The sequence below is a fragment of the Flavobacterium ajazii genome, assembly GCF_010614725.1.
Lineage (GTDB): Bacteria > Bacteroidota > Bacteroidia > Flavobacteriales > Flavobacteriaceae > Flavobacterium > Flavobacterium ajazii.
Genome location: NZ_JAAEHL010000005.1, coordinates 115,343 through 230,685, shown reverse-complemented (window position 1 = coordinate 230,685; position 115,343 = coordinate 115,343). Strand labels below are relative to the sequence as shown.

The 115,343-nt window shown below is 35.3% G+C and carries 95 protein-coding genes and 2 tRNA genes (2 of these 97 running past the window's edge); 52 read left to right on the top strand and 45 right to left on the bottom strand.

Translation table 11 applies throughout. From position 1 onward, the window contains the following. The 4 genes in view from GWR14_RS11175 to GWR14_RS11160 are tightly spaced (at most 29 nt apart) and all read left to right on the top strand, a layout consistent with a single transcriptional unit that may run on beyond the window. A protein-coding gene (locus GWR14_RS11175) for a polyamine aminopropyltransferase (RefSeq protein WP_163409109.1) crosses the window boundary here: on the top strand, window positions 1–283 show its final stretch. The gene continues 1,238 nt to the left of window position 1, outside the view; the window shows 283 of its 1,521 coding nt (coding positions 1,239–1,521); its start codon lies off the left edge, out of view; it ends in the stop codon at window positions 281–283. Next, window positions 258–1,886 (top strand): NAD(P)/FAD-dependent oxidoreductase, encoded by a 1,629-nt coding sequence (locus GWR14_RS11170; protein WP_163409108.1) that lies wholly within the window; start codon window positions 258–260, stop codon window positions 1,884–1,886. The genes GWR14_RS11175 and GWR14_RS11170 overlap by 26 nt, the downstream gene beginning before the upstream one ends. Continuing rightward, the gene (locus tag GWR14_RS11165) at window positions 1,864–2,889 is read left to right on the top strand and encodes a hypothetical protein (protein ID WP_163409107.1); all 1,026 of its coding nucleotides are present in this window, start codon (window positions 1,864–1,866) and stop codon (window positions 2,887–2,889) included. The genes GWR14_RS11170 and GWR14_RS11165 overlap by 23 nt, the downstream gene beginning before the upstream one ends. 29 nt (window positions 2,890–2,918) lie before the next feature. Beyond that, window positions 2,919–3,485: a hypothetical protein gene (locus GWR14_RS11160; RefSeq protein ID WP_163409106.1), complete on the top strand. Its 567-nt coding sequence runs from the start codon at window positions 2,919–2,921 to the stop codon at window positions 3,483–3,485. A gap of 156 nt (window positions 3,486–3,641) precedes the next feature. Here GWR14_RS11160 and GWR14_RS11155 read toward each other — a convergent pair whose 3' ends face one another. The 6 genes from GWR14_RS11155 to GWR14_RS11130 all read right to left on the bottom strand — a co-directional run bounded on the left by GWR14_RS11155 (window position 3,642) and on the right by GWR14_RS11130 (window position 8,596). Then, the gene (locus GWR14_RS11155; RefSeq protein ID WP_163409105.1) at window positions 3,642–4,418 is read right to left on the bottom strand and encodes an SGNH/GDSL hydrolase family protein; all 777 of its coding nucleotides are present in this window, start codon (window positions 4,416–4,418) and stop codon (window positions 3,642–3,644) included. Window positions 4,419–4,479: 61 nt separating this feature from the next. Next, complete coding sequence (locus tag GWR14_RS11150) at window positions 4,480–5,262, bottom strand: DUF3050 domain-containing protein (RefSeq protein ID WP_163409104.1); 783 nt, start codon at window positions 5,260–5,262, stop codon at window positions 4,480–4,482. Between the two features lie 85 nt (window positions 5,263–5,347). After that, window positions 5,348–6,529 carry an acyl-CoA dehydrogenase family protein gene (locus tag GWR14_RS11145; RefSeq protein WP_163409103.1) on the bottom strand — a complete coding sequence of 394 codons (1,182 nt, stop codon included), beginning with the start codon at window positions 6,527–6,529 and terminating at the stop codon, window positions 5,348–5,350. Window positions 6,530–6,685: 156 nt separating this feature from the next. Beyond that, the gene (locus GWR14_RS11140; RefSeq protein WP_163409102.1) at window positions 6,686–7,393 is read right to left on the bottom strand and encodes a tRNA1(Val) (adenine(37)-N6)-methyltransferase; all 708 of its coding nucleotides are present in this window, start codon (window positions 7,391–7,393) and stop codon (window positions 6,686–6,688) included. A 95-nt stretch (window positions 7,394–7,488) separates the two neighbouring features. Then, on the bottom strand, window positions 7,489–8,013 hold the full coding sequence (gene rimM / locus GWR14_RS11135) for a ribosome maturation factor RimM (protein WP_163409101.1): 525 nt from the start codon (window positions 8,011–8,013) through the stop codon (window positions 7,489–7,491). Window positions 8,014–8,029: 16 nt separating this feature from the next. Then, on the bottom strand, window positions 8,030–8,596 hold the full coding sequence (locus GWR14_RS11130; RefSeq protein WP_163409100.1) for a 30S ribosomal protein S16: 567 nt from the start codon (window positions 8,594–8,596) through the stop codon (window positions 8,030–8,032). A 201-nt stretch (window positions 8,597–8,797) separates the two neighbouring features. On the opposite strand from GWR14_RS11130, the gene GWR14_RS11125 reads away from it, so the two are divergent. Together GWR14_RS11125 and GWR14_RS11120 are read left to right on the top strand one after the other, a co-directional pair. Continuing rightward, window positions 8,798–9,283, top strand: a complete 486-nt coding sequence (locus tag GWR14_RS11125) for a DUF6252 family protein (RefSeq protein ID WP_163409099.1) — start codon at window positions 8,798–8,800, stop codon at window positions 9,281–9,283. Window positions 9,284–9,405: 122 nt separating this feature from the next. Further along, on the top strand, window positions 9,406–9,756 hold the full coding sequence (locus tag GWR14_RS11120; RefSeq protein ID WP_163409098.1) for an RNA recognition motif domain-containing protein: 351 nt from the start codon (window positions 9,406–9,408) through the stop codon (window positions 9,754–9,756). Window positions 9,757–9,829: 73 nt separating this feature from the next. Here the strand turns inward: GWR14_RS11120 and leuB are convergent, their stop codons facing one another. From leuB to leuC, 5 genes are all read right to left on the bottom strand, one after another. Further along, window positions 9,830–10,885 carry a 3-isopropylmalate dehydrogenase gene (gene leuB / locus GWR14_RS11115; RefSeq protein ID WP_163409097.1) on the bottom strand — a complete coding sequence of 352 codons (1,056 nt, stop codon included), beginning with the start codon at window positions 10,883–10,885 and terminating at the stop codon, window positions 9,830–9,832. A gap of 53 nt (window positions 10,886–10,938) precedes the next feature. After that, the gene (locus GWR14_RS11110; RefSeq protein ID WP_163409096.1) at window positions 10,939–12,462 is read right to left on the bottom strand and encodes an alpha-isopropylmalate synthase regulatory domain-containing protein; all 1,524 of its coding nucleotides are present in this window, start codon (window positions 12,460–12,462) and stop codon (window positions 10,939–10,941) included. 43 nt (window positions 12,463–12,505) lie between these two features. Beyond that, window positions 12,506–13,078 carry an O-methyltransferase gene (locus GWR14_RS11105; protein ID WP_163409095.1) on the bottom strand — a complete coding sequence of 191 codons (573 nt, stop codon included), beginning with the start codon at window positions 13,076–13,078 and terminating at the stop codon, window positions 12,506–12,508. Window positions 13,079–13,201: 123 nt separating this feature from the next. Beyond that, entirely contained in the window at window positions 13,202–13,798 is a 597-nt protein-coding gene (leuD, locus tag GWR14_RS11100; RefSeq protein ID WP_163409094.1) for a 3-isopropylmalate dehydratase small subunit, read from the bottom strand. Between the two features lie 114 nt (window positions 13,799–13,912). Further along, window positions 13,913–15,307: a 3-isopropylmalate dehydratase large subunit gene (gene leuC / locus GWR14_RS11095; RefSeq protein ID WP_163409093.1), complete on the bottom strand. Its 1,395-nt coding sequence runs from the start codon at window positions 15,305–15,307 to the stop codon at window positions 13,913–13,915. Between the two features lie 659 nt (window positions 15,308–15,966). Here leuC and dnaE point away from each other — a divergent pair. Beyond that, the gene (dnaE, locus tag GWR14_RS11090; protein WP_163409092.1) at window positions 15,967–20,505 is read left to right on the top strand and encodes a DNA polymerase III subunit alpha; all 4,539 of its coding nucleotides are present in this window, start codon (window positions 15,967–15,969) and stop codon (window positions 20,503–20,505) included. A gap of 177 nt (window positions 20,506–20,682) precedes the next feature. Beyond that, the gene (locus tag GWR14_RS11085) at window positions 20,683–21,624 is read left to right on the top strand and encodes an outer membrane beta-barrel protein (RefSeq protein WP_163409091.1); all 942 of its coding nucleotides are present in this window, start codon (window positions 20,683–20,685) and stop codon (window positions 21,622–21,624) included. 69 nt (window positions 21,625–21,693) lie between these two features. Here GWR14_RS11085 and GWR14_RS11080 read toward each other — a convergent pair whose 3' ends face one another. The 4 genes from GWR14_RS11080 to GWR14_RS11065 all read right to left on the bottom strand — a co-directional run bounded on the left by GWR14_RS11080 (window position 21,694) and on the right by GWR14_RS11065 (window position 27,951). Then, window positions 21,694–22,686, bottom strand: coding sequence for a Gfo/Idh/MocA family protein (locus GWR14_RS11080; protein WP_163409090.1), 993 nt, complete (start codon window positions 22,684–22,686; stop codon window positions 21,694–21,696). A gap of 207 nt (window positions 22,687–22,893) precedes the next feature. After that, on the bottom strand, window positions 22,894–24,981 hold the full coding sequence (locus tag GWR14_RS11075; protein ID WP_163409089.1) for a prolyl oligopeptidase family serine peptidase: 2,088 nt from the start codon (window positions 24,979–24,981) through the stop codon (window positions 22,894–22,896). A 258-nt stretch (window positions 24,982–25,239) separates the two neighbouring features. Next, entirely contained in the window at window positions 25,240–27,447 is a 2,208-nt protein-coding gene (locus GWR14_RS11070; RefSeq protein WP_163409088.1) for a TonB-dependent receptor, read from the bottom strand. Between the two features lie 150 nt (window positions 27,448–27,597). Next, complete coding sequence (locus GWR14_RS11065) at window positions 27,598–27,951, bottom strand: hypothetical protein (protein ID WP_163409087.1); 354 nt, start codon at window positions 27,949–27,951, stop codon at window positions 27,598–27,600. A gap of 209 nt (window positions 27,952–28,160) precedes the next feature. Here GWR14_RS11065 and GWR14_RS11060 point away from each other — a divergent pair, with 209 nt between their 5' ends. Continuing rightward, on the top strand, window positions 28,161–28,862 hold the full coding sequence (locus GWR14_RS11060) for a porin family protein (protein WP_163409086.1): 702 nt from the start codon (window positions 28,161–28,163) through the stop codon (window positions 28,860–28,862). Here the strand turns inward: GWR14_RS11060 and GWR14_RS11055 are convergent. Next, window positions 28,857–29,462, bottom strand: coding sequence for a hypothetical protein (locus GWR14_RS11055; protein WP_246236318.1), 606 nt, complete (start codon window positions 29,460–29,462; stop codon window positions 28,857–28,859). The two genes, GWR14_RS11060 and GWR14_RS11055, sit on opposite strands and share 6 nt — an antisense overlap. A 131-nt stretch (window positions 29,463–29,593) precedes the next feature. Here GWR14_RS11055 and GWR14_RS11050 point away from each other — a divergent pair, with 131 nt between their 5' ends. From GWR14_RS11050 to GWR14_RS11040, 3 genes are all read left to right on the top strand, one after another. Continuing rightward, window positions 29,594–32,062, top strand: coding sequence for a bifunctional UDP-N-acetylmuramoyl-tripeptide:D-alanyl-D-alanine ligase/alanine racemase (locus GWR14_RS11050; RefSeq protein WP_163409085.1), 2,469 nt, complete (start codon window positions 29,594–29,596; stop codon window positions 32,060–32,062). A gap of 67 nt (window positions 32,063–32,129) precedes the next feature. Continuing rightward, window positions 32,130–32,510, top strand: coding sequence for a large-conductance mechanosensitive channel protein MscL (gene mscL / locus GWR14_RS11045; RefSeq protein ID WP_163409084.1), 381 nt, complete (start codon window positions 32,130–32,132; stop codon window positions 32,508–32,510). Window positions 32,511–32,681: 171 nt separating this feature from the next. Beyond that, window positions 32,682–33,671 carry an aspartate-semialdehyde dehydrogenase gene (locus tag GWR14_RS11040; protein WP_163409083.1) on the top strand — a complete coding sequence of 330 codons (990 nt, stop codon included), beginning with the start codon at window positions 32,682–32,684 and terminating at the stop codon, window positions 33,669–33,671. A 104-nt stretch (window positions 33,672–33,775) separates the two neighbouring features. Here the strand turns inward: GWR14_RS11040 and GWR14_RS11035 are convergent, their stop codons facing one another. After that, on the bottom strand, window positions 33,776–34,165 hold the full coding sequence (locus GWR14_RS11035; protein WP_163409082.1) for a hypothetical protein: 390 nt from the start codon (window positions 34,163–34,165) through the stop codon (window positions 33,776–33,778). 122 nt (window positions 34,166–34,287) lie between these two features. Here GWR14_RS11035 and GWR14_RS11030 point away from each other — a divergent pair, with 122 nt between their 5' ends. Both GWR14_RS11030 and GWR14_RS11025 read left to right on the top strand, forming a co-directional pair. Then, window positions 34,288–35,784 carry an MFS transporter gene (locus tag GWR14_RS11030; RefSeq protein ID WP_163409081.1) on the top strand — a complete coding sequence of 499 codons (1,497 nt, stop codon included), beginning with the start codon at window positions 34,288–34,290 and terminating at the stop codon, window positions 35,782–35,784. A gap of 11 nt (window positions 35,785–35,795) precedes the next feature. Next, on the top strand, window positions 35,796–36,017 hold the full coding sequence (locus tag GWR14_RS11025; protein ID WP_163409080.1) for a DUF6814 family protein: 222 nt from the start codon (window positions 35,796–35,798) through the stop codon (window positions 36,015–36,017). A 79-nt stretch (window positions 36,018–36,096) separates the two neighbouring features. Here GWR14_RS11025 and GWR14_RS11020 read toward each other — a convergent pair whose 3' ends face one another. The 4 genes from GWR14_RS11020 to GWR14_RS11005 all read right to left on the bottom strand — a co-directional run bounded on the left by GWR14_RS11020 (window position 36,097) and on the right by GWR14_RS11005 (window position 44,472). Further along, entirely contained in the window at window positions 36,097–38,970 is a 2,874-nt protein-coding gene (locus tag GWR14_RS11020; RefSeq protein ID WP_163409079.1) for an alpha-amylase family glycosyl hydrolase, read from the bottom strand. Window positions 38,971–39,043: 73 nt separating this feature from the next. Continuing rightward, window positions 39,044–39,808, bottom strand: coding sequence for a SusE domain-containing protein (locus tag GWR14_RS11015; RefSeq protein ID WP_163409078.1), 765 nt, complete (start codon window positions 39,806–39,808; stop codon window positions 39,044–39,046). Window positions 39,809–39,835: 27 nt separating this feature from the next. Beyond that, window positions 39,836–41,443 carry a RagB/SusD family nutrient uptake outer membrane protein gene (locus GWR14_RS11010; RefSeq protein ID WP_163409077.1) on the bottom strand — a complete coding sequence of 536 codons (1,608 nt, stop codon included), beginning with the start codon at window positions 41,441–41,443 and terminating at the stop codon, window positions 39,836–39,838. A gap of 53 nt (window positions 41,444–41,496) precedes the next feature. Then, window positions 41,497–44,472 (bottom strand): SusC/RagA family TonB-linked outer membrane protein, encoded by a 2,976-nt coding sequence (locus tag GWR14_RS11005; protein WP_163409076.1) that lies wholly within the window; start codon window positions 44,470–44,472, stop codon window positions 41,497–41,499. A 238-nt stretch (window positions 44,473–44,710) separates the two neighbouring features. Here GWR14_RS11005 and GWR14_RS11000 point away from each other — a divergent pair, with 238 nt between their 5' ends. The 9 genes from GWR14_RS11000 to GWR14_RS10960 all read left to right on the top strand — a co-directional run bounded on the left by GWR14_RS11000 (window position 44,711) and on the right by GWR14_RS10960 (window position 57,711). Beyond that, the gene (locus tag GWR14_RS11000; RefSeq protein ID WP_163409075.1) at window positions 44,711–45,742 is read left to right on the top strand and encodes a LacI family DNA-binding transcriptional regulator; all 1,032 of its coding nucleotides are present in this window, start codon (window positions 44,711–44,713) and stop codon (window positions 45,740–45,742) included. Between the two features lie 280 nt (window positions 45,743–46,022). Beyond that, complete coding sequence (locus GWR14_RS10995) at window positions 46,023–47,378, top strand: MFS transporter (protein WP_163409074.1); 1,356 nt, start codon at window positions 46,023–46,025, stop codon at window positions 47,376–47,378. Between the two features lie 18 nt (window positions 47,379–47,396). Further along, on the top strand, window positions 47,397–48,053 hold the full coding sequence (gene pgmB / locus GWR14_RS10990) for a beta-phosphoglucomutase (RefSeq protein ID WP_163409073.1): 657 nt from the start codon (window positions 47,397–47,399) through the stop codon (window positions 48,051–48,053). 180 nt (window positions 48,054–48,233) lie between these two features. Further along, window positions 48,234–50,540, top strand: a complete 2,307-nt coding sequence (locus tag GWR14_RS10985; protein ID WP_163409072.1) for a glycoside hydrolase family 65 protein — start codon at window positions 48,234–48,236, stop codon at window positions 50,538–50,540. A 236-nt stretch (window positions 50,541–50,776) separates the two neighbouring features. Further along, entirely contained in the window at window positions 50,777–52,891 is a 2,115-nt protein-coding gene (locus GWR14_RS10980; RefSeq protein WP_163409071.1) for a glycoside hydrolase family 97 protein, read from the top strand. Between the two features lie 136 nt (window positions 52,892–53,027). Then, window positions 53,028–54,893: a glycoside hydrolase family 13 protein gene (locus tag GWR14_RS10975; protein WP_163409070.1), complete on the top strand. Its 1,866-nt coding sequence runs from the start codon at window positions 53,028–53,030 to the stop codon at window positions 54,891–54,893. 199 nt (window positions 54,894–55,092) lie between these two features. After that, window positions 55,093–55,770, top strand: a complete 678-nt coding sequence (locus GWR14_RS10970) for a glycerophosphodiester phosphodiesterase (protein WP_163409069.1) — start codon at window positions 55,093–55,095, stop codon at window positions 55,768–55,770. 78 nt (window positions 55,771–55,848) lie between these two features. Next, complete coding sequence (locus tag GWR14_RS10965; protein ID WP_163409068.1) at window positions 55,849–57,057, top strand: BaiN/RdsA family NAD(P)/FAD-dependent oxidoreductase; 1,209 nt, start codon at window positions 55,849–55,851, stop codon at window positions 57,055–57,057. A gap of 6 nt (window positions 57,058–57,063) precedes the next feature. Then, entirely contained in the window at window positions 57,064–57,711 is a 648-nt protein-coding gene (locus GWR14_RS10960) for an HAD family hydrolase (RefSeq protein ID WP_163409067.1), read from the top strand. A gap of 25 nt (window positions 57,712–57,736) precedes the next feature. Here GWR14_RS10960 and GWR14_RS10955 read toward each other — a convergent pair whose 3' ends face one another. Further along, on the bottom strand, window positions 57,737–58,213 hold the full coding sequence (locus tag GWR14_RS10955; RefSeq protein WP_163409066.1) for a TspO/MBR family protein: 477 nt from the start codon (window positions 58,211–58,213) through the stop codon (window positions 57,737–57,739). Window positions 58,214–58,494: 281 nt separating this feature from the next. On the opposite strand from GWR14_RS10955, the gene GWR14_RS10950 reads away from it, so the two are divergent. The 6 genes from GWR14_RS10950 (at window position 58,495) to GWR14_RS10925 (ending at window position 63,319) form a co-directional block, all read left to right on the top strand. Next, window positions 58,495–59,586, top strand: coding sequence for a diphosphomevalonate/mevalonate 3,5-bisphosphate decarboxylase family protein (locus GWR14_RS10950; protein WP_163409065.1), 1,092 nt, complete (start codon window positions 58,495–58,497; stop codon window positions 59,584–59,586). 31 nt (window positions 59,587–59,617) lie between these two features. Further along, complete coding sequence (locus tag GWR14_RS10945; RefSeq protein ID WP_163409064.1) at window positions 59,618–59,842, top strand: hypothetical protein; 225 nt, start codon at window positions 59,618–59,620, stop codon at window positions 59,840–59,842. Beyond that, complete coding sequence (locus tag GWR14_RS24120) at window positions 59,839–60,141, top strand: type II toxin-antitoxin system RelE/ParE family toxin (protein WP_163409063.1); 303 nt, start codon at window positions 59,839–59,841, stop codon at window positions 60,139–60,141. Before GWR14_RS10945 ends, GWR14_RS24120 begins: the two co-directional genes overlap by 4 nt. Before the next feature lie 5 nt (window positions 60,142–60,146). Beyond that, the gene (locus GWR14_RS10935; RefSeq protein ID WP_163409062.1) at window positions 60,147–61,085 is read left to right on the top strand and encodes a mevalonate kinase family protein; all 939 of its coding nucleotides are present in this window, start codon (window positions 60,147–60,149) and stop codon (window positions 61,083–61,085) included. A 34-nt stretch (window positions 61,086–61,119) separates the two neighbouring features. Beyond that, window positions 61,120–62,076 carry a geranylgeranylglycerol-phosphate geranylgeranyltransferase gene (locus GWR14_RS10930; RefSeq protein WP_163409061.1) on the top strand — a complete coding sequence of 319 codons (957 nt, stop codon included), beginning with the start codon at window positions 61,120–61,122 and terminating at the stop codon, window positions 62,074–62,076. A 334-nt stretch (window positions 62,077–62,410) separates the two neighbouring features. Beyond that, window positions 62,411–63,319, top strand: a complete 909-nt coding sequence (locus tag GWR14_RS10925; RefSeq protein WP_163409060.1) for a pseudouridine synthase — start codon at window positions 62,411–62,413, stop codon at window positions 63,317–63,319. A gap of 153 nt (window positions 63,320–63,472) precedes the next feature. Here the strand turns inward: GWR14_RS10925 and GWR14_RS10920 are convergent, their stop codons facing one another. Then, the gene (locus GWR14_RS10920) at window positions 63,473–64,864 is read right to left on the bottom strand and encodes a hypothetical protein (protein ID WP_163409059.1); all 1,392 of its coding nucleotides are present in this window, start codon (window positions 64,862–64,864) and stop codon (window positions 63,473–63,475) included. A gap of 20 nt (window positions 64,865–64,884) precedes the next feature. Continuing rightward, window positions 64,885–67,146, bottom strand: a complete 2,262-nt coding sequence (locus GWR14_RS10915; protein WP_163409058.1) for a TonB-dependent receptor plug domain-containing protein — start codon at window positions 67,144–67,146, stop codon at window positions 64,885–64,887. A 138-nt stretch (window positions 67,147–67,284) separates the two neighbouring features. Here GWR14_RS10915 and GWR14_RS10910 point away from each other — a divergent pair, with 138 nt between their 5' ends. Then, window positions 67,285–68,334, top strand: a complete 1,050-nt coding sequence (locus tag GWR14_RS10910) for a helix-turn-helix domain-containing protein (RefSeq protein ID WP_163409057.1) — start codon at window positions 67,285–67,287, stop codon at window positions 68,332–68,334. Window positions 68,335–68,393: 59 nt separating this feature from the next. Here the strand turns inward: GWR14_RS10910 and GWR14_RS10905 are convergent, their stop codons facing one another. Then, window positions 68,394–69,494: a DUF4407 domain-containing protein gene (locus GWR14_RS10905; protein ID WP_163409056.1), complete on the bottom strand. Its 1,101-nt coding sequence runs from the start codon at window positions 69,492–69,494 to the stop codon at window positions 68,394–68,396. A 231-nt stretch (window positions 69,495–69,725) separates the two neighbouring features. Here GWR14_RS10905 and GWR14_RS10900 point away from each other — a divergent pair, with 231 nt between their 5' ends. After that, window positions 69,726–72,536 carry a TonB-dependent receptor gene (locus tag GWR14_RS10900; protein WP_163409055.1) on the top strand — a complete coding sequence of 937 codons (2,811 nt, stop codon included), beginning with the start codon at window positions 69,726–69,728 and terminating at the stop codon, window positions 72,534–72,536. 75 nt (window positions 72,537–72,611) lie between these two features. Next, window positions 72,612–73,670 carry a phytase gene (locus GWR14_RS10895; RefSeq protein WP_163409054.1) on the top strand — a complete coding sequence of 353 codons (1,059 nt, stop codon included), beginning with the start codon at window positions 72,612–72,614 and terminating at the stop codon, window positions 73,668–73,670. Between the two features lie 130 nt (window positions 73,671–73,800). Here the strand turns inward: GWR14_RS10895 and pckA are convergent, their stop codons facing one another. Continuing rightward, window positions 73,801–75,405 carry a phosphoenolpyruvate carboxykinase (ATP) gene (gene pckA, locus GWR14_RS10890; protein WP_163409053.1) on the bottom strand — a complete coding sequence of 535 codons (1,605 nt, stop codon included), beginning with the start codon at window positions 75,403–75,405 and terminating at the stop codon, window positions 73,801–73,803. Window positions 75,406–75,593: 188 nt separating this feature from the next. Next, complete coding sequence (locus GWR14_RS10885; RefSeq protein ID WP_163409052.1) at window positions 75,594–75,980, bottom strand: DUF423 domain-containing protein; 387 nt, start codon at window positions 75,978–75,980, stop codon at window positions 75,594–75,596. Window positions 75,981–76,156: 176 nt separating this feature from the next. On the opposite strand from GWR14_RS10885, the gene GWR14_RS10880 reads away from it, so the two are divergent. Further along, entirely contained in the window at window positions 76,157–77,521 is a 1,365-nt protein-coding gene (locus tag GWR14_RS10880) for a saccharopine dehydrogenase family protein (RefSeq protein ID WP_163409051.1), read from the top strand. 69 nt (window positions 77,522–77,590) lie between these two features. On the opposite strand, the gene GWR14_RS10875 is transcribed toward GWR14_RS10880, so the two are convergent. The 5 genes from GWR14_RS10875 to GWR14_RS10855 all read right to left on the bottom strand — a co-directional run bounded on the left by GWR14_RS10875 (window position 77,591) and on the right by GWR14_RS10855 (window position 82,120). Continuing rightward, complete coding sequence (locus GWR14_RS10875) at window positions 77,591–78,325, bottom strand: energy transducer TonB (protein ID WP_163409050.1); 735 nt, start codon at window positions 78,323–78,325, stop codon at window positions 77,591–77,593. 75 nt (window positions 78,326–78,400) lie between these two features. Then, complete coding sequence (locus GWR14_RS10870; RefSeq protein WP_163409049.1) at window positions 78,401–79,624, bottom strand: M56 family metallopeptidase; 1,224 nt, start codon at window positions 79,622–79,624, stop codon at window positions 78,401–78,403. Beyond that, window positions 79,621–79,992, bottom strand: coding sequence for a BlaI/MecI/CopY family transcriptional regulator (locus tag GWR14_RS10865; protein WP_163409048.1), 372 nt, complete (start codon window positions 79,990–79,992; stop codon window positions 79,621–79,623). Before GWR14_RS10865 ends, GWR14_RS10870 begins: the two co-directional genes overlap by 4 nt. Window positions 79,993–80,016: 24 nt before the next feature. Further along, window positions 80,017–80,439, bottom strand: coding sequence for a toxin-antitoxin system YwqK family antitoxin (locus tag GWR14_RS10860; RefSeq protein ID WP_163409047.1), 423 nt, complete (start codon window positions 80,437–80,439; stop codon window positions 80,017–80,019). Between the two features lie 292 nt (window positions 80,440–80,731). Next, window positions 80,732–82,120: a dipeptidase gene (locus GWR14_RS10855; protein WP_163409046.1), complete on the bottom strand. Its 1,389-nt coding sequence runs from the start codon at window positions 82,118–82,120 to the stop codon at window positions 80,732–80,734. A gap of 109 nt (window positions 82,121–82,229) precedes the next feature. Here GWR14_RS10855 and GWR14_RS10850 point away from each other — a divergent pair. Together GWR14_RS10850 and GWR14_RS10845 are read left to right on the top strand one after the other, a co-directional pair. Further along, window positions 82,230–82,311: transfer RNA gene (locus tag GWR14_RS10850), tRNA-Leu, on the top strand. A gap of 257 nt (window positions 82,312–82,568) precedes the next feature. Then, window positions 82,569–83,414, top strand: a complete 846-nt coding sequence (locus GWR14_RS10845; protein ID WP_163409045.1) for a class I SAM-dependent methyltransferase — start codon at window positions 82,569–82,571, stop codon at window positions 83,412–83,414. A 196-nt stretch (window positions 83,415–83,610) separates the two neighbouring features. Here GWR14_RS10845 and GWR14_RS10840 read toward each other — a convergent pair. From GWR14_RS10840 to trxA, 4 genes are all read right to left on the bottom strand, one after another. Next, window positions 83,611–83,684: transfer RNA gene (locus GWR14_RS10840), tRNA-Asp, on the bottom strand. Window positions 83,685–83,770: 86 nt separating this feature from the next. Then, window positions 83,771–84,697, bottom strand: coding sequence for a DUF58 domain-containing protein (locus tag GWR14_RS10835; RefSeq protein ID WP_163409044.1), 927 nt, complete (start codon window positions 84,695–84,697; stop codon window positions 83,771–83,773). After that, a complete protein-coding gene (locus GWR14_RS10830; RefSeq protein ID WP_163409043.1) occupies window positions 84,694–87,267 on the bottom strand; it encodes a M1 family aminopeptidase in 2,574 nt (857 codons plus the stop codon). Before GWR14_RS10830 ends, GWR14_RS10835 begins: the two co-directional genes overlap by 4 nt. A gap of 296 nt (window positions 87,268–87,563) precedes the next feature. Beyond that, window positions 87,564–87,881 carry a thioredoxin gene (gene trxA / locus GWR14_RS10825; RefSeq protein ID WP_007805142.1) on the bottom strand — a complete coding sequence of 106 codons (318 nt, stop codon included), beginning with the start codon at window positions 87,879–87,881 and terminating at the stop codon, window positions 87,564–87,566. Between the two features lie 262 nt (window positions 87,882–88,143). Between trxA and GWR14_RS10820 the strand changes: the two genes are divergently transcribed. The 4 genes from GWR14_RS10820 to GWR14_RS10805 all read left to right on the top strand — a co-directional run bounded on the left by GWR14_RS10820 (window position 88,144) and on the right by GWR14_RS10805 (window position 93,264). Next, window positions 88,144–90,603, top strand: coding sequence for an AsmA family protein (locus tag GWR14_RS10820; protein WP_163409042.1), 2,460 nt, complete (start codon window positions 88,144–88,146; stop codon window positions 90,601–90,603). Window position 90,604: 1 nt separating this feature from the next. Continuing rightward, window positions 90,605–91,066, top strand: a complete 462-nt coding sequence (locus GWR14_RS10815) for a very short patch repair endonuclease (protein WP_163409041.1) — start codon at window positions 90,605–90,607, stop codon at window positions 91,064–91,066. A gap of 106 nt (window positions 91,067–91,172) precedes the next feature. After that, window positions 91,173–92,411, top strand: a complete 1,239-nt coding sequence (gene dcm, locus GWR14_RS10810; RefSeq protein ID WP_223150970.1) for a DNA (cytosine-5-)-methyltransferase — start codon at window positions 91,173–91,175, stop codon at window positions 92,409–92,411. Window positions 92,412–92,445: 34 nt separating this feature from the next. After that, entirely contained in the window at window positions 92,446–93,264 is an 819-nt protein-coding gene (locus GWR14_RS10805) for a TdeIII family type II restriction endonuclease (protein ID WP_163409039.1), read from the top strand. A gap of 172 nt (window positions 93,265–93,436) precedes the next feature. On the opposite strand, the gene GWR14_RS10800 is transcribed toward GWR14_RS10805, so the two are convergent. Further along, the gene (locus GWR14_RS10800; RefSeq protein WP_163409038.1) at window positions 93,437–93,667 is read right to left on the bottom strand and encodes a hypothetical protein; all 231 of its coding nucleotides are present in this window, start codon (window positions 93,665–93,667) and stop codon (window positions 93,437–93,439) included. A 243-nt stretch (window positions 93,668–93,910) separates the two neighbouring features. Here GWR14_RS10800 and GWR14_RS10795 point away from each other — a divergent pair, with 243 nt between their 5' ends. Continuing rightward, window positions 93,911–94,225, top strand: a complete 315-nt coding sequence (locus GWR14_RS10795) for an HPF/RaiA family ribosome-associated protein (protein ID WP_163409037.1) — start codon at window positions 93,911–93,913, stop codon at window positions 94,223–94,225. 95 nt (window positions 94,226–94,320) lie between these two features. On the opposite strand, the gene GWR14_RS10790 is transcribed toward GWR14_RS10795, so the two are convergent. Continuing rightward, window positions 94,321–94,995, bottom strand: coding sequence for a hypothetical protein (locus GWR14_RS10790; RefSeq protein WP_163409036.1), 675 nt, complete (start codon window positions 94,993–94,995; stop codon window positions 94,321–94,323). Window positions 94,996–95,479: 484 nt separating this feature from the next. Here GWR14_RS10790 and GWR14_RS10785 point away from each other — a divergent pair, with 484 nt between their 5' ends. The 5 genes from GWR14_RS10785 to GWR14_RS10765 all read left to right on the top strand — a co-directional run bounded on the left by GWR14_RS10785 (window position 95,480) and on the right by GWR14_RS10765 (window position 99,537). Then, a complete protein-coding gene (locus GWR14_RS10785) occupies window positions 95,480–95,971 on the top strand; it encodes a nuclear transport factor 2 family protein (RefSeq protein ID WP_163409035.1) in 492 nt (163 codons plus the stop codon). Window positions 95,972–96,233: 262 nt separating this feature from the next. Next, window positions 96,234–97,613 (top strand): ammonium transporter, encoded by a 1,380-nt coding sequence (locus GWR14_RS10780; protein ID WP_163409034.1) that lies wholly within the window; start codon window positions 96,234–96,236, stop codon window positions 97,611–97,613. 122 nt (window positions 97,614–97,735) lie between these two features. Further along, window positions 97,736–98,413 (top strand): tRNA (guanosine(46)-N7)-methyltransferase TrmB, encoded by a 678-nt coding sequence (gene trmB / locus GWR14_RS10775; protein ID WP_163409033.1) that lies wholly within the window; start codon window positions 97,736–97,738, stop codon window positions 98,411–98,413. Window positions 98,414–98,454: 41 nt separating this feature from the next. Continuing rightward, entirely contained in the window at window positions 98,455–99,093 is a 639-nt protein-coding gene (locus GWR14_RS10770; protein ID WP_163409032.1) for a LysE family transporter, read from the top strand. A 117-nt stretch (window positions 99,094–99,210) separates the two neighbouring features. Then, a complete protein-coding gene (locus GWR14_RS10765) occupies window positions 99,211–99,537 on the top strand; it encodes an MGMT family protein (RefSeq protein ID WP_163409031.1) in 327 nt (108 codons plus the stop codon). A gap of 1 nt (window position 99,538) precedes the next feature. Here the strand turns inward: GWR14_RS10765 and GWR14_RS10760 are convergent, their stop codons facing one another. The 3 genes from GWR14_RS10760 to GWR14_RS10750 all read right to left on the bottom strand — a co-directional run bounded on the left by GWR14_RS10760 (window position 99,539) and on the right by GWR14_RS10750 (window position 103,818). Next, on the bottom strand, window positions 99,539–100,750 hold the full coding sequence (locus GWR14_RS10760) for a L,D-transpeptidase family protein (RefSeq protein ID WP_163409030.1): 1,212 nt from the start codon (window positions 100,748–100,750) through the stop codon (window positions 99,539–99,541). Between the two features lie 245 nt (window positions 100,751–100,995). Next, a complete protein-coding gene (locus GWR14_RS10755; RefSeq protein ID WP_163409029.1) occupies window positions 100,996–102,321 on the bottom strand; it encodes a sensor histidine kinase in 1,326 nt (441 codons plus the stop codon). Window positions 102,322–102,474: 153 nt separating this feature from the next. After that, the gene (locus GWR14_RS10750) at window positions 102,475–103,818 is read right to left on the bottom strand and encodes a sigma-54-dependent transcriptional regulator (RefSeq protein WP_163409028.1); all 1,344 of its coding nucleotides are present in this window, start codon (window positions 103,816–103,818) and stop codon (window positions 102,475–102,477) included. A 156-nt stretch (window positions 103,819–103,974) separates the two neighbouring features. Between GWR14_RS10750 and GWR14_RS10745 the strand changes: the two genes are divergently transcribed. The 7 genes from GWR14_RS10745 to GWR14_RS10715 all read left to right on the top strand — a co-directional run bounded on the left by GWR14_RS10745 (window position 103,975) and on the right by GWR14_RS10715 (window position 111,441). After that, window positions 103,975–105,219, top strand: a complete 1,245-nt coding sequence (locus GWR14_RS10745) for an efflux RND transporter periplasmic adaptor subunit (RefSeq protein WP_163409027.1) — start codon at window positions 103,975–103,977, stop codon at window positions 105,217–105,219. 140 nt (window positions 105,220–105,359) lie between these two features. Continuing rightward, a complete protein-coding gene (locus GWR14_RS10740; RefSeq protein WP_163409026.1) occupies window positions 105,360–106,067 on the top strand; it encodes an ABC transporter ATP-binding protein in 708 nt (235 codons plus the stop codon). A 123-nt stretch (window positions 106,068–106,190) separates the two neighbouring features. Beyond that, window positions 106,191–108,620 (top strand): ABC transporter permease, encoded by a 2,430-nt coding sequence (locus tag GWR14_RS10735; protein WP_163409025.1) that lies wholly within the window; start codon window positions 106,191–106,193, stop codon window positions 108,618–108,620. Between the two features lie 289 nt (window positions 108,621–108,909). After that, window positions 108,910–110,040: an Mrp/NBP35 family ATP-binding protein gene (locus GWR14_RS10730; RefSeq protein ID WP_163409024.1), complete on the top strand. Its 1,131-nt coding sequence runs from the start codon at window positions 108,910–108,912 to the stop codon at window positions 110,038–110,040. Between the two features lie 85 nt (window positions 110,041–110,125). Further along, window positions 110,126–110,365, top strand: coding sequence for a NifU family protein (locus tag GWR14_RS10725; RefSeq protein ID WP_017494691.1), 240 nt, complete (start codon window positions 110,126–110,128; stop codon window positions 110,363–110,365). Between the two features lie 216 nt (window positions 110,366–110,581). Then, window positions 110,582–111,058, top strand: coding sequence for a hypothetical protein (locus GWR14_RS10720; protein ID WP_163409023.1), 477 nt, complete (start codon window positions 110,582–110,584; stop codon window positions 111,056–111,058). Window positions 111,059–111,123: 65 nt separating this feature from the next. Further along, window positions 111,124–111,441 (top strand): 2Fe-2S iron-sulfur cluster-binding family protein, encoded by a 318-nt coding sequence (locus tag GWR14_RS10715; RefSeq protein WP_007805184.1) that lies wholly within the window; start codon window positions 111,124–111,126, stop codon window positions 111,439–111,441. Between the two features lie 58 nt (window positions 111,442–111,499). On the opposite strand, the gene GWR14_RS10710 is transcribed toward GWR14_RS10715, so the two are convergent. From GWR14_RS10710 to GWR14_RS10695, 4 genes are all read right to left on the bottom strand, one after another. Continuing rightward, entirely contained in the window at window positions 111,500–112,159 is a 660-nt protein-coding gene (locus tag GWR14_RS10710) for an HAD family hydrolase (protein WP_163409022.1), read from the bottom strand. Between the two features lie 347 nt (window positions 112,160–112,506). Further along, window positions 112,507–114,090, bottom strand: a complete 1,584-nt coding sequence (locus GWR14_RS10705) for an efflux MFS transporter permease (protein ID WP_163409021.1) — start codon at window positions 114,088–114,090, stop codon at window positions 112,507–112,509. 1 nt (window position 114,091) lies between these two features. Beyond that, on the bottom strand, window positions 114,092–115,144 hold the full coding sequence (locus GWR14_RS10700) for an HlyD family secretion protein (protein WP_163409020.1): 1,053 nt from the start codon (window positions 115,142–115,144) through the stop codon (window positions 114,092–114,094). Window positions 115,145–115,275: 131 nt separating this feature from the next. After that, window positions 115,276–115,343: the end of a TolC family protein gene (locus tag GWR14_RS10695; RefSeq protein ID WP_163409019.1), read on the bottom strand. It continues 1,288 nt past the right edge of the window; the window shows 68 of its 1,356 coding nt (coding positions 1,289–1,356); its start codon lies off the right edge, out of view — the gene reads right to left on this strand; the stop codon is at window positions 115,276–115,278.

The window sequence follows — 115,343 nt, the reverse complement described above, 5'->3', positions numbered from 1 at the left end:
GTGTATCAATAAAACAGTAATGCAGGTTTTTCCACAGGTTGATGCGTATCATGCCTATGTTCCTTCTTTTGGAGAATGGGGCTATACGATTGCGATAAACGGTTTCGGAACTACTTTTAACGATGTAAAAAGACAAGTTCCGGGGCTGAAATTCTACAATTATCAGTTCGATCGGTTCAATTATTTTACCAACGATATGATTTCAAGCCAAATAGAAATCAACCGTTTGGATAACCAGATTTTAGTGCGCTATTTTGATGAAGAGTGGGGAAAATTGCAATAAAGGAAGACGAAATTTCATAAAAGGAATTGGGGCTTCATTGCTTCTGATTCCGTTTTTACAGTTTTGTTCCGATAAAATAGCGATTTTAATGATTCGATTGTCCGGAACAAATCATCTTCTGGGGCATCGGTTATGGATTAAAGATTTTCCGAAGCCAACAGAGCAAATTCAGATTCCGTATTTAATTATTGGAGGAGGAATTTCGGGACTTAGTGCTGCCCGCCAGTTTCATAGAAAAGGGATTTCAGATTTTTTGCTCCTTGAAATGGCAGATCATCTGGGCGGAAACTCTTCAAATGGCGAAAATAAACATTCAAAATATCCATTAGGAGCACATTATCTTCCTCTTCCCAATTTTGAGGATAAAGAATTACTGCATTTTCTGGAAGAAGAAAAAATTATCTTAGGGTATAATGAAAAAGGTCTTCCGGTTTTCGATGAACTGCAATTGACTTTTGCGCCTGACGAAAGATTGTTTTATAAAAATAACTGGCAGGAAGGCGTTGTTCCAAAAGAAGGAAATTCGGCTGAAGATGATAGGGAATTTATACGATTCTTTAAGGAAATGGATGCATTCAGAATAGCTAAAGGAGCAGATCAGAAATACTTATTTGATATTCCGATTTATCTTTCTTCTGAAGATCAAAATGCACGAAATCTGGATAAAATAACCATGCAAAAATGGTTTGAAAATAATAATTTCAAATCGAAACCTTTATTCAATTATATCGATTATTGCTGTAAAGATGACTTTGGATTAGGAATTGAATTCGTTTCTGCCTGGGCCGGAATTCATTATTTTGCCGGAAGAAAACAGGATTCGGTTGCCGATAAAAATGAAAGCGTTTTAACCTGGCCGGAAGGTAATGCAAGATTAGCCGGTCATCTTAAAAAATATGCTGAGAAGAAAACCCTGAAAAACCATTTGGTTTATGAGGTAAAAGTCGAAAACAATAAAGTTGTTGTAAAGGCATTTGATGATGTCAAAAAGGTTTCAGTACAAATCATTGCAGACAAAGTTATTATGGCAACACCTCAGTTTGTCAATCAGTATTTGATAAAAGACAGAAAAGCTTTTACAAAAGAATTTCATTATACACCATGGCTTTTGGCAACTTTAACGGTAAATGATTTGTCAGACAATTTCAGTTTTCCGCTTTCGTGGGATAATGTGATTTATGATGCCAAAGGTCTGGGTTATGTATATGCGCAGCATCAGACGCTCAATCAGGTTCAGGAGAAAAAAGTAATCACCTATTATTATAGTTTTTCATCACCGGATTTGAAGAAAACCCGAAAAGAAATCTATAAAAAAGATAAGGAATACTGGAAACAGGTTGTTTTTGATGACCTGAAAATTGCGCATCCGGATATTGAAGAATACACGGAAGAAATGGAGGTCTTTATTTTAGGCCACGGAATGATTTCGCCAGTACCTGATTTTATTTTTGGTCAGGCCAAAGAGAATGCGGCAAAAAATATCGAAAACCGAATTTATTTTGCTCATACCGATCTGTCCGGAATCTCTATTTTTGAAGAAGCTTTTCATCAGGGAATTAATGCTGTAAACCAAATTTTAAATGATGCAACCCTGGATTCATAAAGCCAAAACAGATTTACTGTTTATCATCGGACCGTCATTTTTTGTACTGGCGATCATTTTTATGTTTCAGGATTACATAACTGAAATCGAAAATAATTATTCTTTTTATACCTGGCTTTTTTTAATTGTTTTTATCGACGTAGCCCACGTTTATGCGACTTTGTTTAAAACGTATTTTGTTGCAGATGAATTTCAGAAAAAGAAGAAATTGCTAATTCTCCTGCCGATTATTTGTTTTGTAATAAGCATGGTTTTGTTTTCTTTCGGAAGTCTCGTTTTTTGGTCTTTTCTGGCTTATGTAGCTGTCTTTCATTTCATCAGGCAACAATATGGTTTTATGCGTTTGTATGCCCGTAACGAAGAAAAAACAAAGGCTTCTGTTATAATCGATAATCTGGCGATTTATGCAGCAACCGTTTACCCGATGCTGTTTTGGTTTTTGTCTCCCAACAGAAAATTTAACTGGTTTGTTGAAGACGAATTTTTTCATTTTGAGAATCAGACTTTATTGAATATTCTGTTTTGGATTTACATTGGTATTTTATTATTGTATGTGGTTCGTACTGGAATTATTTCAGTGAAAAACAGCTTTTTTAACATACCCAAAAACATTATTGTTTTAGGAACAGCCTTGTCGTGGTATTTCGGAATTGTCTATTTTAATGATGATCTTGTTTTTACTTTGCTGAATGTAGTTTCACACGGAATTCCGTATATGGCATTGGTTTATTTCAGAGAAGTTGAAAATAAAATTGATAGCGGTTCAGGAGTTTTTAGTTTCCTGAAAAGTTACAATGCTGTATTTATTTACGCATTGATTTTATTGGTAATTGCTTTTTCAGAAGAGTTTCTTTGGGAGTTTTTTGTGTGGAATGAAAACATTTCGATCAGTAATTTTGATTTCTCGGGCTGGCAGTTTGTCCTGGTTCCGCTATTGAGTGTACCTCAGTTTACACATTATTTACTGGATGGTTTTATTTGGAAGTCTAAGAAAGCTGTATGATTGATACGAATGTTTTATATTTTAATATTATGAAAAAACAAATTATACTTTTAAATTTTCTATTTATATTAATTTCCTGTTCTAAAAAACAAGAAGTCATATCGTTACCTTTTGATGATCAAGAGGTTAAGTCATTGCCTTCTGGTAATCAGGAAGCCAGGCCATTTCCTTTTGATAATTTTGTTTTTACTTTAGCAGACTCACTTCGTATCTATTCAATAAAATTTGCAAAAAGCGATACGATTTATGCTCATAAAAGTGATCCTTATCCAATAGAAAACTCGTATGCAATCCTTAAATCAAAAGAAAGAGAAAAACTTATTAAATTATTTAATGGAATAGATTTTACAAAGTTTGATAGTATTTATACAGAAGAGCATCTGTATGGCCGTCAGGCTTATGTTTTGGGTATTTCTATAGGAGATAAGCGAAAAAAGATTTCTTTATATGGAAATAAATTTCCAAAAGAGCTTAAAATATTCATAGGTTCATTAGAACAAATAAATGCCAAATTAAAATTTCTCCCAACAAAAAAAGTTTTAGATTTTGGTTATTTAGGGGATGTTTGGGCTCCACCTCCACCTCCGTCAATGTAAAAATAAAAATGCGTTCTTTAAATGGAAAATCCTCTAATCCAGCCCCGATAGAAATGATATCCTTTTGTGGCGGGGTTCGCCATAAAAGATAAAATGGATAGCGGGACTAAGGGTGTTTTAAAAACTAAAGTTTTGCTTCTTAAAATTATTAAATAGCTAATCCTGCAATATTATTTGGACTTTGGGCATAAGGCGCTCAACAAACGCAGCATAAGCCGATTCTGAAGGATGCAAACCATCTGAAGCAACCAGATTTGGATTGCTGAGTCCTTGTCTGGTAATATCGGTAATTCCAACAAAAACGATGTCATTTGTTTTGCAATAATTCTCGGCAAAGCTATTGTACTGATTGATTTCTGTGGAGATTTTTGCTTTTTGACTATCGCTTAAATTTTTTGCATAAGGAGTGTAGGCATAATCGGGAATCGAAACTACTATTACATTTTTTTTATCGCCTTTTGCCAATTCAATTGCTTTGGTTACTAACTCAGGAAATTCTTTTTCATAAACAGAAAAATCTTTGCCCTGATATTGATTGTTGACGCCAATTAACAACGTTACCAAATCATAATTGGATTCGGGTTTTTGCTGGTTTATGGCTGAAATTAAATTTGTGGTTGTCCATCCGGTTGTGGCGATAACTTTTAATGAAAAGTTAGTTTTTGTATAAAACATTTTTAAGCTTGTTTTGAGCTGTTCTGGAAATCGGCAGGTTTCGCAGACGCTTTGCCCAATGGTATAACTGTCACCTAACGCTAAATAATTTATTGATTTAGCAATTGGACCAGTTGGAATTTCCGGGTTCGGGACTGTTGTTGGAGGAGTAACAGGTTCGGGAGTAACTGCTGTTTCAGAAGGTGTTTCTTCAGTACTGCAGCTTAAAAGGAATATGGAAAGGATAACAGTAACTATTTGTTTAAATTGCGGTTTCATAATTTGTTTAAATTGCGATACGTTTAAACAAATAGTTACGTTAAATATATTATTTTGGTTTTTAAACCATTTCTGTTTTCAGGAGAATTTCTTCTTCGATGGCGTTCCAGAGTCCGATTCTTTTTTCAAGGGCAAGGATTGAAACTTCTTCTACTTCTTTCCATTTTTGGGCATCATCCTGGCATAAATCGGTAATCATCTGCATGGCCATTGGCCCGTGTTCATCAGCATCCAGTTCGATATGTCTTTCGAAATAATACAGTAATTTGCTTAAATCGGTATCCGGCAGGTTTTTTTGAAAGTTTTTCAGGATTTCAGTAAACATACTTGGAATCAGATCTTCTCTTCCAAAAGTGAAAGCGGCAGCTATTTCATGTGGTTTTCCTTGTTCAATAACTCTAAAGGTGAAATCTAAAAAAGATTTTACATCCGGATGCAATGAACTTTGTTTGATGGCCACAAAAATATTATGAAGCGAATGTACTTCAGATAAAAATTTGTTAATCCCTGTTGTGTCTGCGCCACAATCCTCCATCGCTTCAAGATACATTTCGTAGTGACTTTGTCTTCTGCCATCGATGCTAAGATCTGTTTCTTCGGCAAGGACAATTTCGTTGATTAAATATCTGGTTTCAGGATTCTCGGTGGCAAACCAGGGTGTGGTTGTGCAGGTAAGTTTGGCTTGTAAAGCCTTCAATAATGACATAAAATCCCAAACAGCAAAAACATGGCTTTCTAAAAAGCGATGTAAGTCATCGATGCTCTGGATTTTATTGTACAAAGGATGCTGTAACAGCACATCTTTTTGAGGCTGGATGTTTTTGTTAATGGTAGTAATATTCATAGGTGGTATTTTTTGGTAAATATAAAAAAGCTTCCCGGTTAGAAGAAGCTTTTTTAGAATCATTTGTATATATTTTAATAGATGTTTATGATTTAAATGCTGGAATCCCAGTGACATCCATTCCGGTTATCAATAAATGAATGTCATGTGTTCCTTCGTAGGTGATTACACTTTCAAGATTCATCATATGGCGCATGATCGAATATTCGCCTGTAATCCCCATTCCGCCCAGCATTTGTCTGGCTTCGCGTGCAATGTGAATCGCCATATCGACATTGTTGCGTTTCGCCATAGAGATTTGGGCTGTTGTTGCCTTTCCTTCATTTCTTAATACACCCAGGCGCCAGGTTAATAATTGCGCCTTCGTGATTTCGGTAATCATTTCTGCTAATTTTTTCTGCTGTAACTGTGTTCCGCCAATTGGTTTTCCAAACTGGATTCTTTCTTTGGCATAACGTAAAGCCGTGTCATAACAGTCCATTGCTGCTCCGATTGCTCCCCAGGCAATGCCGTATCTGGCTGAATCTAGGCAGCCAAGTGGTGCTCCTAAACCTGATTTGTTGGGTAATAAATTTTCTTTAGGAACTTTTACGTTATCAAAAATCAATTCACCTGTAGATGATGTACGAAGCGACCATTTGTTATGTGTTTCTGGTGTTGTAAAACCTTTCATACCACGTTCTACGATTAATCCGTGAATTCTTCCTTCTTCATTTTTCGCCCAAACGACAGCAATATCAGCAAAAGGTGCATTCGAAATCCACATTTTGGCACCATTTAAAAGATAATGATCTCCCATATCTTTAAAATTGGTAATCATACTCCCTGGGTCAGAACCGTGATCGGGTTCGGTTAAACCAAAGCAGCCCATGAATTCTCCGGTGGCTAGTTTTGGTAAATATTTTAGGCGTTGTTCCTCGTTCCCGTATTTCCAGATTGGATACATAACCAAAGAAGACTGAACAGATGAGGTAGATCGTACGCCTGAATCCCCGCGTTCAATTTCCTGCATAATCAGTCCGTACGAAATCTGGTCTAAACCAGCTCCTCCATATTCTACCGGAATGTAAGGGCCAAATCCACCGATTTCTCCGAGACCTTTTATAATTTGCTTAGGAAATTCGGCTTTTTGGGCATATTCTTCAATAATAGGAGAAACTTCTCTTTTTACCCATGCACGTGCAGACTCGCGAACCAGTTTGTGTTCGTCTGTTAGTAAATCATCAAGGTTATAATAATCAGGTGCCTGAAATAAGTCGGGTTTCATGGTGCGATAGTTTTGTTAACTGCAAATCTACATAAAGAAATGTAACAAAACTAATAGTTATTGTTGTAAAATAAATACTTAACTTATTTGAGTTATTCAAAAGTAAGCAATAGATTTTTTTATAGATTTTGAATTACCTAAAGATAAAATTGAGGATTACATTTTCAGATAAAAATCTTTTGTCAGCTGAATATACTCAGGCGTATAAATATGTCTGGAAGTTTCAATGATTAATTCATCGATTTCAGTTTCCGGATTTTCATTGCGGCTAAAAGCCAATAAACTGCGTTTGATTTCTGAAGCCGGAGTTCCTTTTACGCGTGTAATTTTGGTTGGATATAATTCGGCTTCTTTTGCTAAAGCTATAAAGCTTTCCTCTTCTTTAAAAGGAAGAATTACACTAAAGATTCCGTTTTCGGAAAGTAACAAAGCAGCAGCTTCAATGAGTTCTTCAAAAGGCATCGCATCCTGAAAACGTGCTAAGTCACGCTGATCGTTTTCGGTTTTATAATCTTCAGAATAAAAAGGCGGATTTGAAACAATTAGGTCATATTCGTCTTCCGGTTCTTCGATAAATTCATCTAAACCGGCATGAAAACAGAATAAGCGGTCTCCCCAAGGCGAATTTTCGAAATTTTCAACAGCCTGTTCGTAGGCATCCTCATCAATTTCGAGAGCATCAATTTGTTCAGCAGAAGTTCGCTGTGCCAGCATCAAAGCAATAATTCCCGTTCCTACACCAATGTCTAAAACACTAAACGGATTATGGTGAATTGGAGTCCACGCACCAAGTAAAACGCCATCTGTTCCTACTTTCATGGCAGTTTTATCTTGTTTTACATAAAATTGTTTGAATTGAAACATAATGATTTAAGAATGATGATTAACGATTTCTGATTTTCCCCTCAACAAATGAATAATCTAAAAATCCAACAATCTAAGAAGTCTAACAATCTAAATTAAAGGTACATTTCAATAAGACCCTCCGGCAGATCCATAATCACTTTTTTGTTTTCACGATCAATTTTTACAAGGAAATGGTCTATCATTGGAACTAAGATTTCTACATTACCATTCAAAACTTCAAAAAGCGGCTGTGCAGAAGAATCATTAATAGAAGTAATTTTCCCGAATACACCTAAACGCTGGTCTTCGATTTCAAAACCTATAACTTCGTGGAAGTAGAATTTGTTACCTGTAAGTTTTGGTAACATTGTTAAAGGAAGATAAATAGCACTGCCAATTAAAGCATCTGCATCTTGTTCTGTATTTACATCTTCAAAACGAACTCTTAAGAAATCGCCTTTATGTAGAGAACTGGTTTCAATAAAAAAAGGAATCAGATGTTTGTTTTGTTCAACAAACACTGATTCCAGATTTTCGTATAACTCAGGTTCGTCTGTGTCTAAATAGATCAGAACTTCACCTTTGAAACTAAATTTTTTAGCGATTTTACCTAAATAAAAACAATCTTCTTTACGCATTACCGCCAAGTAAAAATTATGCTTCAGTTGTTTCGTTATTCTCTTCAGCAGCAGGAGCTTCTTCAGCAGCTTCAACTTCAGCAACTTCTTCAGTAGCCTCAGCAGCTTGTGCAGCGGCAGCAGCTTCAGCTTGTGCAGCAGCAGCATCAGCAACACGTTTAGCGTTAACTTCTTTCTCTGCTTTTAATGCTGTAGCTTTAGCATCAGCTTTTGCTTTAGATAAACCATCTTTTTTAGCATCAACTTTTCCAGCTTTTGCTTCTAACCATGCAGTTAATTTAGCATCAGCCTGCTCTTGAGTTAAAGCTCCTTTACGAACTCCTCCGTCAAGGTGGTGTTTCAATAAAGCACCTTTGTAAGAAAGGATAGCTCTTGCAGTATCAGTTGGCTGTGCACCATTGTGTAACCATTTAACTGCGCTGTCAAGGTTTAACTCAACAGTTGCCGGGTTAGTGTTTGGATTGTAAGTACCGATTTTCTCTAAGTATCTACCATCTCTTTTTGAGCGTGCATCTGCAGCTACTACCCAGTAAAAAGGTTTTCCTTTTTTACCGTGTCTTTGTAATCTAATTTTTACTGACATAATCTAATGATTAAATTTTGAGGTACTCGACCTCTGTTAATTAAGGGCGCAAAGATATAATTTTTTTGTCAATTATACGTTCAGATTAAAATAATTCTGCTTAGATAGAATTTCGTTAAAAAGATATTGGTTTGAGACTGTGTGTTTTCTATACTGATTAAACCTATTTTTCTAAGCTTTTTTTGATAATACCGCTACAATATGAAGAAATGGATTTTTTTGCTTTCTCTGATGGGAATACTCTTGTCGTGTACTGCAGAGGATGTTAAATTCAATAATACGGCATTTCAAACTTTAAAAAATAATGTTTTTTGGAGGGCTCAGAGCTATCAGGCTTATTTGACTCAGAGTGGCAATGTAATTATTGAGGGATCGTTAGGGTTTGAAAAAGTAACTTTACAGACATCATCTTCAGCAGAACAAACTTTTACCCTTGGGGCTGATGATATTTCTAAAGCGTATTTTGAAGACAGCTCTTCTGATAATGCGGTTTCATTTTATACAGGAACAAATATAGGAACCGGACAAATAGTGATTACTGAGTTTAATTCTGAAAGTCAGACAATATCCGGAACGTTTAAATTTACTGCTGTAAATAAGAATGAGGCTGATACTGAAAATCCGAAAATTAGTTTTACCGAAGGAGTGTTCTACAAAGTTCCTGTAATAGCAGAGGAAATGTTTTAAAGTTTTTTGTTTGCAATATTGGATTTGATTTTAAAATCAAAATAAAAACATAAATAAACTAATCTGTAGTAGATTAGAGAAAAATAAAACTACATTTGTTCTATTATTATAAATAAGTATATATGAACATTTTTGTTGGAAGCCTTCCATTCAGTATTGAGGAAGCAGATTTAAGAGAGTCTTTTGAGGCTTATGGAGAGGTAGATTCAGTTAAAATTATTACTGATAAATTTACCGGAAGAAGCAAAGGATTTGGTTTTGTTGAGATGCCAAATGACGCAGAAGCTCAAAAAGCAATTGATGAATTGAACGGAGCTGTCGTTTCAGGTCGTACAATTGTGGTTAATAAATCTGAACCAAAACCTGAAGGTGAAAGAAGAAGCTTCAATAACAACCGTGGAGGTAATTCTCGCGGAGGTTACGGAAACAACCGTGGTGGAAATGACCGTGGTGGAAACAGAGGAGGATATTAATATTTTTTTCTAAATATATAAAAAGGCGTCAATGAAAATTGACGCCTTTTTTGGTTCTATTATTCTAAGTAAATTAGATGTTAGCAGCTAACCAGTCACCTACTTCTTTGGTACCGTATGCTTTGCCTCCATTAGCTAAATCTTCAGTAACTACTCCGGCTTCTAAAGCTTTGTTTACAGCATCTCTCATTGCTTTTCCTTCTTCCATCAATCCGAAGTTTTCAAACATCATAGCAGCAGACAAAACGGTAGCCATTGGGTTAGCAATATTCAATCCTGTAGCTTGTGGGTAAGAACCGTGAATAGGCTCGAACAAAGATACTTCAGCCCCCATAGATGCAGAAGGCATTAATCCCATTGAACCAGAAATTACTGAAGCTTCGTCTGTTAAAATATCTCCAAATAAGTTTTCAGTAATCAATACATCATAAGAGTTTGGCCATTGAACCAAACGCATTGCAACGGCGTCAACAAATTCGTAGCTTACTTCAACTTCCGGGTAGTCTTTTTCCATTGCCTGAACCGTTTCTCTCCATAAACGTGAAGTTTCCAAAACGTTTGCTTTATCAACGCAGCATAGTTTTTTAGAACGTGTCATGGCTAATTCGAAACCTTTTTTAGCTAAGCGCTGTACTTCAGCTCTGGTGTAAACACAGTTGTCAAAAGCAGTATCCCCGTTGTCTTTTCTTCCTTTTTCGCCAAAATAAATTCCTCCGGTTAATTCTCTTAAGAAAACTAAGTCAGTTCCTTCGATTCTTTCTCTTTTTAACGGAGATTTATCTAATAAAGAAGGGAATGTAAAAGTTGGTCTTACGTTTGCGAACAAACCTAGTGCTTTACGCATTTTTAACAAACCTTGCTCTGGTCTTACCGGTGCAGAAGGATCGTTATCGTATTTAGGGTGTCCAATCGCTCCAAAAAGAACAGCATCAGCATTTTTGCAAATTTCGTGTGTAGAATCCGGATAAGGCTCACCTACTGCATCAATTGCAGCAGCACCGGTTAAAGCTGGTTTCCATGTGATTTCATGTCCAAATTTTTGTGCAACAGCATCTGATACTTTTACTGCCTGATCAATTACTTCTGGTCCGATTCCGTCTCCGGCTAAAAGGGCTATGTTAAATTTCATTTTATTGATATTATAGGTTATTTTCTATTTCGATTATTTATTTTATTTCAGTTTTACTGAGTAATTACGTTAAGCATTTTTTGAGTAGCAATAATTGCAGCAACTGTCTGATCCGAATCTAATCCGCGGGTTTTGAATTCTTTTCCGTTGTTGACCCAAGTAATGATAGTTTCACATAAAGCGTCAGAACTACTTCCTGGCGGGATTCTTACGGCATAGTCAATCAATTTCGGAAGTGTTAGTTTTTTGCTTTTGTAAATTTTAGATAAAGCATTCATAAAAGCATCAAACTGACCGTCTCCCTGAGCATTTTCTTCGATTATTTCTCCGTTTAAATTTAAAGATAAAGTCGTAGATGGGCGCATTCCTTTAGAATGAACCAGAATGTAGGAATTTACAGTGATTTTTTCCTCATATGTATGACTGTCCAAAACGTCAGAAATAATATAAGGTAAGTCTTCTTTGGTTACGGTTTCTTTTTTGTCGCCCAGTTCAATAATTCTTTGGGTAACCAATTTCAGATCTTCGTTGTTTAATTTTAAACCTAATTCCTGAAGATTTTTTTCGATATTGGCTTTGCCCGAAGTTTTTCCAAGGGCGTATTTTCTCTTTCTTCCAAAACGCTCCGGAAGAAGATCATTAAAATATAAATTGTTTTTGTTATCTCCGTCAGCATGAATTCCAGCTGTTTGCGTAAAAACGTTGTCTCCAACAATCGGTTTGTTTGCAGGAATTCTGTATCCGGTAAATGTTTCAACCAGTTTGCTTACAGAATATAAAGAAGTCTCTTTGATGTTAATGCTAACTTCCGGTAAATAATCATTGATTACAGCAACCGTACTTTCAAGTGGTGCATTTCCTGCACGTTCTCCCATTCCGTTTACGGTAACGTGAAGTCCATTGATGCCTGCTTTTATGGCTTCCATCACGTTGGCAACACTTAAATCGTAATCGTTATGCGCATGGAAGTCAAAATGAATCTGCGGATATTTTGCTTTAATTTTAGAAATGAATTCAAAAGCCAAAGACGGAATTAAAACGCCTAAAGTGTCAGGAAGTAACACTCTTTTAATTGGCTGGGTCGCTAAGAAATCTAAGAATTCGAAAACATATTCAGAAGAATTTCGCATTCCGTTGCTCCAGTCTTCCAGGTAAACATTGGTTTCAATATTATTTTCTTTTGCTAAAGCAATAATTTGAGCTATCTCTGAAAAATGCTGTTCCGGAGTTTTTTTTAATTGATGTGTTAGGTGATTCATTGAGCCTTTAGTCAATAAATTTTGAACTTTAGCACCGGCTTTTTTCATCCAGTCAATAGAAACACCGCCATCAACAAATGTCAGGACTTCGATTCTGTTAATGTATCCTTTTTCTTCGGCCCATGAAGTAATACCTTTTACTGCCTGAAATTCTCCTTCGCTCACGCGTGCAGAAGCAATTTCGATTCTGTCAATATTTAATTCTTCCAACAACAATTGTGCAATGGTCAGTTTTTCTGCAGCAGAAAAAGATACTCCAGAGGTTTGTTCACCATCACGGAGCGTTGTATCCATTATTTCAATTTTTCTTTTTTCCATTATTATATTGTTTGCTTTTAGATAAGCACGGTAATTTTAATGTTTATTTTTTTGTTATCAGAATTAAACCTGTTGACCAACACATTTTTGTTAATTCAATATCTGTTCTTTGTTCTAAATCCTGAATAAGGTTTTCAACATTTTTCGCATGATTTTCTGGCCAGTTGGGCTGTGGCAGCATATCATCAATTAAATATATTCCACCTGAATTCAGTAAATCTAAAGTTTCTTCTAAAACTGCATATTTACCTGGCCAGGCATCGGCAAATATTAAGTCAAACTTTGCATTGCTATAATTTAAAATCCATTCTTCGGCATCATCACAAACAAATGAAATATTTGATTTTTGAAAATATTTTTTTGCGATACTTTGATATTCTATTGAATTGTCAATCGAAATTAATTTAGAACTATTGCTCATTCCATCTGCAATCCACGAAAGTGATAATCCGGTGCCGGTTCCTAATTCTAAAAAATTTCCATCCCTTTTTGTTGCTATTAAAGTTCTTAAAAAGCTTCCTGTTTGTAAATCTGAAGGCATTGAAAACGAAATTTTTTCAGAATCTGTCTTGATTTCGGAATAAAATTTCGGTAATACAATGTTGGTGTCATTCATCTTTAGGAAATATTAATTTGAGATTTTAAGTTTTAAAAGGGTTTTAGATAATTAAATTAAAAGCAGTTACGAAGTCCAACTTTAGGGTTGAAACTTGCGTAACTGCGTTTGAGTTGGTTGTGTTTAGTAAGGAAGTTTGTCAGCAAAAGCTTTGATATCTTCCTTGATATTTTGTAAATAATCAATATCGTCAAAACCATTCATCAGGTTATTTTTTTTGTAACCATTGATAGAGAATGATTCCTGCTCGCCAGTTGACAATAAAGTAATTGTTTGATTTGGTAGATTGATTTCTAATTCTGTTTTAGGATCAGCTTCGATCGCTTTGAAAATGTTCTCTAAAAATTCAGGACTGATTTGTACTGGTAAAACACCAATATTTAAACAGTTTCCTTTAAAGATATCTGCAAAGAAAGAAGAAACTACAGCTCTAAAACCGTAATCGTAAACTGCCCACGCAGCGTGCTCTCTGGAAGACCCGGAACCGAAGTTTTTTCCTCCAACCAAGATTTTTCCGCTGTAAGTTGAATCGTTTAAAACGAAATCTGCTTTTGGAGTATCGTCTCCGTTATATCTCCAGTCTCTGAAAAGATTATCTCCAAAACCTTCACGTTTTGTCGCTTTTAAGAAACGAGCCGGGATGATTTGATCTGTATCTACGTTCTCAATTGGCAACGGTACGCCGCTGCTTGTAAGTATATTAAATTTATCGTATGCCATTTTAATTTTAGATTTTTGGATTTTAGATTTTAGATTTTCTGAAAATGAGAATCTCTGTTAAATCTAAAAGCAATTTTATTGATTTTTTGAAATTGTTATTGCAATTGCCATTGACTAGAACAAATCTCTCGGATCTGTTAGTTTTCCTGTAACAGCAGCAGCAGCAGCCATAATCGGACTAGCAAGAAGCGTTCTTGAACCAGGACCCTGACGACCTTCAAAGTTTCTGTTTGAAGTACTTACTGCATATTTTCCGGCAGGAACTTTATCGTCGTTCATCGCTAAACAAGCAGAACAACCCGGCTGACGTAATACGAAACCAGCTTCAGTCAAAATATCTAAAATTCCTTCTTCTTTAATCTGTGCTTCAACAACGTGAGAACCCGGAACTAACCAAGCCGTAACATTATCTGCTTTTTTTCTTCCTTTTACAATTTCAGCAAAAGCTCTAAAATCTTCAATACGTCCGTTTGTACAGCTTCCTAAGAAAACGTAATCGATTTGTTTTCCGATCATTACGTCGTCTTCATTGAAGCCCATATAAGCTAAAGACTTTTTGTAAGTTTCCTCACCGCCTTCAACTTCTTTTGCATTCGGGATATGTTTTGTGATACCAATTCCCATTCCAGGGTTTGTACCGTAAGTAATCATTGGTTCGATGTCTTCAGCTTTGATATTTAATTCAGCATCAAAAACAGCGTCAGCATCAGTTTTTAGCGTTTTCCAGTATTCAACAGCTTTTGTCCAGGCTTCTCCTTTTGGAGCGTAAAGTCTTCCTTCAAGGAAATCGAAAGTAGTCTGGTCAGGAGCAATCATACCTCCACGAGCACCCATTTCGATACTTAAATTACAAACTGTCATACGGCCTTCCATAGTCATGTTTTCAAAAACATCACCAGCGTATTCAACAAAATAACCAGTTCCTCCGGAAGTAGTTAACTGAGCAATAATGTAAAGTGCAACGTCTTTTGGACCAACACCTTTACTTAATTGACCATTTACGTTGATACGCATTTTCTTTGGTTTAGGCTGCATAATACATTGAGTAGAAAGCACCATTTCAACCTCAGATGTTCCGATACCAAAAGCAATAGCTCCAAAAGCACCATGAGTAGACGTATGCGAATCCCCGCATACAATAGTAGCACCTGGCAAAGTAATTCCGTTTTCAGGACCAACTACGTGTACAATTCCATTTTTTTGGTGACCTAATCCCCAGTGAGAAATTCCGTATTCATTGGCATTGTCTTCAAGCGCTTTCAGCTGGTTTGCTGATAAAGCATCCGCTACCGGTAGATGTTGGTTTATAGTTGGGGTATTGTGGTCTGCAGTTGCAAAAGTACGCTCCGGGTATAAAACCTTAACGCCTCTTGATTTTAATCCTAAAAAAGCAACAGGACTTGTAACTTCATGAATGAAATGACGGTCAATAAAAAACACATCTGGTCCATCTTCAATTTTACGCACAACGTGTGAATCCCATACTTTGTCAAATAATGTCTTACTCATTTTTTATTTTTTTTAATTGTAATTTCTATAATCACAGCACTCCTGTTCATATAATAGCAAAACAAAAGTAGAAAAAGATAAAAAACCGTCAACTTCAATATTTCATTATATACGATGCCCAAACTAAAAACAAATTACGAATGCGCTTTTTTACATTCAATTTTGACTGAATAATGAAACGGGAACTGATTTTGAATTCTTTTTTCTGCTTAAATTTTAATTAACTGGTTTTAATTTTAATAGTTTGCAAATTTATTTCAAAAACACTACAAAATGGCGTGTTTAATTTAAAAAAATGTAACAAATCAAATGAAAATAGTAATAATTGTTAGTTTTGATTTCTTTTTTGAATGCCTGGTTTTTTAATTTTTGACTGTTTTTTAAGCTGTTTTTTGTTGGTTATTTAGATTGAATAAAGCACATAAATACTACGACATCCAAGAAGTGAAATTTTATGAAATTTTATGTGTTTTAAGATAAAACCTGACAACTTCATAAGAATCTCTTTTACGTGAAATTTCCATTTTCTATCTCCAAAAAAAGCGTAAATTTGAGCTTCCTCCATTTTTTATTCCGATATTTTTTATAATTCATGTAATCAGTTGTTTATGTGATGGAAAAGATTGGAATTTGGAATTTAATTTTTGCTATTTAAAAGTATGTATTTAATATTCGATACCGAAACAACCGGATTACCAAAACGCTGGGATGCCCCGATAACCGATTCTGATAACTGGCCTCGCTGTATACAAATTGCGTGGCAGCTTCATGACGAAATGGGACAGCTTGTCGAACATCAGGATTACTTGGTAAAACCAGAAGGATTTAATATTCCGTATGATGCCGAACGTATTCACGGAATTTCTACTGAATTGGCAGAAGCCAATGGAATTACTTTGGCCGAAGTTTTAGAGAAATTCAATATTGCTTTAAGTAAAACCAAATATATTGTTGGTCAGAATTTAGGTTTCGACGTGAATATTATGGGAGCCGAATTCCATAGAATGGGAGTAGAGTCTCAAATGAGTTCAATGCCAGTTTTGGATACTTGTACTGAAGTTACGGCTTCATTATTACAACTTCCGGGAGGTCGTGGAGGAAAATTTAAACTTCCAACGCTGACTGAACTTCACGAATATTTATTCAGCGTTCCTTTCGCGGAAGCGCACAACGCAACTGCCGACGTTGAGGCAACTACACGTTGTTTCTTGGAATTAGTTAGAAGAGAAGTTTTTACCAAAGAAGAACTGGATGTTCCGAAGGATTATTTTAAAGATTTTCAAGAAAGAAATCCAGAACCTTTTAAGTTAATTGGTTTAAAACACATCAACTTAAAAGCGGCTTCTGATAAAATCAGAGAACAGCTTAAAGCTTTAGCCGGAGAAGGCAAAGAGACAGTTGTTTCAGAAGAAGATAAAGCGGATTTCAAAGCAGCAAAATTTGCACATTTACACAATCATACACAGTTTTCGGTACTTCAATCGACCATCGGAATTGGGAATATTGTTTCGGCTGCAGCCAAAAACGGAATGCCGGCCGTTGCCATGACCGATACCGGAAACATGATGGGCGCTTTCCATTTTGTGAGCGCCGTTATGAACCACAACAAAGCAGCGTCTGGAAAAAATAAAGCTCTAGTTGAAGCTGGAGAAGAACCAACTGAAACAGAGGTTAAACCTATTGTTGGCTGCGAATTTAATATCTGCGACAATCACTTAGATAAAAGCAAAAAAGACAACGGTTATCAGGTTGTTTTGATGGCAAAAAATAAAGCGGGTTATCACAACTTGGCCAAAATGGCTTCCATTGCTTATACAGACGGATTTTACTATGTTCCGAGGATTGACCGCGCCATTGTAGAGCAATACAAAGGCGATATCATGGTTTTGTCTGGGAATTTATATGGGGAGATTCCGAGTAAAATCCTGAATATTGGTGAAAACCAAGCCGAAGAAGCTTTGATTTGGTGGAAAGAGCAATTTGGCGAAGATTTCTATCTGGAAGTTATGCGCCATAATCAGGAAGATGAGAATCGTGTGAACAAAACCCTGATTGAGTTTTCGAAAAAGCACAATGTCAAATTAATCGCTACTAACAATACCTATTATTTAAATAAAGAAGATGCCAATGCGCACGACATTTTACTTTGCGTAAAAGACGGTGAAAAACAGGCAACTCCTATTGGTCGTGGGCGTGGTTACCGTTACGGACTTCCAAATCAGGAATATTACTTCAAGTCGCAAGACGAGATGAAAAAACTCTTTGCTGACCTGCCTGAAGCCATTATCAACATTCAGGAAATTATAGATAAGGTTGAAGGATATTCATTATATCGCGATGTATTACTTCCGAAATTCGAAATTCCGGACGAATTCATGGTACCCGAAGATGAAGAAGACGGTGGTGTTCGCGGGGAAAATAAATACCTGAGACACCTTACTATGGAAGGCGCCAAAAGAAGATATGGTGAAATCACCGAATCGATTCAGGAACGTTTGGATTTTGAATTAATGACGATTTCGAACTCGGGTTATCCTGGGTATTTCCTGATTGTACAGGATTTCATTGCTGAGGCAAGAAAAATGGACGTATCGGTAGGACCAGGACGTGGATCTGCAGCGGGTTCAGCCGTTGCTTACTGTCTCGGAATTACCAATATTGACCCGATTAAATACGACTTACTTTTTGAGCGTTTTTTAAATCCTGACCGTGTATCGATGCCCGATATTGATATCGACTTTGATGACGAGGGTCGTGGACGTGTAATGGAATACGTAATTAACAAATACGGTCAAAAACAGGTAGCGCAGATTATCACTTATGGTAAGATGGCAACCAAATCGGCGATTCGTGATACGGCTCGTGTATTGGATTTACCATTGTTTGAAGCCGATAGAATTGCAAAACTGATTCCAGGGATGATGCCGTCCAAATGGAACTTGGCACGTTTTATTTCGGAGAGTGAAGAAGAGGTTAAAAAAGCCCTTCGTTCGGATGAATTTGATAATGTAAAAGAATTAATCGCCATTGCCAATGAAGATGATTTGGCAGGAGAAACTATTCAGCAGGCAAAAATTCTAGAAGGCTCGATGCGTAACACAGGAATTCACGCCTGCGGGGTAATCATTACGCCGTCGGATATTACGAATTATGTTCCTGTAACCACTGCAAAAGATTCGGATTTATATGTAACTCAGTTCGACAACTCGGTTGCAGAAAGTGCCGGACTGCTGAAAATGGACTTCTTGGGTCTGAAGACCCTTACACTGATAAAAGATACCGTAAAACTGGTAAAATATAGAACAGGAAAAGATCTAGATCCCGATACTTTCCCAATCGATGATGAAGAAACTTATGCGCTCTTCCAAAGAGGAGAAACGGTTGGAATCTTCCAATACGAGTCGCCTGGGATGCAGAAATACATGAAAGATCTGAAACCAACCGTTTTCGGGGATTTAATTGCGATGAACGCCTTGTATCGTCCAGGACCTTTGGAGTATATTCCGTCTTTCGTTCGAAGAAAAAACGGTGACGAAGAAATCAAATACGATTTAGATGCCTGTGCCGAATATTTATCAGAAACCTACGGAATTACGGTTTACCAAGAGCAGGTAATGCTTTTGTCTCAGTCTTTGGCAGGATTTACAAAGGGTGAGGCCGACGTCTTGCGTAAAGCGATGGGTAAAAAACAGAAAGACGTACTGGATAAAATGAAACCGAAGTTTGTGGAGCAGGCTGCAGCAAAAGGTCACGACGCAAAAGTGCTGGAGAAAATCTGGAAAGACTGGGAAGCCTTTGCAAGTTACGCCTTCAACAAATCGCACTCGACTTGTTATGCTTGGATTGCCTACCAAACGGCTTATTTGAAGGCGCATTATCCTGCCGAATATATGGCAGCGGTACTTTCGAATAACATGAATGATATCAAACAAGTTTCGTTCTTTATGGAAGAATGTAAACGTATGGGATTACAGGTTCTTGGGCCAGACGTAAACGAATCGTACTATAAATTTACTGTAAACGATGATTATGCCGTTCGTTTCGGAATGGGAGCAATCAAAGGTGTAGGTTCTGGTGCGGTAGAAACGATTGTAGAAAACAGAAAAGACGGAAGATATAAATCGATTTTTGATTTGGCGAAACGAATTGATTTGCGTGCAGCCAATAAAAAAGCGATAGAAAATTTAGCATTGGCCGGAGGTTTCGATTCATTTGAAGGAACAACCAGAGCGCAATATTTCCACGACGATGGAGACGGAATTACATTCTATGAAAAAGCGATGCGCTATGGATCAAAGTTTCAGGAAAATGAAAACTCTTCGCAAGTAAGTTTGTTCGGAGAAGCAAGTGAAGTTCAAATTGCTGAACCAAGTATACCGCCATGTGAGGACTGGGGGACAATGGAAAAACTTTCCAGAGAAAAGGAAGTAGTAGGAATTTATATTTCCGGACATCCGCTGGATGATTTTAGGTTTGAAATGAAATACTTCTGTAATGCAAGATTAGAAGCTTTAAAAAATTTGGAACAGTATGTTGGAAAGAATTTAACCGTTGCAGGAATTACTAGTAATATTCAACATAGAGTCGCTAAGAATGGAAAAGGCTGGGCTATGTTTAATTTGGAAGGTTACGATGAAAGTTATGAATTCAGAATGTTTGGGGAAGAATATCTAAAGTACCAGCATTTTTTAGTGCCAAATAAATTTATGTTTTTCAAAATCTTAGTAAAAGATGGTTGGGTAAATCACGATACAGGTAAAAAATCTGAGCCAAGAATGCAGTTTGCAGAGGTAAAACAATTGCAGGATATTTTAGAAACGTATGCCAAAAAACTGATTTTATTGCTGAATATTAAAGACCTGCAGACTGAGTTTATTCACAGGTTAAGCCAGTTGTTTAATGCTTATAAAGGAGAGAATTCCGTGACTTTTGAAATCATGGAATTAGAAAACATAAAACGTCTCGTTGAGGTTGAAACGACAAGTGAATTTGAAGGCACTGAAGACGCTGTTTTTGAAGATGATAATGAAGATAATGAAACGGTTTCAGGAGAAGCTAAAATGCAGGAAGTGAAAGAGGTTGAAGAAATAAAAGTGGTTACCAAATTAACTATGCCAAGCCGCAGGCTTAAAGTAAGAATATCTCATGAATTATTAGCAGAATTAGAAAAAATGCAGATTAATTTTAAACTCAATTAAAATTTAACAGTTAAAATTTAATTAATAATATGTGTTTTTGGTTAAAATTATGCATGCATAGTAAATTATTTTAGGATTAATTTTTAAATTGATAATTATGATAAACTCTGTGGAAATGCTGTAATAAAAGAAATCTAAATTATTATATGTTTGTATCAAAAATTAACAACGAAAATTATGAAAAAACACTTATTACTAATCGGATTAATGGTTTGCTCACTAACCACTATGGCGCAAACTGAAAATACAGATAAACCGGAAAGCTGGTATTTTAAATTAGGAGGATCTTACTTCATTCAGACAGCGGCAACGGAATTTCCTATTGTAAATGGTCAATTACCTAATACGGATGTTTATGCTGCGGATGGAACGACTTTAATTTCGAGAGAAACAAATCATGGTTCATTTGGAGAAGGTTTTCGCTCCGGATTAACTGCAGGTTACCGTTTTTCAACACGTTTAGGAGTTGAAATGGGTATTAACTATTATTCCAGTGCTGATAAATTGATGGTTGAAACCCGAAATCGTTTAGTGGCTACTTCACCAACAAATATTTTTGTAACAGGAGATGCCGTAGGGAAAATTAGGGCTTGGGATTTATCACCTGCATTAGTATTGTTTTTGGGCGAAGCTAAAGGTTTTGAGCCTTATACAAAAGTAGGGGTTATTGTTCCGATCCATGGAGATTTAACTATTGAGACTAATCGTGAGTATTCTACTGCAGCTGGTGTAATGGCAAAAACATATTCTGAGGATGTTGTAAAACCTAACCCAACAATTGGATTTATGGCTGCAATTGGAAGTTCTTATAAAATTGGTAAAAAACTGGCTTTATTTGCTGAAATTGAATACAGAAATTTTACTGTTCACGGAAAAACAAAAGAAACTACTGTTTTTACTGAAAACGGAGTGGATAAATTGCATACACCATCTACTTTTAGACAAGATGCTTCGTATTCTGCAATTCATACTAATTATGTAGATAAATTGACGACAAGTTCTAACAGCAAAGTAACTAATTCAGCTGGTTTTGACAATACAAAAGCTACTGATGATATTAGTTCTTATGTTGGAATTTCTGGTGTAGGTTTGACTTTTGGATTAAGATACAGTCTATAATTTTCCACTTCTAAATAATTTACAAAAAAGAGGATATTCGAAAGAATATCCTCTTTTTTGCATTTTTTGTCATTTCGAATTTCTGAACTCTTTTAAAACTTCATCAATAACCCAGGTTGTTCTCGCACCTGAAATTCCTTTTGATGGAGAAGTACCTTCTTTTCCTAAAAGCTCTGCCATAACGGTTTCGATAAAAGGCTGTTGAATGTGAAGCGGATTTTCGATTGTAATGCTTTCTTTTTCTCCATTTGCATATTGAATATGAAGCGGATCTTCTCCAAAAGTTGAGAATGAAATTTTTCCTTTATCGCCAACAATTTCGGTAACATCGTAACGTTCGAAACTTGCAAAATTCCATAAACCAGAACCATGAATTCCGTTTTCGAATAAAAAAGACATTGAAACAGCATCTTCGGCTGGATAAGCCATTAACTGAGAAGTCGCATGCCCGCGCACAGATTTTATCGGACCTAAAACAAAATCTAAGAAATCTAAAGTATGACAGGCCAGATCAACAAAGATTCCGCCTCCTGAAATATGAGGAAGAACAGTCCAGGGAAGATTGATTTCGTCGTCATAACGTTCTTCGAAAGGATGATACAAAACGCAGTTTACGTGACGTATGTTTCCTAATTTTCCCTGATCAATTATTTCTTTGATTTTTAAAAATCGGGGCAAAGCCCTTCTGTAATACGCCACAAACAAAGGAACATTGTGTTCTTTACAAATGCTGATCATTTCGTTGCATTCTTCAAAAGTCAGGGCCATAGGTTTTTCAACATAAACAGGTTTTCCTGCTTTGGCGCACAAAATCGTATATTCTTTATGTGAAGATGGAGGAGTAGCAATATAAACGGCATCAACCTCCGGATCGTTGATTAAATCTTCGGCATTTGAATACCATTTAGGAACATTGTGGCGTTTGGCATAATCTTCGGCAAGGGCTGCATCTCTTCGCATTACAGCAACTAAAGCCGAATTTGGCGCTTTCTGAAATGCCGGGCCGCTTTTAACTTCAGTTACGTTTCCACAGCCGACAATACCCCATTTTATAATTTTCATTGTTTTTTTTTTTAGTTATTTCAAATTTAAAGGTTATTTAAAAAAGTTAGTCACGAATTCCAGAATTATTTTTTCTCGCAGATTTAGCAGATTACACAGATTTTTTTGCGCACAAATCCGCTAAATCTGCAAAATCTGCGAGAAAAAAAAGCCACAAACTCACAAAAATAATTCGTGAATTCGTGGCTAAAAAATCATTTTAAAATCTTACTTCTTAGGCAATGATTTAAAACCCATATTGTAAAGCGTGAAAGCCTGAATGTCTACGTTTTCCTGAATCGTAGCAGCAACAGATTTACCTGCTCCATGACCAGCTTTAACATCAATTCTAATCAAAACCGGATTCTCTCCAGTTTGTTTCTCCTGTAATTCAGAAGCAAATTTGAAACTGTGCGCAGGAACCACACGGTCATCATGATCTCCTGTAGTTACCATTGTTGCAGGATAATGTGTTCCTTTTTTAACGTTGTGAACCGGAGAATATCCTTTTAAATATTCGAACATTTCTTTGTTGTCCTGAGAAGTTCCGTAATCGTAGGCCCATCCTGCACCGGCAGTAAAAGCGTTGTAACGAAGCATATCCATAACTCCAACGGCTGGCAAAGCTACTTTCATCAAGTCAGGACGCTGTGTCATCGTTGCACCAACCAATAATCCTCCGTTAGAACCTCCACGGATTGCTAAATAATCTGATGAGGTATATTTTTGAGCAATCAGATATTCTGCAGCAGCGATAAAATCATCAAAAACATTTTGCTTTTGAAGCTTTGTTCCGGCATCATGCCATTTTTTTCCGTATTCACCACCACCTCTTAGATTGGCAACAGCGTAAACACCTCCATTTTCCAGCCAGACCGCATTGGCAATACTGAAACTTGGTGTTAAACTAATATTGAATCCGCCGTAACCATAAAGGATTGTTGGGTTTTTACCGTCTAATTTTGTTCCTTTTTTATAGGTAATAATCATCGGGATTTTTGTACCGTCTTTTGAAGTATAGAAAACTTGTTTTGATTCGTAATCCTCACTTTTGAAATCTACTTTTGGCTTTTGATAAATTTCAGATTTTCCGGATTTTGGTTCAAAAGAGTAAATGCTTCCTGGTGTTGTATAATTCGTAAAACTGTAATATAATATTTTTTCATTCTTTTTTCCACCAAATCCGCCAGCCGTTCCAACTGCCGGAAGTTTGATTTCGCGAACTAATTTTCCGCTGTAATCGTATTGCTGTACAAAAGAAACCGCATCTTTGGTATAATTAGCAAAGAAATAGCCTGCACCGGTTGAAGGTGACAAAATATCTTTAGTTTCTTTAATAAAATCTTTCCAGTTTTCAGGTTTTGGATTGGCAACATCAACCGTTACGACACGTTTGTTGGGTGCATTAAAATCGGTTTCGATGAACAATTTGCTTCCTTCGTTTTCAATGATATTGTTGTCGCTGTTAAAGTTGTCTACAATAGTAATAATCGGACTGTTTGGTTTAGTTAGATCTTTGATGTACAATTCATTTCCGTAAGTAGAATTGGCAGCTGTAATCACTAAATAATTATTGTCTTCGGTAACAGTTCCTCCAACATATCTTCTCTTTTGATCCCCGCCAAAAATTACTTTATCGTCTTTTTGTGAAGTTCCTAATTTGTGGAAATACAATTTATGCTGATCTGTTTTGGCAGATAATTCGCTTCCCTTTGGTTTGTCATAACTGGAGTAATAAAAACCTTCATTTTTATACCATGAAATACCACTGAATTTTACATCTACCAAAGTATCTTCTAAAACTTTTTTAGAAACTGCATCAATGATAATAACTTTTCTCCAGTCGCTTCCGCCTTCAGAAATAGCATAAGCTGCTTTGGATCCGTCTTTAGAAAAATCCAGTCCGCCAAGGGATGTTGTTCCGTCTTTAGAAAACGTGTTAGGATCTAAGAAAACTTCTTCTTTGCCTTTTTCGTCTTTTCTGTAAACAACAGATTGATTCTGAAGACCATTATTTTTTGAATAATAGGTGAATTTCCCTTCTGTAAAAGGAGCACCTATTTTTTCATAATTCCACAGTTTTTCCATTCGCGCTTTTAATGCATCACGAAACGGAATTTGATTTAAATAACCATATGTAACTTCGTTTTGAGCCTTTACCCAGTTGCCGGTTTCGTTAGATTTATCGTCTTCCAGCCAGCGGTAAGGGTCTCTTACTTTCGTTTCAAAATATACATCAACAGTTTCCCCTTTTTTAGTTTGCGGATATTGAATTTTATTCTGTGCTAAAGAAATTCCTGCAGTTGTAATCGCCATTATCAGAAATGTTTTTTACATAGTTGATTTTTGTGTTTGCAACAAAAATATAAAAATTTGTTGTGAAAAATAATTCTAAACCATATAAGCCATATAAGTTTTATTCTAAGCAGAATGTCGTTAAATTGGTGCAGGCTGAGTGGAGTCGAAGCCTTTTTTTTAGAAAGCCTTCAACTTCGCTCAGGATGGCAATGGTTTTAAGAAAGTCAAATGTATTTCTTCCAAAACTACTTATATGACTTATATGGTTTAAAAATGTTACAGATTAAAATTCACTCCCAAAACAATATTTCGTCCAATATTCGGGATTCCGTCTGTTTTTAATCTCGAAAGGTGCGCAATATATTTTTTGTCGAATAAATTGTTTCCGTTCAGGTTTACATCAAAAGCAGTTTTACCCAATTTTACTGTTCCTCCAAAGCCTAAGTTAACCAAAGTATAACCCTTTGAAGCGGTTTCAAATCCACTCACATTATCCTGGTCAAAAGTCGAAGAAACGTTTAATGAAGCATAGCCTTCTTTGAACCAGTTTTTAATGTTGAATTCAGTTCTAAGCGTATTGTTCCAGTTATTGGCAGGAATTAGAGGAAGGTAATCATCATTGTCTTTTTTGCCTGTTATGGTTTCAAAACTAGTTTCAAAATGAAGCCAGTCTAAAGGATGCGGGTGGAAATGCAGTCCAACTTCTCCTCCAAACAATTTTGCATTATCCTGAACGTAGGCAAAAACATCATTATCGTCCAGAACTTCCCCGGTTGGCGAAGTGTAGATATAATTGTTTACGTGATTGTAAAATCCGTTTAGAAAGAATTCAAAATGGGAATTTTTATATTCTAAATTTACGTCTGTCTGAACGTTTTGTTCGGTTTTCAAATTGCTGTTTCCGATTTCATATCGGTTGGTTCCTTCGTGAACGCCGTTTGAAGTTAATTCGGCCAAATTCGGTGCTCTGAAACCTGTAGCAACATTTAAACGAAGGGTTAATGGTTCAGCCAATTTCGTTTTGTAGCCTAAAGAAGCATTAAAACTGTCAAATGAACGGTCTAAAGCTTCAAAAGAACCCTCCTCTCCAGTAATTCCGTGTGCTTCAGAAGTTACATTTCGGTTGTCAAAACGTAATCCTGCTTGCAGTACACTGTTGTTCCATTCGTAATTGGCAGTTCCAAAAACACCAAAATCGTTGGTTGTTGCATCCGGAATCAAATATTCTTCACCGGAATTTTTATTGGTCTGATGCATTCCCTGAACACCCAAAATAGCTTCGATTTTACCGAATTTCGGGAAATGATATTTTGCATTATAGTTGAAAGTATTCAGTTTCATTCGGAGAGCAGCATCATTGCTGTCTTCAAATTCGCTTCTGTCATTAGAAATATATCCTAAATCAACATCCAGTTTTGAGTTCTCAAAAAAGATTACATTGTTTAAACTGAACAAATGATTGAAAATCCCCTGTCTTGGAAACTGTGTGTCTTTGCTGGAAGATTGTTCTGCAATTCCGTCTTCTGGAATTCCGATGTCCAGTTTGTTGTAGTTGTATCTTAAAACGCTTGAAAAAGTGGAGTTGCTATAACCGATTCCGGTTTTAAAATCCGTTTCGTTGTAACGTGAATTGGTCACACGATCACCATCAGCAATTTTGTAATCAGAATGTGTATTGAAACTTCCTCTTGCTAAAAATTTCCAGTTGTCTGTAGAAGTTTTTAATCCAATTGAAGAATTGCTTCCCTGTGTGTTGGTAAAATATTTTTGACTAAAATTAGCTTTAAAATCACCTGAATTAGCAAATTTTTCAGGATTAAAATATAAAACACCTCCCAAAGCATCAGAGCCGTATAATAAAGAAGCCGGCCCTTTGATCACCTCGACACTTTCGATTCCGGCATCATTTAAACCTAAACCATGTTCGTCTCCAAACTGTTGGTTTTCGATACGAACGCCCTGAGAATAAACCAAAACACGGTTTCCGCTCAATCCGCGGATTACAGGTTTACCAATAGAAGTTCCGGTTGAAATTTGTGAAACTCCCGGAATTGTTGCCAAACCTTCAATTAAAGTTGAGGTTCCTTTTTGCTGTAATGTTTTGATGCTTTCGTGATCAATTTTCATCACGTTTTGCGATTGCAGTTTGTTAAAAGGCGTAGAAACCACAACTTCATCCATTTCCAGAATTGATTCTAAAAGTGTTACATCGAGTGTGTTTTCTTTTACAAGCCTGACAATGGTTTTATTTTGATTGGAATATCCAACATAAGAAAAAGAAAGACGCAGATTTCCGTTTGGAAGATTCTTCAATTCATATTTCCCGTTCTCGTCTGTCGTAGTTCCTTTGTGTAATTCCGGAGCATAAACAGAAACACCCGGTAATGGCTGATTTTGATTGTCAGTTACAGTTCCTGAAACTGAATTTTGAGCAGAAAGAATGCCCGAAAACCCTAAAATAAGGGCTATTATTATTTTTTTCATTGAAAATGATTGCTATAGTTAATGGATTTTTTCTTTTAAACCGAATCAAAAGAAACGTGAAGTCTGCTGAATTTCCATAGAATGAAAATCAGGAATCTTAACGGAGTTTTTAAATTCGATTAAAAGTGTTTTGTTTCTTGGGGCGAAACTTTATGAAACTATAGCTGAAGGAGGTCCCCGAAGAGCGTATAAACTTCCTGAAAAGGAAATAATGCTTTCAGAAAATCCAAAGAAATAAGGGATTTCCTGATGATCGCTGAAAAACTGAAATGCAAAATTTTCAGGAACAATGTAACTTCCAAAAGCAAAATGACAGATAAAACACGTGTCATCGTTATGATGTTGGTGTGTAATTTCGCCATTTGCATCATTGTAGTTATGATGGCATTTTTTTTCTGAAAGCTGTTGCGAGATATGTTCATAACTGTGTATGGACTGAAACAGTATTGAGAACAATACCATCAATCCCAAAGAAAAACCTGTTATGAGCTGTCTTCTTTTCATTTCATGGCAAAGGTATAAAAGGTAATTTTAAAAATATTTGGTTTTTGTTCTTTTTATTGAAAATAATGCAACAAAATATTTTATAATGAATGAAAACAGAATAATTGTTTATTACGACGCCTTATAAACTATCATTATATTATATTTGTGAGTCAAATAAATGAGTTCAAAAAACGTTTATCTGAAATCCTTCTTAACCAAAACACACTATGCGATTATTTTTTAGTTGTTTATTTTTAGTATCGTTTTTCAATGTTTTTTCACAAGAAGAAAAATCGGAAGTCAAACCTGTGGTAAAAATTGATTCTTTGTACAGAGAAGATCAGTTTTATTTTTCGGTTACTTACAACCTTTTGTCTCAGGCTCCGGATGGCCTTAAACAGGATAAATTTTCAGCAGGGCTTTCTGCCGGATTTCTACGTGATATTCCTCTTAACAAAAAAAGGACTCATGCTATTGCAGCAGGTTTAGGATTAAGTTATCAGAATTTTTTTCAAAACCTGACTATTTTTCCGGATCAGAACGGAACACTGGTTTATAATGTTAATGATTATAATGAGTTCGTTTCAAATAAATACAGACAATATCTGGTAGATCTTCCAATTGAGTTCAGATGGAGAAATTCTACTTACGAAAGTCATAAGTTCTGGAGAATTTATGCGGGTTTAAAATTCAGTTATGTTATTGCCAGTAAATCTGTTTTGGACGATGGTGAAAAAACTTATAAAATCACGAATAATCCAAATGTAAATAAGTTTCAGTACGGTGCCAGCATTGCTGCAGGGTACAATACATGGAATGTTTATTTTTATTATGGGCTGAATCCTTTGTTTAAAGATGTTAAAACATTTTCGGGGGAAGACCTCAAAATGAAAACCATAAGTGCAGGGCTTATTTTTTACATTTTATAGCCACAAATACAAAAATAAAACCTGCGGAATTATTCCAACGAAAAATCCTATTATCAGTTCCTTATACGTATGCGCATTCATTTCCAGTCGTGATGAAGCCACAATTCCGGTCAGAAAAATCAAAAGCGCAGGCCAGTACGGATTGTGTAGCTGCAAATGCATGTTTAATCCGACAATAAAAACGGTTAAACCACTGATAGCCATCATGTGTAAACTGACTTTGATCTTGAAAATTGCATAAATCAAAGCAAAAATTGTACTGAATAATCCACCAAGAAAAAAGAAATGCAGTTCAGGATAACGACTTATCACGATACTTCTTTTGACCAGTAAAATCAGTAAAAAACTGAGTAACGTTAACGGAATGATGCGTTGAGATGTGTCGGGTATCATTACAGATTTTACATTTCCGGTAGATTTTAGCAATAAGAAAAATAATATCGGAACGATAAAAGTGATAATCAGGATCTGAAATAAAACAAAATATTTTTCCTGAATGGTAAACATATCTCCTTTGTAAAAAAGATAAAATAATGCAGCATAAACCGGTATAAAAATCGGATGTAAAATATAAGAAAATATAGGAAGTATTTTTTTCAAAACGCAGTAATTTGAGGTATTCAACAAATATAGATGAAATATAAATAGGTTTTTGTTAACCGTTTATTTTTTAGGAAAATCACAACTCTTTTCAGGCTTAATGTTTAAATTTGAAAAAAAGAAATTTCTAAATGAGCGTAAATTTAAAAAACCTTGTTTCGGTTCTTCATGCCAATTGGACAGGCTCAGATGCAGCTGTTTTTATAGATCATATTTCGATAGACAGCCGTTCACTTCAAAATGGTTCTCAGACTTTGTTTTTTGCATTGTCAGGCTTGAATAACGATGCCCATTCATACATTGCAGAGTTAATCGAAAAGGGAGTACAGAACTTTGTAGTTGAATATATTCCTGAAAGTTGTGCCGGAAAAGCTAATTTTTTAGTGGTGCCATCAACTTTAGAAGCGCTTCAGAAATTTGCGGCTTATCACAGAAATCTTTTTGATTTTCCTGTTATCGGATTAACGGGAAGCAACGGAAAAACGATTGTAAAAGAATGGCTTAATTTTTTACTAAGCCCGGATTATAATATTATCAGAAGCCCAAAAAGTTATAATTCGCAGGTTGGCGTGCCGCTTTCGGTGGTTGCCATTAACGAAAAGCATAATTTAGGCATTTTTGAAGCAGGAATTTCGACGGTCAATGAAATGGAGAAACTCGAGCAAATCATTAAACCAACAATTGGAATACTGACCAATATTGGGACTGCACATGATGAAGGGTTTTTAAATTTAGTACAAAAAATTGATGAAAAACTGCTTTTGTTCAAAGAATGTCCCGTTATTATTTATCAGAAAAATGAAATCGTAGATTCCTGTCTGACTCAATTTGTGGCAGAATATATGCTGCATCCCCGAAAACTTTTTTCATGGAGTTACACTGATAAAACGGCTGATGTTTTTATTTCCAAAAAAGAAAGTAAAAACGAAACAACAGTCCTTCAGTATCAGTATAAAAATGAAAAGCATGGTTTGAAAATCCCTTTTAGCGATTCCGCTTCTGTAGAAAACGCCGTTTCGTGTTTGTCGACGCTGCTTTATTTTGAATATGATCCTGAAACGATTCAGAGTCGTATGCAGGGATTGTATCCTGTTGAAATGCGTCTGGAAGTCAAAAACGGAATCCATAACTGCAGTATTATTGATGATAGTTACAGTTCCGATTTTCAGTCCCTTAAAATAGCTTTGGATTTTCTGGAAAGCCAAAAAAAGAATGCTTCTAAAACAGTTATTTTATCAGATATTTTTCAAAGCGGATTTTCGAATGAAGAATTGTATTCTAAAGTAGCACAGTTAATTACCGATAATAAAGTCAATCGTGTTATCGGTATCGGTACGACTATTTCGTTATTTAAAGACAAGTTTTCGAATTGTATAACTTACCAAAACACTGCGGAGTTTATTGCTGATTTTGAAAATCTGAGTTTTGTTAATGAAACCATTTTGATAAAAGGAGCAAGATCGTTTCAGTTTGAAGAAATTGTGTCTTTGCTGGAAGAGAAAACCCATGAAACCATTCTTGAAATCAACCTGAATTCAATTAGTCATAACTTAAATTTCTTTAAATCTAAATTGGCCGATGATGTCAAAATCATGGTTATGGTAAAAGCATTTGGTTATGGAAATGGAGGTTTGGAAATTGCAAAATTGCTCGAACATCATAAAGTGGATTATTTAGGAGTGGCTTTTGCCGATGAAGGGATTTCACTGAAAAACGGCGGAATAAAATTACCGATAATGGTTTTAAATCCCGAATCGACGAGTTTTGCATCTATTATTCAATATCAGTTAGAGCCGGAAATTTATAGTTTGAAAGGATTGAATGCTTTTTTGAAGATTGCTCGTGAAAAGAATTTAAAAGATTTCCCGATTCATATCAAACTCGATACGGGAATGCATCGTCTGGGTTTTGAAGAAAATACAATTGAGGAATTGATTGAAACTTTAAAAGGAAATTCTACGGTTCGTATTCAGAGTATTTTATCGCACATGGCAACGAGCGATGATATGAAACATTATGAATTTGCGCTTTCACAGATTCGATTATTCGAAAAATTGTCTTCGAAATTAATGAATGAGTTAGGTGTGAATCCAATTCGTCATATCCTGAATACTTCCGGAATCAGTAATTTTCCGGATGCACAATATAATATGGTGCGACTGGGAATTGGTCTTTATGGGGTTTCAAACGATTCTTCAGAACAAAAGTATCTGGAAAATGTTGGGACTTTAAAATCGATTATTTCACAGATCAGAACTATTCCCGCAGGCGACAGCGTAGGTTACGGCAGAAGATTTATGGCCGAAAAAGAAACCAGAATTGCTACGATTCCGATTGGTTATGCCGATGGAATTTCAAGATTGTGGGGCAACGAAGTAGGATATGTAACGATTAAAAATAAAAAAGCACCTATTGTAGGAAGCGTCTGTATGGATATGCTGATGGTAAATGTCAGTGAAATTGATTGCAAGGAAGGAGATTCAGTAATCATTTTTGGCGAATCTCCAACGGTAACAGAGATTGCAGAAGCCCTAAAAACGATTCCGTATGAAATTCTGACGAGTATTTCTCAGCGTGTAAAAAGGGTATTTTTCAGGTAGATTTAAAGAACTTTCAGTAAAATTACGTATTTTCGATATCTATTAATTACTTATAAAAAGAACAATTATGGGAATGTTTTCAGAATTTAAGGAATTTGCAATGAAAGGCAACGTAGTCGATCTGGCTGTCGGTGTTATTATTGGAGCTGCTTTTGGCAAAATTGTAAGCTCATTAATTGAAAATGTAATTACGCCATTGATATTGAAACCGGCTTTGGATGCGGCACATTTGTCTACTATCGAAGAGCTGACGGCTTTTGGGGGTGTTAAGTATGGTTTGTTTATTTCGGCAGTAATTAACTTTGTAATTGTCGCTTTTGTTTTATTTCTAATTATAAAAGGAATAAATAAATTAAAGAAGAAAGAAGAACCGGCTCCTGCACCACCTGCTGGCCCAACTCAGGAAGAACTGCTTACACAAATTAGAGATTTATTAAAAAATAAATAAGATATAATACCGCTACACTAAGTCTAACTTAACCGTTCCTTAATTGGGGCGGTTTTTTTATTTTGTTTAATTTGTAACAATTTGTTATTTTTTGTGAATCGAATTGTAATCGTTTTTATTATCCTTACTTTTGCAATCTAAATTAGAACATTCATAATAAAAAATATAAAAATGAGAATAGCGGTTGTAGGCGCCACCGGTATGGTTGGCGAGATAATGTTAAAAGTTTTAGCGGAGAGAAATTTTCCGGTTACAGAATTAATTCCAGTTGCTTCAGAGAAATCTGTTGGTAAAGAAATCGAATATAAAGGACAGAAATATAAAGTTGTTGGTTTGCAGACTGCTGTTGATTTAAAAGCTGATATTGCTGTTTTCTCTGCAGGAGGTGATACTTCATTAGAGTGGGCTCCAAAGTTTGCTGCAGCCGGAACAACGGTTATTGACAATTCATCTGCTTGGAGAATGGATCCAACCAAAAAACTGGTAGTTCCTGAAATTAACGCTTCAATTTTAACTAAAGAAGATAAAATTATTGCAAATCCAAACTGCTCTACTATTCAGATGGTGCTGGCTTTGGCTCCTTTGCATAAAAAATACAATATCAGAAGAATTATCGTTTCGACTTACCAGTCTATTACCGGAACTGGTGTAAAAGCGGTAAGACAATTAGAAAATGAATATGCAGGAGTTGCGGGTGATATGGCATACAAATATCCAATTCACAGAAATGCGATTCCACAATGTGATAGTTTCGAAGCTAACGGTTACACGAAAGAAGAAATGAAATTAGTTCGCGAAACTCAAAAAATCCTTTCAGACAACACCATCAGAGTTACGGCTACTGCAGTTCGTGTTCCTGTTGTTGGAGGTCATAGTGAGGCTGTAAATGTCGAGTTTACAAACGATTTTGAAGTAAATGAAGTTCGCGAAATTTTACAAAACACAGATGGAGTAGTGGTTCAGGATGATCTGGATGCATTTTCTTACCCAATGCCTTTATATGCAGAAGGTAAAAATGAGGTTTTTGTTGGAAGAATCCGTCGTGACGAAAGCCAGCCAAATACTTTAAACATGTGGATCGTTGCAGATAACTTAAGAAAAGGAGCTGCTACAAACACAATCCAGATTGCAGAATATTTAATTCAGGCAGGTCTGGTATAAACAGAAGGTTAAAAATTGTTTATAGAAAAAACCGTAATTACTAAATGTGATTACGGTTTTTTTGTTTTTTGAAGAATGGTTGTTAGCCGAAATTATGAAAAAAATTAAGCAACATTAAAAGCCATTGCAATAATTAAACCTGCGAATAAAAGAAAAATAGAAGAACTTAATAAAAACCATAAGGCTTTTTGAAACCCTTTTATTTTTAAGTCCCGAAGAATCAAAACAGAGTTTGTGAAAGAAAAAACTACAAGGAAAAAACTCAAAAGTAAAGCACCAACACCTACATACTCATATATCCAGCGAAATTCATCTGAAAATCTAAATCTCTCAACCCAATGTTTTGTTGCACAACTTAAAACAAACAAAACAGGAATTGCGATTGCGAATTTTTGTGTTTCATGTAACTGGATTGGCTTTTTCATATTTCTAATTTGATTTAAAAATAAGTATTCTTTTGTAAACCGCTTATTTTTTGTAAAACCTGCAATCAAACAATGTCAACAAATAAATGCTTTTTGTTAAAAAACTATTGAGTGAATAAAAAAATATATTATATATTCGTAAAACTATATCTTTATCTTTTAATAATTATTAAGAATACAATTTTATTTTTATGAGTAAAACTTCGACAAAAGGGATTTGGAAAGTGCTTTCGGCCTCTTCAATGGGAACTATGATTGAATGGTATGATTTTTATATTTTTGGAAGTCTTGCCGTTGTAATTTCAACCAAGTTTTTTCCGGGCGACAATCCAACTGCAGCATTTTTATCAACATTGGCAACCTTTGCTGCGGGGTTTGTAGTTCGTCCTTTCGGAGCTTTATTTTTTGGAAGGCTGGGGGATATTATTGGTCGTAAATATACTTTTATGGCTACCTTATTATTAATGGGAGGTTCTACTTTTTTGATAGGCTGTATTCCGAGTTATGAAACGATTGGATTTATGGCTCCTTTATTCGTTTTGATCTTGCGTTTATTGCAAGGACTTGCTCTTGGAGGAGAATATGGTGGAGCAGCTACCTATGTGGCTGAACACGCTCCCGTTGGACAGCGCGGGTATTGGACTTCCTGGATTCAGACTACTGCAACGGTGGGATTATTTATTTCATTGATGGTAATTCTGGTGACAAAATCAGTTCTTTCAGCAGAAGATTTTGATACGTGGGGATGGCGTGTTCCGTTTTGGGTTTCAATTGTGATGGTTGGGGTGTCTTATCTTATTAGAAAAAATATGGATGAATCTCCGGAGTTTGCAAAAGCAAAAAAAGAAGGAACAACCAGTTCAAATCCGTTAAAAGAAAGTTTTGGAAACCGTTACAATTTAAAATTTGTATTGCTTGCTTTATTTGGTGCTACAATGGGGCAGGGAGTTGTTTGGTACACCGGGCAATTCTATGCCATGAGTTTTATGAAAACGGTTATGAATGTGGAGTCTTCACAGGTTGATACTTTACTGGGAATTGCACTTTTGCTAGGCACTCCGTTTTTTATTGTATTTGGATGGCTGAGTGATAAAGTAGGAAGAAAATATATTATGATGGGAGGAATGCTGCTTGCTATCTTTCTGTACAGACCAATTTACAAGGCAATGTACACGATAACCGATACTACCCTTAAAACAGAAATTACAGAAAAAACAAAAACTACAGTTGAATTAACCGCGGCTAAAGATTCTGTTTATACGACTCATAAAGAATTTACAGACGGAACCGTTTCAATTGAGAAAAAGACGCATTTTGCAGCAAAAAAGGATGCTCAGGTTTCTACAGCTGTAACCATCAGTACCAGCGATGAATGGAATTTGATTCTCTTAGTATTTGTTCAGGTTTTATTCGTTACCATGGTTTATGGACCAATTGCGGCCTTTTTGGTCGAAATGTTTCCGGTTAAAATCAGATACACTTCTATGTCGTTGCCTTATCATGTTGGAAACGGAATTTTTGGAGGTTTGCTTCCGGCAATTTCGACCTACTTCGTAACACATGCAAAAAATTCAGGCAAAGCCGATTTTTATCTGGACGGACTTTGGTATCCAATCGTGATTGCGTCAATCTGTTTTGTAATTGGAATGATTTATATCGATAATAAAAATAAAACTACTCACCTTTAATCTACTGAAAAATGAATTTTATAAAAAGAGTCTTGGGAATTCTGTGGATCATATTAGCCGTTGCCGCAGCCTATTTTTGTGTTTTTGAATTTGGCCTTCCAAAATTTTTATCTGACCAGCAGGAAGATTTAGTTTTCGGAATCATCATATTATTTATCCTTACTCCACTGATTGTTTTGGGACTCGGAATTTTCGGGTACTTTTCGTTGACGGGAGAATATGATAAAGAATAACTATCTAACCATTTATTGCAAAGGCTGTCCCACACGGACAGCCTTTTTGCATTACTAACCTAATTAATCTACCAAATATTTACTTTTTAATGAATTTTATGATCTGGATTTTATTATTCGTATCTAATGTTTTTACAATATATAGTCCCGGTTTTAAATCGCTTACGCCAAATTGAAAATCAGGATTTTCATCAGTTGTAAAACTTTTTACCAACTGACCTGTAACGGCATAAATTTCAACTTTTGCAGCAGCAAAATTCAATGTAAAATAATTCGAAACCGGATTTGGATACAAACTCACTGAATTTCCTTTTTCAAAATCTTCAATAGCCAGACTGGCCTGTTTGTTTCCGTAAATTCTGAATTCTCCCGGAGGAATACTCATTAAAACATTCACATCGGTAACATTTATTGTAGAGTTGTCCATCAAATTGTACCATGTTCCCGGATATGAAAAACCGGTAGCAACGTTTTGTGTTGTTACATTAAAATTGGCTATAATCAATACATCTTTAAGCTGAGTAGAATTTAAAGCTGCATTGGTAATTTTGATGTTTGGATATAAAGAACTTGTATTGGTCATTGTTACTGTTCCTGAGAATACAGGTTCTTTGGTTTTTAACGTAATCATTTTGGCCCAGTCATTGTAAATTTTACTTCTGTCTGTATTCCCTAGCCAGTTTCCGGTCCATTGTGGCTGTGGTTTGGTGTCTAATTTACAATCTCCTGAAATTGTCGCCGAAGCATCGTTTACGGTTCCGTTATTACAGGTATAGATGGAAGAATCCCAACCTAAATCTCCAAAATGCCAAATCATTTTTGGTCCGGGAACTAATAATGAAACAGCACCAATTGCTGACATTCTGGACAAAGCTGTGGGTAATGTTTTTACATTGTGGGCTGAATTTGCAGAATTTCCGTATTGAATATTTTTATACATCAGACGCTCTTCGTCATGGCTTTCTGCATAACCTATTAAACGATTTGAAGTAAAACCGCGGCTTGAACTTGTCATTCTTGAAATATTTCCTGTGTATCCCATAGATAATTCATTATAAGCACTATTCAGATTTCCCCACATCATGATTCCTTTGCTCGGCGATTCTGCAATTTTATAATTTGCCCATTGCTGTTCTTCCAAATCAGTTCCTAAATGTTCGAAAATAGTATAATGTGTAGGATCCAGACTCCATGAATAATCTGCGTATGATTTTAGAACATCAACTCTGTCCTGCTGATAAGCATTCGTACAGGTTTCGTCTGAAGCGGTACAATTTTGCGTAAAACCTTTTGTTAAGTCCCAACGTAAACCATCAATTTTGTATTCCTCAACCCATTGTTTGATAACACGTTTTACATAATTCTGAGTCCTGATGGATTGGTGATTAAAATCTTCACCAACACTGTAGCTATGTTTAGCAACTGTATTAAAATAAGGGTTTTCAGTAGTTGGTGAACCAAAGCCGTCTCCGTCAGGATCATTCATCCACATTCTGACCATCGGATTTCTTCCGAAAGCGTGATTTAAAGCCACATCCAGAATAACTGCGATTCCGTTTTGATGGCATAAATCAATTAATTCTTTTAACTTGTCTGAAGTTCCGTAGAATTTATCGAGAGCCATGTGAAAAGAAGTGTTGTAGCCCCAGCTTTCATTACCTTCAAATTCCATTACCGGCATTAATTCAATAGCATTTACTTTTAAATTTTTAAAATAATCAATTCGGTCAATCAGGCTTTGATAATTTCTGTTGGCATCAAAATCACGAACCAAAACTTCATACACTACCAATTTATCTTTTTCAGGTTTTGTAAAATTGGTCACCTGCCAGTTGTATGGTGATTGTCCGGTTTTTAAAACAGTGACTTCAAATTGCTGCCCTGCTGGATAAGCCGGCATATTTGGATAATTTGCAGCAGGAATCGAAGCATCATCATAAGGAGATAAAACTAAAGTAGAATAGGGATCAGCTGTTTTAACCAATGCAGGCGAATTGGCCAATGGCGTAGCATCTCCAACCCAATATTGAAACGTATTATTGGCTCCTGAAACCAGTCCTGATAATTCAAGCCAAAATTTTCCTGAAGTCGGGTCTTTTTTCATGGCATACGCCGCTGAAGGCTGCCAGTTATTAAAACTTCCGGCAACGTAAACGAAATCTTTTAAAGGAGCATCCAGAACTAAAGTCGCTTTTGTAGCATCGCCTGTGTTATAATTAATTCCATCAACCAAACCTGCAGGTATAGTTTCTGAAACTGTATTAGGATTAACAATAACTGAAAACTTTTTTGAAATGGTTGTTGCTCCCTGTGTTGCCAACAATTCATAACTCTGATTCGTAGTAATGTTAGTATGGCTAAAGGAATAACTGGCTGTACTTGCATTTGTATTAATAGTGTTTCCGTTTGATTTTAGTACATAACTTGCAACACCATTGGTATTTGTGGCCGTAATATTAAAAGTCGAACCTGATGCTAAAATTGTGGCACTGTTTTCTACCGGTGCAGTAAGTGTAACCTGAAAAGTACCTACTTCGACCAAAATATCCTGTGATTTTTTATCACCGGTTCCGTCTTTTGTTTTAATTAAAAAACCAATTCTGCCTATTCCGGTTGCATTGTAATAAGTAGCAGGAGTTATGGTTTTGGTATAAGTATCTGTTCCTGCATTGTACGTAAACATACTTGCGGCACTTGAAGCTGTCCAGGAACCGTTATCGGGTGTTCCTTTTGCCGTAGTGTCATTGGTATCAAAAGCCCATGCCCACATGTATAATTCATGAGTGGCGGCAACACCCCATGTCGTTTCATTGATACTGCTTCCGTTTATGGTAATTGTAATGGAATTTGTTTCTTCAAAAGTAGCTGGGCTTACAGAATAGGTTACGGTTTGCTGTTGCGCAAAAACAGCTGCCGACAACAAACAGAATATTGTTAGTAAAGTTTTTTTCATAAAGGTTGAGCGTTAGATATCTGATTAAAAAAAGGCTACCCGCAGATAGCCTTTTTACTTGAATCAAAAATTACTAATTTTTAGTAATAGTGTATGTTTTTGCAATGAAATCAGCAACTATAGTGTAGCTTCCTGCTGTTGCAATTGGAATGTTAGCTCCATTTGGTTCTAAACTTCCATTGTTACCATCATCTCCATAGTTAGTTGTCCATGCATCATCTAATCGGAATTTGATTTCACCAACAACTAAATTCATTGTGATAGAATATTTTTTAGTAGCTGAATTATAATCTAAATTCGCATCAGCTCCCCAGCCATCACCACCTGTAACTGGTGCTGTTGCGCTACCTATTACGCCCCAGTTATCCCATGCAGGATAAGGAGTAACTTTTATAGTGTAAGAATTAGATATTTGAGGAATTGCTCCAACCCCTCCAACAGAAGATTTTATACGTACATCAATCTGACCTTCAACAAATGGTGTTAAACCAATATTCAGGGCAGCAGCATTTAATTCTCCAACAGTAAAGTTTTTAAATTTATCTGTAGTTGTACCTGCAACATAAGGAGATTCGAAGCTAGTTCCTGCTTTTGCTATTTCTACACTATAAGTAACAACTGTTGTGCTTCCTTCATATTGTGCATCGTCCCAAACAAAGGTAGTTGCAAGACCGGCTGCGTTTGCCAGTTCAAGAACAACATTAAAATCTGATTTAGGGCTTAATAATACCGGTGCAGTTGCAGCTTCAATTACTGGTCTGCTTTCTACATCGTCTCCTGAGCATGAAACAGCTAAAATGCTGATAAATGCAATTAAAATTTTATTTATATTTTTCATCTTATTGTTTTTTTTATGAGTTATTAGTTAGTAACCAGTGTTTTGAATTAAAGTAGGGTTAGCCTGGATAGTTGTGGCAGGAATTGGCATCAGGTTTCTAAACGGCTCAGTAGAAGTACCATTTTTAACGCCACCTTTCCATTGCCATAATTTTGCAGAGCCGGTGAATTTATCGAAACGGATTAAGTCAGTTCTTCTGTGACATTCCCAAAATAATTCTCTTCCTCTTTCGTCAAGAATAAAATTAAGAGTTAAATCACCTGATGATATAGTTGAAGCACCTGCTCTCGTTCTCAATTTATTGATATATCCAACCGCAGCATTTAGATCTCCTCCAGTACCACCTCTTAAAATTGCCTCTGCATACATCAGATAAACATCAGATAATCTGAATACCGGAAAATCTGTATCCGGAATATCATTTCTTTGAGCCAAACCTCCATCTGATTTTTTATTAGTGAATTTAGTTACTGCATAACCATTAGTAAAAGATCCAATATTATTGATATCTAAAGTCTGTCCGTTAGTGTAAAATGTTCCTCTTTTATCACCAGTTGCAGTTTCGTCAGGGAATAGTTTAACAAATTCAGGTCTTGTTCTGATGCCCTGCCAGCCTCCATCCATACCAGAATCACTCGCTGCCATTGAGCCACCAATTGATGCGTGAAGAATAAAGCTCATTCCTGCTCCGGTAGCTCTGATTAAATTACCATCACTAATTACAGGGAAAATAAATTCGCTTTGTGCGCCATTGGTATTGTTGTCTGCAGAGAACAAATATTTATAAGGAACGTTTGCAAAAGTGTATCCTGAATTATTGATAATGTCACTACAAAGAGCAACTGTTTCAGTATTTTTAGCAGTTCCAATATATACTTTGGCATTTAGGTATATTTGAGCCAATAAGAATTTAGCAGCAGTTTTATCAACTCTTCCGTATTCGTTACCTTTAGATGCAACCAGACTATTGTCTAAGTCTTTTAGTTCACTTTCTACAAAAGCAAAAACTTCTGCTCTTGATTTTTGTACCGGATTATAAATTCCTACCGGATCAGCTTCAGTTGTAATAGGTACATTACCAAATAAGTCCATTAACTGTACATAATCAAAAGCTCTTAAAAAGCGTGCTTCAGCCCTAAATGCAGCAATTTCTGTTTTCAAAGCAGCATCCACATTTCTTTCAGCAAGTTTTTCATCAGTTGTTTGTCTTAAAAACTCATTTGCAAGGCTTATTTGATAAAAAGATCTTGAATAAACTCCATAAAGAAATTCATTACTAGGCCCCCAAAGCTGAGTATTCATTGTTGGCAGGGAACCATCAGCCCAGGCAATTACAGCCTCGTCAGTTGTGAATTCCTGCATTACAAACAGAAGTCTTAAATAACTACTGAAATCACCACCAATTCCGGCAATATCTGGTAATGCGTCTCCATCATTACCCCCAACATACATTCCTGCATAGAGCTTTGCTAAAACCTTTTTATAAGACTCAGGACTTTTAAAGAAATCTTCTGATAAAAATTCATCATCATCTTCCGGCTTTACATCCAGGTCACTTGTACAAGATGTAAAAGCTAAATTTAAACCCAGGATTACCAGGAATAAAAAACTTATTTTTTTAAATGATATTTTCATTTTATTTATTTTTAAAATTTTAATTGGAACTTCAATATTTATCGAATGATAAATTAGAAATTAGCATTTACACCAAATACATAAGTTCTCGCACGTGGATAAACATTACCGTCTACACCAGAAAAACTCTCAGGATCTATTCCGCTATACTTGCTGAATACCAAGGCATTTTGTACACCTGCAGTAAAACGTAATGACACATATTTGAATAAAGATCTGTCAATATTATAGCCAATACTTGCATTATCTAATTTGATAAAAGAAGCATCTTTTACATAATAATCAGATAAGTAACGCTGAGTTCCATTGTCTTCATAAGTAAATCCTGTTCTGTAATAATCAGGAGTAATGTTAGCCAAATCAGTATCTCTTCTAAGAGCTGCCTGTAAGTATCCTTTGTCAGAATTGATGTTGTCGAAAATGTAGTTACCTACACTAGCTCTCCAGCTCATCGTAAAGTCAAATTTTTTATAATTGAATGTACTGAATAATCCGAAAGTATAATCTGCAGTAGGCTTGTGGTATCTGTAGCGATCTGAATTGTCAATTTTACCATCCTGGTTTCTATCAACATAAGCTCCCTGAATTGGTTTTTTGTCAGCATCGTATAATTGTTCAAAAACATAGAATGCAGCCGGATTAAATCCTACCGTGTTTATTTTTATTCTGTTATTACTTCCTCCAGTGATATTATCTCCTGTCATATATCCTTGAAATCCAGGTACAGTAAATCCTAAATCTGTAATTTCCTGATTGATATAAGTTGCGTTAAATCCAAGGTTCCAGTTTAAATTATCTGATTTTAATATATCACCATTAAGGTTAAATTCTATACCGTCTGTTTTGACACTTCCAACATTTTTGAATCCTGAGTTTCTTATGTTTGCTCCATCTGGATAAGCTATATCGGCCAATAAATCGTTGGCTGTTTTGTTGAAGTAATTTAAAGATCCGTTAATTCTGTTTCCTAGAAATCCAAAATCAACACCTAAGTTAAATTCGGCAGTATCTTCCCATTTAATGTCTTTGTTAAACCCTTCGGTTTTAGCAACCTGATAAGCTGTACTTCCAAAGATATAGTTAGAATTTACTGTTCCTAAAGTTACCCTTCTAAGATAATCATAAGCCGCAGAAATATCCTGCTGACCTGTAGTACCGTATCCAATTCTTAATTTTAAAGCAGAAATAGTAGAACTGTCTTTTAAGAAATCTTCTTCAGCAATATTCCATGCAAATGCTGCTCCTCCAAAATTCCCCCATCTGTTTTCTTCAGAAAAACGAGAAGTCCCGTCTCTTCTGTAATTTAAGGTTAATAAGTAGCGGCTTTCATAACCAACATTTACTCTCGCAAAATAAGACTGAAGATTAATATCAGCATCAGTTGTTACATCTGTAGCAGGATTTGGTCTTCTTATTTCGCCACTGCTATAAGCTTCTCTTTCAAATATTTGATAGTTGTATCCACCTGTTACGTCAAGTTTGATTTTGCCGAACTCTTTTACGTAATTTAAATAAGCATTTAAATTTTTATTTTGTCTGGAGTCTGTATACCCTCTATAGTCTCCCAAATTTGTCCAGTTCCCTGCAGAGAAAGATGTAGGCTGATAACCATTGACACTTTCGGTACTCGTCTCTTCATAACCATTACTGTCAAATTTATCAATTCCTAATTCGGCAACAGCTCTCAAATCTTCAAGGAAATGAAGTTTGTAATCTATCCTTACATTACCCCATTTTCTGGTTGAAGTAGATTTTCTTGTGTTTTGGTTTATACGTGCTACAGGATTTTTAGCAGCAAGAAGATTCACATCTCCATTTGCTTGCAGCCATTCAAAATAACCTCCATAGCGTGAGCCTTCTTCATAAACAGATTGAGTTGGGTCAAAATTAATCGCACTTCCAATCACACTGTTTTCATCCTGAAACTGATTTTTACCGAAAGACAGGTTTCCGTTAATATCAATTTTTAAGTGATTGTCAAATAAAACCGGATTTAAGGATAAAGATGTAGTTGTTCTTTCGAACGAAGTATTTTTTAAGATACCCGGTGTATTTGTATTTCCTACAGACAATCTTGCAGGTAATTTTTTAAACAAAGAACCGCTTAAAGAAATATTGTTATCAGAAGTAACTACCTTTCTGAATACCTCATCCTGCCAGTCTGTGTTTGCAGTTCCTAATAATGCTTTTTGTGCTGCTGATCCTTTTTCGTTTACCAGTTTACGAAATTCATCTGCACTTAATACATCAATTTTTTTAGCAATTGAACTGATACCTGTCTGAGAATTAAAAGTAACTTTTAATCCGTCTTTTGAACCTTTTTTAGTCGTAATAACAATTACACCATTTGCTGCTCTTGATCCGTAAATTGCTGATGCAGAAGCGTCTTTAAGAATTGTGAAAGATTCAATATCATTAGGGTCAATTGTAGATAAAATACTGGTAGAACCATCAGGTACAGCATTGCTTAATGGAAGTCCGTCAACAACAATTAAAGGTTCATTCGAAGCATTTAATGATGAACCTCCTCTGATTCTGATATTAGCTTTTGCTCCCGGTGCTCCTCCACCGGTAACACTAACACCTGAAATTCGTCCTGTCAGCAAACTTTCTGGAGTTACATTTAATCCTTTATTGAATTCTTTTGAAGATAATACGGCTACTGCCCCTGTTGCATCCTTTTTCTTAACAGTTCCGTAACCTACCTGTACCACAACTTCTTTAAGCTGGTTGGTGTCTTCTTCTAATGAAACGTTTAGTGTTTTTTGTCCATTATAATCAATGGTTGCGGTTTTGTATCCTATAAAGGAAACAGTGATTTTATTACCCGTTTTTACATTTGATAATTCGAAATTACCGTCAAAACCGGTTGATGTTCCTCCCGGAGCACCTTGTACATTTACATTTACTCCAGGGATTGGCTGTCCTGTCGCTTTATCGACAACTGTACCTTTTAATGTGCCCTGAGCAAGCATCATAAAGGGAAACAGCAGGAATAAAAATAACAACTTTTGAGAAATTGTTTTCATACTTTTTGTTTAATTTAGTTTGAGTTTTTGATTGTTAGTTAAGCTTTTAATTTTACTTCGAGTTTCAAAGATTAAGAATTAATTAACATGTTCGACATGAGGCACTTCTCAAAGGTTTACGAAAACGTGGTAGTGTTGAAAAGTTTATATATTATTCGCATTTTTTAAGAATAAAATTATGATTTATGAAAATTAAGAATACCTTTATTACCAATAACATTTTTTCTAAATTAGTACCATGAAGCGAAAAGTGACCTTAAAACAGATTGCAAAAGAGCTCGATGTATCTATTTCAACGGTCTCAAAGTCATTGCGGAACAGCTCTGAAATTGGAGAAGAAACACGTCTGAAAGTGCAGGCTTTTGCTAAGTTTTACAACTATAAACCCAACAATATTGCCCTTAGTTTAAAAAACCGGAAAACCAAAAGTATTGGTATTATCATTCCGGAAATTGTACATTATTTTTTCTCTACTGTAATCAACGGAATTGAACAGGTTGCCAACGAAAATGGTTATAGCGTAGTAATCTGTTTATCGGATGATTCTTTTGATAAGGAAGTATTAAATATGGAAATGCTGGCCAACGGAAGCATCGATGGATTTATTATGTCTCTGTCTAAAGAAACCCAGTTCAAAGGAGATTTTCATCATATTACAGAAGTCATCAATCAGGGAATGCCTGTAGTGATGTTTGATCGGGTAACCAATGATATTTTATGCGATAAGGTAATTATTGATGACAAAGCGGCTGCATACGAAGCGGTTCAGAGTCTGATTGATAGCGGAAGAAAAAAGATAGCCCTTGTTACAACTGTTGATTATGTAAGTGTAGGTAAACTCAGAACTGATGGGTACGAAAAAGCACTTTTAGATAACGATATCCCTTTCAACGAAGAGTTAATCATCAAAATTGAAGATGTAGATACCTGCGAAATCACCATTAGCCAGCTTTTGCACGAAAGGGCTTTTGATGCTGTTTTTGCCGTTAATGAGCTTTTTGCGGTAACGATTATCAAAACAGCCAATAAAATGGGATTGAAAGTTCCGGAAGATTTGGCGGTTATAGCCTTTACTGACGGAATTATTTCGAAATATTCAACACCGAGTATTACAACTGTAAGTCAGAGTGGAGAAAAAATGGGCAACAAAGCAGCCAAAATGCTTATTGAAAGACTGGAAGCAGAACATGACGATGATGAAGAGGAAAATGAAAATTACACAACAGAGGTGATTGAAACACATCTTATAAAAAGAGAGTCTACCGATTAATTTTTAAATCATAAAATCAAAAGTGATATAAGCTGTTGAAACCTGAATTTTATTTTTACGCTTTATTACTTTTAATTTTAGTAGTACTTTTTTCTTATTTAATTCATTACTACAACCTTGTAGTGAAAAATGTTTGCTCTTATTTGCCTTTATAAAACTAAAAACTGAAATATATTTATATATTTACAGCCCAGTTCAAAGCTTTTACTTTTACTTCGAAAATAAATAGTAAGTTTTGATAAGCAAAGCGCTTATCGTATAATTTTTACAAATTACGATAATGGAAAAGCGTAAATTAAGTTTCTGGGAAATTTGGAACATGAGTTTCGGTTTCTTAGGAATACAAATGGGGTTTGCACTTCAGAATGCAAATGCCAGCAGAATTCTACAAATTTTTGGTGCCGATGTCCATGAACTTTCATGGTTTTGGATTATTGCTCCCTTAATGGGATTAATAGTTCAGCCAGTTATCGGTCATTACAGTGACAGGACCTGGGGAAAATTCGGCAGGCGAAAACCTTTCTTTTTAGTGGGCGCAATTTTAGCTTCGGTGGGATTAATTTTAATGCCGCAAGCTAATATTTTTACTGCAATACTTCCGGCATTATGGGTTGGAGCAGGAATGTTAATGATTATGGATGCTTCTTTCAACATTGCCATGGAGCCTTTTCGTGCACTTGTTGGGGATAACTTAAGAACAGATCAGCGTACAGCAGGATTTAGTATTCAGACTTCATTAATAGGTTTTGGGGCTGTAATTGGTTCAGCATTACCGTATATTTTAACGAATGCGTTTGATGTACCAAATAGTGCCGTTCCCGGAAGTGTTCCATTAAACCTTACACTGTCTTTTATTATTGGAGCTGCGGTTTTAGTTGGTTCAATTCTCGTGACCATGTTCACAACAAAAGAATATTCGCCTGAAGAACTGGCAAAATTTGAAGATCCGCAAAATGAAGAGGTTTCTGATACAGAGGAGAAATCAAAAATCACCGACATTTTCACTGATTTTGCAAAAATGCCTGCGACCATGCGTCAGCTTAGCTGGGTGCAGTTCTTCTCCTGGTTTGGATTATTCGGTATGTGGGTTTTTACAACTCCTGCCATTGCACACCATATTTACAAATTACCGCTTAGCGACACTTCAAGTCAGCAATATCAAAACGCAGGTGACTGGGTCGGAATTTTATTTGGTGTTTACAACTTCGTTTCTGCCATTGTAGCTCTGTTTTTCTTACCGTATATCGCTAAAAAAATCGGAAGAAAAGCAACCCATTCCTTTTCTTTAATTATAGGAGGAATAGGTTTGATATCCATTTATTTCATGCCAAATGAAGACTGGGTTGTTTTGCCAATGATTTTGATTGGAATCGCCTGGGCAAGTATTCTGGCTATGCCATACGCCATTCTTGCAGGTTCGATTACACCTAAAAAAATGGGGGTTTACATGGGAATCTTCAATTTCTTTATTGTTATTCCGCAAATTGTAAATGCATTAATCGGAGGTCCTATCGTAAAATATCTTTACGATGGAGATGCCATTTATGCTTTAATTACAAGTGGAGTGAGTTTCTTAATCGCTGCTGCATTAGTCTACAAAGTAAAAGATGTAGATGACACTATCCTAAAATCATAAAGAAGATTTCTTTTTACAATGAGCAAAAAAGCATTTATTTTCGACCTTGACGGAGTCATTGTCGATACCGCCAAATACCATTATTTGGCCTGGCAGAAAATCGCTCAGGCCTTACATATAAATTTTACCCACGAACACAATGAACTTTTAAAAGGGGTAAGTCGCGTTCGTTCATTAGATATCATCCTTGAATTAGGCAATGTTAAAGCTTCTCAGGAGGACAAAGAGAAATGGCTGATTCAAAAAAACGAAGAATATTTATCGTATTTAGTTGATATGGATGAAAGCGAAATTCTTCCGGGAGTTTTAAATATTCTAAAACTATTAAAGGAGAAAAATCAGGGGATTGCATTGGGTTCTGCCAGTAAAAACGCAAGACCAATTCTGGAAAAAACAGGGATTCTGTCTTACTTCGATGCTATTGTTGACGGAAATGACGTCAGCAACGCAAAACCAGATCCGGAAGTTTTCCTGAAAGCGGCCCAACTATTAAAAATTGATTCAAAAAATGCAATCGTATTTGAAGATTCTGTTGCCGGAATTCAGGCAGCAAATAGTGCAGAAATGACGAGTGTTGGAATTGGAGAGGAAACAATTCTACATGAAGCGGATTACATTTTTAAGGATTTTACCCAAATCACCACAACCTTTATTAACGACTTAATTAGTCAATAAGAAAATATGATAATTAGATAATTCAAAAAAACAATTATCTAATTATCAGATTAACTCATTTTCAAATTTTAAAAAAAACGTAGAACAACAGGCAATTCAGAAGATAAGTAGGTCAAAAAATAATTATCAAATAGACACATTATCAAATTAACATCATTGCCACATTATCTAATTTAAAAAATGAATCAGGATTATATAAAACCAGACAACTGGTCCATCATAGAAGAAGGATTTGATGCCGAAAGTGTCAAATCTTCCGAAAGTCTTTTTAGCCTTGGAAACGGGGCTATGGGGCAGCGGGCCAATTTTGAAGAAACGTACTCCGGCGAGACTTTTCAGGGAAGTTATATCGCCGGAATTTATTATCCGGACAAAACAAAAGTAGGCTGGTGGAAAAACGGCTATCCGAAATATTTTGCCAAAGTATTAAACGCTCCTAACTGGATCGGAATTAATATTGAAATCAATGAAGAAAATCTCGATTTAAATAAATGCGATGAGGTTCGAAACTTTAGCAGAGAACTGAACATGAAAGAAGGATGGTACAATCGTTCTTTTGAAGCAGTTCTAAGAAACGGAACCGAAATCGCAGTGAATGTTCGTCGTTTTCTTTCTTTGGATTTAGATGAAGCAGGAGTTATTAAATATGATGTTACACCTTTAAATAAAGATGCTAAAATCGTATATAAACCGTATATCGATGCCGGTGTAACTAATGAAGACGCCAATTGGGACGAAAAATTCTGGGAGCCTTTAGAAGTAAAAAAATCAAATAGTGAAGCTTTTGTAACAGCACAAACATTTAAGACGCACTTTAAAGTAACGACTTTTATGCACAATACGATTTTGGCCAACGGAGAAAACGTTCATATTTCGCCTTCAGCAATTGATTCGACTATCGATAAAGTGCAGTATACTTATGGAACTATCATTGCGAAAGGACAGACTTCATCCATACAGAAAATAGGAGGTTATACTGTTTCATTAAATCATGAAAACACTTTAGCAGGGGCCGAAAAAGTAATTAAATCTGCTGTTGCTTTAGGCTACGAAACATTGCTTCAAAACCAAATTGATGCCTGGGCAAAAATTTGGGAAATGTCAGATATTACGATTGAAGGCGATGTTAAGGCACAGCAGGGAATTCGTTTTAACATTTTCCAGTTAAACCAAACTTATTCGGGAAAAGACAGTCGACTAAACATTGGTCCAAAAGGATTTACCGGAGAAAAATACGGCGGATCAACGTATTGGGACACTGAGGCATATTGTATTCCGTTTTACATGGCTACTAAAGATCAGGAAGTTGCCCGAAATTTATTGACCTATCGTTACAATCAATTGGATAAAGCAATTGAAAACGCAAAAGACAATTTAGGTTTCAAAAACGGTGCTGCTCTCTATCCAATGGTAACGATGAATGGTGAAGAATGCCACAACGAATGGGAAATCACACACGAAGAAATCCATAGAAACGGAGCGATTGCTTTCGCTATTTACAACTATTACCGTTACACAGGGGATTACTCTTATATTCCTGAAAAAGGACTGGAAGTTTTAATCGGAATAGCACGTTTCTGGCATCAGAGAGCTTCTTTTTCTAACGAAAAAAATCAGTATGTAATTCTTGGTGTTACAGGTCCAAACGAATACGAGAACAATATCAACAATAATTTTTACACCAATTATATTGCAAAATGGTGTATTGATTTTGCTTCGGAACAAATCGATAAAGTGGCTTCAGAATATCCGGAAGATTACAAAAGAGTATTAGAAAAAGTAAACCTTTCTGTTGCCGAAATTCAGGAATGGCAAAAAGTTTCAGACAACATTTATTTCCCAAAATCGGAGGAATTAGGGATTTATCTGCAGCAGGACGGTTTTTTAGACAAAGAATTAGTTCCGGTTAAAGATCTGGATCGTTCACAGCGTCCTATCAACCAAAAATGGTCGTGGGATCGTGTTTTACGTTCACCATATATTAAACAAGCTGATGTTTTACAGGGTTTTTATTTTTTCGAAGACCATTTTTCGAGAGAAGAATTACAGCGTAATTTTGAGTTTTATGAATCGTTTACTGTTCACGAAAGTTCGCTTTCACCTTGCGTACACTCAATTCAGGCTGCTGTTTTAGATAAAATGGAGATGGCGTATACTTTTTACCTGAGAACTTCCCGACTGGATCTGGATGATTATAACAAAGAAGTAGAAGAGGGCTGTCATATCACGTCAATGGCCGGAACCTGGATGAGTATCGTAGAAGGTTTTGGCGGAATGCGTGTGAAAAACGACCAGCTTCATTTTTCGCCAAAAATTCCAAAAGAATGGGAAGCGTATTCGTTTAAAATCAATTTCAGGCATCAGATTTTAAAAGTTGCGGTAAGTCATACTGAAACTACTTTTACTGTTGACGGCGATCATGATTTAACGATTATCGTAAACGGAAAACCGGTAATTGCCAGTAAACAGCTTGCTAAAATTGACTAAATTACAATACTTTAAAAACTAAAAAAACAAAAATTACTGATTTGACAATCTTGTCATTTTGACGATAGGAGATCCGGACGAAAGTAAACGGGCGAAGCAAATCACACTAAAAATTCCATTCAGAATATCGCCAATCTTTGTCTGATTTCTAGTGTGATTTCTCCCTCCGGTCGAAATGACAAAAAAAGGAATGTTATTTCTAAAAAACCGCATACAACATTTAAAAACAATATCATATGAAAAACTTATTTTTCGCTAGTTTAGTCTTGTTTGCATTCAGCTCAATGGCAAATGCACAGCAATTAAAATCACCCGAAGGAAAGTTCGTAATGGAATTTTCGCTTCAGAACGACGGAACTCCAACTTACAATTTAAAATACAAAAACAAAGAAGTTGTAAAAACCAGTAAATTAGGTCTTGAGCTTAAAAACGACACCAAATCTTTACTTAATGATTTTACAATTGCTGATACCAAAACATCTACTTTTGATGAAACCTGGAAACCGGTTTGGGGAGAAGTAGATCATATCAGAAATCATTATAACGAACTGGCGGTTACTTTAAATCAAAAAAGCACCGACAGAAAAATTGTAATCCGTTTTCGTTTGTTTGATGATGGTTTAGGTTTCCGTTACGAATTCCCGGCGCAAAAGAACCTTACTTACTTTGTAATTAAAGAAGAAAGATCACAGTTTGCCATGACCGGCGACCACACGGCTTTCTGGATTCCTGGAGATTATGATACTCAGGAATACGATTATACAAAATCTAAATTATCTGAAATTAGAGGTTTGGCTGAAAAAGCTTATACAGCAAATGTTTCTCAAAAGTCTTTTTCACCAACAGGAGTTCAGACTTCTTTGATGTTAAAAACTGCTGACGGAATCTACATCAACCTGCACGAAGCGGCTTTGATCAATTATTCTTGCATGCACCTGAATTTAGACGATAAAAAAATGATTTTTGAATCCTGGTTAACGCCGGATGCGAAAGGTGATAAAGGGTATATGCAGGCACCAAGCCATTCGCCATGGAGAACCATTATGGTAAGTGATGATGCGAGAGATATTTTGTCTTCAAAATTGACTTTAAACTTAAACGATCCATCCAAAATTGATGATACTTCATGGATTAAACCTGTAAAATATGTAGGAGTTTGGTGGGAAATGATTACAGGAAAAAGTTCATGGTCTTATACAAACGATTATCCAACAGTTCAATTGGGAGTTACTGATTTTTCAAAAGCAAAACCAAACGGGACTCACGGAGCTAACAATGCTAATGTAAAAAAATACATTGACTTTGCTGCAAAGCACGGTTTTGACGCTGTTTTGGTCGAAGGCTGGAATGAAGGCTGGGAAGACTGGTTTGGACATTCAAAAGATTATGTTTTCGATTTTTTAACACCTTATCCGGATTTTGATGTAAAAGGGTTACACGAATATGCCAAATCTAAAGGTGTAAAAATCATCATGCACCACGAAACTTCAGGATCTGTGCGTAACTACGAGCGTCACATGGACAAGGCTTACAAATTCATGAATGACAACGGATATACAGCTGTAAAAAGTGGTTATGTTGGAGATATTTTACCTCGTGGTGAAAATCATTATGATCAATGGATTGTAAACCACTACCAATATGCTATCGAAAAAGCGGCTGAATATAAAATTATGGTGAACGCTCACGAAGCCATCCGTCCAACAGGAATCTGCAGAACATATCCAAACTTAATTGGAAATGAAGCAGCCAGAGGAACCGAATATCAGGCTTTTGGAGGTTCCAAACCAAATCATGTTACAGTATTGCCATTTACACGTTTAATAGGAGGTCCAATGGATTATACGCCTGGAATCTTTGAAATGGACATCAGCAAAATGAACCCGGGAAATACTTCTCACGTAAATAGTACACTGGCGAATCAATTGGCTTTATACGTTACGATGTACAGCCCGTTACAGATGGCAGCTGACACTCCGGAGAATTATAACCGTTTTCCGGATGCATTCCAATTCATTAAAGATGTGGCTGTAGACTGGTCAGAAAGTAAATATATCGAGGCTGAACCTGGAGATTTCGTTACTGTTGCCCGTAAAGCAAAAGGAACAAACAACTGGTTCGTTGGAAACGTAAACGGAGAAACGCCGCGTACTTCAAATATTGATTTCAGCTTCCTTGAAAATGGTAAAAAATATACTGCAACAATTTATGCTGATGCAAAAAATGCGCATTACAAAACAAATCCGCAGGCTTATACAATCAAGAAAATTGCTGTAACCAATAAATCAAAATTATCTCAGTTTTCTGCTCCGGGAGGAGGATATGCGATAAGCATTATTGAAACGAAATAATTTTTTAAAAGATAAGTGATTCCCCAGAATTACTTGTTTTTTTATCAACATCTTTTTGTCACATCGAGCGGAGTCGGGATGCTACAAAGGTTCTTGACTCCGCTCGAATTGACAATGAGAATAATTTCTTACTACTATGAATAACCTAAAAACAAACCATTTTTTCTATAAATTAGTTCTTTTGGTTTTGTTGTTTTCCGCTTCCGCGAAAGCGCAAATCCAAAAAACAGAACCGCCTTTCTGGTACGCCGGAATGAAAAATCCGGAGCTGCAGATTATGTTCTACGGAAAGAATATTGCACAATACGAAACTTCGGTTTCTAATAATGTTGCGATTAAAAATGTAGAAAAAACAGAAAACCCAAATTATCTTTTCGTAACTATCGATACGAAAGACGTAAAAGCTTCTGAACTAACTTTTTCATTCAAAAACAAAAACAAAGTCGTTTTTACTCAAAAATATATTCTTAAAGAAAGAAGAGCCAATTCTGCCGACAGAAAAAGCTATGATTCCTCTGATTTAATTTATTTAATCATGCCAGATCGTTTTGCTAATGGAAATCCTAAAAACGACAGCAATGCTTCATTAACCGAAAAAGGAAACCGTCAGGATCCGAGTGGGCGGCACGGCGGAGATATCGAAGGAATCATCAAAAATTTAGATTATATTTCTTCTTTGGGGGCAACAACCATTTGGAATACGCCACTGTGCGAGGACAACGAGAAACAGCATTCGTACCACACTTATGCGCAAACAGATGTTTATAGAATTGATCCACGTTACGGAACCAACGAAGATTATGCGAGCCTGTCTTTAGAAATGCACAAAAGAAATATGAAACTGGTTATGGATTATGTTACCAATCACTGGGGAATTTCGCACTGGATGATGAAAGATATTCCAACAAAAACCTGGTTCAATCAATTCGAAAACTTTACTCAGACACATCACAGACGTGAAGTAATTACAGATATTCACGCTTCAAAAAACGATCAGGAAGTTTGTATTGATGGTTGGTTTGTACCTTCAATGCCTGATTTGAATCTTAGAAATCCTTTGGTTTCAAAATACTTAACACAAAACGCTATCTGGTGGATTGAATTTGCCAATCTTGATGGTTTCAGAGTGGATACTTATAATTATTCGGATAAAACAGCAATGGCAAATTGGTCAAAAGCTATTACAACTGAATATCCTAATTTCAATATTGTGGGTGAAATCTGGATGCACAATCAGGCAAATTTAGCTTTTTGGCAGAAAGACAGTAAAATAGGAGTAATTGAAAACTACAATTCAAACCTTCCAAGTGTCATGGATTTTACGCTTCAAAGTCAGATTACTTCTGCTTTCAACGAAAATGAACCAAATTGGGATAGTGGATTAATTAAATTCTACAACAATTTTGCAATGGATTTTTTATATCCAAACACCAATAACATTTTGGTTTTTGCCGAAAATCATGACACAGACCGTATGAATCACACTTTTAAATATGATTTAGCGAAATACAAACTGGCTATGACTTTACTGGCAACCGTTCGCGGAATCCCACAGATTTATTACGGTTCAGAAATCGGAATGGGCGGTGACAAAACTAAAGGTGGCGACGCCGATATTCGTCAGGATTTCCCGGGCGGATGGGCTGGCGACAAAAACAATGCTTTTACAAAAGAAGGAAGAACTCTTCAGCAGGCTGCATACTTTGATTTCAGTTCAAAATTATTTAACTGGAGAAAAACAAACGAAGCGGTTCATTTCGGAAAAATGACGCATTATATTCCGGAAAATAACACCTATGTGTATTTCAGGTATACTGATGCTAAAACAGTAATGGTAGTGTTCAATAACAATGCAAAAGAGCAAGTTGTAAAAACAAATCGTTTCAAAGAGAACATCAAAAACTTTAAATCCGGAAAAGATATTATCACTGGAAAAATATTTGATTTAGCTTCTGAAATTACTTTAGAGCCAAAATCTGCTTTGGTTTTAGAATTGGAATAATATTGAACACATAATATATACCGTAGAGGCGCACTGCAGTGCGTCTACGCAAAGTTTTTCCGCCACGAATTCACGAATTTTTATTCTCAAAGATTGTCAAAAAATAATTCGTGAATTCGTGGCTATTTATTTTTTAATAAATTCCTTGCCACCTTTGCGTAAAACTTTGCGACCTTTGTGGTTAGAAAAAAAAGCAAAAATGCTAAAAATAGCTCACAGAGGTGCAAAAGCATACAAACCCGAAAACACACTTCAGGCTTTTCAAAAAGCTTTAGACCTAAATTCAGACGGAATCGAACTCGACGTTCATCTAAGTGCCGATAGAAATATCATCGTAATGCACGACGAAACCATCGATAAAATGACTAATGGAAAAGGTGCTATCAACATTTACACTTTAGCCGAATTAAAATTATTCCTAATCGCTGGCAAACATCAAATTCCAACTCTAAACGAAGTTTTTGATTTAGTAGATAAAAAATGCTTCATCAATATCGAATTAAAAAGTAGAGACGCACTGCAGTGCGTCTCTACCTTGATTGAAAAATATATCGCAGAAAAAGAGTGGAGTTATAACCACTTTATCATTTCAAGTTTTGACTGGAATGCTTTAAAAGAAGTTCAAAAACTAAATCCAAATATCCCGATTGGTGTTTTAACAGAAGAAAATGTCGATACTGCTCTGGCTTTCGCCGAATCGATAAAAGCAAAAGCCATTCATCCTGATTTTCAGTTATTGAATAAGGAAAACGTTCAGCAAATGCAGGAAAAAGGATTTCTGGTTTTCCCGTGGACAGTAAATTCGGAAGAAGATATTCAAAAAGTAAAAAGTTATAAAGTAAACGGAATTATCTCTGATAATCCAGACAAAATATAAAATAGCCACGAATTCACGAATTTTTATTCTCAAAGATTGTCAAAAAATAATTCGTGAATTCGTGGCGAATAAAAAAATATGATTAAAAATTTCGACATCATCATCGTTGGCGGAGGCGCAGCCGGATTTTTTACAGCGATTAATATTGCAGAGCAAAATTCGAAACTTAAAATCGCAATTTTAGAAAGAGGAAAAGAAGTCCTTTCTAAAGTCCGCGTTTCCGGAGGTGGGCGATGTAACGTGACACACGCCTGTTTTGAGCCTAACGAATTAGTGAAATTTTACCCAAGAGGCGAAAAAGAACTTCGCGGGCCATTTCATCAGTTTTGTTCAGGCGATACTATTGAATGGTTCGAAAAACACGGTGTTGAATTAAAAATTGAAGAAGACGGCAGAATGTTTCCTGTTTCAAATTCGTCACAAACTATCATTGACTGCTTTCTAAAAGCAACCGATAAATTAGGCATCAAAGTATTGACAGGACAAAGTGTTCAATCGATTTTCAAAAAAGAAAATCACTGGAAAATCGATACCCAAAATGACAATTTCGCAGCTGAAAAATTAGTAATGGCAACCGGAAGCAATCCAAAAATATGGGAAATGCTTCAGGAACACGGTCATGCGATTGTGAGTCCCGTTCCGTCCTTATTTACCTTCAATATCAAAGATTCACGGATTAAAGAATTGCCCGGAGTGGCAGCACAGGTAACGGTAAACGTAAAAGATACAAAACTTGAATCTACAGGTCCTTTGTTAATCACACATTGGGGAATGAGCGGGCCGGCAATTCTAAAACTTTCGGCTTGGGGCGCGCGCATTTTGCACGATAAAAATTATCAGTTTACCATTTTTGTAAACTGGTTAAACGATGTTGATTACGAAGATGCTGAAAAAATCCTGAAAGACTTAAAACAAGAACACGCTAAAAAAGCAGTTTCTAAAAAATCTCCCTTCGATTTGCCAAATCGTTTATGGGAAAGTTTAGTTTTGGCTTCAGGAATTGATTCAGAAGTTAAGTGGGCGGATTTATCTAAAAATCAGTTGCAGAATTTAGCTTCACAATTGACCAAATCCGAATTTAAAGTCAACGGAAAAAGTGCTTTTAAGGAAGAATTTGTAACGGCTGGGGGAATCGATTTAAAAGAAATCAACTTTAAAACAATGGAAAGCAAAATACATAAAAACCTTTATTTTGCTGGGGAAATCGTAAATATCGATGCCATAACAGGAGGATTTAATTTTCAGAATGCCTGGACAAGCGGGTTTATTCTGGCACAAAATATTTAATACAACATGAAATTTAAAGGAATTATTTTTGATTTAGACGGCACATTAGTAAACTCATTAGAAGACATTTCAGATGCGATGAATAAAGTACTTCAGGGTCTAAATTTCTCAACTCATACTTACGATACCTATCAATATTTTATTGGAAGCGGATTACGAAATCTGGTCAGCAAAGCACTTCCTGCAACCAACAATTCAGACGAGGAGATCGAAATTTGTTTTGAACGCATGATTAATGAATATCGTGAAATCTGCACGTTGAAAACAAAGCCTTACGAAGGAATTGTGGAACTTTTAGAAAATCTGACTTCAAAAAACATCAAAATGGCTGTTTTTTCGAACAAAGCCGATGAATTGACCAAGAAAATAGCGTTAGAAATATTTCCAAACCAATTTGACACAGCGGTTGGTTTGAGTACAGAAGCGCTTAAAAAACCAAATCCGTTTGAGGCCTTAGAAATTAGTAAAAAATGGAATTTAAAACCAGAAGAAATCCTTTTTGTAGGCGATTCTGATATCGATATGCAGACGGCTGTAAACGCCAAGATGTTTCCGGTTGGTGTTACCTGGGGCTACAGAACTGAAGAGGAATTGAAAAATAGTGGTGCAAAATTGGTTGTAAATACTGCTTCGGAATTGATTGAGATTTTATAAAAATATAATTCGTTAATAATACACTTTATTTATTCAACCACCAGATACTCGCATTTAAAATCGCAGCAAATCCAACCCAGGCTAAATACGGAATCAATAAATAACCTGCCGTTTTATTGATTTTGATGAATTTCAAATATGTTTCATAAATCATTAACCATAAAAGAGCGATTTCGATTAAGGCAAGCATCGGATTTTTTAGTCCGAAGAATAAATACGACCAGATGGTATTCAGTGTTAACTGAATTATGAAGAACCCTAAAGCTTTTTTGACTTCTTCATTTTGTTCTTTTATTTTATCCCAGACTAATCCGGCAGCAATAGCCATTAAAATATAAAGCAGGGTCCAGACCGGCATAAAAATCCAGTTGGGCGGATTAAAAAAGGGCTTTTCAATTGTTGGGTACCACTCTGCTACGCTAGGTCTTGTCACCAGACTTGCAGAATATCCAACTGCCAAACAAACTATTAGTGCTATTGCTATTTTTACGAATTTATTCATTTTCTCCAATTTTGCAGTCAAAAATAACCAAAAGAAAGTTTAAACCATATAAGTCATACAAGTTCATTTAATTTTTACTGGATTTAAGATTAACGCATTTTGGGAAATTAAAAATAAGTGTCAGGCTGAGCAGAGACGAAGCTCTTTATATATTAATAAGTCTTTAAATCCGTTCAGGATGATTTGTTTCTAAAGTTCATTAAAACTAACACTTACATTTTCTTATATAACTTATATGGTGAAAAAATTTAAAAACTATCTTTGCCAAAATTTTACAATTCATGTTTACAGCAGCTGATTTTATTCCTAAAGCATATTCTTCAACAATTGAAAGCGGAACTTTTGAATGGAGTGCTCCGAGCAATATTGCATTAGTGAAATACTGGGGGAAAAAAGAAAACCAGATTCCGGCAAATCCATCTGTAAGTTTTACGCTTAAAAATTGCAAAACGATAACCAGATTATGTTTTGAGAAAAGAGATGCTTCATCTGTAACAAATGGTTTTTCTTTTGATTTGCTTTTTGAAGGAAAATCAAAAGAAGATTTCAAGCCAAAAATCAGAAAGTTTTTAGAGCGGGTTGAAGCGTATCTGCCTTTTTTGAAAGAGTATCATTTTACAATTGATACACATAATACATTTCCGCACAGTTCAGGAATCGCTTCTTCGGCATCGGGAATGGCTGCTTTAGCAATGAATTTTATGAGTTTGGAAAAATTGCTGAATCCCGAAATGAGTGATGAATATTTCTATCAAAAAGCATCATTTTTAGCCCGTTTAGGTTCCGGAAGTGCCTGTCGTAGTGTAAAAGGAAATGTAGTCGTTTGGGGGAATCAGGCGAATATTGAAAGAAGTTCGGATTTATTTGGAGTTGAATTTCCGCATGCAATTCATGAAAATTTCCGTAATTATCAGGATACTATTTTATTGGTTGACAAAGGAGAAAAACAGGTTTCGAGTACGGTTGGACATGATTTAATGCACAATCATCCATATGCTGAAAGACGTTTTGCTCAGGCGCACGAGAATCTGGATAAATTAATCGCTATTTTTGAAAGCGGAAATGTAGAAGAGTTTATCAAAGTTGTAGAAAGTGAAGCCCTGACTTTGCACGCTATGATGATGACGTCGATGCCGTATTATATTCTGATGAAACCGAACACATTACAAATTATTAATGCAATCTGGAAATTCAGAGCCGAAACAAAAACTCCGGTTTGTTTTACGCTTGATGCCGGTGCAAATGTGCATGTTTTGTATCCTGAAAACGTTAGTAAAAAAGTATTACAATTTATTAAGAACGAATTAGTTGGCTTTTGTCAAAATGGTCAGTACATTTGCGACGAAATTGGAAAGGGTGCAATTGCATTATAATTTTGCGTATCTTTAGTTAAATTTTTTCATGATGGACATTCAATTAGAAAAACTCGAATTAATAAAATTGTTAGCAGAGACAGAAAATCCGGATATATTAAAATCTATTCGAAAAATTTTCAAAAAAGAGCAGAAAGACTGGTGGGATGATTTGACTGATGAGCAAAAAGAAGATCTTGAACTAAGCATGCAGGAATTTGAAAGAGGTGAAGTGGTGAGTTACGAATCAATTTTAAAAAGACACGGTTTACGTTGAGAAATATCAAATTTACTCTAAGAGCCGAAAGATCTTTTGAAAATATTCTGAGCTATATTGAGACAAAATGGTCAACAAAAAGAAAAATTGATTTTCTGAAAAAATTTAATAAATCAATTTTAGCAATTCTTTTACATCCGGAAAGCTTTCCATGTAGCGAGAATAACAAAATGATTAGAAAATGTGTTCTAACAAGACAGACTACTTTTTATTATGTTTTTAGTTCAAAAGAAATAACCATTATCAATGTTTTCGATACAAGACAACATCCAAATAAAATAAAAAAAGACATTAAATAAACTGTATGAAAGGACCATTATTTTACTCAAAAATATTACTCTTTGGAGAATACGGAATTATCCGCGACTCTAAAGGACTTTCTATTCCTTATAATTTTTACAACGGCGCTTTGAAAAAAAGCGAAGAACCTACTGAAGAATCCATTGCATCTAATAGAAGTTTAAGAAGTTTTGCTTCTTACCTTGAAGTTTTGCAGACGCAGCAGCCAGAATTGGTTACTTTTGATTTACAAACGCTTCAAAATGATGTTGAAAGCGGAATGTATTTCGATTCCAGTATTCCGCAGGGATATGGTGTTGGGAGTAGTGGTGCGCTTGTAGCAGCTATTTATGATAAATATGCAAACAACAAGATAACCGTTTTAGAAAATTTAACACGCGAAAAACTTTTACAGTTAAAAAATATATTTTCTCACATGGAAAGCTTTTTCCACGGGAAAAGTTCTGGTCTTGACCCTTTAAATAGTTATTTGAGTATTCCGATTTTAATTAATTCTAAAGATAATATTGAAGCAACCGGTATTCCAACTCAAAGTTTTGACGGGAAAGGGGCAGTGTTTTTATTAGACTCAGGAATTGTAGGTGAAACCGCTCCGATGGTCAATATTTTTATGGAAAATTTGAAAGACAAAGGTTTCCGTGCGATGCTTAAAAACCAGTTTGTAAAATATACAGATGCCTGCGTAGAAAACTTTTTGCATGGCGATATGAAATCGTTGTTTACCAATACAAAAAAGCTTTCAAAAGTTGTTCTAAATCATTTCAAACCCATGATTCCGGAGCAGTTTCACGGAATCTGGCAGCATGGTATTGATACAAACGATTATTATTTAAAACTATGCGGTTCCGGCGGCGGCGGTTATATTTTAGGGTTTACTGAAGATTTAGAACGTGCAAAAGCTTCTCTAAAAGATTATAAATTAGAAGTTGTTTATCAATTCTAATAAAAACCTTTTTTCTAAAATTTAAACTCGCAGAATGTTAAGCAGACAGCACAAACTTATAGTAATGAAAATTGTTAGTTTGTTTTCTGTCGTACGTGGCTATAACATTCCCATTATTATTTTAGCTCAGTATTTATCGGCTATTTTCATACTTGCTCCGGAAAAAAGAGCTTTGGATATTTTACTGGATTTTTATTTGTTTTTGATTGTCTTTGCTTCGGCTATTACTATTGCTTCGGGTTATATTATCAATAATTTTTATGATAGTCAGAAAGATTTAATCAACAGACCCAATAAATCGATGCTGGATCGTCTGGTAAGTCAGAAAACAAAATTATCGGTTTATTTTACTTTGAATTTTATAGCCGCTTTAATGGCTCTGGTTGTTTCCTGGAGGGCTTTTTTATTCTTTTCGGGGTATATTTTCCTGATTTGGTTTTACTCTCATAAAATAAAAAAATACGCTGTTATCGGAAATCTAATGGCTGCATTTATGGCTGTTTTGCCTTTTTTCGCCATCCTGTTGTTTTTTTACAATCAGATTTCGTTTGAAGAAATAGAGAATCACAGAGGACATTTTGTTGTAATTTCATCACATGCCATGTTTCTTTTTTTATTACTGCTGATTCGCGAAATGATTAAAGATCTGGAGAATTTAAAAGGGGATCTGGCAAACAATTACCAAACGATTCCGATTCTTTATAATGAAAAGGTTTCTAAACAAATCATTACAGTTTTGACCTTTTTGACCATACTTCCGGTTTATATTTTAATCAATATCTATGACGTGGGTTATATGGATATTTATTTTTATGTGTGTTTTATGGCGTTGCTTTTTTTTCTGTTATATTTATGGAAATCAAACTCGAAGGAACAATATCTGATGCTTCACAATGTGCTTAAATTTTTGATTGTTTCGGGCGTTTTTTGCATTGTTTTGATTAATCCAAGTGTGTTGTGGCATGGGAAACAATTGATTTCTAATTTTTAGGTTTTATTTCGCAGAGATTCACAGAGATTTTTCGCGAAGATTCACGGAGAATATAAAACTTTGTGCAACTCTGTGCTAACTTTGAGAAGCTTTGTGTAATAACTAATTTTAAAAAGTAAGCCAATTGATTTGATCTAGCCCCGGTTGAAGTGGAAATCCTTTTATTTTGTTCTTTAAAAAATAAAAGATTGGGAACGGAAAACGGAACCCATGTTTATAAAAAGCCAGATGTGATGCTTCAAATTAATCTAAGGCTTATTGCTATTAATCTAACAACATTGAACTTAAGATTATTTAGCAGGAATAAACTATCTTTGCACAAATTACAGAATTTATGAACAACAAGGAAGGGAATAATAAAAGAGGCGGATCGAGACCAAACAGTTCAAGACCGAACTCCGGCAAGCCAAAACCTCCTATGGCAAAGCGTGCTCAGGGACCGAAAAAAGTGAAACCTGCTGTAAAGGCAGCTGAAGAAGAGAAAGCACAAAAATTTAAAAAACAAAATCAGGCTCCAAAAAGACAGAAAGCTTCTGACGAAATTCGTTTGAATAAATATATTTCGAATTCTGGTGTTTGCTCGCGTCGTGATGCTGATATATACATTCAGTCCGGAAATGTAAAGGTAAATGGTGTTCCGGTTACTGAAATGGGATATTTGGTAAAGCTGAACGATGTTGTGAATTTTGACGGTGTTGTACTGACTCCTGAAAAGAAAGAATATATTTTGCTGAATAAACCAAAAAACTTTACAACGGCTCTTGACGAAGGTCAGGAATACCGTAATGTTCTGGAATTGGTGCGTGGGGCTACAAACTCTAAAATTGCTCCGGTTGGAAGAATGGATAAAAATACGACCGGGCTGTTATTGTTTACAAATGATAATGATATGATTCGAAAATTTACGTTGCCGAATCAGAAATCGTCTAAAATCTATCAGGTTTCGTTGGATAAAAACCTGAAATATGAGGATTTGGAAAAAATTAGTAAAGGTTTGGTTCTTGACGGACACCGTGTTTTTGTTGAAGAAATCAGTTATATTGACAACGAACCAAAAAGTGAAGTTGGACTAAAATTGCGTACCTCTAATGTAAAAGTAGTACGTTCTATTTTTGAAAGTTTTGAATATAATGTTTTACGTATTGACCGTGTATCATTTGCAGGATTGACCAAAAAGAATCTTCCAAGAGGAAATTGGCGTTTTTTGACAGATCAGGAAATTATCAATTTGAAGAACGTTTAAAAGAACGATTTATATAAATAATCAAAACCTATTTCACTTATACGGAATAGGTTTTTTTATGCTTTTGAAAGTTCTTTAAAACAGAAAAACAGATGCTGATAAATCAACACCTGTTTTTATTAACCAAACTGTAATTATTTTTTCAGGGCAAAATTAGTAAGCTCCTAAGTAGAAACTTCCTGAAGCAGCTTTTAATGTAGCTCCTTTTTTAATTTCTTTGGTTTTATAATTTACAATATAAATATTACCATCTTTCCCTGAAGGAGTTAATGGAAGATATACATTATCTCCTACTAAACCAATGTTTTGGAACTGACCAAATGTTGTGGCTAATGCTGTATCTGTTTCACTATCTGTAGCTAGTTTAGTTGCTGTTTTAGCATTTAAATCTATTAAAGCAACATAACCGCCATTAGTACCTGTTACGGTATAAAGAACAACAGCTACTCCATCTTTAATATATCTCCAGGCTTTAATGCTTGAACCAGTTATGCTTAAAGCAGTATTAAGATTGAAGTGGTAAGTCTGATCGTAATCATTTGTTGCTTTACTGATACGTAGGATATCCGGACCAGAAGTAGCAGTAGCCTGGTAAAGATTTCCATCAGTACCAACATACTGTGTTAATGTACGATAACCAAGGTTATCAATTATACTATTTTCAGAAGTAATGATTTTTGGGTTTCTTAGTGAAGGATAATCTACCACGTAAGTCATAGTACCTACATTTCTTTCTGTAGTAGTCTGCCATCCAGAGATAGCCCCGGTATTTGCATTTGTTGTTACTGTACCGTTTACATTATGTCTTCTAACACCCAAACCTATATATAGTTTGTCTTTAGCCTGGTTTAGTACAGGCACATCTGCTCTCCACACATGGTAACCTTGCGCCTCTAATTCAGCTCCAAGATCGATATCAATATTACCTGTATTTGTGATGGCAGTGTTATTCAAATCGATATTCGCAATTTTGATTTTACCTTTTGGATGTCTCCATACGTAATTTGGAGCACTACCTGTATAAGGATCTAATGCTTCTCCAAAAGATACTCCTACACCAATGCCTTCTGCAGCTTTAACCCAGCGAGGAGAAGTACCCAGGATAGTTGCAGTATTTAATTCAAAGCCTACTTCTTCGTATTTTCCTTCCCCAGAAACCTTGTATTTATTGAATACACCACCTTCTGTTCCCGTATATTGAATATTGTATAAAAACTGACCATCTTCAGAAGCCTGAACACGAGCAGTACGGCTTGATTTTAGAGCAAATCCATTAACATATTTTTCTCCATCCATTTTAAAAAGATCGACTACATAATTTGGATCCGCAGCATTTTCAGGAGTAATGGCATAGGCGCGTGTCCCTCCATTTCCTGCTGTTCCTGCAGCGTCAGGAAAAGATCCTGTTAAAGTAATCCAGCGTGTGCCATCTGCTACTGGTGGATTCGTTCCTGAATCGTTGTTGTCGTCACTACTACAGCTTCCTAATGTTAAGGCTGTAATAACAGTACTAAATAATGCTATTCTAAATAGATTTTTTTTCATGATATTGGTGTATTTGATTATTAAAATTTACTAAATGTGTAATTCAATTTGAAGTAGATTCCTCTACCAGGCTTTTGTATTTGAAAATTGTCATAAACTTGTGCGTTAAACATGTTTTTTAGATCTACACTGGCTACCAGTTTTTTCGAAGGAAAACGATAACTCAGTCCTAAATCATGTGAAATCTGAGTAGGCGTTTTTGACGATTCGGCCATTCCTCTTGCCGTAAAATATTCGGCTACATATCCTGCATTATAATAAGTGGTTAATAGCGATTCCTTCTGAAAAACATTTAAAAAATTATACTGCATGTTCGCATTCATAGTAAAAAAAGGTTCGTTGGCTACCTGATGGCCATAATAATCATTTTTATTGCCATCACTATCTATTTCGCTTTTATCAAGATTGTTGAATTTTGAAATATTAAAAGAAGTATTAAGACGGTTGTTATAGATGTAAATAATTTCTGCTTCGAAGCCTTTTGCTTGTGTTTTTTCAAGATTAACGTACTGTGTGGTTTGAGGATTAGCATCTGATTCATTTACAATATCTGCTGAGTTTACAGTTTGTGCCGTAATTTTATTGTAAGCATTACGCCAGAAAGCGTTAACATAAAACGCTATTTTATGTTTTCCGAAGTCAGATGGATTCCAACGAAAACCTAAATTATAATTGATGTATTTCTCTGCCTGCAATTGAAGATTTGGCAGTATATTTTGTTCAGGTGCTCCAAACAATTGCATATCAGAGGGCATTATATATGAGTTTTCCGTAGAACCAGTGATAAACATACTGGGAATTACATTATATGAGACTGTACCGCCGAAGCCAAAATTACTGTCGATAGTAGTAACATTTTCTTCGACAATTGAATTTACACCTTCTATTGTTACTATTTTTTTTCGTAAATCATTGACACGATTATTGGTGTACTTTCCTGAAATGTAGGTTTTTAATTTCCTGTTAAAAGTTTCTGCGTCATAAGACATAGAAATAATATTTTTGTAAATATGACTGTCGGTAGCTAAATCTTTGGACGCAGGATTTAATAAATCTTCCTCTTTTCTATTTGTTGCTTCAAATTTATGATTTAACGATACACGATGTCCATCTGTAATCAAATAGCCCAAATTGGCTCGTGCGTTTGTAATTTTTGTGTCTATATCAGTAATAACTTTTTTCCCTTGTTGTCCTCCCTCTTTTGTCTTCAATTTAACCAGAACGCCATTTTCATAAACATGCCTTATTTTGCCATCCCAATTGTAAGCATAACCAACAGTATCCTGTAAATAGGTATTACGTTCGCTTCGCACGGCATTGACATTAAAAGTTAAATTTTTTGCAAGAAAATTTCTCTTGTTATAGTTCAGTTCAAATACATTCGCTCCCGTTTCATTAAATCTACCCACATACGGTACAGACATTGTTATACCGTGAGGAATTTCGGTATAGTTACTCGATCCATTGTATACAATAAAAAACTGATCAGCCCATTTGGTGTTGGTAAAACCAACTTCAAAACGTCCGGATATATTTTTATAAGTATTGTTGAATCGTTTTGCTCTGTAGTAGTGTTTAATTTGCTGAAATTCATTTACATATGTTGAAGAGTATCCCCAAGTTTCGTAACTATTGTCTGTGTAGATATAAGAACCAGTGCCTCTGAAGGAAAATCCTGTTTTTTTATCCCGATACATTACACCAAAATCGGATTGGAAAGTGTTAAATGATCCATAAGAGGCTGAAACGTTAGCAGTATTCTGAGACACATCTTTTTTTAGTATCACATTAATTGCTCCACCGACATAATCACCTGTTAAATGAGCAGGCAAAACCCCTTTGTAAACTTCTATACGCTCGATCATGGCTGGTGGAATATTGTTGAGGTTGAAAGACTGACCATAAGTAGAAACCTCAATTCCATTAAGAAAAACTCCTATAGTACTTCCGGACATTCCATTCAGGTTATATACAACATTTGAGCCTATTCCTCCATTTTGTCTAACACGTACACCAACAGACCTGTCCAGTAATTCATTGGTAGTTAAATTTCTTAATGAAGCTTCCTTGGTTTCAATGATTGAAACAGCAAAACCGGAAGTTTCTAATTTTTTCTTTTTTGATGTTCCCTGTACGGTAATGTTTTCTAATGTTTCTGCTTCTGAATCTTTTTCTTTGTTTTTCTCTGTAGATTTTTCTTTTTCTTTTGTCTGATTTTCTTGTGAAAATGACGGTAAAGTCATTAAAATGAGCATAATAAGAAAAGTGTATTTATTGCGCATAGAAGGAAAATGTAATTTTTAGCAGAAAATTATCTTTAATTAGACTTATTATAAATAATTTTGCAGCAAAAGTACCATGACAGTACTTAAAACAGATAGGGAAAAACGGATTATTATTTTGTAAAAACGGATTATATTTTGAGATTTAAATCAATCATTCTGGGAGAAGAACAGCCAATTATAGATATTGAAACCGGCACTTACAATCAAAAAAATCATTTTGCTGAAGAAAAAGTCAATATAAAAAAAGAGGATCTGGGAGAAATTACCAGCATTAATCTAATTACTGAAGATATTTTGATTTTTGATATTCAAATGTATTTTTCAACTCCTCAAACAATCCGAACTGAAATGGTTGGGGAATCTGTAGTACTGAATTTCATTTGCTGTAATAATGTAGAAGCTAATATTGATGAAGTTGAAAGTGAAAAATACACTATAGAAAACACCCATAATATTCTTTACGCCTCAAAACTCAACGCCACTTTTAAAATCCCTGAATTAGAAGAAATTAATTATCTATCGATTATTTTATCTCCGGATTTTTATTCTAAATTAATTAATGAAAACTGGGATCTGCATCAAAAATTCTCGAAAAATATTTTACAGAAAAAAACCGGTTACCTTACGCCAAAATACGTTCCCTTTAATTCGGAAATTCAATGGGCTATTCACGAAATAAAAAATTGTAAATATTCCGGATCCATGAAAAAAATGTATCTGGAAGCAAAGATCAAAGAGCTTATAATTTTTCAGCTTGAATCTTTGAAGGAATTTGAAAGCAAAGTTCCTGTAGACGAAAAGGATTATAAAAAACTGCTGGAAGCCAAAAGAATTTTAGAACGCAATTTTACAAACGCACCTTCACTTCTGGAGCTTTCGAGATTGATATCGCTTAACGAATTTAAACTCAAAAAAGGATTCAAAGCCTGTTTTGAAACCACGGTAAAAAGTTATGTCATCAAACTCAGAATGGAATATGCCAAAAAATTATTCAAAAACAAAAACTCAAATGTAGGCGAAGTTGCTTATAAATGTGGCTATAAAGATGTGTCACATTTTTCGGCTGCTTTTAAATCATTTTATGGTTTTACTCCAATGAATTTTAGAAAGTTCAACATTTTTACCAAGTTGAATTTTATTTTTTGGGAGTTTATCGACTTTTTCCCTTTCGTTGATTTTTTATAAAGGCAAAAAAAGAAGCCTGTTAAGCTTCTTTCTTTATAATTTTCTAAATCATTGTAGTATTATAGTGTGCTTTTTTGTTTGTCTAAAAAAACATTTGATTGAAGCTCTAACAATTCAGTAGCATTTTTTCGTTGCAGATTGTATAGATTTCTATCTTCAGCAATATCTGCATATACTTTATCATGCATTGAAGCACTTGTTTTTATCAGTAACTCACGTTGGTATTTATTCTGTTCCAGAGTGGCTTTCATAGCAGTTTCAGCTTCTTCCTGTTTTATATCGAATTCGCCTTTTGGAGCCAGTAATTTGGCAATTATGGGAGAGGTTTCGATTGCTAAAAACAACAGCATGATAAAAAATGATGGAATCCATGGTAATTTATTCAGGGCATTAATTCTAGCCATTAATCCATCAAAACCTTCGATGATTGGTTGCGTCTGCGAAACCTTTTTATCCAGATCGGCCTGAAGCTGCTTGCCTGCTTTTTCTTTTTCTGCAATTTTGGCTTCGTTAGTTGCTTTTAGAGTTTCGAATTCTTTTAAGGCAGCATCGTGTTTTTCTCTTTTCTCCTTATAAACCGGGCCTTTTCCTAATCTTTTAGTTCCGGCAGTTCCTTCGGCTTCTGTAATATAAGTAGAGTATAAATCATTTACTTCTTTCTCTTTCTTTAAAATATCAGCCTTTAAAGCAGCAATTTCGGCTTTATTTTTATCTAAATCCGATTTGAAATAGGTTCCAATTTGTTTTTTATTAGCCAATTCCATTTCGTTTTTTTCCTTCAGTAAAACGGTATTGATCTCTTTTTCGAAAATTTTGATTTCCAATGGCTTTGAAATTACGATTGCAATAATAATTGCTAATATGATTCGCGGAGTCGCCTGAAGAAATTCATCCATAAAGCGATCTCTTTTTTTAATAGTCGAAACGATAAAACGATCCAGATTAAAAATAAGTAAACTCCAAACCAATCCAAAAATCAGGGCTGGATAAATAGAGTCAAAAACAGTAAAAAGCGCATAAGCACTGGCCAGAAAAGCCATAACTGCGGTAAAAAAAACAGTGGCGCCAATACCAACATATTTGGTTTGTTCGCCTTCTGAACAGCCTGCAAGAAGATTTCGGTCGGCTCCTGAGCACAGGATAAAAAATTGTTTTAACATGATTGATGATTTTTGATTGATAAGGCAAATTTAACGCCAAAAATTTAATTGAAGAGTAAATAGTTGATTTGTTTTTACTTGTGAATCAATTATTTGGTGTTTTAGTGTTACATAAACATTAATATTTTCTGCTTTTAACCGCATAATCATAACAGTATGTTAATTTTTTTTAACGGCTTTAATAACATTCAGTTTTTAGTTTCGCAACCGAAAATTAAACCAAAACACACAATGAAAAATTTTTATGCAGCAGTAATCCTCTTTTTGATAACAATATCGGGGTATGCTCAAAAAGCAATAATATCTGGTAAGGTATTAGACGCTGATGACAAACTTCCTTTGCCGGGAGCCATGATTCAAATTGTTGGTGAAAACAAATACACTGTTTCTGATTATAATGGTCGTTTTGAATTGCTTAATATTAATGTGGGAACTTATCAGGTAACTGTAAAATATATTGGATACACTGCTATTACTCAGGAAATCAAAGTTGAGCAGGGTAAAAATAACGTGATTGACTTTGCTCTTAAAACTACAGGAACAGAGTTGAATGAGGTTGTTGTGGGTGACATCTTAAAAGGTCAGGCAAAAGCGTTGAACCAGCAGAAAAATAACAAAAATATTGGAAACGTAATTTCGTCAGATCAGGTAGGTCGTTTTCCGGATGCCAATGTGGGTGACGCTTTAAAGCGTGTTCCGGGTATCACAATGCAAAATGATCAGGGTGAAGCGCGTAACATTATCATTAGAGGTTTGGCTCCGTCTTTGAATTCTGTAACCTTAAATGGCGACCGTATTCCATCTGCCGAAGGAGACAATAGAAACGTTCAGATGGATTTGATTCCTTCTGATATGATTTCGACTATCGAAGTAAACAAAACATTAACATCAGACATGGATGCTGATGCTATTGGAGGTTCTGTAAACTTAGTGACAAGAGCAACTCCAAACGGTGAGAGAATTTCAGCAACGCTTGCCGGAGGATATCTTCCAATTCGTGAACATGCGTCTTATACAGCAGGATTAGTGTATGGTAACAGATTCTTTAATAATAAATTAGGGATGGTTGTCAGTGGATCGTATAATAATGTGGATTATGGTTCTGATAATATTGAAAACGAATGGGTAAAAGACGATTTCGGAAACCAGTATTTGCAGGCTTCAGAAATTAGAAAATACGATGTACAGCGTATCCGTAGAAGTGGATCGATTGCTTTAGATTATAAATTTGACGAGAATAACAGTATTTTCGCTAATGCAATTTACAACTGGAGAGACGACAGAGAAAACCGTTTCAGAACTACTTATGATGATATCGAACCACTTTATAATGGTGAAGAAATTATTGGTTTTGAAGGTCGTGTAAAACGCCAGACAAAAGGTGGTGTTGATAATAACCGTAATAAAAACAGAAGATTAGAAGATCAGAGAGTTCAGAATTATTCTATTCGTGGAGAACATTTAATCAGTTCAAAATTAGATTTAGACTGGTCTGCAAACTATGCTAAAGCAAGAGAATACCGTCCTGAAGAACGTTACATCGAATACCGTCAGAAAGGTTTAGAGATGTTCCAGGATTTATCTGATCCAAGATTTCCTTTATTGACAACTGTTGGTGAATCTACAGATGAATTTAAATTTGATTCAGTTTCTGAAAATACAGACGAAACAAGCGAAAGTGAATTTGGTGCAAAAGTGAATATCCGTTTTCCATTTTCTGTTATTGCAGGTGAAAAAGGAAGATTAAGAACAGGTCTTAGACTTCGTTTGAAAGAAAAAGAAAGAAACAACACTTTCTATGCTTACGAACCAATCAATGACGGAATGGAATTATTATCTGAAGTTCCAACGAGCTATTTTGATGGAAAAAATTTTAATCCGGGAAGTAAATATGTACCGGGAACTTTTGCTTCGGCTAATTTCTTAGGAAGTTTAGACCTTAACAACGCTAGCTTGTTTGATAAAGAAGCAGACCCGGCTGAATACCTAGCTGTGAATTATAATGCTAAAGAAAGTATCTATGCTGCTTATGTAAGATGGGATCAGGATTTTAACGATAAACTTTCAATGGTTTTAGGTTTCCGTGTCGAAAGTACACACATCGATTATACAGGAAACCGTGTTTTAGATGAAGAAGAATTAGAAAGCCAGATCAACACGACAAATTCTTATACTAATTTATTGCCAAGTGTTTCTTTTCAGTACAATGCTACAAAAGACTTAGTTTTAAGAGCTGCTGCAACTACGGCATTGGCAAGACCAAACTATTATGCATTAGCGCCTTATGTAAACAATATTGCGGCTGACAAAGAAATTACGGCAGGAAATCCGGATCTTGATGTAACGTATTCATACAATTATGATTTCATGGTAGAGAATTATTTTAAATCGGTTGGATTAATTTCAGGGGGTGTTTTCTACAAAAAATTAAATGATTTCATTTACAACTACAGCGATAATCAATATACAGATGCTAAATTTGCTGCAGATTTCCCAAACCAGGTAAATCCAATTCCTGCTGGCGAAAACTGGTCATTTTTGCAATCAAGAAACGGAGACCATGTTAATGTTTATGGTTTTGAGGTAGCGCTTCAGCGTCAGTTAGATTTCCTGCCTGGTAAATTCTTAAAAGGTTTCGGTATTTATTTAAACTATACTTACACTAAATCTAAAGCAAAAGGAATTGCTGATGAAGACGGAAATGAAAGAAACAACATCAGTCTTCCTGGAACTGCTCCGCACATGTTCAACGGATCATTATCATGGGAAAACAAACGTTTCTCGGCAAGAATTTCTACTAATTTCACCTCAGATTATTTAGATGAATTAGGTTCAGAAGCATACAACGACAGTTTCTATGACAAACAATTTTTCTTAGATGCGAATGCGTCGTATAAAATTACGCCTAAACTTCGCTTTTTTGCAGAAGCTAATAACTTAACAAATCAGCCATTGCGTTACTATCAGGGAATTGAATCGAATACAAAACAAGCTGAATACTATCAGGCTCGTTACAATTTCGGTTTGAAATTAGACTTGTAAAACCTGTTTTTTAAAATTCTTAAATTAGACAGAGTTTAACGGCTCTGTCTAATTGCATACAAATACATTATAAAAATGAAGAATAAATCTATACTTGCGTTTTTACTTTTAGCACTTTCATTCACGGCTTGTAAAGATGATAAATTGGCTCCGGTTGCACCAAATGCAGTAAAACCAACTGCGGTTACAGAAGCTTTGCCCCACGATACTGACGATCCCTCGATCTGGATTCATCCAACCGATGCTACAAAAAGTATTATCGTAGGAACCGATAAAGATACAGACGGTGGTTTGTATGCTTTTGATTTAAATGGAAAAATCCTTAAAAAATCAATTCCGTTAAAACGTCCAAATAATGTTGATATCGCTTACGGATTAGTTATTGACGGAAAAAAAGTTGATATCGCCGTTACAACAGAACGTGAAAGCAACAAAATTAGAATCTTCAGTCTGCCGGATTTAGAACCAATTGACAACGGCGGTATTTCGGTTTTTGAAGGAGAAGAGTTGCGTGATCCAATGGGAGTTGCTTTATACACACGTCCAACAGACGGTAAAATATTTGCCATTGTAGGAAGAAAATCTGGCCCTTCTGGAAGTTATTTATGGCAGTATGAACTTTCCGGAAGCGGAAAATTTGCTACAGGAAATGTAGTTCGCAAATTTGGAGCTTATAGTGGAAAGAAAGAAATCGAAGCGATTGCTGTTGATAATGAACTGGGAGCTGTTTACTACTGTGATGAGCAATTCGGAATCAGAAAATACAAAGCAGATCCAGTTTTAAATGATAATAAAGAATTGGCACTTTTTGGACAGAAAGATTTTAAAGCCGATCACGAAGGAATTGCTATTTACAAAAAAACGGATTCTACAGGATATATTTTAGTATCAAACCAACAGGCTAACACTTTTATGGTGTATCCGAGAGAAGGTGTTAACGGAAATCCAAACAGTTATAAATTACTGGCAGAGGTTCCAACTTCAACAATCGAATGTGATGGTGCCGATGTAACCAGTATTAATTTAGGCGAACCATATAAAAACGGTCTTTTTGTAGCAATGAGCAACGGAATGACATTTCATTATTACGCATGGGATTTGATTCAGAAACGTATTGACGAATCTAAAAAATAAATTTTCAGTGTTTACTGTGTTTTCAGTCGCAGCGTCAGTGTTCAGTGTTTATTTTTAGCTGCGATTGGAGACCAAACAAAAAAGCTGTTCATAACGAACAGCTTTTTTTAGTTTGAATTATAATTGCCCTTTATTCTGTAATCGGTGCGCCTGCTAAGATTTCAGCATTTGCAAACTCTTCAAATTTGGCAAAATTAGCTTTGAATTTTTGAGCCAATTCTAACGCTTTTTTATCGTATAAATCTTTGTCTTCCCAGGTATTTCTCGGATTTAAAATTTCGCTTGGGACATTAGGGCAGGATTGTGGTTTAGCGATTCCAAATACTTTATGGTCAACGTACTCTACATTATCCAGTTCTCCGTTTAATGCAGCCGTAATCATAGCACGAGTGTATTTTAATTTCATACGGGTTCCTGTTCCGTATGCACCACCTGTCCATCCTGTATTGATTAGCCAAACTTTTACATTAGCATCTTTCATTTTTTTGCTTAACATTTCAGCATATTTCGTCGGATGCAGAGGCATAAACGGTGCTCCAAAACAAGCAGAGAAATTTGGCTGAGGTTCTGTTACACCTGCTTCAGTTCCGGCTACTTTTGCTGTATAGCCCGAAATAAAATGATAAGCAGCCTGACCTGGAGTCAGTTTTGAGATTGGAGGCAAAATTCCGAAAGAATCTGCCGTTAAGAAAAATATATTTTTAGGGTTATGTCCAATAGACCCCGGTTGAATATTGTCAATATGTGTTATCGGATAACTTACACGTGTGTTTTGCGTAATCGAAACATCTTCATAATCAACTTCGTTTGTTCCGGCTTTAAAAACCACATTTTCTAAAAGTGCTCCTTTTTTGATGGCTCTGAAAATATCCGGTTCATTTTCTTCAGATAAGTTAATTACTTTCGCATAACAGCCGCCTTCAAAGTTAAAAACGGTATTTTCGCTTGTCCATCCATGTTCATCGTCACCGATTAATTTGCGTTCCGGGTCTGCTGATAAAGTAGTTTTTCCTGTTCCGGATAATCCGAAGAAAATCGCAGTATCCCCGGCTTCACCCACATTGGCACTACAGTGCATTGGCAAAGTATTTTCGAAAACCGGTAAAATGAAGTTTAATGCAGAAAAAATCCCTTTTTTCATTTCCCCTGTATAACCTGTTCCTCCAATTAAGGCTACTTTTTTAGTAAAATCCAAAATAGCAAAATTGGACTGTCGTGTACCATCTACAGCAGGATCTGCCATGAAACTTGGTGCACAGATTACAGTCCATTCAGGAGTAAAGTTGGCTAACTCTGACTCTTCCGGTCTTAAAAACATATTGTAACAAAACAAATTTGACCAGGCTGTTTCGGTTACTACGCGAACATTTAGTCTGTAATTGGCGTCAGAGCAAACGTATGAATCGCGTACAAAAACTTCTTTGTCTGATAAAAACTGGGTTACCTTATTATATAGTTTTTCGAAAGCATCCGGTGAAAACGGAATATTTACATTTCCCCACCAAACTTTGTCCTCTGTAATACTGTCTTTTACAATAAAACGATCCTGTGGAGAACGTCCTGTAAACTCGCCTGTATTAATCGCCAGAGCGCCGGTAGAACTTTCAATTCCCTGCCCGGATTCGATCGTTATGGCGTGCAGTTCATCTGCAGATAACTGATACCGGACTGTAGCGTTTTTAATTCCTAAATTAGTTAGCGAAATCGATTTCGAGGAAAGTGTATTCGTCTCCATAAATTTTTTGTTGTGTTATAATTTATCCTAAAATGTCAAATTTTAAAATATAATTGAAAGCTTATCCGGTGTTATATTATTCATTTTTAGACTTAAAAAATAAAAAATATTCACACATAAAAAGATATCTGTTATATATACAACAAAATTAGTTAATAAAATTCAGATAGAATTTTTTTAAATGAATTTTATGATTTTTTCTTAAAAAAAGTAAGCAAAAGAACAAACCAGGCGAAGATTAATAGGAATCCGCCAATTGGAGTTACGAATCCAATAATTTTAAAGTCAATCGTTGTTACATTTTTGGTAGTCAGTAAGTAAATGGAACCTGAGAACAAAAGTACGCCTGCTAAAACTAAATTATAGATCACTTTTAGCGTCTTTAAAGGCAGTTCTGTTCGGGAAGCCACAAAAAATAAAAAGAAAGCATGATACATCTGATAACGAACACCCGTTTCAAAACTGGTTAATTGTTCCGGAGTTAATATTGCTTTTAAGGCATGCGCGCCAAAAGCACCTAAAATAATCGCTAACATTCCGAAAATAGTACCTGTAATAATTATTTTTCTTTCCATTTTTTATGTGTTTTTAATATCACAAAAATACTCTTAATTAAGCCAAACAAAAAACATTTCAAATACACTTTTAAAAAAAATCTGATTTACTTTGTTTCTGTATTTTTTAAAATTTCATCATTCTTTAATTGTTATTTTTGTAACATTTTTGTATGTTTGTGTTATATATGTAAATTATGAGACATATTCTGATCATTGGAGCGGGTAGATCCGCATCGTCCCTGATACAGTATTTGCTTTCAAAATCTGAAAGCGAAAATCTGCATATTACGGTAGCTGATTTATCTTTGGCTTTGGCCGAAAAAAAGACCGGAAATCACCCTAATGCTACTCCAATTGCCCTGAATATTTTTGATGCCGAAGAAAGACAGGTGGCCATAAAAAAAGCTTCAATAGTAATTTCGATGCTTCCGGCACATTTGCATATTGAAATTGCAAAAGATTGTCTACAATTCAAAAAACATCTGGTTACCGCTTCCTATATAAGTGATGCTATGATGGTACTTGATGAAGAAGCCAAAAAAAATAATTTGATTTTCATGAATGAAATTGGCCTCGATCCCGGAATAGATCATATGAGTGCTATGAAAGTCATTGACGAAATTAGATCGAAAGGTGGAAAAATGCTTTTGTTCGAATCTTTTTGCGGCGGATTGGTTGCTCCGGAATCTGATAACAATTTGTGGAATTACAAATTTACCTGGGCACCGCGTAATGTGGTATTAGCGGGTCAGGGTGGTGCAGCAAAATTTATTCAGGAAGGTACTTATAAATACATTCCATACGGAACTTTATTTCGCAGAACAGAGTTTCTCGAGGTAGAGGGCTACGGTAAATTTGAAGCCTATTCCAATCGTGATTCGCTTAAATACCGGTCAATATATGGTTTGGATGATATTCTGACTTTATACAGAGGAACAATTAGAAGAGTTGGTTTTTCGAAAGCCTGGAATATGTTTGTGCAACTGGGCATGACAGACGACAGTTATATCATGGAAGATTCTGAAAACATGAGTTACCGTCAGTTTACCAATTCGTTTTTACCATATCACCCAACAGATTCAGTCGAAATAAAAATGCGTCTGATTTTAAAAATAGATCAGGACGATATTATGTGGGACAAACTTTTAGAACTGGATTTATTCAACCCCAGCAAAAAAGTAAATCTGCCTAATGCGACTCCTGCCCAGATTTTAGAAAAAATACTGACTGACAGCTGGACTCTGGAACCAGATGATAAAGATATGATCGTGATGTATCATAAATTTGGCTACGAACTGAATGGTGAAAAAAAACAAATTGACTCAAAAATGGTTTGCATAGGTGAAGATCAAACGTATACGGCGATGGCAAAAACCGTAGGGCTTCCGGTGGCGATAGCGACTTTGTTGATTTTGAATGGAAAAATTACAACCCCAGGTGTACAGCTTCCGATCAATAAGGAAGTGTATTTGCCAATTTTAGAAGAATTAGAAAGTTATGGTGTCGTTTTTCACGAACAAAGCATGCCATATTTTGGATATAATCCGGACTTGTTTTAAACGGATTTATTTTTAGTTTTTGAATTTTTTAAAATCCGCTTCTTGTAAAAAGGAGCGGATTTTTTTAAATTAATTTTCTGATTGAATTGTAACAGGCAGAATGTAGGCTGTACTCACGGCTGTTCCGTCTTTAAGTTTACCTGGAATCCATTTTTTATTCAATTTTAAACAGCGTATAGCTTCTTCACCGGTACCATAACCGATATCTTTTAAAATCGTAGTTTGTCCAATAGAGCCGTCTTTTTCAATTACAAAACCAATAACAAGTTTTCCTTTTAATCCTACTTTTTCAGGAGTTTTAAACTGTTTTGAAAGATCTGTATAAAAATTTTGCAAACCTCCCGGATAAGTTGGTTTTTCAAAGACCTCTGATATTGAATATACTTTTTCGGCTGACTTTTCAGTGGCTACGATATTAATAGGTAAAGAATATAAGACCCGAACATTTTCTCCTTTATATTTTCCAGGAATCCATTTAGGTGAATTTTGAAGTACACGGATTGCTTCTCTTCCTGTATCGTAACCAATGTCTTTTAAAACTCTTATGTCTGTTAAAGAGCCATCTTTTTCGATTATAAATGTAGTATAGATTTTGCCTGCTAAACCCTGAATTTTTGGAGTTTGATAATTGGCTCCTATGAATTTATAAAACTCTTTAATACCGTCCGGGAAAGATGGCATTTCATCTAATTCAGATATCTTTTTATAATCATTAGTTGTTGATGTAGTTTCTGTCTGGGCTTTTATTTCTAAGGAAATAAGAGCAATAAGTAAAGAAAGGATAGATAAAAGTTTTTTTTGCATTTGTACGGTTTGGCTGATTTTTAATTAGATTAAGAATAGCTGCAATTTTAATAAATAAAGTAATATAAAGTTTTTTTATTTTTTTTCTGCCTGAATCTGGATTGGCAAACTATATAAAACCCGAACGAATTTGCCATTTATAGAACCAGCAGTCCAGTTTGGAGAAAGTTTTAGTACACGAATTGCCTCACTTCCCATTCCGTAACCTAAGTCTTTTAAAACTTTTATTTCAGACAAAGAACCTTCTTTTTCCACTACAAACTGCAGGTAAATTTTTCCTGAAAAGTTGTTTTTGGCAGCCTCAGGCGGCATTTTGAAATTTTCACCTATAAATCTATAAAAGGCTTCTATTCCGCCTGGAAATTCAGGCTGTGTTTCAATTGGATCAATAGCATTTATCGGTCTATCATCGTTTAATTTTTTGTTATTTTCCTGAGCAGTACTTTTATGGCTAAATATAAAAAGCAATAAAGCTGAAAATACAATTGCAGTAAATGCTTTTAGGGTCGATTTTATTTTGCATTCTTTTTTAGTCATCATAAGAAAACGTTTTTTGGTTATTAAATAATTGATAGCACTCGCTAAATCAATACGGGTCTTATCTGAAGCTATTTGGAGTAATAAATTCTGATAATCTGAAACTGAATTGTAACGAACGTTGACTGCTTCGTCTGCCAGAAATTCATGATTAAGCTTAATTGCTTTTTTATACAGGATAAAGATTGGATTAAACCAAAATACAATTTGCAAAATTTCTATAAGCAGAATATCCAAAGTATGTTTTTGCTGCAAATGTGCTTTTTCATGCGCTATTAATTCTGATGGAATTTTATTGTTTTTGAATACTGACTTATTAATGAAAATGGTATTCCAGAACGAGTGTGGCAAAGTGCTTTCTTCAATTAGAATGACTTTTTCTCCGTTTATAAATTGAGTTTCATTTATTTTAATTTTTCTGTAAAATGAATACAGATTCAATATAAAACGAATACTCAGAATTGAAACCACAAGAAAATAAATTCCAAAAAGGACATTAGCCAGATTTAGATAATCAACTAACGATTTTAAACTATCATTGCTTTTCTGAACCACTAATTCGTCTAAGCTAAAAGATCCTATTTTATTGGAAGGATTAGATTGGAAGGAAATAATTTGTAATGGAAATAAAAAACTAAAAACCAAACCCAAAAGTAGATAAGCCCGATTAAAACGAAACATTTTTTCGTTTGCCAGCCATAACTTATATCCTGCATAAAAAAGTAAAAGCAGTAATCCCGATTTTAAAAGATACGCAATCATTTTTTCTTCTTTTGAATTTCTGAATCGATTATTTTTTTGAGTTCTTCCAGTTCCGAAGCTGATAAATTGGTTTCGGTTGTAAAGAAAGAAGCAAATTGCGAGGCCGAATTATTAAAAAAATTGCTAATCAGTCCTTTTACATGTTTAGAGAAATAATCTGTTTTTTTGACTAATGGATAATATTCTCTTGAATTCCCGAACTCGTTGTATGCCACAAATTTCTTATCTATCATCCTTTTTAAAAGCGTTGCAACGGTGGTTGTTGCCGGTTTTGGTTCCGAATAGGCTTCAAGCAGATCTTTCATGAAGGCTTTTTCGAGCTTCCACAAATGTTCCATTAATTGTTCTTCTGAGTTTGATAATTGCATGTTTTTAGAGTTTCTAAGTTTTTCTTATTCTATGTTTTGTTCTGAAACCAAATTCCCTTTATTGTATTTTCTGATATCGGTTAATTTTCCTTTATCCGAATAGAATTTCCATTTTCCGAAATAAAACCAGTGTGTTTCGACTGAATCAATTTCAACGCTGGTTTTTCCTTTTGATTGGAGCTTTCCGTTTGGATGATAATATTTTACGGTGCACATTCCGTTTTTGTATTTTTCGGTTTTATAGATTTTTCCGTTGATATAGGATTTCCACTTTTTTACCGGCTGGTCGTCTTTGTAATATTCATACGACTTGTAATGGGTACTATCTTCTGAATATTCCTCAATCCAGACTCCTTGCTTTTTCTTTTCAGTCTTTTGGTTGATTAAACTGGGTTTGCAGCCAAAAAGAAATGCTCCGCATAACAATATTGCAAAAAGGTTTTTCATGTCTTTTTTCTATGTTTGTAGATTTGTTTCTACAAATGTAGAGTAAAATTTAAAACTTGCAAGAAAAAAGTTTTAAAAATTTAAATCGAACTATGATTTTCAATGATTTGTGATAGCGTTAGGGATAGAGGCGGCATCCTTTTATGAAGTGATAACGGAATAAAAGATATAGCCGAAAGCCCGACCGTAGGTAACGCCCTAATTAATATCAATGACAAATTTTAATATCAATTTGAAACTCAAAAAAAATCCGCTCATTACTGAACGGATTTAAATTTTATTATGAAACGAATTACTTCGAAAGCTCTACAAAATATTTATAAAACAATGGAATAGTTTCAATCCCTTTCAGGTAATTAAAGATTCCGAAATGCTCGTTTGGAGAGTGAATCGCATCGCTGTCGAGTCCGAAGCCCATCAAAATAGTTTTGCTTTTTAATTCTTTTTCAAATAATGATACAATCGGAATACTGCCGCCTGAACGAACCGGAATTGCAGGAACTCCAAACGTTTCTGTATATGCTTTATTTGCCGCCTGATATCCGATACTGTCAATTGGAGTTACATAACCCTGGCCACCGTGGTGAGGTGTAACTTTTACAGTAACTCCGGCCGGAGCAATGCTGGTGAAATGTTTTGTGAATAACTCTGTGATTTCATGCCAGTCCTGATTTGGAACCAATCGCATAGAGATTTTAGCGAAAGCTTTGCTTGCGATAACTGTTTTGGCACCTTCTCCTGTGTAACCGCCCCAAATTCCGTTTACATCTAATGTTGGACGGATGGAATTTCTTTCGTTGGTTACATACCCTTTTTCGCCATAAACATCAGCGATATCTAAAGCATTTTTATATTTTTCTAAGCTGAAAGGCGCTTTTGCCATTTCGGCTCTTTCTTCTGCAGATAATTCCTGAACTTTATCGTAGAATCCCGGAATTGTTATATGATTGTTTTCGTCATGAAGAGAAGCTATCATTTTTGCCAGAATATTAATTGGGTTAGCCACTGCGCCACCATATAAACCAGAATGTAAATCGCGGTTTGGACCAGTAACTTCAACTTCAACATAACTCAAACCTCTTAAACCGGTAGTGATAGACGGTTGTTGGTTTGAAATCATTCCGGTATCTGAAATAAGGATTACATCATTTTTCAGTTTTTCCTGATTGCGTTCTACGAACCAGGCCAAACTTGCAGAACCTACTTCTTCTTCGCCTTCGATCATGAATTTTACATTGCAAGGCAAAGTATTGCTTTGTACCATGTATTCAAGCGCTTTTACGTGCATGTACATTTGGCCTTTGTCGTCACAAGCTCCACGGGCAAAAATCGCTCCGTCAGGGTGAATATTTGTAGTTTTAATAACCGGTTCAAATGGGGGAGAAGCCCATAATTCTAAAGGATCCGGCGGTTGAACATCGTAGTGTCCGTAAACTAAAACCGTTGGAAGATTTGGGTCGATTATTTTTTCTCCGTAGATAATTGGGTAACCCGGAGTGTCGCAGGTTTCGACATAATCGCAGCCTGCTTTTGATAAACTTTCTTTTACAGCCTCTGCTGTGTCAATAACATCTTGGGAGTATGCAGTGTCGGCACTAACCGACGGAATCTTTAATAATTCGATCAATTCGTTGATAAACCGATCTTTATGTTGTTGAACGTAGGACTTAATGTTTTCCATTTAAATAAATTTTATAGAAAACCAAATGTACAAAAAAGAGAATTAAAAAAAATTTTCAAAAAATGCTTTGATTATTGGAAAGTATGCTTATCTTTGCACCCACAATTCCGCGGATATGGTGAAATTGGTAGACATGCCAGACTTAGGATCTGGTGCCGCAAGGCGTGTAGGTTCGAGTCCTATTATCCGCACTAAAAAAAGCTTCTGAAGATTTTCAGAAGCTTTTTTGTTTTTTGGTGTATAATAGAATAACAAATATTTTGAATTAAAATATTAATAGTCATATAATTAACAATGTGATAAGGTTGGTCAGAATAATTATTTCTTACCTTTGATAGTTGAAAAAATCTACCAAAAATCCTTCTCTTTGTCTATTTGTAAAACAAATTCCCCAAATTTTGTTTCGGTTATAAAAATTCATTTTTCAAAAACCTAAAAAACAAACAAAATGGAAGCACAACTTCAGGAAATTCGGGAACAGCAAAAAGCATCCTGGAACAAATTTTCTCCAGGCTGGAAAAAATGGGATCATGAAATTCTGGATTTTATGAGGCCTTTTGCTGATGAGATTATTAATTCGATAAATCCAAGAGGTTCAGATGTGATTTTAGATGTCGCGGCCGGAACTGGCGAACCGGGTTTGAGCATTGCCGCGATGCTTTCTGATGGAAAAGTCGTTATTACCGATCTTGCCGATGATATGCTCACCATTGCTCGCGAAAATGCTTTTAAAAAAGGTATTACAAATGTTGAATTTCAGGCCTGCGACGTAACTGAACTTCCTTTTTACGACAATACATTTGATGCTGTAAGCTGTCGAATGGGTTTTATGTTTTTTCCGGATATGCTTTTAGTGACAAAAGAAATGTTTCGGGTTTTAAAACCTGGAGGCAGAATTGCAATTGCAGTCTGGAGTGGATCTGAGAAGAATTTCTGGGTAACTGCAATTGGTGGCACTATTAACAGAAACATGCAGCTCGTTCCTCCGTCTCCTGAAGCTCCGGGGATGTTTCGCTGTTCAAAAAGCGGTTTAATGACGGATATTTTTGAACAGGCTGGGTTTAAGGATGTGGCTGAAAAAGAACTTACAGGTAGATTAAATTGTGGTACGGCAGAGGTTTATTGGGATATGATGACTGAAATTGCAGCTCCTTTTGTTGCAGCTCTAAGTAATGCTGATGAAGTAATGAGAGAAAAAATCAAACAAGAAGTTTTTATATTAATAAATCAAAAATTTCCTAACGAAAATGTAATTATCGACGGGAACGCACTAGTGATTGCTGCAAGGAAATGACTTTAAAAAAGAATCTTTGGAATTTGCCTAAAGGGATTAAATCAAAAAAGCCGTCCACAAAAGTGGAAAGCTTTTCATTGGTCTAACTACTAAACCAGCTACGAGTTACAAAGTCGTAGCAAACAACACAACTAATCTTAGATACCGTATTTGGGCAAAAAAGCCTTTCCGTTAAGAAAGGCTTCTCCCAATATTGCGGTCTGGACGGGACTCGAACCCGCGACCCCATGCGTGACAGGCATGTATTCTAACCAACTGAACTACCAAACCTCTGCGTTATTGCGGTTGCAAAGATAGTACAGAATTTCATTTCTGCAAGCGTTTTTATAAAAAAATTTGAATATAATTTAAAATCACTATCCAAAGTTTTGTTTTTCAACTAAATATGTAGTCAATATTTTTTCAAAATTATCACCAACATTGACCGGAACGTACTTAATCTGGTTCTTGGCACACGTTAAAGCCAGATTTTTAAAGTAGGCCTCTGCCCTTTTTTCATATTCCTGCTTTACATTATCTGCAAAAATCGACACTTCTTCGCCTGATTCTAAGTCGATAAACTTTCTTGGCGTATTATCAAAGTCAAATTTCAGCTCGGTTTCGTGATCTACTACGTGAAATAAAACAACTTTATGTTTATTATGTTTTAAATGCTGCAGTGCATTAAACAGCTTTTCATCATCTTCTGACTGAAACATATCCGTAAACAGAATAATCATCGAACGTCGGTGCATTTTCTCTGCTATCTGATGCAGATACGTAATCGTGTCTGTACTTTTTTTGACCTTAGGCTGTTCTAATAATTGCTCCAGTTTATTCAAAAGCATTCTGTGGTGACGATCGCTTCCTTTTTCGGGAGCATAATATTCGTAACTGTCTGAAAAAACACTTAAACCTACGGCATCACGCTGTTTCTTTAAAATATTCATTAAAACTGCCGAAGCTAAAACTGCAAAACCAATTTTCTTTTCATAAAAAGGCTGATTCGATTTGAGTTCCGGATAATGCATCGATGACGAATTGTCCACAATAAGATGACAGCGTAAATTGGTTTCTTCCTCAAAGCGTTTAGTGTATAAACGGTCTGTTTTGGCAAATAATTTCCAGTCGATATGTTTGGTGCTTTCGCCTGCGTTATACACTTTATGCTCGGCAAATTCTGCCGAAAATCCATGAAACGGACTCTTGTGCATTCCGGATATAAAACCTTCTACAACCTGATTTGCCAGCATTTCGAGATGCTGAAAACTCGAGACTTTCTCTATTTCCGATTCGATTTTCATTCGGTTTCTTTTTTAATATTTTGTGCTTTAAAAAGCAAATCTGTCGCCATGAATAACTTGCGTTTCAGGATCGGACTAAAATTAGGGTTTTCTTTTAAGAATCGTTGTATTTCATCAAAAGCGTATTTCGATGAATATCTTCCAACGGTATTGTCAAGCCAGTCTTTCGGAAAGAAAATATCTCCTGTACGCTGGATTTCTTCTGTCAAATCTAATGAAAATCTGATATATTTTTGGGCACTTTCCTGGCGAAGCGGATGATTTACATTCGCCAAACCAACCGAAACCCACGATTCTTTCTCGCGATTTGCATCATCTTTTAAGGATTCTACAAACTTATTTCGAACCGATACATCTTTTGATAAGGATGGAAGCAGAAATTCAAATCGTTTCTTTTTGTCCGGATTTGAAATTGAAGTTCTGGTTCTTTCCAGAATTTCATCGGATTTTTTGTGTTTGAAAATAGCCAGATTCATTGCCATATTGATGTAATCATCTTCGTTTAATTTCAGATTTGGGATCACAGTTTCTTTATTCCAAATCTGGTATAATTTGGCTTTCGCCGAATCTGAATAAGCAACAGAACTAAACAAACCAAATAATGTCTTTTTAACATTCGAAGATAAATTAGCCTGTAAACGCTCGTACAAAATACCAACAAGCTGTTTTTGAACTTTATTTTGCTGTTTTTCGGTAAAAAATCTCCAATAAATCGTGCTTAGATTCCCAGATACAATTCGCAAAACTAATTCATTGTCTTCCGATTGAATTCCTTTTACAAAACAATCAAAAGCTTTTTCTGGAGAAATATTTCCGATTAAAGTATTTTCGTAAAGATTGCTGTAAGCCGAAGCTCTCGCTACCTCATCTTTTAAACCAGCAATATAATTTAAATGTGTCCCGTCAAGCGGAAAAACCCCGTATCCAAAACCGTTATAATTGTAAATAATCGCAAGCGGTTTCTCAAGTCCGACAGCCTCATTTATAACTAAATTTTTATCTGTAATATTTGCCATCAGTACTTTTACATCATTCGCATAAACAAAACCGATCTGAAAAACCTGAGGCCAGACATTATCTGATTTATCTTCGGCTTGTTGAGTAATTTCAAACTTCCTGATTCGGTTTTGAGCATCGTATTCGATTTTGTCTGTAAAAATAGCTCTTCCGGATTTGTTCACCCAGACTTCGCTCCATTGCTTCATATCCAAAGGCGTTTCAGCATCGAGAATTTCTACGAGATTATTCCAGTCGGCATTATCATTTGCGTATTTCTGTATGTATTTTTGAATTCCTTTCTGGAAAGCCTCTTTTCCCATTGAAGCTTCCAGCTGACGCATCATAATCGGTGCTTTGTTGTAAATGATGGCACCATAAAGCGATCCGGCATTTTTTAAATTTTCCAGATGCTGTTTTATAGGATGTGTTCCTAAAGAGCGGTCTTCCGCGTAAGCGCTGGGATAATGTGCTGTAAAAAATTGCAGGTTATGATTGACTTTTGGGAAAATCGGATTCATGATTTTGTCTGCCATAAAATTGGCAAAAACCTCTTTCATCCAGACATCGTCAAACCATTTCATCGTTACCAAATCACCAAACCACATGTGTGAGGTTTCGTGTGCGATCAATTTTGCACGATTTAATTTTTCGCTGTCGGTCGCACTGTTGTCCAGAAACAAAGTCGATTCGCGGTACTGAATCGCACCCACATGCTCCATTCCTCCATATTGAAAAACCGGAATTGATGCAAAATCTAACTTCTGAAAAGGAAATTTATAGTTGGTATATCTTTCTAAAAAATCTAAAGACTGTTGATGCAGGTTGAAAATCGTATCCATACTGCTTGCTATTTTGCCCCTGTCATTTTCCCGAAATAAAAAAGTCATTTCTAAACCAGGTTTCTTTGTTACACTATTGAATTTTCCGGCTACAAATGAAAATAAATACGTACTCATTTTGTCTGATTCTGCGAAAGTGTACGAAGTAAAATCACCTTTTTCAACGGTCTCTTTTATATCGGCTCCAGCCAAAACCTTCCAGTCTTTTGGAACAGAGAGACTCAGTTTGTAAGTCGCTTTTAGATCCGGCTGATCAAAAGAAGGGAATAAAGTACACGCACGATCTGGAACTAATAAAGTATATAGGAAATCATCGTTTCGGTTTAAAGATAAATTTCCGGCAATAAACGAAATTGCAATCGTGTTTTTCCCTGAAACCAAACTTTCAACAGGAATCACAATATGTCCTTTTTCATGAACAATGGCGATATTTTTTCCGTTTGCTGAAACTGATTTTATATTTGAAGTTTTCTCTTTAAAATCTAAAAGTAAAGGCTGACTCAAATCAGACAAATTTAAATTTAAAGTCAATTCAGAATTGATGTTCTCACTTTTCTGATTCGGAATTTCGAATAAAAGCGCATAATTTACATCAGAAATTTGATGTTTTCGAAAAATGGCCAGCTGCTCGGAAACGCCATTTTCTAAAAGAACACTTTCTTTTTGTTTTGATTGGGAAAAACCAGATGTAAGAATTGTAAAAAAGCAGAGAAAGCAGTAGAAGATTTTCATTTTTAAAGGAATATATAAGATTCGTAAAAATAAAAAAAATGGATTGGTTTTAGAAGGTCTTCATGTAAAAGTTTGTCATTAGCGATAGGTCGAAACAATCTATCTACTAAATTTTTCACGCAGATTTTAAAAAGATTCAAACAGATGCATACAGGTTACTTATCTAAATTAAATCTGCTTTAATCTGCAAAATCTGCGTGAAACAAAATCATTTTTATTCGGATAAACTTAATCCATAGCAATAAAAAAGGCCTGACTTTCGTCAGACCATTTTTATATAAATCATAATCTTACGATTACAACAAAGCGTCTAAGCTGTCTGCGTAGGTTTGTTTTGGAGCTACTCCAACTTGTTTACCTACTACTTCACCGTTATGAAAAACCAAAACGGTTGGTATGTTACGCACACCGTATTTTGCTGCGAATTCCTGGTTTGCATCAACATCAACTTTTCCAACAACTACTTTACCTTCGTATTCGCTGCTCAATTCGTCAATGATTGGACCAACCATTCTACAAGGACCACACCATGCTGCCCAAAAATCTACCATTACAGGTTTATCTGATTTCAAAACTACTTCATCAAAAGTAGCATCTGTGATTGCTAATGCCATAATAATTTATTTTAAGATTATCCCTTTTGTCTTCAATCAGGGAAACAATTTTTTAATAAGTTTTAAACTTGAGTACAAATTTAGAAATTTTAAATCAATCAAACGTTATTCGCAAATTAGTTTTGATTATAAAAGTATTGTCAATAATTATATGAATAGTAAAGCACTTATTTACAAGTGTTTATTTTTTAATCAATTGAAAACCAAATTTTTAAATCAACTCATTTTTTAACGTATCTTTAATAAACCAAAACTGTTTCTGATGCAAAAAACGTTACATTCAGTCAAAACCTTTTTACAATCGGCTCGTTTTAAAAAGTTCGCCAAACGCCTTGGCTTCTTTATTTTAGGATGTATTACCCTTATTGTAATCGCTTCCGGAGCGTTATCATTTTATTTCGATAGGAACAAAACCGAAATCATAGCCAAAATCAACACGAAAATCAATGAGAACATCAACGGAAAATTTCATATCGGCGATTTTCAGTATAAATTTCTAACCGGTTTCCCCAATTTTACTCTTGCTCTTAAAGATGTTGAAATAAAAGACAATCAATGGCATATCCATAAACATACGTTATTAAAAACCAACGAAATCGAAGTGCGTTTAAACGTTTGGAGTCTGCTGAAAAAAGAAATCAACATCCGTAAGATTCTGATCAATGACGCTCAGATTTATGTGTACAAAGCCGAAAACGGGTATTCGAACGCCAATATTTTTAAATCCAAAAAGAAAAAAACACCCAAAAGCAAATCGAAAACCGAAACTATAATCAATCAGGTCGACCTCAACAAAGTCCATTTTACATTAGACAATCGCGTAGGACATAAACTGTTTGATTTTGATGTAGCCGGTTTAAAATCTAAAGTTCGTTATGACGGAGACAACTGGCAGACTGATGTTTTTCTAAATACACAGATTAACAGTCTGGCATTTAATACGGTTCACGGTAGTTTCGCCAAACAAAAAAGACTCAAAGGAACCTTAGCGGTTTCTTTTGATGCCGAAAAAGAAAAAATTGATGTCAAAACAGAAAATCTGAAAATCGGAGAAGATTCCTTTGATATTGTGGCTTTTTTTAATGTAGCGAAAGGAAACTCACTTTTCGGAATCAATATCGGTACCCGGATTTTATGGCAAAATGCTTCCAATCTGTTGTCTGGTAACATCAGCTCCAAGCTGAATCGTTTTGATTTAAAAAAGCCGATCGATGTAAATTGCGATATCAAAGGCGATTTAAATGTCGAAGGCGACCCGAAAATTGTCGTTCAGGCACTCATAAAAGATAATGAACTCAACATTCCGGACGGACTCATTACTGATTGTAATTTTAAAGGTATTTTTACCAATAATTTCAAGCCGAAAGCAGGTTTTGACGATGCTAATTCGGCTGTTATACTGACCAATTTTTCAGGGAGTTATCTCAATGTACCGCTCAAAATTCCGCGGTTAAGCATCAATAATCTCGAAAAACCGCTGGCAACCGGACTCCTGAGTTCTGATTTTGATGTAAACCGTCTCAACGAAATGAGCAATGACAAATGGATTAATTTTACCGAAGGGCATGCCACGGCCAATCTGAAATTTCAGTTTGATATTGTAGATCTCTACATCAACAAACCGCGTTTTATAGGAAATGTGAATATTGCCAACACCTCCTTTCATTTTATTCCGAAAAATATCCATGCCGAAAAAGTAAATGTACAGCTCGACTTTACCCAGCAGGCTTTGCTGATCAAAAAAATTGCCTACAAACACAAAAAAAACACCATTTTTATCGAAGGCAAAATCGATAATTTCCTAAATCTGTATTACGATGCGCCCGAAAAAATGGTCGTCAACTGGAAAATCTATTGCCCTAATATCGATGTAAAACAATTTCTGGGTGTCATGGCTTCTTCCAAAAAACAAAAAGTTGCCAAAACCACTAAAAAACCAACCGTTTCCAACCAATTGCGAACCGTAATCGAAAAATGTTCGGTTGTAATCGATATCAAAGCCGATAAAATAAATTATAACAAACTGACCGCCACCAATACTACGGCTACGCTCCAGATGCTGAATTCGAAACTTGTAATCAAAAACGGTTCACTGCAGACCTCCGGCGGAAGCGTTGCTTTTAACACCGAAATTTCGCCAAGCGGAAAAAACTTCGCCTTTCGTTCCAGTGCGCAGGTAACGCGGGTTGATATTGCGGGCTTTTTAAAATCGTTCAACAACTTTGGGGTTCAGTCGTTCAGTCCCGATAACATTCGCGGAAAACTCAGCAGTTCAGCCAATGTAACCTGTTTTATCAACAGCAATGGCGAGCTCATTACCAATTCGACCCGCGGAAACCTGACATTCAAAGTCAGTCAGGGCGCTTTGATCAACTTCGAACCGATTATGAAAGTCGGCAAATTTGCCTTTCCGTTTCGCGATGTCAAAAACATCACTTTTAGCGATTTATCGGGCGATTTTAAACTTCGTGGCGAGCAAATCGATGTCAACAAACTCACCATCAGTTCCAGCGTGTTAAATATGGATGCCAAAGGTATTTACTCCTTCGGCCGCGGCACCAATATCGCCATGACCATCCCCCTCCGAAACTCCAAAAACGACGCCCAGCTTGCCACCCAGGCCGAACGCGACGCCGTTCGCGAAAAAGGAATCGTACTGCATTTAGTAGCCGTTGATGTTGATGGGAAGATGAAGATTAAGCGTGGGAAGAAAGAGAAATAAAATGGGATATTCTGAAAATAAAATAAAAGTTTTACGATTTGAGGAAGCAAATGGTTTCTATACAACTCCCGAAAGAAGCAAACTCATGTCCAAAATTAAAGGAAAGGATACAAAACCTGAAATTTTGTTTCGCAAAGAATTATGGAAAGCAGGGTTAAGATATAGAAAACATAATAAAAAACTTCCGGGAAACCCAGATATTGTAAATAAAAAACAAAAGTTAATCATATTTATCGATGGCGAGTTTTGGCACGGGTATAATTGGACGGAAAAGAAAAAGAAAATTAAAACTAATAGGAAATTTTGGATAGCTAAAATAGAGCGAAACATGCAACGTGATCAGGAAAATAATCTAAGACTTGAAAAATTAGGTTATAAAGTTTTTAGATTTTGGGAACATGAGGTAAAAAAAGAAACTCAAAAATGTATTCAGTTAATTTTCTCCTATCTAAATGATCTTTAAGCAATTAAAAAAGCAACTATTTTTTGTTCTAATTTATAACAAAAAACACTTTTAATTATGGAATTTTTTCATTTATTTTTGTAACCATTGTATAACGTTAAACAACTTGGTTATGAGTGATTATATTTCATTGTCTGAAGCATCAGAATTGTTAGGAAAGAGCAAAGAGACTTTAAGACGTTGGGATAATGAAGGAAAATTGAATGCTGTACGCGAACCTATGAGCAATTATAGAATGTACAAAAGATCTGAAATTAATAATTTATTTTCAAGTTTTATAGATGATGATATACAACAAACCGTTTCCAATCATGTAATTCCCGAAAATAATTATACAGTTCTTGAACTTTTCGCCGGAGCTGGCGGATTAGCCATTGGAATGGAGAAAGCTGGATTAAAATGTGTTGCTTTAAACGAAATTGATAAATGGGCATGCGAAACCTTAAGAACTAATAGGCCAAATTGGAATGTTCTTGAAGGAGATATAAAACAGTTCAATTTTTCAGAATATCATAATAAAGTAGATGTTGTTACAGGTGGCTTCCCTTGTCAAGCATTTAGTTATGCTGGAAAAAAACTTGGTTTAGCTGATGCTAGAGGGACATTATTTTATGAATTTGCAAGAGCAGTAAAAGAAGTAAATCCTCTAATTTGTATTGGTGAAAATGTTCGGGGATTATTAAATCATGACAATGGTAAAACCCTTCAAGGTATGATTTCAATTTTAGATGAAATAGGATATAACGTTGTTCCTGTTCAAGTCCTAAAAGCAATTAATTTTAATGTGCCTCAGAAAAGAGAAAGGTTAATTTTAGTTGGTATTAGAAAAGATATTAATGTAAAATATGAATATCCAAAGCCTTATAAAAAAATTTACAATTTAAAAGATGCTTTAAAAAAAGGAGATTTATTTGAATGTGATGTTCCACATTCAGGAGGCTCAAAATATCCAAAAAGTAAAGTTGATGTTTTAAAATTAGTTCCACAAAAAGGATACTGGAGAGATTTACCTATAGATATTCAAAAAGAATTTATGGGTGGTAGCTTTTATCTTGGTGGTGGAAAAACAGGAATTGCAAGAAGAATTGGTTGGGACGAACCTTGTTTAACATTAACTTGTAGTCCTGCGCAAAAACAAACAGAAAGGTGTCATCCTGAAGAAACAAGACCATTTACAGTTCGCGAATATGCAAGGATTCAAACTTTTCCAGATGATTGGCAATTTTCAGGTTCTATTGCTCAACAATATAAGCAAATTGGAAATGCTGTCCCTGTTAACTTAGGAAAAGAAGTTGGGTATTCAGTTATAAGTTTTCTAAATCAATACTATAAAATAAAAGAATAATGTATTACTTTGTGAAAAAGTAACACATTATCTTATGCCAACTAGAGACGAAGTTTATATAATTGTTAGAGAAACAGTAATTAATTCTATTACAGGATATATTAGGAACAGACAAAATGTTGTTCCTAATTTTCAAATTCTAGATTTAATTATTCCTACAGAAAGAAGAATAAGATCCGTTGTTGGCGGAATGGAAACTTCTTTGGGAACTACTCTTTGGGAACCATTAGCAAAAGCAATAGCACAGTTAAATGGTTTTGAGGTAGTGAATAGTAATTTATTAGCCCCTTCAAATATGCCAGCAATTCTGCAAAACACTGTGCAAATGCTTATTGAAGGCAGAAACAATAGAAATCCTCAATATAATGCCCAACATTGTCATGATAGAATTAGAGAAGCTTGTCAGAATTTTTTAATCTATCCTATAAATGATTTCATGCCCCCTCCAAGAGGTTTTGGAGTTGATATTTGGTTAAAAAAAGATAATATAAATTATTTTTTTGATACAAAAACCGTCCAAGCAAATGTTGGTGGTTATGCTAGATGTTTTTCTCAAATACTTAATTGGTATGCATATTTTTATTCAAGATATCCCGATCAACATTCTTTATCAAAAATAGTTTTTCCATATAATCCATACGGTCAAGTTGATTTTTGGTCACGAACTATAGGCGGAGGCTGGCCCCTTGAACCAAATAATGAAGGTTGGGTTGAGAATGATTTTTGGGATTTTTGCTCAGGCCTAGATAACACTTTTTCAATTATATATGATGTCTTTTTAGATATTTCCCGAACAGGAGATTTAGAAGAGATTATACAGCATATCTTTTACGGACATAATCAACAAAATTAGCAATAAAATCCATTTAGAATCTGTATTTAGAATCTCAAAACTGGAAAATTTTGAGTTTCTGGAAAAATGATATTAAAAAAAATCTGGATTCTTGTATTCTTGAAATTCGAAATGCAATCAACAAAAGACAACCCATAAAATAGCAAAAAGCCACTTCTCAGTGGCTTTTCTCTTATTCAACATCCAAATAAGGATTTAAGATTTCTGCTAATCTGTTCAGCCAGTAAAAGTTATTTTCAAGGCTGATTTCAGTTTGCAGGGTTTCTGAATCTCGAATTGCATTTAAGGCAAGTACATAATTTACTTGCCTGATTGCTTTCGCCATGCTTTCAGGATCAATAGATTGGTTAAAGAAATCAACTAATCTTAGTTGGGTTTCTTTGGAAAGGGTGTTTGTAATCATAATTTTGCATTTAGGAAATATAAAACCCGCATAGCTTAGGTGTCCTACGCTGCAAAGAGCGTTACGGTTGTTTCCAATACCGCCACCATACCACACGGGCAAGAAGTTTTTTCGTATTCATATATTTTTGCATTTAGGAACCGCAAACATACGAAAAATATTATCTTAATCTTTCCTTAACTCCCTTGTCATTTTATCTAAAAAAAGATAGATTTGAGAAACAATCATTAAATACAAACCGTTATGAAAATTCAAATCAATACCGACAAAAACATTGAAGGACACGCAAGATTAGAAAATTATTTTTCAGGAGAACTGGAAAAAGGTTTAGCGCGTTTTGAAGATAAAATTACCCGCATAGAAGTACATTTTGGAGATGAAAATGGAGAGAAATTCAGCTTAAACGATAAAAAATGCGTTCTTGAAGTCCGTATCGTCAATTTACAGCCGCTTACCGTTACAGAACACGCTGATACACTTGAAAAAGCTTTTAGTGGTGCTTTGGCAAAAGCTAAAAAATCACTGACGACTACTTTCGAAAAACTGAAAGCACATTAATTTTTTTGAAGGTTCAAAGTAACAAAGGGACAAAGGCTCTAAGGTTTTCTTAGCATCTTTGTCCCTTTGTTGCTTTGCAACTTTGCCCCTTTCTCTTATGATTTCGGCAATGGTGCTCCCACAGCGATATCACAGCGGTGCCCCGGTTGTCCGTGGACTGGGTTTGTTCCTTCGGCAGTAGTAGCGGGTTTTGCAGTTTCGGTACTTAATAAAGCAGGAACCGCATTGTTTGCAGGCGGTGTTACCGTAAATGATTTTTCGACTGTTCCGCTTTGTGCAGCAGCGGTTGTTGTTGTAGCAGGTTTTGCAACCGGCGAGTTTAAAGGCGCTCCAACCGGAATGTCACATCTATGTCCCGGCTGACCATGCGACGGGTTCATTCCTTTAGCTACTTTTACAGGCTGTGCAACGGCTGTCGTAGTTACCACTTTTGGCTGACCGGGATTTACCTGAACCGTTTGTGGTGCCTGTGCTGTCACCTGTCCTTGTTGTGCTGGTGCCGAATTCAAAGGTGCTCCAACCGCAATATCACAACGGTGCCCCGGTTGTCCGTGAGCAGGATTTAGTCCTTTTGATTCTCCTAAAACGGTATTTGGGTTCGTGGCCGGAGCCTGTGCTACGGGAGCAGCTGTTTTAGAAGTGTCTTTTGCAAGTCCTAATCTCACTAACTCAGAGGTTGAGGTGTTCTCCTGAGGCTCTAATTCTTTTTTGCAGGAAATAAAAGCTAAGGAGGCAATAATAATCGAACTTATGTAGATTTTTGAATTCATGATTGAGGTATTTTAAGAGCACTCAAATATAATTTTTTTCCACCATATAAGTGATATAAGATAATTTAAGTTTTAATTTACTTTGTCAATAGCATTAGAAAGTATATAAGAAAATCAAAATGAACAAATCTCATTGCTTTGTAATTATTTAACACATAGAAACATAGTCTCGGAGCGCTGAAAAAAGGCGTTTCACTAATTTGAAAACACATAGCTATGTGTAAAGAAATGTATTTCTTTATTCAACTCTTTTTACTACATAAAACTATGTTTTTCTATGTGTTAAAAAAACTTCTGGAAACCACTGTCAGGCTGAGCGGAGTCGAAGCCCTTTCTAATTAAAAAGCCTTCGACTCCGCTCAGGATGACATCATTTTTAATAAGGCCAACTATTTAAGCGCAATACTAAAATGAACTTATATCACTTATATGGTGGAAAAAAATTTTAGATATTCTTTATCTTTAGACTCAAATATTATCTCTTATGAAAAAATCTATTCTGTTCCTTTTATTTGTTGCTTCTTTTGCAAACGCCCAAAATTCCGAAAAAGACAAAATCAACCAGACACTTGATGCCTGGCACAAAGCAGCGGCCGATGTAAAATTCGACGCTTATTTTAATGTAATGACCGAAGACGCCATTTACATTGGAACCGATGCTACCGAAAACTGGATCAAACCTGATTTTAAAGCCTGGGCAAAACCTTATTTTGATAAAGGAACAACGTGGAATTTCACTGCTTTGGAACGTCATATCTTTTTTGACAAATCCGGAAAAATAGCCTGGTTCGACGAATTGCTGAATACACAGATGAAAATTTGCCGTGGCTCGGGCGTTTTGGTGAAAGTGGGAAAAGAATGGAAGATTCAGCACTATGTTTTATCCATGACCATTCCGAATGATGAAGTGGACGCGATTGTCAAAATAAAAGCACCTATTGAAGATGTTTTGATAAATAAGTTCAAAGAAAAATAAGCAAACTCTTTCAATATTAAGGCAATCCTAATTTCTATAAGGCTTCAAGCAATAAAATTCTAATGATTTTCTAATGTTGTTAGTGATAAAATCTTAATTTTAGGAGTTTAAAATAAGATACTATCAATAAAACGGGCTTATTTTTGAAAATTTTATTAAAATAAAAATAATACTCCTGTTTTTGCAGCCCTTAAAATCAAAATATTCAAAATTTTTTAACTTTGCCCCCAAAAAAAATAGGGTTCAATAAAGTATTTGAAAAATGAAAATAGAAAAACGCTGGATCATTTCCTTTATTATGATAAGTATTGTTTGTATCACGGGTGCTTTTTGGCCCACTGTTACAGAAAATGATTATGTATTATCTGCATTTGGTACCATAGACCACATTGTACCGGCTGATGTTGCCTGGATGCTGACTTCATCCTGTCTGGTTTTAATCATGACACCGGGATTATCTTTTTTTTATGGAGGAATGGTAGGCAAGAAAAATGTTATTTCAACGATGCTTCAGAGTTTTATTTGCCTTGGGGTTGTTACGCTTTTATGGGCTGTAGTCGCTTTCAGTATTGCGTTTGGAGAGCCTGTTGGTTTTGGTTCTGGAGATCATTTTTACAGTTTCTTCGGGAATCCAACGACTTTTGCTTTTATGGATTATGTGGGCGTTTTGCCTCATAAACAATTGGCAAGTACGATTCCGTTTATGCTGTTTGCTTTGTTTCAGATGAAATTTGCGATTATCTGTCCGGCAATTATCACAGGATCATTTGCTGAGCGTGTTCGTTTTATATCTTATCTAATTTTCATCAGCTTATTTACCATTTTTATATATGCTCCTTTGTGTCACGCTGTTTGGTATCCAACAGGTGTTCTGGGAAGCTATTTCGGTGTAAAAGATTTCGCAGGAGGAACCGTAGTACATATGAGTTCCGGATTTGCCGCTTTGGCCGGTGTTATCGTTTTAGGAAAAAGAAAAAACAGTCAGCATATCCCAACCAATATTCCGTTTGTATTATTGGGAACCGGGATGTTATGGTTTGGCTGGTTCGGGTTCAACGCCGGATCTGCACTGGCTGCCAACGGAACTGCCGCAATGGCTTTTGCTACAACCACAACTTCATCGGCAGCAGCTATGTTAACGTGGATTTTCTTTGACCGTGTGAACGGAAGAAAAGTTTCTGCTCTTGGGGCATGTATCGGGGCTGTTGTTGGTTTAGTAGCTATTACTCCTGCAGCAGGTTTCGTCTCAGTTCCCGAAAGTATGTTTTTCGGATTCATAACGGCATTGGTTTCAAACTCAGCTGTAAACTGCAGTTTTTCTAAGAAATTTGATGATACACTTGATGTTTTTGCCTGTCACGGCGTGGGAGGAATCATGGGAATGATCCTGACGGCTATTTTTGCCCATGGTGAAGATGCAAGTTTACTACACGGCGGATGGAGCGTTTTTGGACATCACATGATGGCATTGGTTCTGGTTTCTATTTTTACCTTCTTCGGAGCTTATTTCTTATTCAAAGTAACGAATTTCATTATTCCGTTACGAGTTTCGGAAGAATCAGAACACATCGGATTAGATTTGTCTCAGCACGATGAAACACTCGATCCAAAATCATCACATATTACTGAACCACATTACTAACCAAAAATAGGCCGCAGATTTTCAAATATAAAACCTAAAAATCTGCGGCTAAAATTTAAACTTCAATTACTCCTCGTCCATTCGTTTATATTCCTTAATTTTGCTGAAAATTTTTGTAAAAAGTGGGAAGTAAAAACAAACTAAAAAGATTCAGGGAAAACGAAACATTTCAAAACGTTTTTCAGCCAACCAGAGAAGAAGTTACAGGGGATTTAATGCCTTTGAAAGGGAAATGGAATTCGGATTTCTTTAAAAACGATAATCCACTGGTTTTGGAATTAGGATGTGGAAAAGGAGAGTATTCTGTTGGACTGGCAGAAAAATACCCGGACAAAAATTTTATCGGAATTGACATTAAAGGTGCCCGTTTCTGGAGAGGTGCCAAAACTGCTGTTGAAAACGGTCTTCATAATGTTGCCTTTGTACGAACTCAGATCGAATTGATCAATCATATTTTTGCTGAAGGAGAAGTTGACGAAATCTGGATTACTTTTCCGGATCCGCAAATCAAATACAAAAGAACCAAACACAGAATGACCAACTCTGAGTTTTTGAAATTGTATAAAAAAATACTCAAAAAAGACGGTGTTGTAAACCTGAAAACCGATAGCGAATTTATGCACGGTTATACTTTGGGATTATTACATGGTGAAGGACACGAAGTTTTATATGCCAATCATAATGTGTATAAAAATGAAGGAAGTCCTGAAGTGGTAACTTCAATCCAGACCTTTTACGAAAAACAATATTTAGAAATAAACAAGGCAATTACCTATATTCGTTTTAAAATTAAAGACTAATTTAGTTTTAAAACAAATATCTAACCTATCAATACAACCGAATGGCCTTACTTACTCCTTTATTTTCGGGCTTTATTGCAGCCGCTATCGGAACAATTCCTCCTGGTTTGCTCAATATGTCTGCTGCCAAAATAAACTCGAAAGAAGGGAAAAAGAATGCTTTATGGTTTGTTATTGGTGCTGTTCTGGTTGTTTTTTTTCAGGTTTATGTAGCGGTTCTGTTTGCACGTGTAATTGACAATAGACCTGATATTGTAACATTATTACGCGAAATTGGTTTTGTAGCTTTTTCTATTTTAACCATTTACTTTTTGTTTATTGCTAAAAAACCAACCGGAAAAAAAGCGTCAAAGATTAAAAAAAGCAGTAAAAAAAGCCGGTTTTTTCTGGGAATGCTGCTTTCGGGGCTGAATTTATTTCCGATACCTTATTATGTTGTAGTAAGTGTTACTCTGGCTTCTTATCAGCTTTTTGTATTCGAAAACAGTATTATTTTTACTTTTGTTTTGGGATCAGTTTTGGGATCGTTTGCGATACTGTACTGCTATATCGCTTTCTTTGGAAAAATAGAACAGAAGACCGATTACTTAATGCGGAATATGAATAAAATCATTGGAAGTATTACTGGCTTAGTTGCCCTAATAACACTTTTTAATATTTTGAATTATTATTTCGGATAAAAAAATAAACCACAGATTAAAAGATTAAACTGCTTGCTTTGCAATAGGGCAAAAAAGGTGTTTCAATCGTTAAGCAATCTTAATTTTATCTTTTAATCTGTGGCAAACAACCAAACTATGGCTGAGGAAAATTTTTTCGAAAGAGTGTATACAATCGCCAGACAGATTCCGTACGGAAAAGTAACTTCTTATGGTGCAATTGCAAAGGCATTGGGTACAGCACGTTCTGCACGAATGGTAGGCTGGGCTATGAATGCGTGTCACAATATGGATGATGTCCCAGCACATAGAGTCGTGAACCGAAAAGGCCTTTTGACCGGAAAACACCATTTTGACGGAACCAATTTAATGCAGCAGCTTCTGGAAAACGAAGGTGTTAAAGTGGTCAACAATCAGATCGTAGATTTTGACAAGCATTTCTGGCAGCCTGAAATTACATTCTGATTTAATCCATTACCAGACTTTTAGCATCTTCAGGCTGTGGTTTATCTTTTTGATAAACATCCGGATAGAAATAAATCTCACCAGTTTCTTCATTTACCCAAGTCGTAAAATAACCAATATATATCGGAATTTTATTTTTCAGGATACAGGTTGTTTCTTTTTCACCATTCATTGCAACATCTATCTTTTGATCTGTCCAATCCGGATCATCCTTTAAAATTACATGTGCCATTTTTTTGGCTTCTTTTATATTGATACAACCGTGGCTAAATGTACGCTGTTCAAACTGAAACAGACTTTTGGCAGGCGTGTCGTGCATATATATATCAAAAGGATTTGGGAACAAAAATTTTACTAATCCCAAAGAATTTTTAGGTCCCGGTTTTTGTCTTACCTTTCCTCCGTTCCATTCCATATTATTTTCTTCGAGATAGTTTTTGTCTCTGGCCATGTTGAGTTTTAACTCGTTATCAATAATACTTTGAGGGACATTCCAATACGGACTAAATACAATTTTATCCATAGTACTGCTAAAAATTTCAGTTTCTGCCCAGGTGGTTCCAACAAAAACATCTGACGTAAATTCATTGACTCCATTTTTTACATACAATAATCGATAAGCCGGAATATTAACCATTATATAGTCTCTTGCATCTATTAAATTTTCAGGAATCAGACGACAGCGTTCCATGTTTAGCTGTATGGTTTTGATTCTTTCAGATACAGGTTCGTTCATTTGTTTAATATGTTCGAATGTCAGTTTGTAATTTAAGGTAAGACCGTATCTTTTTTTATAATTTAAAACCCCGGCCATCATCTCTTCATCATACAAATCGCTTTTAGAATCTCTTTTCAAATCGCCATCGACAAACAAACGTTCACGGATTTGTTTTACCACAGCACCACTGTCAAAAGGTTTTAATTCTTTGTAGGTTGCACTGTCAATATCAATTCTTTTCCAGAGTTTTTTTCTTTCAATTTTTTGGTATTTTTCTAAAGCTGCTTCAAGACGGTCATATTGTCTGGATAAAAGATAGACTTCTCTTGATGATTTTTTAGAGGCTTTGCTCGTTGAATCTGAACTATTCTGAACTTCTGGATTTTCTTTTGAATATAAATTATCCGTTGGCTTTATATCTTTATTCTTAAAACCAAATGAAGTAAACACAAAACCTGTTGCTATAATTAGGAGGAATTTATTTAAATGTCTCATGATGTTATTTTTTTAAATTTTAGAATTACTTCATTTAAAAAAACAGCGAAACCGAATTAAAATCTGATGCCATCAAGATGAGTTTCACTATATTTTTAAATATTGAAAGTCAAATGATTTAGGGTAATTCAAATTTACGGCGCATCATAAGAAATTGCTTTATAGAATATTGCAAACATCTATTAAAATTCACACCTGACAGTAAAGTAGATGTGATAAATGATTGTATGTCAATGTTTTGCGGGCTAAATCAAGCAAATGACAAAGCTGGTTTTGTCTTCATCGCTTTGGTAACTAAGGTAGCCCCCGTGTGCTTCGATAATATTCTTAGAGAGTGTCAAACCAATACCGGCTCCGTCTTTTCGGGTGGTAAAAAACGGAAGAAATACTTTGTCCTGAATTGCTGCGTCGATTCCTTTTCCGTTATCAGAAATCGTAATAAAAAAGCGGTTATTCTCTGTATAACTGGATACAAACAATTTCTTTTCAGTCTTTTCTTTTAGTGCATAAACACTATTGGTAATCAAATTAATGATTACCTGTTCCATTTGATTTCGATCAATTAAAATCGAACGTGAACTGTGGACATCGTTTATCAATTCGATATTTTCAGCTTTTAAAATCGGACTCATGATTCTGATGCAGTCTTCGAAAAGTGCATTTATCGGTGTCATTTGTTTGGTTGGTGTTGGCAGCATAGCGAGTTTACGGTAGCTCTCTACAAAAGCCTGTAAATGATCGCTTCTGTTGATGATGGTTGAAATACTGCCTTTTATGTCTTCAAAATCTTCTTCATCCAGTTTTTCCTGATCGACAATGTAAAGCAGATTCTGCGAAAGCGCCCGAATCGGTGTTAAGGAATTCATCAATTCGTGCGAAATAATTTTCATCAGATTGATCCAGGCTTCTTTCTCCTTTTTTTCAATAACACGCTGAATACTATCTAGTAAAACAACGAAATATTCCTTATTATAGGTTTGGGTTCTGGAAGTCTGAAGGATGAAAGTCTGTAAATCCTGTTCTTCAATTTTAATCGAAATAGCCGATTTTAATTCACTGAAATCTGTTTTTTCAATTTCGTAGCAAAGTGATGGAAGGTAGTTTTTAAGGTATTTCCAATGGCTCACTTTTGGTACTTTAAAAAGATTAGAAAAGGAGTCATTCATTAAAAAAATGTTCCAGTCATCATTGTCTTTTTCAAGGATTAAAGCAGCACTGTCTATATTATTTAAAAGGGAACGATAAATTAGTTCTTTTGAAGTTTGTTCCTGCTGGCGTTCTTTTAAAGTTTCATACAATAAATATAAACTTTGAAAATTATCTTTTTTATTTTCTTCCGGGAAATTGGTTGTAAAATCGCTTTGTAATATGGAGAATATCGTTCTGTCGTAAAACTGTAATTGGTTTTTTATGTAAAAATACATTTCGGCCAGCATTATCAAACCAAAAGAACCAACCAAAACAGCATTGTAATAAAACGTTTTATAAATCAGAAAAATGCAGAAAAAAAAGAGAATCATTACGAACAGTACTCTTATAAATAATGCATTATAGAATTTCCAGTTTTTCATTTAGTTTTTTTGTTTGCCACGGATTATTTTTTTTCTGGTCACAGATTAAAAGGATTAAAAAGATTTTTACATTGTCTTAAAATTTTAGTCTCTCGCAGATCTTGCAGATTCAGTAGATAAAAATCATACTTCTTGGCTGTTGCTTCTTTCTCTTTAATTCTTCAAATCGTATTTTTCAATTCTTCTGTACAAAGCCGCTCTTGATAGACCTAATTCTTCGGCTGTTTTACTGATGTTGCCGTGATGTTTCAAAAGTGCTTTTTCTATTGCTGTTTTTTCCAGTTCAGACAACGGATTCTCATCATTCTCCTGAATTTCTTCAAAATCCAGAATATCTAAATCGGTTATAGAAATCGTGTTATTATCTGCCAGAATCAAAGCACGTTCAATTTTGTTTTCCATTTCGCGAACATTTCCTTTCCATGGATAACGTTCTAAGTAAGGAGCCACATTCTCGGCGAAACGCCAGTTATCCTGATTATACTTTTCAGCAATCTGATCCAGAACAAAATTGGCCATCGGAACAATATCGTCTTTTCGCTCACGCAAAGGCGGCAAATTAATATCCATGGTATTTATTCGGTATAATAAATCCTCTCTAAACGTTTTATTTTTTACTTCAGCTTTGATATCATTATTAGTAGCCGAAATGATTCGGACATTCAAAGGTCGTGCTTTACTTTCGCCCAAACGAGTCACTGTTTTGGTCTGTAAAACGTGTAATAACTTAGATTGCAGATGCAGTGGAATATTGCCAATTTCGTCTAAAAAAATGGTTCCGTTTTGTGCCGTTTCAAATCTTCCGGGTGTATCGGTTTTGGCATCGGTAAAAGCACCTTTTGCATATCCAAAAAGTTCACTTTCGAACAAATTATCACTCAGAGAACCCAAATCGACATGTACAAAAGGTTCGTTTTTTCGTGTGGAATTTTGATGAATGAATTCCGCAAAAACATATTTTCCGGTTCCGTTTTCGCCCAAAATCAATACATTGGCATCAGTTCGGGCTACTTTTTCGGCAATAGAATAAGCTTGTTTTATTTTTTGGGAAGTTCCGGTAAAATATCTTTTTTCGGTTTTTTCAGCAGCAGGTTTTTTATTGTTTTTGCGGCTTTCGGTAACCGATTTGTCGATTATTTCGAGCAGCTTTTCGTTGTTCCATGGCTTTAAAACATAATCAAAAGCGCCAATTTTTATTCCTTCAACTGCAGTGTCAATTTTTCCAAAAGCGGTCATTAAAATCACAATTGTATTAGGAGAAAGTGTTTTGATTTCCTTTAGCCAGTGAATCCCTTCGCGTCCATCTTCAAAACCGATTCTGTAATTCATGTCCAGTAAAACCACATTTATGTCATTTTCGTTCAAAATCGAAATGATTTTTTTAGGGCTGCTGGTCGTGAAAATGGTTTCAAAATGTTTTTTAAGAATCATTTTTGCCGAAAAAAGAATTTCTTCCTGGTCGTCAACAATCAATATTTGGGCTTGTTTTTTTCTCATGCTTTATTTTTTTGTCCGGTTATGAACGGTCAGCTGTTCATTATCGGACACTTGATTTTTGAATTGTTTTTAGCATCTCTTTAAAATCAATGCTTTACAAAAAATAAATTTTATGGCACAGTATTTACCTTTTGATTATCAGTAAATTATTAAAAAATGGACAAGGTAATTCCTCGTAAAAATAGAAAATTTAGATATTTCACAATAGCAATTGGAGTTTTTTTAGCTTTGGCTGCGTTGGTCTTTTTTTCTTTTAATTCAAAAAGAACTTTAAACGTAAAAGCAGAAGAAATTTCGATTCAAAAAGCAGAAAAAGCTTTTTTTGAAGATTTTGTAGTTTTTCAGGCAAAGGCTGAACCTTTGAATGTGATGCTTGTAAATGTTACAGAAGGCGGATCTGTAAAAGAGATTTTTACAGAAAACGGAACGATGGTAACAAAAGGACAGCCGCTGGCACGTTTGTACAACCCAAATACAGAACTGAATTACCTGACTCAGGAAACTGCTATTATCGAACAGATCAATAATCTGAACACCGGAAAACTAAACATCAGAAATCAGGAACTGACTTTGAACAAAGATTTGGTTTTAATTGAACATGATTATAATGATGCCAAAAGATTGTACGATATGAATTCGAAATTGTATGATAAAGATGTGATTTCAAGAAATGACTGGAATACTTTTAAAGAAAATTTACGTTTTCAGGAAGAACGCAAAAAAACGATTCAGCAAAGTATTCAAAAAGAAAAGCAATCCAATCAGGTTCAGATTTCGCAAATCAACCATTCCATTCAGACTATGGAAAAAAGCTTGGAAATCCTTCGAAATAATAAAAAGAATTTCCTGATCCTTGCTCCTGAATCCGGAAGATTGACTTCTTTTGAACCTGTTTTAGGGAAAACATTTCAGGCGGGAGAAAGCATCGGTAAAATTGATTCTAAAAAAGGATACAAACTGGCTGCAGATGTAGATGAATTTTATCTGGAAAAAGTTCGCGAAGGTTTGAAAGGACAGGTAGAGTTTAAAGGAAAAACCGTTGAAGTAATGGTAACCAAAGTGATTCCGGAAGTAAAAAACGGGCATTTTACAGTAGAACTGGCTTTTACATCTAAAGAAACTATCGCATTACAAGACGGATTAAGTTTTGGCGTAAAACTGATTTTATCTGAACGAAACAAAACTTTGGTAGTTCCAAAAGGAAGCTTTAATCAGGAAACGGCCGGGAAATGGATTTTTGTGGTAAAAGGCAACAAAGCCGAAAGAAGAAACATAAAAACAGGGCGTGAAAATCCTTCGTATTATGAAGTCCTGGAAGGATTAAAAGAAGGGGAATCAATAATTACATCATCTTATTCAGATTATAAGGATATAGAAGAGCTTTCGATTAATAAAGAATAAATATTGTTTCAAGTTTCAGGTTTCAAGTTTTCTGTAACTAAATAACCTGAAACTTGAAACTTGAAACCTGAAACAAAAATAATAAAACATCAATCATCAATCAAAAAACGAAGTCAATCACATTTTAACACCTTTACAAAATGATAAAAATTCAAAATTTAACCAAAGTTTTTAGAACAGAAGAAGTAGAAACATCAGCATTGAGCGGTATTTCTTTAGAAATTAAAAAAGGGGATTTTTTAACTATCATGGGACCTTCAGGTTGTGGAAAATCTACTTTATTAAATATTATCGGACTATTAGACAGCGCAACTGACGGGAGCTATACCTTATTAGATCAGGAAATGATTGTCCTGAAAGAAAAAGGAAGAGCACAGGTTCGTAAGGAAAACATCGGATTCATTTTTCAGAATTTCAATCTGATCGACGAACTTTCTGTGTATGACAATATCGAATTGCCTTTGCTTTACAACAACGTAAAAGCAGCAGAAAGAAAACAAAAAATTGAAGCGATTGCGGAAAAATTAAATATTTCACATCGTTTGAAACACTTTCCTCAGCAGCTTTCAGGAGGACAGCAGCAAAGAGTTGCCGTTGCAAGAGCTTTGGTAAACGACCCAAAAATTATCCTTGCCGATGAGCCAACGGGAAACCTTGACAGTAAAAACGGTAACGAGGTAATGGAACTTTTAACCGATCTGCATGCAAAAGGCTCCACTATTTTGATGGTAACCCACTCTGATTATGATGCTTCTTTTTCGCAAAGAACCATTCATATGAAAGACGGTGTAATATTTTCTGAAAAGTTAAATCAACGAAACGTTGATGTTTTTATGGACGCTAAATAACTAAAAGATGCTAAAATTTATTGTAACGGCAATCATAATTCTGGTAGAGTTTGTTTGCAAAATATTCGCAATTGTCTAAAAAATCGGTTTGCCAAAACTGAAATAACTATAAAAACACGCACCATGATTTATAACTGGTTTAAAATATTTATTTATCATTTAAAACAAAACAAATTATTCTCTTTTTTGAATGTTCTGGGATTGAGCATCGGAATTGCAGGAGTGATTTTCGCCATTTTGTATTGGAATAATGAACATGCTTACGATCAATGGAATCCTGAAAAAGAAAACGCTTATCAGGTACTCAATAAAATTGGTATGACAGGAGATACGTGGTCTTCATGTTCAATTCCTTTTGGAAAAACCTGTAAGGCCACTATTCCTGAAATTGAAGCGATAAGTTTCTTTAATTCCTGGTACAATGACGCACTGATAAAGTATCAGAATCAGAAGATATTTGATAAAAAAATCACCGTAGCAGATAATGGTTTTTTTGAAATTTTCCCTTTTCCAATTATAAAAGGAGCTAAAACAAATATTCTTAAAGAAAAAAACAGTGTTGCAATCTCTGAAGAAACAGCTCAGTTGATTTTTAAAAATGAAGATCCGATTGGCAAAACAATCAATTATTATAACAAAGATTATATTGTAAAATCAGTTTATAAAATTATTAGTCCGTCGTCTGTCGAGCCTCATTTTGTTTTTGGAGGAATCGAAAGAGATGGAGACGATCAAAACTGGGGGAATTTCAGTTACGGTTTAATGATTAAAACCAAAAAGGGAGTCGACATAAATACAGTTCTGAAGAAAATGCAGCATGTAAATTATGTCAACAGAACTTTAAAAGATGCGAAAGAAAACGGACAGACTCCTGAACAATATGTAAAAGAAAATGGAGAAATCACAGTTATTCTGGATCAGTTGGCAACAGCCCGTCTGTATGGTACAAAAAGCTCCAGTAATAATAACTTCCCGGAAGGAAGAGGAAATCTGCAATTACTTTTTATCATGGCAGGTTTATCTGTTTTGATCCTGATTTTATCTTTGGTAAATTATGTTAATCTCGCCACAGCTTCGGCTATAAAACGTGCTAAAGAAGTAGGTGTCCGTAAAATTGTAGGTGCCACTAAAAACCAGATTATAGTACAATTTATATTTGAAACAGCTATAATTGTACTATTGGCCATTGTATTTGCTTTGGCAATAGTAGAGCTGTCATTACCATATTATAATACTTTTTTGAAGAAAACCCTGACTATGAATGGCAGTGAATTTTACCTTCAGCTTATTTTTATATTTGGATTAGTAATCATTCTTGCCGGCATTTTTCCTGCCATTTATATCTCAAATTTTGAAACTTTAAAAGTTTTAAAAGGTAATTTCTCGAGAAGTAAAAGCGGCATCTGGATTCGAAATTCGATGTTGATTTTCCAATTTGGTATTGCAGCCTTTTTTATAATCGGGGCATTAATTGTCAACTCTCAGGTAAATTATATGATGAACAAAGAACTTGGTTTTTCAGGGGATCAGGTTATCAAAATTCCGTTAAACTTCCACGAATCTGCAAAAAAGACAGAGAAATATCTGATTGCTAAACAAGAACTGCAAAAAATATCAGGAGTTGAGGATGTCTCTACTTTTGCAGGCTCTTTTGGAAACAGTACCAATTCCAGTTCAGGGTTAACACATAATGGTATTTTTGTGCAGCCGCGAAATGTAGAAATGGATTTTGGTTTTCTTGAAATGATGAAAATTAAAATTGTTCAGGGACGGGATTTGTCTCCAAAATTTGCTTCAGATACTATCGACAACTGGCTGATAAACGAAACGCTGGCCAAAACACTGAATCTCAAAAATCCTGTAAATACAATCATAACATCCGGTTGGGGTAATGAAAAAGGGAATTTAAAATTTAAGGTAGTTGGTGTTGTAAAAGATTTTAACATCACAGGGTTGCAGGATAAAGTTCCACCAATGGTTTTTGTGAATCTGAAAACTTTAAAGTGGAATAATTTTGATAATATTTTTATAAAAGTTTCACCACATAATTTAAGCGAAACACTGGCTAAATTAGAATCTTATTGGGAGAAAAACATCAATCAGGATTATCCTTTTGATTATGAATTTGTAGACAAAGGGTTTGCAAAAACTTATCAGGAGCAGGTAAAGCAAAAAGATTTATTTTTTATTTTGAATCTGGTTGTGATCATTATTGCTGTTTTCGGATTGTTTGCTTTGGCTTCATTTTCAATGGAAAGAAGACTTAAGGAAATTGCCATTAGAAAAACATTAGGCGCAGAAACCGATATTTTATTAAAAGAATTGTCCAGACAGTATATTGTATTCTGTTTGATGGGATTTGCAATCGGTATTGTACCGGCTTATATTTTATTACAGAAGTGGCTTGAGAATTTTGCTTTCAGAATTAATGTTTCGACAATTCCGTTTATAATCGCCCTAATTTCATTATTGGCATTAACTTTGATAATAGTTTTGGCAAAGGCATATCAGGTTACTAAAATCGATATCCTTAAATATTTAAAATACGAATAACTTGTAGACCATTTTTTTAAAACCCGTCGGAACAACTAATCTGACGGGTTTCTTTTTTTATTCTATAATCTTCCTTTTCAAATTAAAAGAAATAACCAATCCTTTACTTTTTAATTTTTTTGGTTCACAAAATAGTTTGATATTGTTTTGAATAATCCTAATATCAACAAATACAATTCAAAACATCAAAAATCCAAACTTTATGCCTTATCTTTGCAACCTGAAATTAGTTTAAATACAATATCATTTTAAAATTAATTTCATTCATTAGAAAATACTTATATCAAAAATGAAATTAGATAGAAAAGAAATTCTTAAAGCTTTGGAAACTATTACCATAGCCGGAGAAGGAAAAAATATGGTTGAAAGTGGTGCTGTTGCCAATGTACTTACGTTTGGAGACGAAGTTGTTGTTGATCTGGTACTGCATACTCCTGCAATGCACATCAAAAAAAGAGCAGAAGACGATGTTAAAAAAACAATTCATGAGTTGATATCGGCTGATGCAAAAATTAAAGTTAATGTTAAAGTTGAAGTTCCTGAAAAAGTCGAAATTAAAGGTCGTGCTATTCCGGGAATCAAAAATATAATTGCCGTAGCTTCCGGAAAAGGAGGTGTTGGAAAATCTACTGTTACAGCAAATTTAGCCGTAACTCTTGCAAAAATGGGATTTAAAGTTGGAGTTTTGGATGCCGATATTTACGGGCCTTCAATGCCAATTATGTTTGATGTAGAAAACGAAAAACCAATTTCGGTTAGCGTTGACGGAAAATCAAAAATGAAACCTGTTGAAAGTTATGAAATCAAAATGCTTTCAATCGGATTTTTCACTGCACCAAGCCAGGCTGTAATATGGAGAGGTCCAATGGCTGCAAAAGCACTAAATCAAATGATTTTTGATGCAGATTGGGGAGAATTGGATTTCATGTTGCTTGATTTACCTCCGGGAACAGGAGATATTCACCTTTCGATTATGCAGTCACTTCCAATAACAGGAGCTGTTGTAGTAAGTACTCCGCAAGCAGTAGCTTTGGCAGATGCTAAAAAAGGAGTATCTATGTTCATGCAGGACAATATCAATGTACCGGTTTTGGGTATAATTGAAAACATGGCGTATTTTACACCTGAAGAATTACCTGAAAATAAATACTATATCTTTGGACAGGCCGGAGCAAAAAATCTTGCAGAAGACCTGAACGTTCCGTTTTTAGGAGAAGTTCCAATTGTACAATCTATTCGTGAAGCGGGAGATTATGGACGTCCGGCAGCTTTGCAGACAGCGTCTCCAATTGAAACTGTCTTTGAAGAAATAACCAGAAATGTGGTTCAGGAAACAGTAAACAGAAACGAAAGCTTACCTGCAACAGAAGCTATTAAGATTACAACAATGGCAGGATGTTCAGCAGTAAAAAAGAATTAATTAGATAATTGAGATAATTTGATAATTAGATAATGAAGGATAATTATCTAATTGAAACATTCTCTAATTGACACATTAAAATATTATGACAACAGAAGAATTAACAAGTAACGTATTATTGGCTCTTGATGAAATCAGACCTTTTTTAAATTCTGATGGAGGAGACATTACGCTAATTTCGATAGAAGACGACAAGCATGTAAAAGTTCGTCTTGAAGGAGCATGTATTAGCTGCAGTGTAAATCAAATGACACTTAAAGCTGGTGTAGAAACCACTATAAAAAAATATGCTCCGCAAATAGAAACTGTAGTAAATATTATGTAGCGAACAACTCGTTATTGTTCTTTTTTTAGTTGTAAAAACTTAACAAGAATAATAGTCATTTGAATCGTTTTGCTATAATTTTTTATACTAAACAGTTAAAACATGGTTTTTTTTGCGATTTTGATAAAAAATGGCTTAAAGATTTAAGAGATTTGGTTAAGAAATTGTTACATTTTTAACTTAAATTTGTACCGTAAACCCCTAAATCTCAAAATCATGAAAAACTTTTACGTTCTGTTTGTATTATTATTTTCAGTAAGTATAAATGCTCAGCAAGGCTCAGAAACGTTAACTGTAGACAAAGCCTGGGTTAATGATTCAGGAGAATGGTCGGATTATAATTATTCTGGGAAGATTGTATTTGCTGTTAACAATCAGGGAGATGGAAGCCTTAGAATAGGGAATTATGATTTTTTGTATGATTTTTGCGAAGGAAGACCAAAATTCTCAGATAAAGCAACTTACAGCTCGGCAGAATTTTCTCATCCTAGAAAAATCTCATCTCAAACCGATAAACAAGGTGTTGTGAATATAACATATGAGGGAACATTAATTTTTCAGGCAGAAAAAGATTATTATTCTGTGATTGCTATTGTAACATTACTGGAAAAAGGCGGAAATTATCTGGGTGCAAAAATGCACATCAAAGACAGTAATGGAAAAGAATATGCATTTAGTTTAAAATCAAGTTAATTAAATAATAATAGAATTTGTTCACGTTATCAAATTCTAAATCAGTAAAATTCCAATAATTAAAAATGGATGTATTAATAAAGATTAAAGACCGTGAAGGGGTTATACACGAATTACAGGCTCCAACGGATATGGCAATGAATATCATGGAATTGTGCAAAGCATATGAACTTCCTGTTGAGGGAACCTGTGGAGGAATGGCTATGTGTGCTTCCTGCCAGTGTTATGTTTTAAATGATGTTGCACTGCCTGAAATGGGAGACGATGAAGAGGCAATGCTTTCAGAAGCGTTTTATGTTAAATCCAATAGTCGTTTAGGTTGCCAGATTCCAATTACCACAGAATTAGAAGGATTGGAACTCGAGTTAGCTCCTGAATATTAAATCATAAGAAACCTCCAGTTTAGGCTGGAGGTTTTCTATTTTTCTTTTGTAATTTAAATTATCTCCTTAGTAGTTCCAGTACCTTATTTACATTTACTTCACTATAATCATTGATATAAAAATCACAAGGAGGAAGTTCTTCTTTTGTATGTGTGCTCAAAACGCCTACGACTTTCATACCTGCATTTAATCCTGCTGTAACACCGGAAAAAGAATCTTCGAAAACCACACAATCCGAAGGAGAAGCTCCAACTCTTTCTGCCGATTTTAGATATACTTCCGGATTTGGTTTATGAAACGTAACATCTTCGCTGGACATCATCGAATCCATTTTTTCGTCGAGTTTCAGGAAATTTGCAATCAGATCCAGATTCGCACGCGGTGCTGATGTGGCAACAGCTGTTTTGAATCCATGAGATTTTAATTCGTTTAAAAAAGACATGTAATGCGGAATCGTTTCGACTTTGTCTTTATAAATCTCACGGAACATTCCTTCTTTTTCATTTTCCAATTTGATTAGTTCTTCTCCAGTAATTGGACGTTTGAAGAAATGCGTCATAATATAACTATTGTGTTTTCCGTACATGTGTTCTTCAAATTCTTCATTGGTGTACGGAATTTTATATTTATTGAAAAACTCTTCAAAAGCGACTACATGATGCGGATTGGTGTGGCAAATCACGCCATCCATATCAAAAATTACACATTGCTGGCTCATAATATTTATTTGTTTTTTTAACGGGTGTAAGATAAGGGTTTTCCGCGGAGATACACTGAGGTTTCTCGCAGAGATTCGCTAAGATTTTTTAGTATCGCAAAGATGCAAAGACGCAAAGTTTTTGTTTCACGCATATTTGAAAAAGATTTTAGCAGATACACGCAGATTATTTATTATCTAAAATCTTAAAAATTAAATCTGCTTTAATCTGCAAAATCTGCGTGAAACAAAATCCTTTTTATCTTAATAATCAGTGGCTACAAAAACAAAAATTTGCGTATCTGCGTCTCTGCGGTACTAATCGACAAAGATTTGCAAAAACTTGAAACTTGAAACCTGAAACAAAATTAGCCTATCCAAATTTTACTTTTTACCAAAGTCATCGTCTGTTTCAAATGCTGATTACAGGCAATTAGAATTATCAAAACCACTAAACCATAACCTACAATCGTATAAATCTCCATATCGGCCAATAAAGTCGATTGTTTAGCTATTGTACCGAAAATCTTTTTCATAGCTAAAACATTCGCATTATCTGCAGAATAACCTTTGGCCATAAAACTTTGTGTTGTACTTGCGATAGTTTGCTGTGCTTCTGAATTCTCGCCTGTTACAAATTGACTTAATTTCAAGAAGTGTTTTTTATTCAAGAAAACCATTGCATTTTGCATTACGCAGAAACCAATTGTACTTCCCCAAAAACGTCCCGAAACGCCTACAATTCCTGAAGAAACCGCCATATTTGCCGGAACCGATGATGTGGTAAATAAGATGAGCGGAACAAATAAAAACCCCACACCGATTCCTTGCAAAATATAGGGAATGACAATATCGCTCAATGCAATATCTGGCACAAAAAGAAACGTAAACCAGAAATGGAAAATAGCAATAAGCGTAAAACCAATCATGAAAATAATTTTTGTCGAAACAGATCTCATCAGAAAAAAAGCAGCCAAAATAAGTCCGATTACATTTCCTAATCCGTTTATGTACTGAACGCCCGCAACACGAGAAGGATCCCAATTCCAAATGGAAAACATCGCCGAATGACAAAGACTCAACGTTGCTCTGCTGATATAGAAAAGGAAAAACAATAAAAATCCTATTCGCAGATTGGCGTATTTTATAACTTCAAAATCAAAACTTGGCCTTTTTACTAAACGTTCTTTAAAAATGAATAATCCGCCAGTAATAAGCGAAATCATCAATATTAAAACCATTTCTGAAGACTGCAACCAATATTTTTTCTCAGCATAAACAAAAAAGTAGGCACCGCAAAGAATCGAAATTAAAACCAAAAAATAACTCATCCAGTCGATTTGATACAACGGAATCTTCTTTGTAATTCGGTGCCCTCTGAAAGTAACTAAGATTAAAAAGACGTTTAGAACCTGTAGTCCGCCCGAAACATACAACATGTATTTCCAGTTGTAATGATCGAGAAACCACACGGCGATATTCATAATAAAAGGCGTAGACAACAACAGCGCGCCATAGTAAAATGAAAATCCAATAATAATAGCATTTTTAGTATTAAACTGCTCAATAAGCAATTGTCTAATTGTGATTACAGGAAGCGCCATCAGGATTCCTTCGGCAATTCTCATCAATAAAAAGACAGAGAAATTGGTAATATAAGCCGATGAAACGATCGTAATTCCAATTAAGGAATACACTGCCATCAGGTAATTTTTTGCAGGGAAAAAACTCGAAAATCGGCTTTCTATTAAAATGGTTGCCAGTAAAGTTCCATACGTAACGCACATCGCAAACTGCAAATCTTCTGGCTCAATATCCAGAAAACTTGCCGCATACGTTACGTTTGACGTATAAACTCCCAATAAAATCATGGAATGCAGCAAACAAACGAACAAAATAGTAATGATCGCCCATTTTGGAACCCATGATTTAAATATACTTTTATCTTCCATTTTATTTGTGCGCAGCAACAACCGTAATGTTCATTCCTGCTCTTAAAAAATCGGTTTGTTTGTCTTGTTCTTTTAATTGAATTCGAACCGGAATTCTCTGTTCTATTTTTACGAAGTTTCCAGTTGCATTATCAGGTGGAAGAAGCGAGAATCTAGCACCGCTCGCAGGCGATAACGACGCAATTGTTCCTTCGAAAACTTTATCGCTTACAGCATCGGCTTTAATTTCTACTTCTTGCCCAACGGTTAAATATTGCAATTGCGTTTCTTTAAAATTGGCTGTAATCCATTTTTCTTTACTTACGATAGAAAGCAAAGACTGTCCTTCTTTTATCATTTGTCCTGGCTGTAAAGTTCTTTTTCCAACCCAGCCGTCATAAGGCGCTGTGATTACCGTGTACGAAAGAAACAATGCCGCATTATCTGCAACAGCTTGTTTTGATGCAATATTCGTTTGCGTTGTTGGAACATTCGCTTCGGCAACAGAAGTGGTTAAAGTTGCCGAATGAATTCTGTTTCTCATTTCCTGAAAATGTGCTTGCGCCGACTCGTAATCTGCCTTAACTTTTTCTAATTGTTGAGAAGTTGCCGCTTCTTCGCTTACTAAAGCTTTATATCTTTCGTATTCTAATTTTGTTTTCCAAAGATTTGATTTTGCAGCTTCTAATTGAGATTCGTTAATTGCCGTTGCACTTGCTGTATTAATGGCATTTTTTTGAGCCACAACGCTATTTTGCTGCGCATTTTGAACATCGGCAAGAGCCACATTCAATTTCGATTTATATTCTCTATTATCGATTACCACCAAAGTATCTCCTTTATGCACAAATTGGTTTTCGTCAAAACGAACTTCTTGCACATAACCTGTAATTCTCGACATAATTGGCGTGACGTATTGCTCTACTTGAGCATCATTTGTTTCTTCGTGATTTCTGTTAAACACATAAAACCAAATCCCCAAAATAACTCCGCTTATTACCAGCGCACACGCAATAATTGTTATTAGTATATGAAACGTTTTATTTCTTTTAGTTTCATTTTTTATCTTAACCATCTTTTTTATCTCTTTATCTTAGTTCTTTCTTTTAAGTCTTTTCTCTTGCTTCTTTCTTCTAAAATTCTCGCATTAAGTCTTTCTTCTTACTTCTTTCTTCTAAAGCTTTAGCCTACTCTTTCACCAGCATTTTAGCTCTGAGGCATAATCCCAGCCGTATGCATCATTTGGTAATGTTTCAAAACAGCATCCAATCGAG

Bases quoted from the DNA above. Each gene is read 5' to 3' on its own strand.
- GWR14_RS10905 (WP_163409056.1), bottom strand. From the start codon at position 69,494: ATGTTAAAACAATTTTTTATCCTGTGCTCAGGAGCCGACCGAAATCTT.
- GWR14_RS10835 (WP_163409044.1), bottom strand. From the start codon at position 84,697: ATGAAAATCGAATCGGAAATAGAGAAAGTCTCGAGTTTTCAGCATCTC.
- GWR14_RS10900 (WP_163409055.1), top strand. From the start codon at position 69,726: ATGAAAAATTTTTATGCAGCAGTAATCCTCTTTTTGATAACAATATCG.
- GWR14_RS10925 (WP_163409060.1), top strand. From the start codon at position 62,411: ATGAACAACAAGGAAGGGAATAATAAAAGAGGCGGATCGAGACCAAAC.
- GWR14_RS11170 (WP_163409108.1), top strand. From the start codon at position 258: ATGAAGAGTGGGGAAAATTGCAATAAAGGAAGACGAAATTTCATAAAA.
- GWR14_RS11040 (WP_163409083.1), top strand. From the start codon at position 32,682: ATGAGAATAGCGGTTGTAGGCGCCACCGGTATGGTTGGCGAGATAATG.
- GWR14_RS11160 (WP_163409106.1), top strand. From the start codon at position 2,919: ATGAAAAAACAAATTATACTTTTAAATTTTCTATTTATATTAATTTCC.
- GWR14_RS10770 (WP_163409032.1), top strand. From the start codon at position 98,455: ATGGCCTTACTTACTCCTTTATTTTCGGGCTTTATTGCAGCCGCTATC.
- GWR14_RS10860 (WP_163409047.1), bottom strand. From the start codon at position 80,439: ATGAAAAACCTTTTTGCAATATTGTTATGCGGAGCATTTCTTTTTGGC.
- GWR14_RS10750 (WP_163409028.1), bottom strand. From the start codon at position 103,818: ATGAGAAAAAAACAAGCCCAAATATTGATTGTTGACGACCAGGAAGAA.
- GWR14_RS10710 (WP_163409022.1), bottom strand. From the start codon at position 112,159: ATGAGCCAGCAATGTGTAATTTTTGATATGGATGGCGTGATTTGCCAC.
- pckA (WP_163409053.1), bottom strand. From the start codon at position 75,405: ATGGAGACGAATACACTTTCCTCGAAATCGATTTCGCTAACTAATTTA.
- trxA (WP_007805142.1), bottom strand. From the start codon at position 87,881: ATGGCATTAGCAATCACAGATGCTACTTTTGATGAAGTAGTTTTGAAA.
- GWR14_RS11050 (WP_163409085.1), top strand. From the start codon at position 29,594: ATGAGCGTAAATTTAAAAAACCTTGTTTCGGTTCTTCATGCCAATTGG.
- GWR14_RS10935 (WP_163409062.1), top strand. From the start codon at position 60,147: ATGAAAGGACCATTATTTTACTCAAAAATATTACTCTTTGGAGAATAC.
- GWR14_RS10815 (WP_163409041.1), top strand. From the start codon at position 90,605: ATGGGATATTCTGAAAATAAAATAAAAGTTTTACGATTTGAGGAAGCA.
- GWR14_RS10800 (WP_163409038.1), bottom strand. From the start codon at position 93,667: ATGATTACAAACACCCTTTCCAAAGAAACCCAACTAAGATTAGTTGAT.
- GWR14_RS10745 (WP_163409027.1), top strand. From the start codon at position 103,975: ATGGACAAGGTAATTCCTCGTAAAAATAGAAAATTTAGATATTTCACA.
- GWR14_RS10970 (WP_163409069.1), top strand. From the start codon at position 55,093: ATGCTAAAAATAGCTCACAGAGGTGCAAAAGCATACAAACCCGAAAAC.
- GWR14_RS10830 (WP_163409043.1), bottom strand. From the start codon at position 87,267: ATGAAAATCTTCTACTGCTTTCTCTGCTTTTTTACAATTCTTACATCT.
- leuC (WP_163409093.1), bottom strand. From the start codon at position 15,307: ATGAGTAAGACATTATTTGACAAAGTATGGGATTCACACGTTGTGCGT.
- GWR14_RS11030 (WP_163409081.1), top strand. From the start codon at position 34,288: ATGAGTAAAACTTCGACAAAAGGGATTTGGAAAGTGCTTTCGGCCTCT.
- GWR14_RS11070 (WP_163409088.1), bottom strand. From the start codon at position 27,447: ATGAAAAAAATAATAATAGCCCTTATTTTAGGGTTTTCGGGCATTCTT.
- GWR14_RS11165 (WP_163409107.1), top strand. From the start codon at position 1,864: ATGATGCAACCCTGGATTCATAAAGCCAAAACAGATTTACTGTTTATC.
- GWR14_RS11145 (WP_163409103.1), bottom strand. From the start codon at position 6,529: ATGAAACCCGACTTATTTCAGGCACCTGATTATTATAACCTTGATGAT.
- GWR14_RS10930 (WP_163409061.1), top strand. From the start codon at position 61,120: ATGTTAAGCAGACAGCACAAACTTATAGTAATGAAAATTGTTAGTTTG.
- GWR14_RS11110 (WP_163409096.1), bottom strand. From the start codon at position 12,462: ATGGAAAAAAGAAAAATTGAAATAATGGATACAACGCTCCGTGATGGT.
- GWR14_RS11010 (WP_163409077.1), bottom strand. From the start codon at position 41,443: ATGAAAATATCATTTAAAAAAATAAGTTTTTTATTCCTGGTAATCCTG.
- GWR14_RS11125 (WP_163409099.1), top strand. From the start codon at position 8,798: ATGAAGAAATGGATTTTTTTGCTTTCTCTGATGGGAATACTCTTGTCG.
- GWR14_RS11005 (WP_163409076.1), bottom strand. From the start codon at position 44,472: ATGAAAACAATTTCTCAAAAGTTGTTATTTTTATTCCTGCTGTTTCCC.
- GWR14_RS11105 (WP_163409095.1), bottom strand. From the start codon at position 13,078: ATGAATGACACCAACATTGTATTACCGAAATTTTATTCCGAAATCAAG.
- GWR14_RS10895 (WP_163409054.1), top strand. From the start codon at position 72,612: ATGAAGAATAAATCTATACTTGCGTTTTTACTTTTAGCACTTTCATTC.
- GWR14_RS10855 (WP_163409046.1), bottom strand. From the start codon at position 82,120: ATGGAAAACATTAAGTCCTACGTTCAACAACATAAAGATCGGTTTATC.
- GWR14_RS10975 (WP_163409070.1), top strand. From the start codon at position 53,028: ATGAATAACCTAAAAACAAACCATTTTTTCTATAAATTAGTTCTTTTG.
- GWR14_RS10790 (WP_163409036.1), bottom strand. From the start codon at position 94,995: ATGAATTCAAAAATCTACATAAGTTCGATTATTATTGCCTCCTTAGCT.
- GWR14_RS10720 (WP_163409023.1), top strand. From the start codon at position 110,582: ATGAAAAACTTTTACGTTCTGTTTGTATTATTATTTTCAGTAAGTATA.
- GWR14_RS10885 (WP_163409052.1), bottom strand. From the start codon at position 75,980: ATGGAAAGAAAAATAATTATTACAGGTACTATTTTCGGAATGTTAGCG.
- dnaE (WP_163409092.1), top strand. From the start codon at position 15,967: ATGTATTTAATATTCGATACCGAAACAACCGGATTACCAAAACGCTGG.
- GWR14_RS10705 (WP_163409021.1), bottom strand. From the start codon at position 114,090: ATGGAAGATAAAAGTATATTTAAATCATGGGTTCCAAAATGGGCGATC.
- GWR14_RS10870 (WP_163409049.1), bottom strand. From the start codon at position 79,624: ATGATTGCGTATCTTTTAAAATCGGGATTACTGCTTTTACTTTTTTAT.
- GWR14_RS10945 (WP_163409064.1), top strand. From the start codon at position 59,618: ATGGACATTCAATTAGAAAAACTCGAATTAATAAAATTGTTAGCAGAG.
- GWR14_RS11140 (WP_163409102.1), bottom strand. From the start codon at position 7,393: ATGTTTCAATTCAAACAATTTTATGTAAAACAAGATAAAACTGCCATG.
- GWR14_RS10755 (WP_163409029.1), bottom strand. From the start codon at position 102,321: ATGAAAAACTGGAAATTCTATAATGCATTATTTATAAGAGTACTGTTC.
- GWR14_RS10980 (WP_163409071.1), top strand. From the start codon at position 50,777: ATGAAAAACTTATTTTTCGCTAGTTTAGTCTTGTTTGCATTCAGCTCA.
- GWR14_RS10965 (WP_163409068.1), top strand. From the start codon at position 55,849: ATGATTAAAAATTTCGACATCATCATCGTTGGCGGAGGCGCAGCCGGA.
- GWR14_RS11155 (WP_163409105.1), bottom strand. From the start codon at position 4,418: ATGAAACCGCAATTTAAACAAATAGTTACTGTTATCCTTTCCATATTC.
- GWR14_RS10730 (WP_163409024.1), top strand. From the start codon at position 108,910: ATGAAATTAGATAGAAAAGAAATTCTTAAAGCTTTGGAAACTATTACC.
- GWR14_RS10950 (WP_163409065.1), top strand. From the start codon at position 58,495: ATGTTTACAGCAGCTGATTTTATTCCTAAAGCATATTCTTCAACAATT.
- GWR14_RS10795 (WP_163409037.1), top strand. From the start codon at position 93,911: ATGAAAATTCAAATCAATACCGACAAAAACATTGAAGGACACGCAAGA.
- GWR14_RS11120 (WP_163409098.1), top strand. From the start codon at position 9,406: ATGAACATTTTTGTTGGAAGCCTTCCATTCAGTATTGAGGAAGCAGAT.
- leuD (WP_163409094.1), bottom strand. From the start codon at position 13,798: ATGGCATACGATAAATTTAATATACTTACAAGCAGCGGCGTACCGTTG.
- GWR14_RS10915 (WP_163409058.1), bottom strand. From the start codon at position 67,146: ATGCGCAATAAATACACTTTTCTTATTATGCTCATTTTAATGACTTTA.
- rimM (WP_163409101.1), bottom strand. From the start codon at position 8,013: ATGCGTAAAGAAGATTGTTTTTATTTAGGTAAAATCGCTAAAAAATTT.
- GWR14_RS11065 (WP_163409087.1), bottom strand. From the start codon at position 27,951: ATGAAAAGAAGACAGCTCATAACAGGTTTTTCTTTGGGATTGATGGTA.
- GWR14_RS10845 (WP_163409045.1), top strand. From the start codon at position 82,569: ATGGAAGCACAACTTCAGGAAATTCGGGAACAGCAAAAAGCATCCTGG.
- GWR14_RS11000 (WP_163409075.1), top strand. From the start codon at position 44,711: ATGAAGCGAAAAGTGACCTTAAAACAGATTGCAAAAGAGCTCGATGTA.
- GWR14_RS11075 (WP_163409089.1), bottom strand. From the start codon at position 24,981: ATGGCGATTACAACTGCAGGAATTTCTTTAGCACAGAATAAAATTCAA.
- GWR14_RS10725 (WP_017494691.1), top strand. From the start codon at position 110,126: ATGACAACAGAAGAATTAACAAGTAACGTATTATTGGCTCTTGATGAA.
- GWR14_RS10780 (WP_163409034.1), top strand. From the start codon at position 96,234: ATGAAAATAGAAAAACGCTGGATCATTTCCTTTATTATGATAAGTATT.
- GWR14_RS10865 (WP_163409048.1), bottom strand. From the start codon at position 79,992: ATGCAATTATCAAACTCAGAAGAACAATTAATGGAACATTTGTGGAAG.
- GWR14_RS10875 (WP_163409050.1), bottom strand. From the start codon at position 78,325: ATGCAAAAAAAACTTTTATCTATCCTTTCTTTACTTATTGCTCTTATT.
- GWR14_RS10740 (WP_163409026.1), top strand. From the start codon at position 105,360: ATGATAAAAATTCAAAATTTAACCAAAGTTTTTAGAACAGAAGAAGTA.
- GWR14_RS10995 (WP_163409074.1), top strand. From the start codon at position 46,023: ATGGAAAAGCGTAAATTAAGTTTCTGGGAAATTTGGAACATGAGTTTC.
- GWR14_RS11025 (WP_163409080.1), top strand. From the start codon at position 35,796: ATGAATTTTATAAAAAGAGTCTTGGGAATTCTGTGGATCATATTAGCC.
- GWR14_RS10785 (WP_163409035.1), top strand. From the start codon at position 95,480: ATGAAAAAATCTATTCTGTTCCTTTTATTTGTTGCTTCTTTTGCAAAC.
- GWR14_RS10955 (WP_163409066.1), bottom strand. From the start codon at position 58,213: ATGAATAAATTCGTAAAAATAGCAATAGCACTAATAGTTTGTTTGGCA.
- GWR14_RS11130 (WP_163409100.1), bottom strand. From the start codon at position 8,596: ATGTCAGTAAAAATTAGATTACAAAGACACGGTAAAAAAGGAAAACCT.
- GWR14_RS10960 (WP_163409067.1), top strand. From the start codon at position 57,064: ATGAAATTTAAAGGAATTATTTTTGATTTAGACGGCACATTAGTAAAC.
- GWR14_RS10765 (WP_163409031.1), top strand. From the start codon at position 99,211: ATGGCTGAGGAAAATTTTTTCGAAAGAGTGTATACAATCGCCAGACAG.
- GWR14_RS10820 (WP_163409042.1), top strand. From the start codon at position 88,144: ATGCAAAAAACGTTACATTCAGTCAAAACCTTTTTACAATCGGCTCGT.
- GWR14_RS11150 (WP_163409104.1), bottom strand. From the start codon at position 5,262: ATGAATATTACTACCATTAACAAAAACATCCAGCCTCAAAAAGATGTG.
- GWR14_RS11080 (WP_163409090.1), bottom strand. From the start codon at position 22,686: ATGAAAATTATAAAATGGGGTATTGTCGGCTGTGGAAACGTAACTGAA.
- GWR14_RS10760 (WP_163409030.1), bottom strand. From the start codon at position 100,750: ATGAGACATTTAAATAAATTCCTCCTAATTATAGCAACAGGTTTTGTG.
- pgmB (WP_163409073.1), top strand. From the start codon at position 47,397: ATGAGCAAAAAAGCATTTATTTTCGACCTTGACGGAGTCATTGTCGAT.
- GWR14_RS10735 (WP_163409025.1), top strand. From the start codon at position 106,191: ATGATTTATAACTGGTTTAAAATATTTATTTATCATTTAAAACAAAAC.
- GWR14_RS10880 (WP_163409051.1), top strand. From the start codon at position 76,157: ATGAGACATATTCTGATCATTGGAGCGGGTAGATCCGCATCGTCCCTG.
- GWR14_RS10985 (WP_163409072.1), top strand. From the start codon at position 48,234: ATGAATCAGGATTATATAAAACCAGACAACTGGTCCATCATAGAAGAA.
- GWR14_RS11085 (WP_163409091.1), top strand. From the start codon at position 20,683: ATGAAAAAACACTTATTACTAATCGGATTAATGGTTTGCTCACTAACC.
- GWR14_RS10700 (WP_163409020.1), bottom strand. From the start codon at position 115,144: ATGGTTAAGATAAAAAATGAAACTAAAAGAAATAAAACGTTTCATATA.
- leuB (WP_163409097.1), bottom strand. From the start codon at position 10,885: ATGAAATTTAACATAGCCCTTTTAGCCGGAGACGGAATCGGACCAGAA.
- GWR14_RS10715 (WP_007805184.1), top strand. From the start codon at position 111,124: ATGGATGTATTAATAAAGATTAAAGACCGTGAAGGGGTTATACACGAA.
- GWR14_RS11020 (WP_163409079.1), bottom strand. From the start codon at position 38,970: ATGAAAAAAACTTTACTAACAATATTCTGTTTGTTGTCGGCAGCTGTT.
- GWR14_RS11060 (WP_163409086.1), top strand. From the start codon at position 28,161: ATGCGATTATTTTTTAGTTGTTTATTTTTAGTATCGTTTTTCAATGTT.
- GWR14_RS10920 (WP_163409059.1), bottom strand. From the start codon at position 64,864: ATGAAAAAAAATCTATTTAGAATAGCATTATTTAGTACTGTTATTACA.
- GWR14_RS10805 (WP_163409039.1), top strand. From the start codon at position 92,446: ATGCCAACTAGAGACGAAGTTTATATAATTGTTAGAGAAACAGTAATT.
- GWR14_RS11015 (WP_163409078.1), bottom strand. From the start codon at position 39,808: ATGAAAAATATAAATAAAATTTTAATTGCATTTATCAGCATTTTAGCT.
- mscL (WP_163409084.1), top strand. From the start codon at position 32,130: ATGGGAATGTTTTCAGAATTTAAGGAATTTGCAATGAAAGGCAACGTA.